The 113275-nt window shown below is 58.2% G+C and carries 104 protein-coding genes, 4 tRNA genes and 1 pseudogene (1 of these 109 cut by a window edge); 69 read left to right on the forward strand and 40 right to left on the reverse strand.

From position 1 onward, the window contains the following. The first annotated feature begins 181 nt into the window (after positions 1–181). A complete protein-coding gene (locus tag RYB66_RS20520) occupies positions 182–781 on the forward strand; it encodes a tRNA-uridine aminocarboxypropyltransferase (RefSeq protein ID WP_002554584.1) in 600 nt (199 codons plus the stop codon). 100 nt (positions 782–881) lie between these two features. Further along, positions 882–1841 (forward strand): DMT family transporter, encoded by a 960-nt coding sequence (locus RYB66_RS20525; protein WP_005744715.1) that lies wholly within the window; start codon positions 882–884, stop codon positions 1839–1841. Between the two features lie 18 nt (positions 1842–1859). Here the strand turns inward: RYB66_RS20525 and RYB66_RS20530 are convergent, their stop codons facing one another. Further along, positions 1860–2474, reverse strand: a complete 615-nt coding sequence (locus RYB66_RS20530; RefSeq protein ID WP_316895318.1) for an NAD(P)H-dependent oxidoreductase — start codon at positions 2472–2474, stop codon at positions 1860–1862. Continuing rightward, positions 2467–3861 carry a class II fumarate hydratase gene (locus RYB66_RS20535; protein WP_002554581.1) on the reverse strand — a complete coding sequence of 465 codons (1395 nt, stop codon included), beginning with the start codon at positions 3859–3861 and terminating at the stop codon, positions 2467–2469. Before RYB66_RS20535 ends, RYB66_RS20530 begins: the two co-directional genes overlap by 8 nt. 169 nt (positions 3862–4030) lie before the next feature. On the opposite strand from RYB66_RS20535, the gene RYB66_RS20540 reads away from it, so the two are divergent. The 7 genes from RYB66_RS20540 (at position 4031) to RYB66_RS20570 (ending at position 11848) form a co-directional block, all read left to right on the forward strand. Further along, positions 4031–4558, forward strand: coding sequence for a DUF2059 domain-containing protein (locus tag RYB66_RS20540; RefSeq protein ID WP_003314637.1), 528 nt, complete (start codon positions 4031–4033; stop codon positions 4556–4558). A 15-nt stretch (positions 4559–4573) separates the two neighbouring features. After that, positions 4574–4867 (forward strand): BolA family protein, encoded by a 294-nt coding sequence (locus tag RYB66_RS20545; protein ID WP_002554579.1) that lies wholly within the window; start codon positions 4574–4576, stop codon positions 4865–4867. Positions 4868–5040: 173 nt separating this feature from the next. Continuing rightward, positions 5041–5994 carry a rhodanese-related sulfurtransferase gene (locus RYB66_RS20550; RefSeq protein ID WP_010200048.1) on the forward strand — a complete coding sequence of 318 codons (954 nt, stop codon included), beginning with the start codon at positions 5041–5043 and terminating at the stop codon, positions 5992–5994. Between the two features lies 1 nt (position 5995). Beyond that, a complete protein-coding gene (locus RYB66_RS20555; protein ID WP_005744709.1) occupies positions 5996–6628 on the forward strand; it encodes a DsbA family protein in 633 nt (210 codons plus the stop codon). After that, complete coding sequence (locus RYB66_RS20560) at positions 6621–8447, forward strand: ABC transporter ATP-binding protein (protein ID WP_005744708.1); 1827 nt, start codon at positions 6621–6623, stop codon at positions 8445–8447. Before RYB66_RS20555 ends, RYB66_RS20560 begins: the two co-directional genes overlap by 8 nt. Positions 8448–8570: 123 nt before the next feature. Continuing rightward, a complete protein-coding gene (locus RYB66_RS20565) occupies positions 8571–11033 on the forward strand; it encodes an EAL domain-containing protein (protein WP_016981429.1) in 2463 nt (820 codons plus the stop codon). A gap of 29 nt (positions 11034–11062) precedes the next feature. After that, the gene (locus RYB66_RS20570) at positions 11063–11848 is read left to right on the forward strand and encodes a TenA family transcriptional regulator (RefSeq protein ID WP_010200041.1); all 786 of its coding nucleotides are present in this window, start codon (positions 11063–11065) and stop codon (positions 11846–11848) included. Between the two features lie 29 nt (positions 11849–11877). Here RYB66_RS20570 and RYB66_RS20575 read toward each other — a convergent pair whose 3' ends face one another. The 5 genes from RYB66_RS20575 to RYB66_RS20595 all read right to left on the reverse strand — a co-directional run bounded on the left by RYB66_RS20575 (position 11878) and on the right by RYB66_RS20595 (position 16562). Further along, entirely contained in the window at positions 11878–12804 is a 927-nt protein-coding gene (locus tag RYB66_RS20575) for a GGDEF domain-containing protein (protein ID WP_002554573.1), read from the reverse strand. Between the two features lie 214 nt (positions 12805–13018). Then, positions 13019–13759: a YciK family oxidoreductase gene (locus RYB66_RS20580; protein ID WP_005744705.1), complete on the reverse strand. Its 741-nt coding sequence runs from the start codon at positions 13757–13759 to the stop codon at positions 13019–13021. 12 nt (positions 13760–13771) lie between these two features. Continuing rightward, positions 13772–14443 carry an N-acetylmuramic acid 6-phosphate phosphatase MupP gene (mupP, locus tag RYB66_RS20585; protein ID WP_316895320.1) on the reverse strand — a complete coding sequence of 224 codons (672 nt, stop codon included), beginning with the start codon at positions 14441–14443 and terminating at the stop codon, positions 13772–13774. A 3-nt stretch (positions 14444–14446) separates the two neighbouring features. Beyond that, positions 14447–15145, reverse strand: coding sequence for a bifunctional 2-polyprenyl-6-hydroxyphenol methylase/3-demethylubiquinol 3-O-methyltransferase UbiG (gene ubiG / locus RYB66_RS20590; protein WP_002554570.1), 699 nt, complete (start codon positions 15143–15145; stop codon positions 14447–14449). A gap of 85 nt (positions 15146–15230) precedes the next feature. After that, entirely contained in the window at positions 15231–16562 is a 1332-nt protein-coding gene (locus tag RYB66_RS20595) for a TRZ/ATZ family hydrolase (protein WP_316895322.1), read from the reverse strand. 120 nt (positions 16563–16682) lie between these two features. On the opposite strand from RYB66_RS20595, the gene mtnA reads away from it, so the two are divergent. From mtnA to RYB66_RS20665, 14 genes are all read left to right on the forward strand, one after another. Continuing rightward, complete coding sequence (gene mtnA, locus RYB66_RS20600; RefSeq protein ID WP_005731285.1) at positions 16683–17759, forward strand: S-methyl-5-thioribose-1-phosphate isomerase; 1077 nt, start codon at positions 16683–16685, stop codon at positions 17757–17759. A gap of 304 nt (positions 17760–18063) precedes the next feature. Continuing rightward, positions 18064–20835 (forward strand): DNA gyrase subunit A, encoded by a 2772-nt coding sequence (gene gyrA, locus RYB66_RS20605; protein ID WP_316895324.1) that lies wholly within the window; start codon positions 18064–18066, stop codon positions 20833–20835. Between the two features lie 204 nt (positions 20836–21039). Continuing rightward, a complete protein-coding gene (gene serC / locus RYB66_RS20610) occupies positions 21040–22125 on the forward strand; it encodes a 3-phosphoserine/phosphohydroxythreonine transaminase (protein ID WP_316895326.1) in 1086 nt (361 codons plus the stop codon). After that, complete coding sequence (pheA, locus tag RYB66_RS20615) at positions 22125–23219, forward strand: prephenate dehydratase (RefSeq protein WP_004665960.1); 1095 nt, start codon at positions 22125–22127, stop codon at positions 23217–23219. Before serC ends, pheA begins: the two co-directional genes overlap by 1 nt. 114 nt (positions 23220–23333) lie before the next feature. Next, on the forward strand, positions 23334–24881 hold the full coding sequence (locus RYB66_RS20620; protein WP_410478417.1) for a prephenate dehydrogenase/arogenate dehydrogenase family protein: 1548 nt from the start codon (positions 23334–23336) through the stop codon (positions 24879–24881). Beyond that, positions 24878–25567, forward strand: a complete 690-nt coding sequence (gene cmk, locus RYB66_RS20625; RefSeq protein ID WP_002554563.1) for a (d)CMP kinase — start codon at positions 24878–24880, stop codon at positions 25565–25567. The genes RYB66_RS20620 and cmk overlap by 4 nt, the downstream gene beginning before the upstream one ends. 121 nt (positions 25568–25688) lie before the next feature. Further along, on the forward strand, positions 25689–27380 hold the full coding sequence (gene rpsA, locus RYB66_RS20630; protein ID WP_002554562.1) for a 30S ribosomal protein S1: 1692 nt from the start codon (positions 25689–25691) through the stop codon (positions 27378–27380). A 320-nt stretch (positions 27381–27700) separates the two neighbouring features. Next, positions 27701–27997, forward strand: coding sequence for an integration host factor subunit beta (gene ihfB / locus RYB66_RS20635; RefSeq protein WP_002554561.1), 297 nt, complete (start codon positions 27701–27703; stop codon positions 27995–27997). A 24-nt stretch (positions 27998–28021) separates the two neighbouring features. After that, positions 28022–28264, forward strand: coding sequence for a lipopolysaccharide assembly protein LapA domain-containing protein (locus RYB66_RS20640; protein WP_004657309.1), 243 nt, complete (start codon positions 28022–28024; stop codon positions 28262–28264). A 421-nt stretch (positions 28265–28685) separates the two neighbouring features. Then, positions 28686–30122, forward strand: coding sequence for an MBL fold metallo-hydrolase (locus RYB66_RS20645; RefSeq protein ID WP_016981425.1), 1437 nt, complete (start codon positions 28686–28688; stop codon positions 30120–30122). Positions 30123–30379: 257 nt separating this feature from the next. After that, positions 30380–31360, forward strand: coding sequence for a UDP-glucose 4-epimerase family protein (locus tag RYB66_RS20650; RefSeq protein ID WP_016981424.1), 981 nt, complete (start codon positions 30380–30382; stop codon positions 31358–31360). Next, on the forward strand, positions 31353–32369 hold the full coding sequence (locus RYB66_RS20655) for an MraY family glycosyltransferase (protein WP_005744694.1): 1017 nt from the start codon (positions 31353–31355) through the stop codon (positions 32367–32369). Before RYB66_RS20650 ends, RYB66_RS20655 begins: the two co-directional genes overlap by 8 nt. A gap of 99 nt (positions 32370–32468) precedes the next feature. Then, positions 32469–34463: a polysaccharide biosynthesis protein gene (locus RYB66_RS20660; protein ID WP_004665954.1), complete on the forward strand. Its 1995-nt coding sequence runs from the start codon at positions 32469–32471 to the stop codon at positions 34461–34463. A gap of 159 nt (positions 34464–34622) precedes the next feature. Next, complete coding sequence (locus tag RYB66_RS20665; RefSeq protein WP_002554556.1) at positions 34623–34970, forward strand: ComEA family DNA-binding protein; 348 nt, start codon at positions 34623–34625, stop codon at positions 34968–34970. A 104-nt stretch (positions 34971–35074) separates the two neighbouring features. Here the strand turns inward: RYB66_RS20665 and RYB66_RS20670 are convergent, their stop codons facing one another. Then, positions 35075–35644 (reverse strand): TetR/AcrR family transcriptional regulator, encoded by a 570-nt coding sequence (locus RYB66_RS20670; protein ID WP_004657326.1) that lies wholly within the window; start codon positions 35642–35644, stop codon positions 35075–35077. Between the two features lie 443 nt (positions 35645–36087). On the opposite strand from RYB66_RS20670, the gene RYB66_RS20675 reads away from it, so the two are divergent. Further along, on the forward strand, positions 36088–37365 hold the full coding sequence (locus RYB66_RS20675; protein ID WP_005782569.1) for an aromatic amino acid transport family protein: 1278 nt from the start codon (positions 36088–36090) through the stop codon (positions 37363–37365). A 72-nt stretch (positions 37366–37437) separates the two neighbouring features. On the opposite strand, the gene RYB66_RS20680 is transcribed toward RYB66_RS20675, so the two are convergent. The 3 genes from RYB66_RS20680 to RYB66_RS20690 all read right to left on the reverse strand — a co-directional run bounded on the left by RYB66_RS20680 (position 37438) and on the right by RYB66_RS20690 (position 38652). Continuing rightward, positions 37438–37644 (reverse strand): hypothetical protein, encoded by a 207-nt coding sequence (locus RYB66_RS20680; RefSeq protein ID WP_002554553.1) that lies wholly within the window; start codon positions 37642–37644, stop codon positions 37438–37440. A 123-nt stretch (positions 37645–37767) separates the two neighbouring features. After that, entirely contained in the window at positions 37768–38250 is a 483-nt protein-coding gene (locus tag RYB66_RS20685; RefSeq protein ID WP_316883797.1) for a transcription elongation factor GreAB, read from the reverse strand. Positions 38251–38253: 3 nt separating this feature from the next. Continuing rightward, complete coding sequence (locus tag RYB66_RS20690; RefSeq protein WP_004667822.1) at positions 38254–38652, reverse strand: hypothetical protein; 399 nt, start codon at positions 38650–38652, stop codon at positions 38254–38256. A 150-nt stretch (positions 38653–38802) separates the two neighbouring features. Here RYB66_RS20690 and earP point away from each other — a divergent pair, with 150 nt between their 5' ends. Together earP and RYB66_RS20700 are read left to right on the forward strand one after the other, a co-directional pair. Further along, positions 38803–39939 carry an elongation factor P maturation arginine rhamnosyltransferase EarP gene (gene earP, locus RYB66_RS20695; protein WP_316895332.1) on the forward strand — a complete coding sequence of 379 codons (1137 nt, stop codon included), beginning with the start codon at positions 38803–38805 and terminating at the stop codon, positions 39937–39939. Between the two features lie 99 nt (positions 39940–40038). Then, positions 40039–40608, forward strand: coding sequence for an elongation factor P (locus RYB66_RS20700; RefSeq protein ID WP_005744690.1), 570 nt, complete (start codon positions 40039–40041; stop codon positions 40606–40608). Positions 40609–40699: 91 nt separating this feature from the next. Here the strand turns inward: RYB66_RS20700 and RYB66_RS20705 are convergent, their stop codons facing one another. The 3 genes from RYB66_RS20705 to RYB66_RS20715 all read right to left on the reverse strand — a co-directional run bounded on the left by RYB66_RS20705 (position 40700) and on the right by RYB66_RS20715 (position 42893). Continuing rightward, the gene (locus tag RYB66_RS20705) at positions 40700–41719 is read right to left on the reverse strand and encodes an alpha/beta hydrolase (protein ID WP_005781734.1); all 1020 of its coding nucleotides are present in this window, start codon (positions 41717–41719) and stop codon (positions 40700–40702) included. A gap of 40 nt (positions 41720–41759) precedes the next feature. Beyond that, on the reverse strand, positions 41760–42179 hold the full coding sequence (locus tag RYB66_RS20710) for an organic hydroperoxide resistance protein (protein ID WP_004657344.1): 420 nt from the start codon (positions 42177–42179) through the stop codon (positions 41760–41762). Positions 42180–42419: 240 nt separating this feature from the next. Continuing rightward, positions 42420–42893 (reverse strand): MarR family winged helix-turn-helix transcriptional regulator, encoded by a 474-nt coding sequence (locus RYB66_RS20715; RefSeq protein WP_002554546.1) that lies wholly within the window; start codon positions 42891–42893, stop codon positions 42420–42422. A 189-nt stretch (positions 42894–43082) separates the two neighbouring features. Between RYB66_RS20715 and RYB66_RS20720 the strand changes: the two genes are divergently transcribed. After that, positions 43083–43829: a sulfite exporter TauE/SafE family protein gene (locus RYB66_RS20720; RefSeq protein WP_039847302.1), complete on the forward strand. Its 747-nt coding sequence runs from the start codon at positions 43083–43085 to the stop codon at positions 43827–43829. On the opposite strand, the gene RYB66_RS20725 is transcribed toward RYB66_RS20720, so the two are convergent. From RYB66_RS20725 to RYB66_RS20735, 3 genes are all read right to left on the reverse strand, one after another. Continuing rightward, a complete protein-coding gene (locus RYB66_RS20725) occupies positions 43819–44673 on the reverse strand; it encodes a LysR substrate-binding domain-containing protein (protein WP_029240944.1) in 855 nt (284 codons plus the stop codon). The genes RYB66_RS20720 and RYB66_RS20725 overlap by 11 nt on opposite strands. A gap of 85 nt (positions 44674–44758) precedes the next feature. Next, entirely contained in the window at positions 44759–45796 is a 1038-nt protein-coding gene (locus RYB66_RS20730) for a glycosyltransferase family 4 protein (RefSeq protein WP_005744686.1), read from the reverse strand. Continuing rightward, the gene (locus RYB66_RS20735) at positions 45793–46923 is read right to left on the reverse strand and encodes a hypothetical protein (RefSeq protein ID WP_016981417.1); all 1131 of its coding nucleotides are present in this window, start codon (positions 46921–46923) and stop codon (positions 45793–45795) included. The genes RYB66_RS20730 and RYB66_RS20735 overlap by 4 nt, the downstream gene beginning before the upstream one ends. Positions 46924–47383: 460 nt before the next feature. Here RYB66_RS20735 and RYB66_RS20740 point away from each other — a divergent pair, with 460 nt between their 5' ends. Further along, positions 47384–47617 (forward strand): DUF1127 domain-containing protein, encoded by a 234-nt coding sequence (locus RYB66_RS20740; RefSeq protein ID WP_005744682.1) that lies wholly within the window; start codon positions 47384–47386, stop codon positions 47615–47617. A gap of 18 nt (positions 47618–47635) precedes the next feature. On the opposite strand, the gene RYB66_RS20745 is transcribed toward RYB66_RS20740, so the two are convergent. Beyond that, on the reverse strand, positions 47636–48982 hold the full coding sequence (locus RYB66_RS20745) for a class II 3-deoxy-7-phosphoheptulonate synthase (protein ID WP_010194185.1): 1347 nt from the start codon (positions 48980–48982) through the stop codon (positions 47636–47638). Positions 48983–49153: 171 nt separating this feature from the next. On the opposite strand from RYB66_RS20745, the gene RYB66_RS20750 reads away from it, so the two are divergent. Both RYB66_RS20750 and RYB66_RS20755 read left to right on the forward strand, forming a co-directional pair. Further along, positions 49154–49915, forward strand: coding sequence for a spermidine synthase (locus RYB66_RS20750; protein WP_002554539.1), 762 nt, complete (start codon positions 49154–49156; stop codon positions 49913–49915). A gap of 421 nt (positions 49916–50336) precedes the next feature. Beyond that, positions 50337–52049: a DEAD/DEAH box helicase gene (locus RYB66_RS20755; protein WP_011169210.1), complete on the forward strand. Its 1713-nt coding sequence runs from the start codon at positions 50337–50339 to the stop codon at positions 52047–52049. 104 nt (positions 52050–52153) lie between these two features. Here the strand turns inward: RYB66_RS20755 and RYB66_RS20760 are convergent, their stop codons facing one another. From RYB66_RS20760 to RYB66_RS20770, 3 genes are all read right to left on the reverse strand, one after another. Continuing rightward, positions 52154–52921 carry a class III extradiol ring-cleavage dioxygenase gene (locus tag RYB66_RS20760; protein ID WP_316895334.1) on the reverse strand — a complete coding sequence of 256 codons (768 nt, stop codon included), beginning with the start codon at positions 52919–52921 and terminating at the stop codon, positions 52154–52156. A gap of 324 nt (positions 52922–53245) precedes the next feature. After that, complete coding sequence (gene htpX, locus RYB66_RS20765) at positions 53246–54133, reverse strand: protease HtpX (protein WP_002554536.1); 888 nt, start codon at positions 54131–54133, stop codon at positions 53246–53248. A 267-nt stretch (positions 54134–54400) separates the two neighbouring features. Continuing rightward, positions 54401–55612, reverse strand: a complete 1212-nt coding sequence (locus RYB66_RS20770) for a pyridoxal phosphate-dependent aminotransferase (RefSeq protein WP_004657364.1) — start codon at positions 55610–55612, stop codon at positions 54401–54403. A 190-nt stretch (positions 55613–55802) separates the two neighbouring features. Between RYB66_RS20770 and msrB the strand changes: the two genes are divergently transcribed. Both msrB and RYB66_RS20780 read left to right on the forward strand, forming a co-directional pair. Then, complete coding sequence (msrB, locus tag RYB66_RS20775; protein ID WP_002554534.1) at positions 55803–56198, forward strand: peptide-methionine (R)-S-oxide reductase MsrB; 396 nt, start codon at positions 55803–55805, stop codon at positions 56196–56198. A 150-nt stretch (positions 56199–56348) separates the two neighbouring features. Continuing rightward, on the forward strand, positions 56349–56834 hold the full coding sequence (locus RYB66_RS20780; protein WP_004665941.1) for a glutathione peroxidase: 486 nt from the start codon (positions 56349–56351) through the stop codon (positions 56832–56834). Between the two features lie 6 nt (positions 56835–56840). Here the strand turns inward: RYB66_RS20780 and RYB66_RS20785 are convergent, their stop codons facing one another. Further along, positions 56841–59189 carry an ATP-binding protein gene (locus RYB66_RS20785; RefSeq protein WP_057404780.1) on the reverse strand — a complete coding sequence of 783 codons (2349 nt, stop codon included), beginning with the start codon at positions 59187–59189 and terminating at the stop codon, positions 56841–56843. Between the two features lie 80 nt (positions 59190–59269). Between RYB66_RS20785 and RYB66_RS20790 the strand changes: the two genes are divergently transcribed. Next, on the forward strand, positions 59270–60160 hold the full coding sequence (locus RYB66_RS20790) for an ATP-binding protein (RefSeq protein WP_002554531.1): 891 nt from the start codon (positions 59270–59272) through the stop codon (positions 60158–60160). After that, on the forward strand, positions 60157–60639 hold the full coding sequence (locus tag RYB66_RS20795; RefSeq protein WP_002554530.1) for a GAF domain-containing protein: 483 nt from the start codon (positions 60157–60159) through the stop codon (positions 60637–60639). The genes RYB66_RS20790 and RYB66_RS20795 overlap by 4 nt, the downstream gene beginning before the upstream one ends. Before the next feature lie 54 nt (positions 60640–60693). On the opposite strand, the gene RYB66_RS20800 is transcribed toward RYB66_RS20795, so the two are convergent. Then, positions 60694–61452 carry a hypothetical protein gene (locus tag RYB66_RS20800; protein WP_019742402.1) on the reverse strand — a complete coding sequence of 253 codons (759 nt, stop codon included), beginning with the start codon at positions 61450–61452 and terminating at the stop codon, positions 60694–60696. A gap of 294 nt (positions 61453–61746) precedes the next feature. Here RYB66_RS20800 and RYB66_RS20805 point away from each other — a divergent pair. The 4 genes from RYB66_RS20805 to RYB66_RS20820 all read left to right on the forward strand — a co-directional run bounded on the left by RYB66_RS20805 (position 61747) and on the right by RYB66_RS20820 (position 62156). After that, positions 61747–61822 (forward strand) — tRNA-Glu (locus RYB66_RS20805). A gap of 2 nt (positions 61823–61824) precedes the next feature. After that, a tRNA-Gly gene (locus tag RYB66_RS20810) sits at positions 61825–61900 on the forward strand. A 100-nt stretch (positions 61901–62000) separates the two neighbouring features. Next, positions 62001–62076: transfer RNA gene (locus RYB66_RS20815), tRNA-Glu, on the forward strand. 4 nt (positions 62077–62080) lie between these two features. After that, positions 62081–62156, forward strand: a tRNA-Gly gene (locus RYB66_RS20820). A 90-nt stretch (positions 62157–62246) separates the two neighbouring features. Here RYB66_RS20820 and RYB66_RS20825 read toward each other — a convergent pair. Continuing rightward, positions 62247–62603 (reverse strand): cupin domain-containing protein, encoded by a 357-nt coding sequence (locus RYB66_RS20825; protein WP_010194201.1) that lies wholly within the window; start codon positions 62601–62603, stop codon positions 62247–62249. A gap of 231 nt (positions 62604–62834) precedes the next feature. After that, positions 62835–63557: a pirin family protein gene (locus RYB66_RS20830; protein WP_002554527.1), complete on the reverse strand. Its 723-nt coding sequence runs from the start codon at positions 63555–63557 to the stop codon at positions 62835–62837. Between the two features lie 188 nt (positions 63558–63745). Between RYB66_RS20830 and RYB66_RS20835 the strand changes: the two genes are divergently transcribed. From RYB66_RS20835 to RYB66_RS20845, 3 genes are all read left to right on the forward strand, one after another. Continuing rightward, complete coding sequence (locus RYB66_RS20835; RefSeq protein WP_005744671.1) at positions 63746–64654, forward strand: LysR family transcriptional regulator; 909 nt, start codon at positions 63746–63748, stop codon at positions 64652–64654. Positions 64655–64769: 115 nt separating this feature from the next. Then, positions 64770–65762, forward strand: a complete 993-nt coding sequence (locus tag RYB66_RS20840; RefSeq protein ID WP_187126174.1) for an ABC transporter substrate-binding protein — start codon at positions 64770–64772, stop codon at positions 65760–65762. Between the two features lie 28 nt (positions 65763–65790). Beyond that, positions 65791–68061, forward strand: coding sequence for a molybdopterin guanine dinucleotide-containing S/N-oxide reductase (locus RYB66_RS20845; protein WP_005781756.1), 2271 nt, complete (start codon positions 65791–65793; stop codon positions 68059–68061). Positions 68062–68068: 7 nt separating this feature from the next. Here the strand turns inward: RYB66_RS20845 and RYB66_RS20850 are convergent, their stop codons facing one another. From RYB66_RS20850 to RYB66_RS20865, 4 genes are read right to left on the reverse strand one after another with little or no spacing between them, the layout of a single operon-like run. Next, positions 68069–69262 (reverse strand): acyl-CoA dehydrogenase family protein, encoded by a 1194-nt coding sequence (locus RYB66_RS20850; RefSeq protein ID WP_005781758.1) that lies wholly within the window; start codon positions 69260–69262, stop codon positions 68069–68071. A gap of 32 nt (positions 69263–69294) precedes the next feature. Further along, positions 69295–70284: an ABC transporter substrate-binding protein gene (locus tag RYB66_RS20855; protein WP_005781759.1), complete on the reverse strand. Its 990-nt coding sequence runs from the start codon at positions 70282–70284 to the stop codon at positions 69295–69297. 56 nt (positions 70285–70340) lie between these two features. Next, entirely contained in the window at positions 70341–71924 is a 1584-nt protein-coding gene (locus RYB66_RS20860) for a rhodanese-related sulfurtransferase (protein WP_005781760.1), read from the reverse strand. Then, a complete protein-coding gene (locus RYB66_RS20865) occupies positions 71921–72535 on the reverse strand; it encodes a cysteine dioxygenase (protein WP_004667815.1) in 615 nt (204 codons plus the stop codon). Before RYB66_RS20865 ends, RYB66_RS20860 begins: the two co-directional genes overlap by 4 nt. A 219-nt stretch (positions 72536–72754) precedes the next feature. Here RYB66_RS20865 and RYB66_RS20870 point away from each other — a divergent pair, with 219 nt between their 5' ends. Beyond that, positions 72755–73660: a LysR family transcriptional regulator gene (locus tag RYB66_RS20870; RefSeq protein ID WP_004657392.1), complete on the forward strand. Its 906-nt coding sequence runs from the start codon at positions 72755–72757 to the stop codon at positions 73658–73660. Between the two features lie 61 nt (positions 73661–73721). Here RYB66_RS20870 and RYB66_RS20875 read toward each other — a convergent pair whose 3' ends face one another. Then, positions 73722–74810, reverse strand: coding sequence for an LLM class flavin-dependent oxidoreductase (locus tag RYB66_RS20875; protein WP_316883843.1), 1089 nt, complete (start codon positions 74808–74810; stop codon positions 73722–73724). A gap of 257 nt (positions 74811–75067) precedes the next feature. Here RYB66_RS20875 and RYB66_RS20880 point away from each other — a divergent pair, with 257 nt between their 5' ends. The 4 genes from RYB66_RS20880 (at position 75068) to RYB66_RS20895 (ending at position 78003) form a co-directional block, all read left to right on the forward strand. Then, positions 75068–75925, forward strand: coding sequence for an ABC transporter permease (locus RYB66_RS20880; protein ID WP_316895340.1), 858 nt, complete (start codon positions 75068–75070; stop codon positions 75923–75925). Between the two features lie 2 nt (positions 75926–75927). Next, positions 75928–76734 (forward strand): ABC transporter ATP-binding protein, encoded by an 807-nt coding sequence (locus RYB66_RS20885; RefSeq protein WP_005731322.1) that lies wholly within the window; start codon positions 75928–75930, stop codon positions 76732–76734. Positions 76735–76785: 51 nt separating this feature from the next. Continuing rightward, the gene (locus RYB66_RS20890) at positions 76786–77088 is read left to right on the forward strand and encodes a SelT/SelW/SelH family protein (RefSeq protein WP_316895341.1); all 303 of its coding nucleotides are present in this window, start codon (positions 76786–76788) and stop codon (positions 77086–77088) included. A 93-nt stretch (positions 77089–77181) separates the two neighbouring features. Further along, entirely contained in the window at positions 77182–78003 is an 822-nt protein-coding gene (locus tag RYB66_RS20895; protein WP_002554512.1) for a UDP-2,3-diacylglucosamine diphosphatase, read from the forward strand. A 9-nt stretch (positions 78004–78012) separates the two neighbouring features. Here RYB66_RS20895 and RYB66_RS20900 read toward each other — a convergent pair whose 3' ends face one another. After that, positions 78013–78324: a DUF962 domain-containing protein gene (locus RYB66_RS20900; protein WP_002554511.1), complete on the reverse strand. Its 312-nt coding sequence runs from the start codon at positions 78322–78324 to the stop codon at positions 78013–78015. A gap of 308 nt (positions 78325–78632) precedes the next feature. Here RYB66_RS20900 and RYB66_RS20905 point away from each other — a divergent pair, with 308 nt between their 5' ends. After that, on the forward strand, positions 78633–79841 hold the full coding sequence (locus tag RYB66_RS20905) for an MFS transporter (protein WP_005781768.1): 1209 nt from the start codon (positions 78633–78635) through the stop codon (positions 79839–79841). Continuing rightward, a complete protein-coding gene (locus RYB66_RS20910) occupies positions 79841–81121 on the forward strand; it encodes an arsenic transporter (RefSeq protein ID WP_004665931.1) in 1281 nt (426 codons plus the stop codon). The genes RYB66_RS20905 and RYB66_RS20910 overlap by 1 nt, the downstream gene beginning before the upstream one ends. On the opposite strand, the gene RYB66_RS20915 is transcribed toward RYB66_RS20910, so the two are convergent. From RYB66_RS20915 to RYB66_RS20925, 3 genes and pseudogenes are all read right to left on the reverse strand, one after another. Next, on the reverse strand, positions 81087–82070 hold the full coding sequence (locus tag RYB66_RS20915; RefSeq protein WP_058409673.1) for a DUF1853 family protein: 984 nt from the start codon (positions 82068–82070) through the stop codon (positions 81087–81089). The two genes, RYB66_RS20910 and RYB66_RS20915, sit on opposite strands and share 35 nt — an antisense overlap. A gap of 81 nt (positions 82071–82151) precedes the next feature. Beyond that, positions 82152–82583: a hypothetical protein gene (locus RYB66_RS20920; protein ID WP_005744658.1), complete on the reverse strand. Its 432-nt coding sequence runs from the start codon at positions 82581–82583 to the stop codon at positions 82152–82154. Between the two features lie 79 nt (positions 82584–82662). Beyond that, positions 82663–83166, reverse strand: a pseudogene (locus RYB66_RS20925) (PAAR domain-containing protein); the annotation flags it as partial. 236 nt (positions 83167–83402) lie between these two features. On the opposite strand from RYB66_RS20925, the gene RYB66_RS20930 reads away from it, so the two are divergent. The 16 genes from RYB66_RS20930 (at position 83403) to RYB66_RS21005 (ending at position 100808) form a co-directional block, all read left to right on the forward strand. Beyond that, the gene (locus RYB66_RS20930) at positions 83403–84293 is read left to right on the forward strand and encodes an NAD(+) kinase (RefSeq protein WP_003409651.1); all 891 of its coding nucleotides are present in this window, start codon (positions 83403–83405) and stop codon (positions 84291–84293) included. Beyond that, positions 84293–85264, forward strand: coding sequence for a metallophosphoesterase (locus RYB66_RS20935; RefSeq protein ID WP_005744654.1), 972 nt, complete (start codon positions 84293–84295; stop codon positions 85262–85264). Before RYB66_RS20930 ends, RYB66_RS20935 begins: the two co-directional genes overlap by 1 nt. After that, positions 85261–86133, forward strand: coding sequence for a rhomboid family intramembrane serine protease (locus RYB66_RS20940; RefSeq protein WP_005744653.1), 873 nt, complete (start codon positions 85261–85263; stop codon positions 86131–86133). The genes RYB66_RS20935 and RYB66_RS20940 overlap by 4 nt, the downstream gene beginning before the upstream one ends. A gap of 28 nt (positions 86134–86161) precedes the next feature. Beyond that, positions 86162–86422, forward strand: coding sequence for a YeaC family protein (locus tag RYB66_RS20945; protein ID WP_002554502.1), 261 nt, complete (start codon positions 86162–86164; stop codon positions 86420–86422). Then, on the forward strand, positions 86419–87252 hold the full coding sequence (locus RYB66_RS20950) for a DUF2797 domain-containing protein (protein WP_004665926.1): 834 nt from the start codon (positions 86419–86421) through the stop codon (positions 87250–87252). Before RYB66_RS20945 ends, RYB66_RS20950 begins: the two co-directional genes overlap by 4 nt. Before the next feature lie 12 nt (positions 87253–87264). Next, on the forward strand, positions 87265–89931 hold the full coding sequence (gene pepN, locus RYB66_RS20955) for an aminopeptidase N (protein ID WP_005744652.1): 2667 nt from the start codon (positions 87265–87267) through the stop codon (positions 89929–89931). A gap of 236 nt (positions 89932–90167) precedes the next feature. After that, on the forward strand, positions 90168–90821 hold the full coding sequence (locus RYB66_RS20960; protein ID WP_005744651.1) for a YjfI family protein: 654 nt from the start codon (positions 90168–90170) through the stop codon (positions 90819–90821). Between the two features lie 26 nt (positions 90822–90847). Next, positions 90848–91555, forward strand: a complete 708-nt coding sequence (locus RYB66_RS20965; protein ID WP_005744650.1) for a PspA/IM30 family protein — start codon at positions 90848–90850, stop codon at positions 91553–91555. A 30-nt stretch (positions 91556–91585) separates the two neighbouring features. After that, positions 91586–92140, forward strand: coding sequence for a rhomboid family intramembrane serine protease (locus tag RYB66_RS20970; protein ID WP_316895342.1), 555 nt, complete (start codon positions 91586–91588; stop codon positions 92138–92140). Between the two features lie 80 nt (positions 92141–92220). Continuing rightward, positions 92221–92886, forward strand: a complete 666-nt coding sequence (locus RYB66_RS20975; RefSeq protein WP_005731335.1) for a DUF2491 family protein — start codon at positions 92221–92223, stop codon at positions 92884–92886. A gap of 13 nt (positions 92887–92899) precedes the next feature. Continuing rightward, the gene (locus RYB66_RS20980) at positions 92900–93325 is read left to right on the forward strand and encodes a DUF350 domain-containing protein (protein WP_004657435.1); all 426 of its coding nucleotides are present in this window, start codon (positions 92900–92902) and stop codon (positions 93323–93325) included. Between the two features lie 27 nt (positions 93326–93352). Further along, complete coding sequence (locus RYB66_RS20985; protein ID WP_316895343.1) at positions 93353–94099, forward strand: DUF1190 domain-containing protein; 747 nt, start codon at positions 93353–93355, stop codon at positions 94097–94099. 11 nt (positions 94100–94110) lie between these two features. Continuing rightward, a complete protein-coding gene (locus tag RYB66_RS20990; RefSeq protein WP_117139677.1) occupies positions 94111–95268 on the forward strand; it encodes a glutathionylspermidine synthase family protein in 1158 nt (385 codons plus the stop codon). 505 nt (positions 95269–95773) lie between these two features. Next, positions 95774–97129: a DUF1329 domain-containing protein gene (locus RYB66_RS20995; protein ID WP_004660798.1), complete on the forward strand. Its 1356-nt coding sequence runs from the start codon at positions 95774–95776 to the stop codon at positions 97127–97129. A gap of 232 nt (positions 97130–97361) precedes the next feature. After that, a complete protein-coding gene (locus RYB66_RS21000) occupies positions 97362–98390 on the forward strand; it encodes a YCF48-related protein (RefSeq protein WP_316895344.1) in 1029 nt (342 codons plus the stop codon). 27 nt (positions 98391–98417) lie between these two features. Beyond that, a complete protein-coding gene (locus RYB66_RS21005) occupies positions 98418–100808 on the forward strand; it encodes an efflux RND transporter permease subunit (protein ID WP_054996545.1) in 2391 nt (796 codons plus the stop codon). A 187-nt stretch (positions 100809–100995) separates the two neighbouring features. Here RYB66_RS21005 and RYB66_RS21010 read toward each other — a convergent pair whose 3' ends face one another. The 5 genes from RYB66_RS21010 to RYB66_RS21030 all read right to left on the reverse strand — a co-directional run bounded on the left by RYB66_RS21010 (position 100996) and on the right by RYB66_RS21030 (position 105829). Then, a complete protein-coding gene (locus RYB66_RS21010) occupies positions 100996–101436 on the reverse strand; it encodes a hypothetical protein (RefSeq protein ID WP_080544533.1) in 441 nt (146 codons plus the stop codon). Next, a complete protein-coding gene (locus tag RYB66_RS21015) occupies positions 101433–102359 on the reverse strand; it encodes a DUF6402 family protein (RefSeq protein ID WP_117139675.1) in 927 nt (308 codons plus the stop codon). The genes RYB66_RS21010 and RYB66_RS21015 overlap by 4 nt, the downstream gene beginning before the upstream one ends. Positions 102360–102364: 5 nt before the next feature. Beyond that, positions 102365–102949, reverse strand: a complete 585-nt coding sequence (locus RYB66_RS21020; RefSeq protein ID WP_005746764.1) for a PAAR domain-containing protein — start codon at positions 102947–102949, stop codon at positions 102365–102367. Positions 102950–103279: 330 nt separating this feature from the next. Then, entirely contained in the window at positions 103280–103993 is a 714-nt protein-coding gene (locus RYB66_RS21025) for a FadR/GntR family transcriptional regulator (protein WP_002554489.1), read from the reverse strand. 93 nt (positions 103994–104086) lie between these two features. Beyond that, on the reverse strand, positions 104087–105829 hold the full coding sequence (locus RYB66_RS21030) for an IlvD/Edd family dehydratase (protein ID WP_002554488.1): 1743 nt from the start codon (positions 105827–105829) through the stop codon (positions 104087–104089). Positions 105830–106043: 214 nt separating this feature from the next. Between RYB66_RS21030 and RYB66_RS21035 the strand changes: the two genes are divergently transcribed. The 5 genes from RYB66_RS21035 (at position 106044) to RYB66_RS21055 (ending at position 110419) form a co-directional block, all read left to right on the forward strand. After that, positions 106044–107357, forward strand: coding sequence for an MFS transporter (locus RYB66_RS21035; protein ID WP_057402602.1), 1314 nt, complete (start codon positions 106044–106046; stop codon positions 107355–107357). A 35-nt stretch (positions 107358–107392) separates the two neighbouring features. Beyond that, the gene (gene araD1 / locus RYB66_RS21040; RefSeq protein WP_004418549.1) at positions 107393–108385 is read left to right on the forward strand and encodes an AraD1 family protein; all 993 of its coding nucleotides are present in this window, start codon (positions 107393–107395) and stop codon (positions 108383–108385) included. Positions 108386–108512: 127 nt separating this feature from the next. Beyond that, positions 108513–108797: a DUF5629 family protein gene (locus tag RYB66_RS21045; protein ID WP_003368505.1), complete on the forward strand. Its 285-nt coding sequence runs from the start codon at positions 108513–108515 to the stop codon at positions 108795–108797. Positions 108798–108876: 79 nt separating this feature from the next. Continuing rightward, positions 108877–110049, forward strand: coding sequence for a lactonase family protein (locus RYB66_RS21050; RefSeq protein WP_057405015.1), 1173 nt, complete (start codon positions 108877–108879; stop codon positions 110047–110049). A gap of 175 nt (positions 110050–110224) precedes the next feature. Further along, entirely contained in the window at positions 110225–110419 is a 195-nt protein-coding gene (locus RYB66_RS21055) for a hypothetical protein (protein WP_004665916.1), read from the forward strand. A 287-nt stretch (positions 110420–110706) separates the two neighbouring features. Here the strand turns inward: RYB66_RS21055 and RYB66_RS21060 are convergent, their stop codons facing one another. Then, positions 110707–113275: the 3' portion of an SbcC/MukB-like Walker B domain-containing protein gene (locus tag RYB66_RS21060; protein WP_005781811.1), read on the reverse strand. The gene runs 1076 nt beyond the window's last position; the window shows 2569 of its 3645 coding nt (coding positions 1077–3645); its start codon lies off the right edge, out of view; the stop codon is at positions 110707–110709.

Here is a 113275-nt window from a genome sequence, read left to right on the forward strand (position 1 = left end):
CATTTCACCAGCCCAAACCTCAAGGCTAGCTCAAATCGCTGTTGCAGCTACGGTCTACCCCCGCGCAATGGGGGCTATCCGGTTAAACTGCGCCGCAGTTCGACAGGCGGTTATGATGAGCTCAAGGTCATGGCGTAGCGCGGCATGTTTTAACCCTTTTGGATTGTCCGAGTAAGAACCGATGCCCCGCGCCCGCTGTAAACGTTGCCTGCGTCCCGTCCCGCACTGTCTCTGCGCCTTGATTCCGCAACTGGACAGCCGCACGCGAGTATTGATCCTGCAGCATCCCGATGAAGCCGGCCATGCGTTGAATACGGCGCGACTGGCCGCACTGGGTCTGGTCAATGCGCAGTTGCGAGTGGGGGAAGTGTTCGATGATCTGCAAACGCTTTTGAACCCGCCCGGCTATCAGGCGCGGTTGCTGTTTCCGGGTGACGCTGCCGAGACGTTGCTGCCCTATGTGCAGAACTCGCTGCCCATGTTGCTGGTCGTGCCGGATGGCACCTGGCGCAAGGCGCGCAAACTGCTGCACCTCAACCCCTTGTTGGCGGGCCTGCCAAGGGTCACACCAGGCATTGTGCCGGTTTCGCGTTATCGCTTGCGCAAAGCGCCGGGTCCGGATGCCTTATCGACGCTTGAGGCTATCGTTCATACGTTGCAGACGCTGGAAGCGCCACGCTCTTTCGAGGCGCTGCTGAAGCCTTTCGACGCCTTGATCGAAGGTCAGATTCAGGCAATGGGCAGCGAGACGTATCAGCGCAATCACGGCGGTCAGGGGTAAAGAACACAATTGGCGGCGTTAACTGCGCCCAGCTGTAACTGTTGCTTTGCAGATCAGCGCCTAGAATGAGCAACTGGTTCTATCTCTTGCGGAAGGTTCAATGCACATCTCGTCTGGTCGCTGGGTCTATGGCCTTTGTCTGTCGCTGTTGACTGCGTTGCTCTGGGGCATTCTGCCAATCAAGCTCAAGCAGGTCCTGCAGGTGATGGACCCTGTCACTGTGACCTGGTTTCGCCTGGCTGTTTCCGGCGCGCTGTTATTCATCTGGCTGGCGTCGGTCAAGCGCCTGCCCAGCTTCAAGGTGCTGGGACGCAAGGGCCAGGTACTGGTGGGGCTGGCGGTATTCGGCCTGGTCGGCAACTACGTGCTGTACCTCATCGGCTTGCGGCTGCTGAGCCCCGGTACCACGCAATTACTGGTTCAGGTCGGCCCGATCTTCCTGTTGATCAGCAGTATCTTTTTGTTCAAGGAACGTTTCAGTCTGGGGCAGGGCATTGGTCTGGCCGTCTTGCTGATCGGTTTCGGCTTCTTTTTCAATCAGCGGCTGGTGGAGCTGTTCACCTCGTTGGGCGATTACACCCTTGGTGTGCTGGTGGTGCTCCTGGCCTCGACCATCTGGACGTTCTATGGATTGAGCCAGAAGCAGCTCCTGACCGTGTGGAATTCGCTGCAGGTGATGATGGTGATTTACCTGTTCTGTGCGCTGTTGCTAACGCCTTGGGCGCACCCCGCCGAGGCGTTATTGTTGAGCCCGTTGCAGGGCTGGTTGCTGCTCGCCTGCTGTCTGAATACGCTGGTGGCCTACGGTGCTTTCGCTGAGGCGCTGGCGCATTGGGAGGCATCACGGGTTAGCGCGACGCTTGCGTTGACGCCGTTGGTTACGCTGACCGCCGTGGCTGCCGCAGCGTGGCTATGGCCTGATTATGTGCAGGCAGAGGAATTGAACGTGATGGGTTACGGCGGCGCGCTGCTGGTGGTGACGGGGTCGGCGCTGACCGCGCTTGGCCCTTCACTGGTCGCTGGCCTCAGAGCGCGCAAGGCAAGGCTCGCACAGGCCTGAATTCACCGCCCGGACAGATCAGCGCTTGCCCAGTGTCTGTGCCTGGAGAATCCATTCCTGGCGTTGCTGTTCGCTGGCACTGTGCACCGGGGCAAATTCGCTAAGACGTTTGGTTTTTATCCCGCAAAAGCCCAATATCGTCCGCACCATCTGCCGGTGGGCCGGCGCGCCGTAAATCCATTGAAAGTAGCGTGGCGGCGTGTCCATGGCGACCAGCAGCTCCGCAGTGCGGCCTCGGAGCAGCTCATTGGAGGAATGCTTGCGGCCATGGGTCTTGAACGCAAAACCGGGCGTCAGTACCCGGTCGAAAAAGCCTGTCAGTAGCGCCGGCAAGCCGCCCCACCAGACGGGATAGACGAATACCAGATGCTCGGCCCAGTGAATCTGGCGCTGGGCGTCGAGCAGGTCCGGTTCAAGTGTCTGGGTTTGATCGTAGCCGTTGTGCAGAATAGGATCGAAATCCAGCTCGCCCAGCTTGAGCTCCCGCACCACATGCCCCTCACTGCGCGCAGCCTGTGCATAGGCTTCACCAAGGGCATGGCAGAGGCTGATGGCTTTCGGTGTACCGTAAACCATCAGAATCCGTTTGCCGTTACCTTCCAGTGGCGTTGCGCCGCTTCTGGCATCAGCCATTACTGCCTGCCTCGAGCATTTTGTCCGGACGCACCCAGGCGTCGAACTCCTCATCGGTCAGATAACCCAGCGCCAATGCGGCTTCACGCAGGGTCAGGCCTTCGGTGTAAGCCTTCTTGGCAATCTGCGCCGATTTGTCATAACCGATATGCGGATTGAGTGCAGTAACCAGCATCAGTCCGCGCTCCAGGTGCTCAGCCATTTTTTCAGCATCCGGCTGCATGCCTGCAATGCAGTGTTCATTGAAATTGCTGCAGCCATCGGCCAGCAAGCGGATCGATTGCAGCACATTGTGGATGATCACCGGCTTGTAGACGTTCAGTTGCAGGTGGCCCTGGCTGGCGGCGAAGCCGATGGTCACGTCGTTGCCCATGACCTGGCAGGCGAGCATCGACAAGGCTTCGCACTGGGTCGGGTTGACCTTGCCGGGCATGATCGAACTGCCGGGCTCGTTGGCTGGCAGCCTGACTTCGGCCAGCCCGGCACGCGGGCCGGAACCCAGCAGGCGCAGGTCGTTGGCGATTTTCATCAGGGTTCCGGCCAAGGTCTTCAGTGCGCCGGAAAGTGCTGCAAGCGGCTCGTGACCGGCCAGTGCGGCGAACTTGTTGGGCGCAGTGACGAACGGCAGCCCGGACAGTGCAGCCAGCTCTGCTGCGATGGCCTCGGCGAAGCCTTTCGGCGAGTTGAGCCCGGTACCGACCGCAGTACCGCCCTGAGCCAGCTCATAGACGGCGGGAAGCGCAGCGCGAATGGCCTTTTCTGCGTAATCCAGTTGCGCGACAAACCCCGACAGCTCCTGGCCAAAGGTGATAGGCGTCGCGTCCATCATGTGCGTGCGCCCGGTCTTGACCAGTTTCATGTGCCGCGCAGCCTGTTCGGCAAGCCCGCTGGAAAGCTCGGCGATGGCGGGCAGCAGCTGTTCCTTGACCGCTTGGGCAGTGGCGATGTGCATGGCTGTCGGGAAGCAATCGTTGGAGCTTTGCGAGCGGTTGACGTGATCGTTGGGGTGAACTGGTGATTTACCGCCACGGCCCTGACCTGCCAGTTCGTTAGCTCGGCCTGCGATCACTTCGTTGACGTTCATGTTGCTTTGCGTGCCGCTGCCGGTCTGCCAGACCACCAGCGGGAATTGCGCGTCGTGCTGACCGTCGAGCACCTCATCGGCGGCCTGTTCGATCAGGCGGGCAATGTCGGCGGGCAGATCGCCGTTACGGTCGTTGACGCGTGCCGCGGCTTTCTTGATCAGGGTCAGCGCGTGCAGAACGGGCAGTGGCATACGCTGATCGCCAATCGCAAAATTGATCAGTGAGCGTTGGGTCTGCGCGCCCCAGTAGGCATCTTCGGGGACTTCGATCGGGCCAATGCTGTCGGTTTCGGTGCGGCTCACTGTTCTTACTCCTTTAAGTGCGTTGCAGGGTTAGGTGTCCATATGCCTACAGGGTTCCCGCGCAGTGCTTTTTAACCGCTGGGTGAACCGGGGGTTGAGCCAAAAGCCCAGATAAGCGCAGAATGGTCGGCCCTGGGGTAATGCCTCGTTTGCTAGATAAGGAAACTCGATGACCCGTCTTCGTGCCATTTGTACCGCGGTAGCCCTGGTCTGTGCCAGCGGCCAGGTCTTCGCCGACACCGCCAGTCACAACGCGAGCGCCGAAACGTTCCTGAAGCTTGCCAACGCCGATCGCCTGGGCGCTCCGGTCTATGCGCAGGTTCAGCAGATGTTCGCCCAGCGTTTTGCTGAAACCAAGGCACCTGCATCGAAAAAAGCCCTGCTTGAAACCTATCAGGCCAAGGCCAACACGGCTCTGGACCAGGCTATTGGCTGGAACAAGCTCAAGCCTGAGATGGTCAAGCTGTACACCGCCAATTTCACTGAAAGCGAGCTGAAGGACCTGGTTGCGTTCTACCAGTCTCCGCTGGGCAAGAAAGTGATGACCAAAATGCCTGAGCTGGCTCAGCAATCGGCCCAACTGACCCAAAGCAAGCTGGAAAGCGCAGTGCCGGTCGTCAACAAACTTCTGGCTGACATGACTGCCGAACTGGAACCTGCCAAGGCAGCCGCTCCAGCTCCTGCCAAAAAGCCCTGACAGGCGATTGCTGCCATGACCATGCAACAACGAATCGAGTCGGCGCTTGCGCTGCTGCAACCGCACCATCTGCAAGTGCTCGACGAGAGCCACATGCACAGTCGTGGTCAGCAGACCCATTACAAGGCTGTTCTGGTCAGTGATCAGTTTCAGGGCCTGAATTCGGTCAAGCGGCACCAGAAGGTTTACGCCACGCTGGGTGCCCTGATGGGCGAGTTTCATGCGCTGGCGTTGCACACTTACACGCCTGAAGAATGGTCGAAGGTCGGTGCAGCGCCTGCTTCACCGACCTGTGCTGGCGGTCACTGATCAGGGTTTTTTGGTTGATTTGCGCCCTTTTAGCGGGGCTATTGATCCGCTGACCTGCCTGCGGCACTCCGGTTTTTGCTAGAATCCGCACCGCGCCGCCTGGCCGGTGCGTTTTTTTGTCCGCACATTTTTACCCGGTAGGCCCTTTGCGAGGGTCGCCACTGGAGAGATACATGACTCAAGAGCCGATGACTCAGCCGATCGTCGTGGCCGCGCTGTACAAGTTCGTCACCCTCAGCGATTACGTGGAACTGCGCGAGCCCCTGTTGCAGGCGATGGTCGACAACGGCATCAAGGGCACGCTGTTGATCGCCGATGAAGGCATCAACGGTACGGTGTCCGGCAGCCGCGAAGGCATTGACGGCCTGATGGCCTGGTTGAAGAGCGATCCGCGCCTGATCGACATCGATCACAAGGAATCCTACTGCGACGAGCAGCCGTTCTATCGCACCAAGGTCAAGCTCAAGAAAGAGATCGTGACCCTGGGCGTAGAGGGTGTCGACCCCAACAAGAGCGTCGGTACGTACGTCGAGCCCAAGGATTGGAACGAGCTGATCACTGACCCTGAAGTGCTGTTGATCGATACCCGCAACGACTACGAAGTCTCGATTGGCACCTTCGAGGGCGCCATAGATCCGAAGACCACGTCTTTTCGCGAGTTTCCGGAATACATCAAGGCGCATTTCGACCCGGCGGTTCACAAGAAGGTCGCCATGTTCTGTACCGGTGGCATTCGCTGCGAAAAAGCCTCCAGTTACATGCTGGGCGAAGGTTTTGAAGAGGTCTATCACCTCAAGGGCGGGATTCTCAAATATCTGGAAGAAGTCCCCGAGCAGGAAAGTCAGTGGCGCGGCGAGTGTTTCGTGTTCGACAACCGGGTTACGGTGCGCCACGACCTGACCGAAGGCGATTATGATCAATGCCATGCCTGCCGCACGCCGATCAGTGCCGAGGATCGCGCCAGCGAGCATTACTCACCGGGTGTCAGCTGCCCGCATTGTTGGGATTCGCTGAGCGAGAAGACTCGTCGCAGCGCCATCGACCGGCAAAAACAGATCGAACTGGCCAAGGCACGTAACCAGCCCCATCCGATTGGTCGCAACTATCGTTTGCCCTCCGAGGCCTGACATGTCTGCCCGTCTGATCTATGTCATGGACCCTATGTGCTCCTGGTGCTGGGGCTTCGCTCCAGTTGCCGACGCGTTGGTGCAACAGGCTCGGGCAGCGGGCGTGCCGCTGCATCTGGTCATGGGCGGTCTGCGCTCTGAGGGTGCAGCGCTGGAACCGGCCAAGCGTCGTTACATTCTCGAGCACTGGCAGGCGGTCGAAGAGGCCACCGGCCAGCCGTTTCTTCGCGACGGTGCGCTGCCGGAAGGTTTTGTCTACGACACCACGCCTGCCTGTCTGGCCGTCACTGCGGCACGGCAGTTGGACCCTGACCGCGCCTGGGAACTGGTCGGGCTGATTCAGCGGGCTTTCTATAGCGAAGGTCGTGACGTAACACGCCCTTCATTGCTGGCCGAACTGGCCGGGCAGGCGGGGCTGTCGCGTCAGGCATTTGCCGATGAATTCGAGAGTAAGGAGCGGCAAGCTGCCACGGCAGCTGATTTCGCCTGGGCGCAGGATCTGGGCATCGCCGGTTTTCCGACCCTGCTTGCCGAGCGTAACGGCCAGTTGGCGCTGTTGACCAACGGTTATCAGCCGTTGAGCAGCCTTTCGCCCTTGCTGGGTCGATGGCTGGAGCGTGCAGCCAGTGCGTGATGAATCGCCCGATGCCGCCCGGCAGTCGCAAGCCAGGCATGGCGATGCGTTGAGTTGGGCCGAGATCCGGCGTCTTGCGTTGCGTCATAAAAAAGCCCTGTGGCTGGCCAATGGTGTCGCGGTTCTGGCGACACTGTGCAGCGTGCCGATCCCGTTGTTGCTGCCGTTGCTGGTTGACGAAGTACTGTTGGGGCGCGGCGATGCGGCACTGAAAGTCATGAATCACTTGCTGCCTGATGGCCTGCAAAAGGCGGCGGGCTACATCGGCCTGATGCTCTTGCTGACTCTGGTACTGCGTGTCGGAGCGCTGGTGTTCAACGTTCTGCAGGCGCGGCTGTTTGCCGGGCTGGCCAAGGATATCGTCTACCGTATCCGGCTACGTTTGATCGAACGGCTCAAGCGCATTTCCCTGCGTGAGTACGAAAGCCTGGGCAGCGGCACGGTGACTACGCATCTGGTGACCGACCTGGACACGCTGGACAAGTTTGTCGGCGAAACCCTCAGCCGACTGCTGGTAGCCACGCTGACCCTGGCAGGCACGGCGGGCATTTTGATGTGGATGCACTGGAAGCTGGCGCTGCTGATCATGCTGTTCAACCCGCTGGTGATTCTGCTCACGGTGAAGCTGGGCAAGCGGGTCAAGCATCTCAAGAAGCTGGAAAACGACAGCACGTCGCGTTTTACCCAGGCGCTGAGTGAAACACTGGATGCTATTCAGGAAGTCAGGGCGGGTAATCGACAGGGTTTCTTCCTTGGTCGGCTGGGCGTGCGGGCGCAGGAAGTGCGTGATTACGCCATCAATTCGCAATGGAAAAGCGACGCCTCGGGACGTGCCAGCGGGCTGCTGTTCCAGTTCGGTATCGATATCTTTCGTGCCGCCGCAATGCTCACGGTGTTGTTCTCGGACCTGTCGATCGGGCAGATGCTCGCGGTGTTCAGCTACCTGTGGTTCATGATGACGCCGGTTGAGCAACTGTTGAATCTGCAATACGCCTATTACGCGGCGGGTGGTGCTCTGACGCGTATCAACGAGTTGCTGGCGCGTGCCGATGAGCCGCAATATGTCGGCGGCACTGACCCTTTCGCAGGGCGCGAGACCGTGGGGGTCGAGGTGCGTGGCCTGAGTTTCGGTTATGGCGAAGACCTGGTGCTGGATCAGTTGAACCTGAGCATCGCGCCGGGTGAAAAGGTCGCCATCGTCGGTGCCAGTGGTGGCGGCAAGAGCACCTTGGTGCAGTTGCTGCTGGGCTTGTACACGGCCCGCACCGGAGTGATCCGTTTTGGCGGCGTCAGTCAGCAGGATATCGGTCTGGACACTGTGCGCGAGAACGTTGCCGTGGTACTGCAGCATCCCGCCCTGTTCAATGACACGGTGCGCGCCAACCTGACCATGGGTCGTGACTGCAGCGACGAAGCCTGCTGGCGTGCGCTGGAAGTTGCGCAACTCGATTCTGCGATCCGCGATCTGCCACAAGGTCTGGACAGCGTGGTAGGGCGCTCCGGGGTCAGAATGTCGGGTGGCCAGCGTCAGCGCATGGCCATCGCACGCATGGTATTGTCCGACCCTAAAGTGGTTATCCTCGATGAAGCTACCTCGGCACTGGACGCGGCTACCGAGTACAACCTGCATCAGGCCCTCGCACGTTTTCTGCGTAGTCGCACAACGCTGATCATCGCGCACCGCCTGTCGGCCGTGAAGCAGGCTGACCGGGTGCTGGTGTTTGATGGCGGGCGGATTGTCGAAGACGGCGGACACCAACAGTTGATTGCCGATGGAGGTCTTTACGCAAAGCTGTACGGACACTTGCAACAAATCTGATGTGCGATGCCTCGATCAGCGCACAGGTTGGCTCGATTGCGGGAGAATCACCCGCCATCATTTACGAATTTAGCCTAGTCTCTGCGCTAGACGTTTATTCAGGCATGTGGTGAGGTGAAACCCATGAATCAACCATGGACCTTCTCCAAGCCCCGTCTGTTGGGCATCGTATGGCCATTCATTGCCGTCGCGCTGTTTCAGGCGTTGCTGGGGTGTGTCAGTCTCTACACCATGTCTGCGGTGCGCAGCTATGTGGCGGGCGAGAGTCTCTGGTCCAAGGGCCAGAAAGACGCCATCCATTACCTGAGCCTATACGCCATCACGCATGATGAGCGTGACTATCTGAAGTATCAAAACGCCTTTTCCGTCCCTCAGGGCGGCCACGCCTTGCGCAAGGCGCTCGATCAGCCTATTCCGTCCATGGCGGATGCCAGGGCCGGGATCATCCAGGGCGGCAATCACCCCGATGACGCGAACGGCATCATCTGGATGTACCTGAACTTCCATAACTTCAGCTTCATGAAGCAGGCCATTCACTTTTGGGAGGTGGGTGATGGCTACCTCATGCAGCTCAATGAACTTGCGCGGAATATTCACGACCGGGTCGGTGAGGGTGAGGTGACTGCCGCCGAGGTCAATCAGTGGCGAGTGCAGATCAATGTCATCAATGAAGGGGTAACACCCGCAGCGCGGGCGTTCAGTGATGCGCTGGGCGAGGGGTCCCGGTTCATCCTCAACCTGCTGATTGCGGTCAATCTGGTCACTGCCGTTTTACTGATTCTTCTGGCGCTGCTGCGCGTGCGTCGTCTGATTGTCCAGCGGCGCGTGTTTGCTGATGCCCTGCAACTTGAGAAAGAGCGCGCCCAGATTACCCTGGAGTCCATCGGCGACGGAGTGATCACCATCGACGTGGCCGGGGCCATTGTCTACATGAACCCCGCAGCCGAGGGCCTGACGCACTGGAAAAGCACCCAGGCCAGCGGGCTTCCGCTGACAGCGCTGTTCAATCTGCTGGATGAAAACGATCAGAAGGACACCTCGACGCTGGTCGAACAGATCGTCACCGGCAAGCTCAAGGGCGGCAGCGCCAACAGCAAGCTTATCCAGCGGCTGGATGGCAGTACGGTCTCGGTAGCACTGGTCGGTACGCCGATCTACAACGAGGGGGTGGTCAGCGGGGCGGTGCTGGTACTGCATGACATGACACAGGAGCGTCAGTACATCGCCGATCTGTCATGGCAGGCCGCCCATGATCCGCTGACCGGGCTGGTCAATCGCAGTGAATTCGAGCATCGCCTGCAGCGGGTACTGGATGGTATTGACGATCAGGCGAGCAGCCACTGTCTGATGTTTCTTGACCTGGATCAGTTCAAATTGGTCAATGACACCGGTGGTCATGCGGCGGGCGATGAGCTGCTGCGCCAGCTTTGCCGGGCACTGCCGCAGGGCTTGCGCGACGGTGACACACTGGCCCGGTTGGGAGGTGACGAGTTCGGCGTGTTGCTGGTCGATTGCCCTGCCGACACGGCCCTCGATATAGCCGAGGGGTTGCGCGAGATCGTGCAGACCCTGCATTTCATGTGGAAAGGTCGGCCATTCATGACTACCGTAAGTATCGGTCTGGTGCAGCTCGGCGATACACCCGCCACGCTTGAAGGGTCGTTGTCTGCTGCCGACATGGCCTGTTATATGGCCAAGGAGAGAGGCCGCAACCGGGTTCAGGTCTACAGTGTTGACGACCTGACCCTGTCGATGCGTTTCGGCGAGATGGCCTGGATACAACGTCTGCACATGGCAATGGATGAAAATCGCTTTTGCCTTTATGCGCAGGAAATCGCTTCGATCAAAGGTGAAGGCGATGAGGTGCGGCACATAGAAATCCTCCTGCGCCTGCGTGATGAGTCCGGACGAATGGTGGTTCCGGACAACTTTATCCCGGCTGCCGAGCGCTACGGTCTTATGACGACGCTGGATCGTTGGGTGGTGCACAATGTCTTCAAAGTGATCGCCCAATGCCAGAGTGATGATCGGCATCAGGCACCGCAGGCGCTATGTGCTATAAATTTGTCAGGTTCAAGTATCGGCGATGATACGTTCCTCGAATACCTGAAACAGCAGTTCAAGGCATTTGCCGTATCGCCCGGAATGATCTGTTTCGAGATCACTGAAACCAGTGCCATTGCAGACCTGGACAGCGCGATTCGCTTTATCAACGAGTTGAAGGGGCTGGGCTGTCAGTTTTCCCTTGATGATTTCTGTTCGGGCATGTCGTCCTTTGCCTACCTGAAACATTTGCCTGTGGATTTTCTGAAAATCGATGGCAGTTTTGTAAAGGACATGCTCGACAATCCGATCAACAAGGCTATGGTCGAGGTCATCAACAATATTGGTCATGTGATGGGCAAGCGCACCATTGCCGAGTACGTAGAAACGCCGCAGATAGAGTTTGCGTTGCAGGAAATGGGCGTGGATTTTGCACAAGGGTATCTGATAGCACGCCCTGAATTGTTCACTTGCGAGAGTCTTTACATTCAGCCCGTACGGCCTGACCCCCTGATGTTCGGCGCGCCAGGAACGCTACGTTAATCAGTTGAAACCCTATAAGGAGATACCCAGTGATCGACACTTTCGAGAGAACCGGTCCGCTCATGGAAGCCAGCAGTTATCCGGCCTGGGCGCAGCAGTTGATCAAGGATTGCAGCGCTGCAAAGGCACGGGTGGTCGAGCACGAGTTGTACCAGCAGATGCGTGATGCAAAGCTGAGCCCGCAGATCATGCGCCATTACCTGATCGGCGGTTGGCCGGTTGTCGAGCAGTTCGCGGTGTACATGGCCAAGAACCTCACCAAGACCCGCTTTGGTCGTCATCCCGGCGAAGACATGGCGCGCCGCTGGCTGATGCGCAATATCCGCGTCGAACTCAATCATGCCGACTACTGGGTGAACTGGTGTGCGGCGCACGACGTGACGCTTGAAGACCTCCACGATCAACGAGTTGCGCCTGAGCTGCATGCACTGAGCCACTGGTGCTGGCAGACCAGCTCTTCGGATGCACTGGCTGTTGCGATGGCGGCCACCAACTATGCCATTGAAGGGGCGACGGGCGAGTGGTCGGCAGTGGTCTGCTCCAATGGTGCGTACGCCGAAGCATTCCCTGAAGAAACCCGCAAGAAAGCCATGAAGTGGCTCAAGATGCATGCACAGTACGACGACGCGCACCCTTGGGAGGCGCTCGAGATCATTTGCACGTTGGTGGGTAATAAACCGAGCCTGCAGCTGCAAGCTGAGCTGCGTCAGGCCGTTACCAAGAGTTACGATTACATGCATTTGTTCCTGGAGCGCTGCATGCAGCTGGACAGGGTCAAGCCTGCGCGTGGGCGTGTTGCCGCGCTGGAAGTTTAGAGGCTGGGCGAGAAAGGCAGGAAAGAGTGCTAGCTGGCCATGGCAAGACGGTTGCGACCTTCGCGTTTAGCAACATACAGGGCGTTGTCGGCCCTGCGCAGCAGGCTGTCGGCGGTTTCTGCCGGCAGCAGTGTTGAGCATCCCAGGCTGACGGTCATGGTCAGGGCTGGGTCAAGCTCGCGAAACTCGAGGTTCCGCACGGCCTGACGCAGGCGTTCGCCGATCAGTTCAGCCGAACTGGCTCCGGTGTTGGAAAGAATCACCACGAACTCTTCACCGCCATAGCGGAACACACGATCGATGTTGCGCAGTTGCGCTTTCAGGCTTTGCGCAACGGTTTTCAGTACATCATCGCCAGTATGATGGCCGTACTCATCGTTCACTTTCTTGAAATGATCGATATCCAGCATAAGCAATGAAAGCGGTTGCTTGTGACGACGCGATATTTCTATCTCGCGAGCCAGGCCCTGATCCATTGCGATACGGTTACCGGTACTGGTCAAAGGGTCGCGCAACGCCGTCTGTGTCGCAATGCGATACAGCAGGGCGTTCAGCAGCGGGTACACCAGACAGACCAGCAGCGATTCAAGGTCGCTCAGTTGCCGGGTATCAAATGGCTTGGCGCCTTGAAACTCCAGCTCACCGATGCACTTGCCCTCGTGACGCAGGTGAAAGGTGGCGCTGTCGGATGACATCTCGCCCAGACGCAGATTCAGGTCGCTTTCGATATGTCGATAGGCCAGACCACTCAATGGCAGGAACCGTTGCACACCCTGAAAAAACAGGGTCAGTATCCGCTCGGCTTCCAGGCTGGTCTGCAATTGTCGCCCAAGCTGATAAACCAGCTCGGGCAGTGACGGGGGTGGAAGTATGGCGTCGGGTCGATTTCGAAAACCCAGGCGTTGCAGTTCAGCCGTATCGAAATCGATTGCATGGGTCTGGGTAGGAAAATTCATCTCTTCGCTCCTCAGCACATATTGCTGGCTTGGCTGGGTTAGAGGGGATGTCGTGCCATTCGGTTCATTTTTGCCCGGACTTATTAAAATCAGTGGTTTAGCTGACGCCATCTCTCTGACAGTGAGGGCGAGTCGGCAATTCCTTGACTTAAAATGCCGCTAAAAACGCCTGCCGTGACAGTTTTCCGTCACGGCAATGTCTGGTTATTTTTGCTCACTGAGCATTCAGCGCCTGCCCGTTTATGCCCTTACTGTCCGGTCCCATCAAGTACAGGTAGACCGGCATGATGTCTTCAGGCGCGGGATTGTTCTGCGGGTTTTCGTCAGGGTAGGCCTGCGCACGCATACCGGTGCGGGTAGCGCCCGGGTTGATGCTGTTGGCCCGCACACTGGTGACGCCTTCAAGCTCGTCGGCGAGGGTTTGCATCAGGCCTTCGGTAGCAAATTTCGATACCCCGTACGCGCCCCATTGCGCGCGGCCTTTGCGACCAACGCTGCTGGAAGTGAAGGCCACCGATGCATCGGTCGAGCGCCGAAGCAGTGGCAGCAATGCCTGGGTGAGCATGAAGGTGGCATTGACGTTGACGTGCATGACCTGCATGAAGTCTTCGCCTGGCAGGTGTTCCACTGAAGTGCGCGGTCCGATGATCGAGGCGTTGTGCAGCAGCCCGTCAAGACGGCCGACTTTGCGCTCGATCATGGTCGCCAGGTCGTGATACTGCGCGGGGTCGGCGCTTTCCAGATCGAAGGGTATGACCAACGGCAGCAAATGACCTGCTGCCTGTATCTCGTCATGGACCTGAGCCAGGCTGGCTTCAGTTCTGCCCAGCAGCAGAACAGTCGCGCCATGCGCTGCGTAGGTTTTTGCGGCTGCAGCACCGATGCCGCGAGCGGCACCGGTGACCAGAATGATCCGGCCCTTGAGCAGTTCCGGGTGCGCGGAGTAGTCAAACATGTAAAACCTCGTTCAGCAGCTGCACAGTGCGTTATCCAGCACCTTGCGCAGTTCCAGCGGATGATCGACCACCACGTCGGCACCCCAGTGATCAGGATTGTCGTCGGGGTGGATGTAGCCGTAGCGCACGGCAGCAGTCTTGGTGCCTGCGTCGCGGCCGGACTCAATGTCGCGCAGATCGTCGCCTACGAACAGGACACTGGCCGGGTCGAGGTCGAGCATCTTGCAGGCCAGAATCATCGGCTCGGGGTGTGGCTTGCTGTGCGTGACGTGGTCCGGGCAGATCAGTACGGCGGAGCGTTCGGCCAGGCCGAGCTGTTCCATGATCGGCTGAGCGAAGCGCACCGGCTTGTTTGTCACCACGCCCCAGATCAGGCCGGCCTTCTCGATGTCGACCAGCAACTCGCCCATGCCATCGAACAGTCTGCTGTGGACGGCGCAGTCACGCTGATAGCGCTCCAGGAACTCGAGGCGCAATGCTTCGTATTGCAGCGCTTGCGGCGACATCGCGAAGGTCGCTGCCACCATAGCTCTGGCGCCACCTGAAACTTCATCGCGGATCAGTTTGTCCGGTACGGGGGGAAGGCCGCGGTCGGCCAGCATCGCCTGAGCAATGGCGATGAAGTCCGGTGCGGTGTCGAGCAGGGTGCCGTCCATGTCGAATAAAACCGCTCTCAGGCGCATCTGTCATGCCTCCCGCAGGGTCTGGATCATGTAGTTGACGTCGACGTCGGAGGCCAGCTTGTAATGCTTGGTCAGCGGATTGTAGGTCAGACCGATGATGTCCTTGACCTGCAAGCCTGCATCGCGGCTCCAGGCACCCAGTTCGGAAGGGCGGATGAATTTTTTGAAGTCGTGGGTCCCGCGTGGCAGCAGGTTGAGGATGTATTCGGCACCGACCACAGCGAACAGATAAGCTTTCGGGTTGCGGTTGATGGTCGAGAAAAACACCTGACCGCCCGGCTTGACCATGCGATAGCAGGCGCGGATCACCGACGATGGGTCCGGTACGTGCTCAAGCATTTCCAGGCACGTCACCACATCGAACTGCTCGGGCATCTCTTCGGCCATGTCCTCGGCGGTGATCTGCCGATACTCGACGCTGACGCCTGATTCAAGCTGATGCAGTTGTGCGACGGCCAGCGGCGCTTCGCCCATGTCGATGCCGGTCACCGTTGCGCCGCGCAGGGCCATCGCCTCGCTGAGAATGCCGCCGCCGCAGCCGACGTCGAGCACCTTCTTGCCTGCCAGGCCGACACGCTCGTCGATCCAGTTGACGCGTAGCGGGTTGATGTCATGCAGCGGCTTGAATTCGCTTTCGCGGTCCCACCAGCGATGGGCCAGGGCCTCGAATTTAGCGATTTCTGCGCGGTCGACGTTGCTCATGGGTGTCCCTCTTGAACTCAAAATTCTTTTTCATCAGTCAGGCTTATAGATAAGCCTGGCTGGCATGTGTTCGGTCCGAATCGAATTATTCGGCTTTACCGGAAATACGCTGGCCCCACGCAATCGCGGTGTCGCGCAGTGCGGGTTCATCCATGCGAGTCAGCCGGCGAGCGTCGAGCAATTGCTTGCCGGCCACCCAGACATGGCTTACGCAATCGCGGCCAGTGGCATATATAAGCTGCGATACCGGGTCGTAGATCGGTTGCTGGGCCAGACCCGACAGGTCGAAAGCGACCATGTCTGCCGCCTTGCCGATCTCCAGCGAGCCGGTCTCGGCCTGAATACCCAGGGCGCGAGCGCCGTTCAGCGTCGCCATGCGCAGCGCACGGTGTGCATCCAGTGCCGTGGCCGAACCGGCAACAGCCTTGGCCAGCAAGGCGGCGGTGCGGGTTTCGCCGAGCAGGTCCAGGTCATTGTTGCTGGCGGCACCATCGGTACCTACCGCAACGTTCACACCGGCCTGCCACAATCGTTCGACCGGGCAGAAACCGCTGGCCAGCTTGAGATTGGATTCTGGGCAATGAATCACGCTGGTATTGCTTTCCACCAGCAGGGCCAGATCGTCGTCGTTGATCTGTGTCATGTGCACGGCCTGGAAGCGCGGGCCGAGCATGCCCAGCCGATTCAAGCGGGCGAGAGGGCGCTCCTGGTGCTGTTCGACAGCCTGTTCGACTTCGAATGCGGTCTCATGGACATGCATCTGAATCATGGCGTCCAGTTCATCGGCGATAACCCGGACCTTCTCCAGATTCTCGTCGCCCACGGTGTAGGGCGCATGCGGGCCAAAGGCGATCTTGATGCGTGGATGATGGGCGAGGTCGTTGAACAGCTCGATACCGTTGTGCAGTGCTTCATCCGTTGTGTGAGCCCCCGGAATCGGGAAATCCAGTACCGGAACGGTGATCTGCGCGCGCATGCCGCTGGCGTGGACGCGCTCGGCAGCCACCTTGGGGTAGAAATACATGTCCGAGAAGCAGGTGATGCCGCCCTTGAGCTGCTCGGCGATGGCCAGGTCGGTGCCATCGCGAACGAAGTCTTCGTTGACCCATTTGCCTTCGGCGGGCCAGATATGGTCCTGCAGCCAGGTCATCAGTGGCAGGTCATCGGCCAGCCCGCGAAACAGTGTCATGGCTGCATGACCGTGGGCGTTGATCAGGCCTGGGCTGAGCAGCATGCCGGGAAGCTCCTGCACCTGCACTGCGTTTTGCCTCAATGCCTCGGCCCGCGGCCCTATATAGACGATACAGCCGTCGCGCACGCCGATGCCGTGGTCCTTGAGCACCACGCCTGCGGGCTCGACCGGCACCAGCCAGGCGGGCAGGAGCAAAAGGTCGAGCGGTGCTGTAGCGTTCGGCATGAGAAGGTTTCCATCGTTTATTACGTTGATGGCGAAGTATACCCGAGCGTCTTCGCAGGCGGCTCGCTATAATCAGCGGCTTTTGATGCTGGGTTTCGGATGTTCAAGATGGAGTTGGCGATGCGCGATCGACTGTTGGCTGCAGAGAAAGTTAAGGCCATCGATTGGCGAGACGACGCTCTGTACCTGCTGGACCAGCGGGTACTGCCGTTCGAGGAAGTCTGGCACCGCTATACCACCGCCGAGGGAGTCGCCGAGGCGATTCGCACGATGGTCGTGCGCGGGGCACCGGCCATCGGTATCAGTGCCGCCTACGGTGCGGTGCTGGGCGCACGTGCGCGCATTGCCGAAGGCGAGGACTGGTATCCGGCGCTGGAAGAAGACATGCAGTTGCTGGCCGACTCACGCCCGACCGCCGTGAACCTGTTCTGGGCGCTGAACCGGATGCGTGATCGTCTGATGCGTGTGAAGGACGGTGACGATCCGCTCGTGGCCCTTGAGGCAGAAGCCGTGGCGATTCATTTGAGTGATCGCGAGGCCAATCTGACCATGGCGCAACTGGGCGCCGACCTGATCCGCAGGCATCAAGGCAACTTGCAGACGGTGCTCACCCACTGCAATACCGGAGCGCTGGCCACCGGTGGTTTCGGGACTGCGTTGGGCGTGATCCGCGCAGCGCATCTGGAAGGCATGATCGAGCGGGTCTATGCCGATGAAACCCGGCCCTGGCTGCAGGGTTCGCGGCTTACCGCATGGGAACTGGCCAACGAGGGCATCCCGGTCACCCTGAATGCAGACTCCGCCGCTGCGCACCTGATGCGTACCAAGGGCATTACCTGGGTCATCGTCGGGGCTGATCGCATCACCGCCAATGGCGATGTTGCGAACAAGATCGGCACCTATCAGCTTGCCGTAGCCGCGATGCACCACGGGGTGCGCTTCATGGTGGTGGCACCGAGCTCGACCATCGATATGGAGATGGCCAGCGGCGACGACATCATCATTGAAGAGCGCGACGGCCGTGAGCTGCTTGAAGTGGGCGGTCAGCGGGTTGGTGCACAGGTCGAGGCCTTCAATCCGGTGTTCGATGTGACACCGGCAGACCTGATCGATGCGATTGTGACCGAGAAGGGCATTGTCGAGCGTCCCGATACCGCCCGGATGGCGCAATTGATGAGCCGTAAACACCTTCACTGATGCGGTCGGGCTCGAGCCGTTGCCGCTGTGCAATGCGGCTGGGCGGGCCTGTAAGCGTTTCTCAGGCGTCTGGCACGCCGGTGGCTCGTTTTCAGCGCCTGCAAAGGATGTGAGCGCCTCGGCGATTGTGGTAATATCCGGCGGTTATCGGGGACACTGATTGTAGTCGCCCACGCTGCGTAGATTCATGGCATAACTCGTTGATTTGTCGTAAGTCGCTGCCCTGCACATGCTGGCAGCGGCGAGCTTCGTATACCCCGAATGGGTTTGCGAGGTTTCACCAGAAAAAGGAATCAGGCTTCTCATGGGCGAACTGGCCAAAGAAATCCTCCCGGTCAATATCGAAGACGAGCTGAAGCAGTCCTACCTCGACTACGCGATGAGCGTAATCGTCGGTCGAGCACTGCCCGATGCGCGCGACGGCTTGAAGCCCGTGCACCGGCGCGTGTTGTTCGCAATGAGCGAGCTGGGTAACGACTGGAACAAGCCGTACAAGAAATCCGCCCGTGTGGTTGGTGACGTGATCGGTAAGTATCACCCTCACGGCGATACGGCCGTGTACGACACCATCGTTCGTATGGCTCAGCCATTCTCGCTGCGCTACCTGCTGGTAGACGGTCAGGGCAACTTCGGTTCGGTCGATGGCGACAACGCTGCGGCCATGCGATACACCGAAGTGCGCATGACCAAGCTGGCGCACGAGCTGCTGGCCGACCTGCACAAGGAAACCGTGGACTGGGTGCCGAACTACGACGGCACCGAAATGATCCCCGCGGTCATGCCGACCCGTATTCCCAACCTGCTGGTCAACGGTTCCAGCGGTATCGCCGTGGGCATGGCGACCAACATTCCGCCGCACAACCTTGGTGAAGTCATCGACGGTTGCCTGGCATTGATCGACAACCCCGAGTTGACGATCGATGAGCTGATGCAGTACATCCCCGGCCCGGATTTCCCGACAGCGGCGATCATCAACGGCCGTGCGGGTATCATCGAAGCCTATCGCACGGGTCGTGGACGCATTTACATGCGTGCCCGCTCCATCGTCGAAGACATCGACAAGGTCGGCGGACGTCAGCAGATCGTCATCACCGAACTGCCGTACCAGCTTAACAAGGCACGTCTGATCGAGAAGATCGCCGAGCTGGTCAAGGAAAAGAAACTCGAAGGCATTACCGAGCTGCGTGACGAGTCCGACAAGGACGGTATGCGCGTGGTCATCGAGCTGCGTCGTGGCGAAGTGCCAGAGGTTGTTCTTAACAACCTTTATGCCCAGACCCAGCTGCAAAGCGTTTTCGGTATCAACATCGTTGCCCTGATTGACGGCCGTCCACGCATCCTTAACCTCAAGGACCTGCTGGAAGCCTTTGTTCGTCACCGTCGCGAAGTGGTTACCCGCCGTACCGTATTCGAGCTGCGCAAGGCGCGTGAGCGTGGCCATATCCTTGAAGGTCAGGCTGTTGCGTTGTCCAACATCGACCCGGTCATCGCCCTCATCAAGGCCTCTCCGACACCTGCAGAAGCCAAGGAGGCGTTGATCAAGACGCCTTGGGAATCAAGCGCAGTGGTCGAAATGGTCGAGCGTGCAGGTGCCGATTCGTGCCGCCCTGAGAACCTGGACCCGCAATACGGTCTGCGTGAAGGCAAGTATTTCCTGTCACCGGAACAGGCTCAGGCCATTCTGGAACTGCGTCTGCATCGCCTGACCGGTCTGGAGCACGAGAAGCTGCTGGGCGAGTACCAGGAAATCCTCAACCAGATCGGCGAGCTGATCCGCATCCTCAACAGCGCAACGCGCCTGATGGAAGTGATCCGCGAAGAGCTGGAAGTGATCCGCTCCGAGTACGGCGATGCCCGTCGTACCGAGATTCTCGATGCACGTCTGGACCTGACCCTGGGTGACCTGATCACCGAAGAAGAGCGAGTGGTCACCATCTCCCATGGCGGCTATGCCAAGACCCAGCCATTGGCGGTCTATCAGGCTCAGCGTCGTGGCGGCAAGGGCAAATCGGCCACCGGCATCAAGGATGAGGATTACATTGCTCACCTGCTGGTCGCCAACAGCCACACAACACTGCTGATGTTCTCCAGCAAGGGCAAGGTGTACTGGCTCAAGACCTATGAGATCCCGGAAGCGTCCCGCGCTGCCCGTGGTCGTCCGTTGGTCAACCTGTTGCCGCTGAGCGACGGCGAATACATCACCACCATGCTGCCGGTTGACCTCGAAGCCATGCGCAAGCGTGCCGACGAAGAAGGCGAAGCCCTTGAAGGCGAACTGGACGACGCGGAAAACAGCAGCGAGACCGAAGAAGAGCGCAAGGTCCGTATCAAGGCCGCCGACAAGAAGAAGGCTCCGTTCATCTTCATGTCCACCGCCAACGGTACCGTCAAGAAGACCCCGCTGGTTGCATTCAGCCGTCAACGTAGCTCGGGCCTCATTGCCCTTGAGCTGGACGAGGGCGACATCCTGATCTCCGCTGCCATTACCGATGGCGAACAGGAAATCATGCTGTTCTCCGATGGCGGCAAAGTGACCCGCTTCAAGGAATCCGATGTGCGCGCCATGGGGCGTACCGCTCGCGGCGTGCGTGGCATGCGTCTGCCAGAAGGGCAAAAGCTCATTTCGATGCTGATCCCGGAAGAGGGCAGTCAGATCCTCACCGCTTCCGAGCGCGGTTACGGCAAGCGTACGGCCATTTCCGAGTTCCCTGAGTACAAGCGCGGCGGTCAGGGTGTCATCGCCATGGTCAGCAACGAGCGTAACGGCCGTCTGGTTGGCGCAGTTCAGGTGCTTGATGGCGAAGAAATCATGCTGATTTCCGATCAGGGCACGCTGGTGCGTACCCGGGTGGGCGAAGTGTCCAGTCTGGGCCGTAACACTCAGGGCGTGACCCTGATCAAGCTGGCCAGCGACGAGAAACTGGTCGGTCTGGAGCGTGTTCAGGAGCCTTCGGAGGTCGAAGGCGAAGAAGTTATCGATGGCGTGATCGTCGATGCCGCTGAAGTGGAAGTGGACAATGCCGGTGAAGACCTGCAAGCGGACGCTGCGCCAGATGAAGACGAACCGCAGAACTGAGCTGTAACGTAAATCAGGTAAGGGCTGGCTCGTCTGTGAGTGCATGTGCATTCCAGGCAAGTCCAGCCCTTGCAACATTCGGCCAGCCCTGCAGCCGGATCAGAATTTCAGCAAGGAGCTGCCAGTCGCTGCGGCGTCTGTCTGCTCGTGGCAAGCAACCAGAAACAAGCGCGTACAGACCCAACGTATTTGACGAGAGTGGATATGAGCAAGCGAGCCTTTAACTTCTGCGCAGGTCCTGCTGCGCTTCCTGAAGCTGTTCTGCTGCGTGCCCAGTCGGAACTCCTCGACTGGCACGGCAAAGGCCTTTCCGTCATGGAAATGAGCCACCGCAGTGACGAGTTCGTCTCCATTGCCACCAAGGCCGAGCAGGATCTGCGCGATCTGCTGTCCATCCCCTCCAATTACAAAGTGCTGTTCCTGCAAGGCGGCGCGAGCCAGCAGTTCGCGCAGATTGCGCTGAACCTGCTGCCGGAAAACGGCAAGGCCGACTACATCGATACCGGCATCTGGTCGCAGAAGGCTATCGACGAGGCATCGCGCTATGGCACGGTCAACGTCGCCGCCAGCGCCAAGCCTTACGACTACTTTGCCATTCCCGGTCAGAACGAGTGGAAGCTGTCCAAGGATGCTGCCTACGTTCACTACGCGCCAAACGAAACCATTGGTGGTCTGGAATTCAACTGGATTCCCGAAACCGGCGACGTGCCGCTGGTGGCTGACATGTCTTCGGACATCCTCTCGCGTCCGGTGGACATCTCGCGTTTCGGCATGATCTACGCCGGTGCCCAGAAGAACATCGGCCCGAGCGGCATCGTGGTGGTGATCATTCGTGAAGACCTGCTGGGCCGCGCACGTTCGCTGTGCCCGACCATGCTCGACTACAAAGTCGCTGCCGACAATGGCTCGATGTACAACACGCCGCCGACTCTCGCCTGGTACCTGTCGGGGCTGGTCTTCGAATGGCTCAAGGAGCAGGGCGGTGTCGAGGCAATCGGCAAGCGCAACGATATCAAGCAGCGCACGCTGTATGACTTCATCGACGCCAGCGAGCTGTACAGCAACCCCATCAACAAGCCTGATCGTTCGTGGATGAACGTACCGTTCCGTCTGGCTGACGATCGCCTCGACAAGCCTTTCCTGGCAGGTGCTGATGCAAACGGCCTGCTCAACCTCAAAGGCCATCGCTCGGTGGGCGGCATGCGTGCGTCCATCTACAACGCTGTCGATATCAACGCGGTCAACGCGCTGGTGGCCTACATGAAAGATTTCGAGAAGGAGCACGGCTGATGTCCGAGCAAGAACTCAAGGCGCTTCGCGTCCGTATCGACAGCCTCGATGAGAAAGTTCTGGAGCTGATCAGCGAGCGTGCCCGCTGCGCCCAGGAAGTGGCCAGGGTCAAGATGTCCTCGCTGGCGGAAGGCGAAGTGCCTGTGTTCTACCGTCCGGAGCGCGAAGCTGCGGTGCTGAGGCGAGTCATGGACCGCAATCGTGGTCCGTTGAGCAACGAAGAGATGGCGCGTCTGTTCCGCGAAATCATGTCTTCCTGCCTCGCATTGGAGCAGCCGCTCAAGGTCGCCTATCTCGGGCCTGAGGGGACGTTCACCCAGGCCGCGGCGATGAAGCATTTCGGGCATGCAGTCATCAGTCTGCCGATGGCTGCGATTGACGAAGTGTTTCGTGAAGTGGTTGCCGGTGCCGTGAATTTTGGCGTGGTCCCGGTGGAAAACTCCACCGAAGGCGCGGTCAACCATACGCTCGACAGCTTTCTTGAGCACGACATGGTGATCTGTGGAGAAGTCGAGCTGCGTATCCACCACCATTTGCTGGTTGGCGAAAGCACCAAGACGCAAAGCATTTCGCGCATTTATTCTCACGCTCAGTCGCTGGCCCAGTGCCGCAAATGGCTGGATGCTCATTACCCGAATGTCGAACGTGTGGCCGTTGCCAGCAACGCCGAAGCCGCCAAGCGGGTCAAGGGCGAGTGGAATTCGGCGGCTATCGCTGGCGATATGGCGGCAGGCCTGTATGGTCTGACGCGTCTTGCGGAAAAGATCGAAGATCGCCCGGACAACTCCACGCGCTTCCTCATCATCGGCAACCAGGAAGTCCCGCCGACCGGCGATGACAAGACCTCGATCATTGTGTCGATGAGCAACAAGCCGGGTGCGCTGCACGAGCTGCTGGTGCCGTTTCACGAGAGCGGTCTGGACCTGACACGCATCGAAACCCGCCCGTCGCGCAGTGGCAAGTGGACTTACGTGTTTTTCATCGACTTTGTCGGCCATCACCAGGACCCGCTGGTCAAGGCCGTGCTGGAAAAAATCAGCAGTGAAGCCGTTGCCTTGAAGGTGCTGGGTTCCTACCCGAAAGCGGTTCTTTGAGGGCGTTGTACATGATCCGTTTGTTTGTTGTCTTGTCGGGCTTTCAGGTGTGTTCGCGTGGTTGATGTGATTTCGGAACAACCTGCCCGGCCGTTGATCGGTCGTCTGGTGGTCGTGGGGCTTGGGCTGATCGGCGGCTCCTTTGCCAAGGGCGTGCGCGAAAGCGGCCTGTGTCGCGAAGTCGTCGGCGTCGATCTTGATCCGCAGTCGCGAAAGCTGGCTGTCGAACTGGGGGTAGTGGATCGCTGTGAGGCCGATCTTGCCGTGGCCTGTCATGGTGCCGACGTGATTCAGTTGGCGGTGCCGATTCTGGCTATGGAAAAGCTCCTCGCGCTGCTTGCGCCGCTGGATCTAGGTAACGCAATTCTCACCGATGTCGGCAGTGCCAAAGGCAATGTGGTCAGCGCTGCGCACCAGGCATTCGGCCATATGCCGACACGTTTTGTGCCCGGGCATCCGATTGCCGGGTCCGAGCAGAGCGGCGTTGAAGCATCCAATGCGGCGCTGTTCAGGCGTCATAAAGTCATTCTGACTCCGCTGGCTGAGACCGATCCTCAAGCGGTGGCGATTGTCGACCGGTTGTGGTCTGCCTTGGGCGCCGATGTCGAGCACATGCAGGTCGAGCGTCACGATGAGGTGTTGGCTGCAACCAGCCATCTGCCGCATTTGCTGGCATTCGGTCTGGTCGACTCACTGGCCAAGCGTAATGAAAACCTGGACATATTCAGGTATGCCGCTGGCGGTTTTCGTGATTTCACGCGTATCGCAGGCAGCGATCCGACCATGTGGCACGACATCTTCATGGCCAATCGGCAGGCAGTACTGCGCACGCTGGACAGCTTTCGTACGGATCTCGATGCCTTGCGCGATGCGGTAGACGCTGGCGATGGCGCACAACTGAAGGATGTGTTCACCCGCGCTCGCGCAGCCAGGGAGCATTTCGGCAGAATTCTGGCCAGTCGTGCCCGGGTCGATACAGCGTCTGGCGACCATCGTGAGGTTCGCGGCGGGCCTGCGGATGGCGTGAGCCACCACATCAAAGGGCCGGTGGATGTCATGTCTGCGGTGCTGTTCATGGTGGCAACGTCGATCAGCGAAGGGTGCGACTTGCTGCTCGAGGACGTTCCGGTCAGTTCCCCTTGTGAGGGGGCGATCGATATCCTGCGCCTGATGGGCGGCGACATCGTGCTGCAAAATATCCGCAAACTGGCGAGCGGGACGCTCGCAGACCTGCATGTCCGCTCCGCCCGGCTGAAAGGGGCTGATATTCCTGAAGCGCTGGTGCCATTGGCGATCAATACATTTCCGGTGCTGCTTGTTGCCGCAGCGTGTGCAGAAGGGCGTACCATTCTGCGCGGCGCACAGGCGCTGCAAGCCGACGAGTCAGAGTGCGTCAGGCTGATGGCCGATGGTCTGCTGGCTCTGGGTATCGAGGCCGAGCCTGTGCTGGATGGCATTATTATCGAAGGCGATGTGCCAGGTGGCGGCGAGGTTGATGCTCGCAGCGATCAGCGTATCGTCATGGCGTTTCGCGTTGCATCGTTGAGGGCTTCGGCGCCCATCCGTATTCAAGCGTGCGCGGATGCCGCCGCATCGTTTCCCCATTTTCTGGCGCTGTGCGCTCAAGTTGGCATGCGTGTAGCGCAAGAGGACAAAAAGTGAAAATCAAAGCTCCCGTTATCACCATCGACGGACCCAGCGGTTCCGGAAAGGGCACTGTAGCCGGATTGCTGGCCAGAAAACTCGGCTGGTGCCTGCTTGATTCCGGTGCGCTGTATCGTCTGCTGGCTTTTGCCGCGCGCAATCATGGCGTGGACCTGACCAATGAAGAAGCGCTCAAGCTTCTGGCCGCTCACCTGGATGTCCAGTTCGAAGCGACTGCGGCAGGGCAGGGGCAGCGCATCATTCTGGAAGGCGAGGATGTCACCCACGCCATTCGCAACGAGCAGGTAGGCAGTGGTGCGTCTCAGGTGGCTTCGCTGCCGGCGGTGCGCGACGCCTTGCTGTTGCGCCAGCGCGCTTTTCAGGAGGAGCCGGGCCTTGTTGCGGATGGTCGCGACATGGGCACCGTGGTGTTCCCGGATGCACCACTGAAGATATTCCTCACTGCCAGTGCCGAGGAGCGTGCGCGCAGGCGTTACTTGCAGTTGAAGGCCAAGGGCGATGATGTTAGTCTGTCGAGTCTGCTAGATGAGATATGTGCACGCGACGAGCGTGACACCCAGCGAGCGGTAGCCCCGCTGAAGCCGGCGCACGACGCCATACAGCTGGATTCCACTGAATTGTCCATCGAGCAGGTGCTGGAACGCATTCTGAGCGAAATCGCGCTTCGCGGTATCGCCGGATGACGAAGAAGCGTGTGGGAGACCAGTCATAGTCCCGCAGGCTTTCTTTTACTTGAACGAAACCCACGTTGTCTGGAGCGTGGCAGATGGGCGTATTCTTCGCCCTTGATCAACAGGAATTAAAATGAGCGAAAGCTTTGCAGAACTTTTTGAAGAAAGCCTAAAGACCCTCAACCTTCAGGCTGGTTCGATCATCACCGCTATCATCGTGGATATCGACTACCAGGCAGGTTGGGTTACGGTTCACGCCGGTCTGAAATCTGAAGGCCTCATCCCGCTGGAACAGTTCCACAACGACGCTGGCGAGCTGACCATCAAGATCGGCGATGAAGTTCACGTTGCGCTGGACGCGGTCGAAGATGGCTTTGGCGAAACCAAGCTGTCCCGCGAAAAAGCCAAGCGTGCCGAGTGCTGGATCGTTCTGGAAGCGGCTTTCGCAGCTGAAGAAGTGGTCAAGGGCGTTATCAACGGTAAGGTTAAAGGCGGCTTCACTGTCGACGTTAACGGCATCCGTGCGTTCCTGCCTGGTTCTCTGGTTGACGTCCGCCCTGTGCGTGACACGACTCACCTGGAAGGCAAAGAGCTCGAGTTCAAGGTCATCAAGCTGGACCAGAAGCGCAACAACGTTGTCGTTTCCCGTCGCAGTGTCCTGGAAGCCGAGAACAGTGCCGAGCGCGAAGCTCTGCTCGAGTCCCTGCAGGAAGGCCAACAGGTCAAGGGTATCGTCAAGAACCTCACCGATTACGGCGCATTCGTCGATCTGGGTGGCGTCGATGGCCTGCTGCACATCACCGACATGGCCTGGAAGCGCATCAAGCATCCATCGGAAATCGTCAACGTTGGCGATGAGATCGATGTAAAGGTCCTGAAGTACGATCGCGAGCGCAATCGTGTTTCCCTGGGTCTGAAGCAACTGGGTGAAGATCCATGGGTTGCTATCAAGGCTCGCTACCCGGAAAGCACCCGCGTTACCGCGCGTGTTACCAACCTGACCGACTACGGCTGCTTCGCAGAGCTGGAAGAAGGCGTGGAAGGCCTGGTACACGTTTCCGAAATGGACTGGACCAACAAGAACATCCATCCTTCGAAAGTCGTTCAGGTTGGCGACGAAGTGGAAGTCATGGTTCTGGACATCGACGAAGAGCGTCGTCGTATCTCCCTCGGCATCAAACAGTGCAAATCCAACCCATGGGAAGATTTCTCTGGCCAGTTCAACAAGGGCGATAAAATCTCCGGCACCATCAAGTCGATCACCGATTTCGGTATCTTCATTGGTCTGGACGGCGGCATCGACGGCCTGGTTCACCTGTCCGATATCTCTTGGAACGAAGTGGGCGAAGAAGCCGTACGTCGCTTCAAGAAGGGCGATGAGCTCGACACCGTGATCCTGTCTGTTGATCCTGAGCGTGAGCGCATCTCACTGGGTATCAAGCAGCTGGAAAGCGATCCGTTCTCCGAGTACGTCACTGTCAATGACAAGGGCGCTATCGTTCGCGGTATCGTTAAAGAAGTTGACGCCAAAGGCGCCATCATCACCCTGGCCGACGACATCGAAGCGACCCTCAAAGCCTCCGAAATCAGCCGTGACCGCGTTGAAGACGCGCGTAACGTTCTGAAAGAAGGCGAAGAGATCGAAGCCAAGATCATCAGCGTTGACCGCAAGAGCCGTGTAATCAGCTTGTCCATCAAGTCGAAAGACGTTGAAGACGAGAAAGAAGCCATTCAGAGCCTGCGTAGCAAGCCTGAAGTCGCTGAAAGCACTGGTCCTACCACCATTGGTGACCTGCTGCGCGCGCAAATGGAAAAACAGAACTAAGTTCTGCTTGACCACAAAAAGGACGACTTCGGTCGTCCTTTTTTATTTCTGCTGCTAAGGCCTCACAGGCCCTTGTTTCAGGAATGTCTGCACATGCACTGCCCTAGCTGCCAAATGTCTTCAGTGGCCTCTCAGGCCGTCTCTATTCTTCGAATGCTTCAGCTCCCTTCCGATACGTCTCGCCTGTAATGTGGGTGTAATCTTTTCATGCCTGGTAGACAGTGTTGAACATAAGTCAATAGATGGGCTGTTCAAATTCATCCGGTCATGCTAAAACCTTCCAAGCGCTGATCTAGCTGCTTGAAAAAGAAGGGAAAAATATGACGAAGTCGGAGTTGATCGAACGAATTGTCACCCATCAAGGGCTGCTCTCATCCAAGGATGTCGAGCTGGCCATCAAGACCATGCTTGAACAAATGTCCCAGTGCCTGGCGACCGGTGACCGAATTGAAATTCGGGGCTTTGGCAGCTTTTCGCTGCATTACCGTGCACCGCGAGTAGGGCGCAACCCGAAGACCGGTCAGTCGGTCAGCCTCGACGGCAAGTTTGTCCCGCATTTCAAGCCGGGCAAAGAGCTGCGGGATCGGGTCAATGAGGATGAAGAAGAGGGCTTTTGAAGCCATTCACCACAGGATCATCAGATGCGTATCTTCAAACGAGTCATTTTGATCGTCGCCGTGTTGCTTGCTGTTTTGGCAACAGCCGTGTTCGTTCTTGAAAACCGGCAATCTGTCGCGGTAACTTTTTTCGGCTGGTCAGCGCCTCAGCTTCCGTTGGCATTGCCTGTTGTCCTCGCTCTGCTGCTGGGCATGATTATCGGCCCAGTGCTGACATGGATAACCAGTCTTCGAAAAAAACGTGCGCCTTCCCCTCGCTCCGTCTGAGCATCACAGCAGCGCTGATCAGGCGTCGCCGCAGGCATTTCTGGCGACGTGATATGCGTATTCTCCACGCCCTTGCGCTCAATTGAATGCCATGCGGCGTTTTGAGGCTGGCGTGTAATTCATGTCTATAGTCGGTATTTTTCAAAAAAAGCCGACTTATAATTCTGTCAGTTTATTCTTATGTTTTACGAGGAATAGTTACTTCGGTATGTAGGAATATTCTCTTTTTTAATTAAGGTGCCCATTCTAAAGGGCTATCCGGTTATCTTCTTTAGCAGCGTCTATTGCTGCTGTTCTGACGGCTTTGTGTCAAGTCTTGAAAATAAGCCTTTCACGTGCAGAATGCGCCGAAACTTACTGTTCAGATCCGATGCCGGATGTTGCAAACATCAAGTGAAGGCTGGCAAGAAAAGGTGACTGCATGTCTTATCCGGAAATTATTCATCATGGCGCTGTCGATACGGTAACGGGCTCATGCCATCAACTGTGTATGGATGCCTCGAGTAACCTGTTGATCGACTGCGGCTCGGTGCAGGAGCGCGGTGAGCGTGCCGCCTCGTTCGGGTTCGATCCCGAGACGATCAGGGCGCTGCTGGTCACCCATGTGCACAATGACCATGTCGGGCGTATCCCCGAGTTGCTGGCCTCTGGCTACAAGGGACCCATACTGTGCAGCGAGCCCAGTGCTCATCTGCTGCCACTGGTCATGGAAGATATTCTGAAGATCGAGTTTGCGCATGACCCCGAACAAATACAGCGCTACCTGGAGCTCATCAACAAGAGAATCATCGCGCTGCCATTCGATAACTGGTTCAGTCTGGTCGATCACGAAACATTGCGCTGCCGGGTTCGTCTGCAGCGTGCCGGACATATACTCGGTTCTGCCTATATCGAGTGCGATCTGCATTACCCTGTGCAAGAGCGTTCCATGCGTGTGGTGTTCTCCGGTGATCTGGGCGCAAGTCATACACCGTTTCTGCCCGCCCCCAAGCCTCCCGAGCGCGCGGATGTTCTGATTCTGGAAAGCACTTACGGTGATCGCCTTCACGAGGATCGCAGCATTCGCCAGCAAGCACTTGAGCAGATCATTGACAAGGCACTCGAAGATAACGGCACCGTTCTGATACCTGCGTTCAGCATCGGCCGTACTCAGGAATTGCTCTACGAGCTGGAGGACATTCTGCGGCGCAAAATGCCGTTGAATCACTCTGTCGAAAACAGTGCGCTCCCGGCTGGAGGTGAAGTAACGCCTGCCGATTGGTCGAGATTGCCGATCATTCTTGACTCACCTCTGGCGAGCCGGTTCACGAAGGTTTATCAGGCATTCGAAGACTATTGGGATGAGGATGCCCGGCTAAGGCTTGACGCTGGCAGGAAGCCGCTGGGTTTCGAGCAGCTGATCACCGTCGATACGCATGAGGAGCACCTGCGTACAGTCAACTACCTGACCAGCACTGCGCGTCCGGCCATCGTGATTGCCGGCAACGGCATGTGCGCCGGCGGCAGAATTGTCAATTACCTGAAAGCCATGTTGGGCGATGCCAGGCATAACGTGGTGTTTGTCGGCTATCAGGGCAAGGGGACACCCGGTGCAGCCATTCAGATGCACGGTCCTTTGGGTGGCTATGTCGAACTGGATCGTGAACGCGTTGATATCCACGCAGGGGTTCATACTGCCAAAGGCTACTCCGCCCATGCGGATCAGGCAGGACTTGTCAGTTTCGTGACCGGCATGAAAGAGTGGCCTGCGCAGATTCGACTGGTGCATGGCGAGGCAACTGCGAAAAAGATGCTGGGGAATATTCTGGGTCGTAAATACGCGCTTGAAAAAAGAACCGTGGAACTGCTTATTCCTTGAGGGGCGAGCGCGCTAGTTACGGTTGGGGTGTAATTGAATTTTCGAGGTGTGCACCTGACCCGGTTTAGTGTAAATCACCTCTGGTCCACACTGAAGACCGGAGGGCACTGATGCAGGGATTTATACAGTTGATTCAGGTACGTTGCCGAAAAGGGTTCTTACGCCAGCTGGAAAGTTATAAAATGAATTGAAGATATTTCAGTTGTCAAAAAGCGTCATATACGGAATATTTGGCTAATTTGGAAGGGCGTTCTTGCATGAGCGGTGATGTTGCATTGGTTGCAATAACAGGTGCGACAGGTTTCGTGGGCAGTGCTGTGGTGCGCCGATTGATCGAGCACACCGGTCATTCTGTTCGGGTCGCGGTGCGGGGGGCCTATAGCTGCTCTTCAGAACGCATCAATGTTGTCAGCGCAGAGTCTCTGGCCCCGGATAACCAATGGGCTGATCTTGTGAACGGGGCGCATGTAGTTATTCATTGTGCTGCCCGGGTCCATGTACTCAATGAGACTGCTGACGAGCCGGATCAGGAATACTTTCGCGCCAATGTCACTGCGACGCTGAATCTTGCCGAGCAAGCTGCAGCAGCGGGGGTCAGGCGCTTTATCTTCCTCAGCTCCATCAAGGCCAACGGCGAGTTCACCCATCCCGGTGCGCCGTTCAGAGCCGACGATCCCTGTAATCCACTGGACGCTTATGGCGTTTCCAAGCAGAAGGCCGAGGAGGGGCTACGCGAGCTTTCTGCCCGATCCGGTATGCAGGTTGTGATTATTCGTCCGGTTCTGGTCTACGGCCCGGGAGTCAAGGCCAACTTCAAGAGCATGATGCGCTGGCTCGACAAAGGGCTGCCGCTTCCGCTCGGGTCCATTAATAATCGTCGAAGCCTGGTGGCGGTGGATAATCTGGCTGATCTGGTCATGGTCTGCGTCGATCATCCTGCTGCAGGTGACCAGACATTTCTGGTCAGTGACGGGGACGACCTGTCCACTACCCGACTTCTGCGTGAAATGGGCAAGGCCCTCGGAAAACCGGCCCGCTTGCTGCCGGTGCCTGCAGGGCTGTTGAAAAGCGCTGCTGCATTGCTTGGCAAGAAAGCCTTTTCACAACGGTTATGCAGCTCGCTGCAGGTCGATATCAGTAAAACCTGTACGATGCTGGACTGGCATCCACCTGTGAGTATTGAACACGCCATGCAGGATACTGCTCGATATTATCTGGAACACGACAAACATGATTGAGTGGCTGTCAGTCATTGCTATTGCCTTTGTGTCTCTGCTTCTGACGGCGTTGCTGCGCAAGTATGCCCTCGCCAGAAGTTTGATCGACGTTCCAAATGCCCGCAGCTCACATTCCACGCCTACACCCAGGGGCGGTGGCGTTTCTATCGTCGTTACCTTTGTCATGGCGATGGCAGTTCTGGCTTGGGCGGGGGATCTATCTGCATCGGCTTTTGCTGCAATCGTCGGCTCGGGAGGGCTGGTCGCCGTGATCGGTTTCATGGACGATCATGGGCACATCGCCGCACGATGGCGCCTGCTGGGGCATTTTTTTGCCGCTGCCTGGGCGTTGTTCTGGCTGGACGGGCTCGCTCCGGTTGACATCATGGGGTGGACATTCACCCCTGGCGCAGTCGGCCAGGTACTCGCGGCGTTCTACCTGGTATGGATGTTGAATCTTTATAACTTCATGGACGGTATTGACGGGATCGCCGGTATCGAGGCAGTTACGGTGTGCCTGGGCATGAGCATCATTTATGCGCTCGGTGACTATGTCGGGCTGTCGTTGGAGGTGCTTTTGCTGGCCGCCGCCGTTGCCGGTTTCCTTTATTGGAATTTTCCGCCGGCGAAGATATTCATGGGCGATGCAGGCAGCGGATTTCTCGGAATAGTGCTCGGTGTGCTATCCATTCAGGGTTCCTGGGCCTCGCCTCAGTTACTCTGGTCCTGGCTGATTCTGCTGGGTGTGTTTATTGTCGACGCCACGGTAACGCTTGTCCGGCGTCTGTTGCGCAAGGAAAAGCTCTATGAGGCCCATCGCAGCCATGCTTATCAGTTCGCGTCACGTCATTACGGCAGGCATTCGCCGGTCACGCTGGCTGTGGGGCTGATCAATCTGGTCTGGTTGTTACCTATTGCGATGTGGGTGGCACTGGGCGATGGCGAAGGGCTGATATGGACGGTAATTGCGTACATCCCTCTTGTTTTTCTGGCGCTAAGGTTCCGCGCCGGTGAGGCGGAAATCAGGTAACGAAGCGGTTTTCTGGTTGTCTCAGGCTCGTAGCTGTTTCACAGATACTGGTATGAGGTGATGGTTCAGCCGGTATCATAACGGAGCATTAAACAATTGATGAGCAGGTTGCGGGCCAGTTTGCTGGCTCTACCACGCCGCAAAAAGCGAATAATTCAGGTCGCTGCTGACGTTCTTCTTGTCTGGCTCGCGCTGTGGATGTCGTTTGTCGTGCGCTTGGGAATTGATGAGTTGATCAATCCTCTGGAAAAACATACCTGGCTTTTCATCAGTGCGCCGCTGGCTGCTATCCCATTGTTCATTCGTTTTGGCATGTACCGCGCGGTGATGCGCTATTTCGGTAACGACGCCCTGATTGCGATCATCAAGGCCGTCACGATGTCCTCTCTGATCCTCGGTTGCATGGTCTACGTTTACAGCAATCACCAGCAATTGGTGCCGCGCTCGGTCATCTTCAACTACTGGTGGCTGAGCATGGTGATGATCGGCGGCCTGCGCCTGGCCATGCGGCAGTATTTTCTCGGCGACTGGTTCGCCGCAGCGCAACACGTACCCTTTGCCAAGAGTGACAACGGTCTGCAGAAGGTCGCCATTTACGGCGCTGGCGCGGCAGGAAACCAATTGGTTGCTGCCTTGCGCATGGGACGCCTTATGCATCCGGTGGCGTTCATTGACGATGACGAGTCGATTTCCAATCGGGTGATTTCCGGCCTTCAGGTCTACAAGCCCCGAAATATCCAGCGAATGATAGATTCCACTGGTGCTCAGGAAATCCTGTTGGCGATCCCGTCTTCATCGCGCGGGCGTCGCCGGGAAATTCTGGGCTTTCTGGAAGGCTTTCCGCTCCACGTACGAAGCGTTCCCGGCTTCATGGACCTTGCCGCCGGCAGGGTCAAGGTAGACGATCTTCAGGAAGTCGATATCGCGGACCTTCTGGGACGCGATGCAGTTCCGGCCCGGGACAACCTGCTTGAGCACTGCATAAAGGGCAAAACGGTGCTGGTAACCGGCGCAGGCGGCTCGATCGGCTCAGAGTTGTGCCGACAGATATTACTGTTGCAGCCCACCCAGTTGCTGTTGCTCGACCACAGCGAGTTCAACCTCTACAGCATTCTTACCGAGCTTGAGCAGCGAGCGGCTCGCGAGTCTCTCTCGGTCAAGTTGCTGCCCATACTCGGGTCGGTACGCAATCACCCCAAGCTGCTGTCGATCATGAAAACCTGGAAGGTCGACACGGTCTATCACGCTGCAGCCTACAAGCATGTCCCTATGGTCGAGCACAATATTGCCGAGGGAGTCATCAATAACGTCGTCGGTACGCTCAATACCGCACAGGCGGCGTTGCAGGCGGGTGTTTCCAACTTCGTTCTGATTTCCACCGACAAGGCAGTGCGCCCGACCAACGTGATGGGCAGCACCAAGCGCCTTGCCGAACTGATACTGCAGGCGCTGAGTCGCGAGACCGCGCCGGTGATATTCGGTGACAAGGCCAACGTTTATCAGGTCAACAAGACGCGCTTCACAATGGTTCGTTTCGGCAATGTGCTCGGGTCGTCCGGTTCGGTTATTCCGCTGTTTCACAAGCAGATCCAGTCAGGCGGACCGTTGACGGTGACGCATCCCAAGATCACCCGTTACTTCATGACCATCCCCGAGGCCGCGCAGCTGGTCATTCAGGCGGGTTCCATGGGGCATGGTGGGGATGTGTTCGTTCTGGACATGGGCGAGCCGGTCAAGATTGTCGAACTGGCCGAGAAAATGATCCACCTGTCCGGTCTGTCCATTCGCTCCGAGAAAAACCCGCAGGGAGATATCTCCATCGAATTCACCGGGCTGCGTCCTGGTGAAAAGCTCTATGAAGAGCTGTTGATCGGGGACAACGTCGTTGCCACCGAGCACCCGATGATCATGAGTGCGAATGAAGATTTCCTGCAGTGGGATGTCTTGAAGGGCCGTCTTGTAAAACTGCTGGATGCGGTGGACCGCGACGATTACAACAGCGTGCGTCAATTACTGCGAGAAACCGTAAACGGGTATGCGCCGGAAGGTGAAATCGTTGACTGGATGTATCAAGAGCGCAGCGGCGAACCGTGATTTGATCAACGATTACCGAGTGCCCGGCAACGGCAGACATACGTTGATTGATCTGGACATAGACAGCAACGCTCGACTTCTTTTCCAGGCGGCAGCAGTGCTCTAAGTTTCAGGCACAGCATGTGAAATGCTGCCTTTAACTGTTATGGAGCCTTATCTATGCGAACCCGTATCTTCAGTGCTTTGATCTTTGCCTTGCTTACCAGTGCCTCGGTTGCGGTCAACGCCACTGCGGCACCGTCTTCCTCCGCCGTGTCGCCCGCCACCATGGAAAACGCAGCGCCTGCTGCCGTTCACGAGCAACGTAACGATAAGGTCAATCTCAATACCGCTGATGCGCAAATGCTTCAGAAAGAACTGGCGGGTATAGGAAAAAACAAGGCCGATGCCATCGTTGCTTACCGGGACGCCAATGGCGAGTTTACCTCCGTCGATGAATTGATCGAAGTAAAGGGCATTGGCAAGGCTATTCTGGAGAGGAATCGCGAGAAGCTGGCAATTGATTAACTCTTGCTCTATCCACTAAACAGACAGGCCGATCGATGATCGGCCTGTCTGTTTATGCACGCTTTATCGAGAACGGATCTTGATAACGTTCTGCTTTCGATAAGTCAGTTGGCGCTCTTCTTTATCTCCTGTTTGAGATAGTCCCGGGTCGTGTCCAGAATGCGCTGCGACAATTCTTCGTTAAAAGCACTGCGGGCGAGTACCACGCCGCCTACCAGGGTAGACAGTACTGGCAGGCTCTTGGATTCAGTACCCGTCTGCGACAGAGACTGATCGAACAGTTCCAGCAAGTGAAGAATGATTTTATCCGTCGTCGCGCTGGGCTGGTCGCGCTGACCCAGTTCCAGGCACATGGTCGGCAGCGGACAGCCGCCGTCTGGTGGATCGCGACTGTCCAAAGAGAGGTAGAGATCAATGAATTCACTGAGCGAGTCCTGTCTGGCGAAAACGTCGCTGGTGATTCCTTTTACATTGTCGAGGGCGTGACTCAGTGCCTGTTCAACAAGATCATCCTTGGATTTGAAATGCGCGTAGAAACCGCCATGGGTCAAGCCTAGTGCCTTCATCAAAGGTTGTAAGCCCGTAGCACCAATGCCGTCGCGACGAAAGCGCATGGACGCTTCCTTGACGATACGTTGATGGGTTTGGGCCTTATGATCGAGCGCGTAACGCATGCGCTGAGTCTCCAGAGATGGGCCAATGTGTAACAGCATTTATACATGGATAGATGAATCGATGCAGCAGGCTTTCAATCGTGATGAGAACTTGTACCGGAATCAAGTGAAAGAACGCCTGTCTGCTTATCCAGCTAATGAGTGAGGCTGGCTGAAAAACGCAAACTGTTCCCGCGCAGAATGCAGGCACGGGTGCTCACTGAGCGCGCTGTCCTGTAAAACCACGACGTCGTCGACAAGAGGTCGATCATTCGCCAGCCCTTTATGCAGAAGGCGTGCACGGGTTTACCTGCCTACAGTCCGGAAATTGTTGTCCTACAAGCCTTTGACTTCTGGCGTTAATCCCGGAGAATCTCGCCCGCTGTTTTCGAGGGGAGCGCTGAACTGCCGGCTTTTTCGACGCGCTGCCCTTTTTGATAAACCGGCCACGGAGAGTCGACCGGATGAATGATCAGGCTAACGGCGTCGTAGAACGCCTGGATGTAGCTCCCGAGAGCATCGCCTCTTGGAACCGTAATGACACCACCTGGATGCTCGGACTGTTCGGTACTGCCATTGGCGCAGGTACGCTGTTCCTGCCCATCAATGCAGGCATCGGTGGTTTTTGGCCACTGATGGCGCTGGCGCTGCTGGCGTTTCCCATGACGTTCTATGCTCACCGCGGGCTGACCCGTTTCGTATTGTCCGGGCGTGAAGGGGCCGATATCACTGAAGTGGTCGAGCAGCATTTCGGCAAAAGCGCCGGCGCGATGATCACCTTGCTGTATTTTTTTGCGATCTTTCCGATCCTGTTGATCTACAGCGTGGCCCTCACCAATACCGTGGGCAGTTTTCTTGAGCATCAGTTGCACATAGCGCCGCCGCCACGCGCAGCGCTGGCGTTCGTGCTGATCATGGGCCTGCTGGCCGTGGTGCGTTGTGGCGAGCGGATCATCGTCAAGGCCATGAGCCTGATGGTTTACCCGTTCATCGTCGCACTGCTGTTTCTGGCGGTATTCCTGATTCCGCACTGGACTGGTGGCATCCTGAGTACCGCGACCACCTTTCCCGAGCCTTCGGCGTTCCTGCCTACTTTGTGGCTGGCCATTCCGGTAATGGTGTTTTCTTTCAACCACACGCCGATCATCTCGGCGTTTGCCGTTGATCAAAAACGTCAGTATGGAGAAAACGCCGAGGTACGCAGTTCGCAGATACTGGCCCGTGCCCACGGTTTGATGGTGGTGATGGTGCTGTTTTTCGTGTTCAGCTGCGTATTGACGCTGTCGCCAGCCCAATTGGCTGAGGCCAAAGCACAGAACATTTCGATCCTCTCCTACCTGGCCAACCACTTCAACAACCCGACCATCGCCTTCGTGGCACCGCTGATTGCGTTCGTGGCTATTTCCAAGTCGTTTCTCGGCCACTACATCGGTGCAAGCGAGGGCCTGAAAGGGCTGGTTCTGAAAACCGGGCGTCGTCCTGCACCAAAGGCTCTGGATCGTCTGACAGCAGTCTTCATGCTGGTGGTGTGCTGGCTGGTCGCAACGCTGAACCCGAGCATTCTGGGCATGATCGAGACCCTGGGCGGGCCGGTGATTTCAGCTCTGCTGTTCCTGATGCCGATGTACGCTATCTACAAGGTGCCAGCCATGCGCAAATATGCAGGTGCATGGTCGAACTACTTTGTGGTGGCCGCCGGTGTGGTGGCGATCTCTGCACTGATCTTTTCGCTGACACGCTGAACCCGGCAGACATAACCCAGAAAGCTGCGCCGATATACCGGCGCAGCCTTTGGCCAGGTTCTGCAATCAGGGTCAATCCACAGGTTCGGGATACAACGGCCTGGACAAATGCATGATGCTGGCATAGTCATAGACGTACTGGCGTCCCGCATGGCTGGTGGAACGCAGTTGGTCGATCAACTGTCGCTCTTTCTTGTTCAAGTATCTCAACGCCGGATCTTGACTGGACTTCAGGCGATCACGTTCATGGGCGTCAGGGAAAGCGATGACGTTCGTCATGAAAAATCTCCTTGGGTTTTAGTCCTTGTTTGCTTTGATGTTGCCCCGGTTGCGGTGGTGATTGCGACGCTTCACCTTACCCACAAAAACTTGGTGCAATCAACCCTGCAGATGCCGGGTGTGTCACATCGTTTGTGTGATCTCATAGGATTGTCCGCTGCCGTTGATGACAATCTGTACGGCATCGTCTTCGAATTTTCCCAGCAAGCTCTGCCCCAGCGGTGCCTTGGCAGTGATGACCGTGACCAGTTGTTCACCTGCGCTGACCTTCAGGCCAGCAGCATCAGGGCCGAGAAACAGGTATTGCGTCTGACCGCCCAAGGCTTCGACAGCGATCAGATCACCGGTCTGAATGCCGCGTGATTCATCGAATGGCTTGAGCGACCATTTCCGATACGCCGCCAGCGACTGGCGAATCTCCTCGACACGTCGTGCCTGGCCTGCTGCCAGATACGATGCTTCCAGTCCCAGCGTGTCGTATTTGTTCTCGGCAATGTTCTCTTCGTGGGTTGCCGTTTCGTAGGCGGTCTGTGCCGCCCGTTGCGCGATGTCCAGATCGATTTCCAGCTTGTCGATGATCAATTGCAGCACGTCCTGCTTGTTCATGGTTTATCCGCAGTACTGATTGATGCTGGCGCGACTTTTTTCGCTCGGCGCAGTGCGGTCCTGTTGTATCCAGAAATCACACTTGGAACGGTTGAAGGTGCGCTGTTGTTGTTCCTGAGCCTGTTCACGGGCCTGACGGGCCTCGCTTTCACGCAGGCTTTGCTCGTATTTGCGGAACATTTCAGTCTCCGGGCCGGACGGCGCGGCAGTTTTTTGCGCAGGCGGGGCGGTGAGCTGGGCGGCGGCGTTTTCCAACGCCTGGGTTTGCGCCGGGGGCAGGCTTTTGTAATACAGCAGGGCGGTCAGAAACACCGCCATTGCGCCCAGCCAGATACCCAGCGCAATGCAGACAATCAATTTCAACGACACGTACAGGTCGCGACGGCGGGTAGTGGATGACATGGCTGAACTCCTTGCAGGGCAACAGATGCGATTGTGCCATGCCTGATGGCCGGGCATGAAAACTGTGCTGTCCAGTGGCATCAGGCTGGTGGCAACGGGGCGTTCTGAACGACAATCAACGTTTTTGCCATCCAGCCTCAGGGAGCCACGATGAAAGTCTCGTGGGACATTTTTTGCAGCGTAGTCGACAACTACGGTGATGCCGGCGTGACCTGGCGTCTGGCACGCCAGCTGGTTGCCGAGCAGGGTCTGCATGTGCGTTTATGGATCGACGACCTGTCGGCTTTCGTTCGCTTGTGTCCCGACGCTGATCCTCAGGCTCTGCAGCAATGGCAAGAGGGCGTGAGGGTGTGCCAATGGCCCGCTGAATGGGTAAACAGCGATATTCCTGACGTGGTCATCGAGGCCTTTGCCTGCCGCCTGCCGACGCCCTATACCGAATCGATGCTGCAGCGTTCGCCAAGGCCGCTGTGGTTGAACCTTGAGTACCTCAGCGCCGAAGACTGGGTCTCGGGTTGCCACGGTTTGCCTTCGCCACAGTTGAACGGTTTGAAGAAGTTCTTTTTCTTTCCCGGTTTTTCCGACGCCACGGGTGGCCTGCTGCGCGAAAGAAACCTGATCGAACAGCGCCATCGATTTCAGCAAGACAAGGCCGCGAGGCAAGGTTTCTTGCAGGGGTTGGGTGTCGAGCCGTTGCCTGATGCCCGCTTGATCTCGGTATTTGCCTATGAAAATCCCGGGCTGGGCAGCTGGCTTGACGCGCTGGCCAGCGACACTCGGCCGAATCACCTGCTGGTGCCGGAGGGACGCATTCTCGCCGATCTGCGGCGCTGGCTGGGCGTCGACGATGAGTTACACGCAGGTTTCATGCAGGTAAGGGGAGGGCTGACGGTTCAGGTGTTACCGTTCATCCGCCAGGAGCGCTACGACCAACTGCTGTGGAGCTGCGATTTCAACGTCGTGCGTGGCGAAGATTCATTCGTCCGTGCGCAATGGGCGGGGCGGCCGATGCTCTGGCACATCTATCAGCAGGAAGACGACGCGCACCTGCCCAAGCTTGATGCGTTTTTAGCGCTCTACCTGGCGGATCTTGCGCCTGAGGCAGCGCATGCTGTGAATCAGTTCTGGCAGAACTGGAATATCGGCAGCGACCTGGGCGAAAGCTGGCTGGCACTCACCGAACACTGGGCTGAAATTGAAAAGCACGCCGGGCACTGGTGCCTGCAACCAGCCGCACAGACTGATCTTGCCACGGCGCTGGTGCAGTTTTATGGAAATTCGCTATGATACGCGGCCTTGATACAAGACTCTGTACGAAAAAGGCCTGCGCAGGCTGTTTCTCGTACAGAGCCTTTGGTTAATTCCATCCAAATTCGGATATATGCAATGAAAACTGGTAAAGAGCTGAAACCCGGTACCGTGATCCGTCTCGAAAAAGATCCTTGGCTGGTTCAGAAAGCTGAATTCACCAAATCCGGTCGTAACAGCGCAATCATGAAGACCAAGCTGAAAAACCTGCTGACCGGTTACAAGACCGAGATCGTTTACAGCGCCGACGACAAGCTGGACGATGTGATCCTCGATCGCAAGGAAGCCACTCTGTCTTTCATCAGCGGTGACACCTACACGTTCATGGACACCACTGACTACACCATGTACGAGCTGAACGCCGAAGACATCGAAAGCGTTCTGCCTTTCGTCGAAGAAGGCATGACCGACGTTTGTGAAGCCGTATTCTTCGAAGACCGTCTGGTTTCCGTAGAACTGCCGACCACTATCGTGCGTCAGGTCGACTACACCGAAGGCTCCGCTCGTGGCGACACGTCGGGCAAGGTCATGAAGCCTGCCAAACTGAAAAACGGTACCGAGCTGAGCGTTGCTGACTTCATCGAAATCGGCGACATGATCGAGATCGATACCCGTGAAGGCGGTTCCTACAAAGGTCGTGCGAAGTAAGCATGGTTTTGTAACCCCGTTACGCAAAAAACCCGCATTGCTGCGGGTTTTTTTACGGCTGAAGTTTGAGCCCCTGCCGTTATTTCGGGCGCTATTTCAGGTGTTCTTTCAACTCCTGAGACGCCTGCAGGATGGCTGAGCGAACAGCCGGGACCTGGCTGACCACGTTGAGCAGACCGTAGTCATGGATCATGCCGTTGTAACGTACCGCCGTGACCGGCACGCCCGCCTGGTCCAGCTTGCGCGCATAGGCTTCGCCTTCATCACGCAGCACGTCGGCACTGGCGGTCTGAATCAGCGCCGGTGGCAGACCTTTCAGTTGCTCGGTGGTGGCGCGCAGCGGCGAGGCGTAGATCTCGTTGCGTTGCGCGGCATCGGTGGTGTAGTTGTCCCAGAACCACTTCATCATGTTACGGGTCAGGAAGTGGCCTTCGGCGTATTGGTTGTATGAATCGTTATCAAAGTTGGCGTCAGTCACCGGCCACAGAAGCACCTGATACCTGAGCGCCGGAGTGCCTTTTTCTTTGGCCATCAGTGCAACGACCGCTGCCATGTTGCCGCCCACGCTGTTACCCGCCACAGCCAGGCGCTTACCGTCGACGTTGATTTCCTTGCCGTGCTCAGCTACCCATCTGGTTGCTGCGTAAGCCTGGTTGATCGCCGTCGGATAATGCGCTTCGGGTGAAGGCGTGTAATTGACGAACACCGCTACCGCGCCCGAGCCGACGACCAGGTCGCGGACCAGTCGCTCGTGGGTCTGGAAATCACCCAGTACCCAGCCGCCGCCGTGGAAGAACATGAAAACCGGCAAGGTCCCTTTTACGCCAGCAGGGCGCACGATATTCAGGCTGATCGGCTGGCCATCGACGTTGATGGTCTTTTCGCTGACATCGGCTTTGGGCAGCGTCAGTTTGACCCCTGCCTGTGCTCCTACCAGCACGGCCCTGGCATCTTTCGGCGACAACTGCTCAATGGGCTTGCCAGTGCCCGAATTCAAGGCATCGAGAAAAGCCTGAGTGTTGTGCTCGATGGCGGGATCGCCTGCGGCAAACGCGCTGCCGATGGACAGTGCGAGAAGCGTACCCGTCATGACTTTGCTGAAGGTCTTCATGTTCGTTCCCTTGCTCATGTTCGTATCTATGGCCGGTGGGTTAGACGGTTACATGCAGGCGCACATCGACGTTGCCGCGTGTGGCGTTGGAATAAGGGCAGACCACGTGAGCGGCATCGACCAGTTGCTGAGCGTCGGCTTGTTCAAGGCCGGGCAGGCTGACATGCAGGTCGATGTCCAGACCGAAACCACCAGGAATCTGGCCAATCCCTACGTGGGCGGTGATCGAGGCGTCTGCCGGGATGCTGCGTTTGCTCTGACCGGCGACAAATTTCAGGGCACCGATGAAGCAGGCCGAATAACCGGCAGCGAACAGTTGCTCCGGGTTGGTGGCTGCGCCGCCAGCACCGCCAAGCTCTTTCGGAGTGGCGAGTTTGACGTCGAGAATCTTGTCGTTGGATACGGCACGACCATCACGGCCGCCTGTGGCGGTTGCAACTGCGGTGTAAAGAGTGTCCATGATTTTTCCTCGTTCGGTAGGTTTCATTGCGCAAAATACTTGCGCGCTAAATAAGTGCAGGGCAAAGGTAGTCCAAGGATAGTTAGCGCGCAAGCTAAATTTTGCGAAAAGTCGAAAGAGGTTTTTTCCGGAGGAGGAAAGCTACCAGGGCGGGCAGCTGTAAATCTTGCCAGCCCCTTGATGTGCGGGGCTTTGGCGAGACGAGCAACAGGTCAGTCCGGGTGGGCGTGACCCTTTGTCTTAAAGGCTCTGGTGCAGATGGTCACGCAAGTCCAGCAACTGTGTCTGCAGGTCACGAAGCCTTTCCATGTTCAGGCCGCTCGCCGACAGAATACAGCCGGGTATGCTCAGTGCCTGGTGTTGCAGTGCACGACCTTGTTCAGTCAGGTGCAGCAATACCACGCGTTCGTCCTCCTTGCTGCGGGTGCGGCTGATAAAGCCCTCGCCCTCAAGACGCTTGAGCAAAGGTGTCAGAGAACCCGGATCGGTGAGCAGGCGCGTGCTGACATCACCTACGGTAAGGCCGTCTTTTTCCCACAGCACCATCATTGCCAGATACTGCGGATAGGTCAGCCCAAGCGCCTGCAGCAGCGGTTTGTAAACCTTGGTCATCATCAATGAGGTGGAATACAGGGCGAAGCACAATTGGTTATCCAGCAGCAGCGAATCGCAATCGGCAGGTGCAGCGTGGGCAGGGTTTTCTTCGGCACTCATATCAGGTCCTCAAACTCAGTCGAATGAGTTTAACTTAGTGTTGCATTCTTTAATGTGCCAGATAATTTCGAGTGTGCAGGCTCAAAGCGCTGACAGTTCGCGCCGCGCGCAAAAAAAACAGGTAACACCGGGTGTTGGTTGCGCGCAGGACTGCGTAGCATTTGGCCATTGACTGGGCGGGGACGTAGTGTGATTGAAATTGTGATGTTTGTGTTACTGGGTGCAGCGATGGGCACCCTGGGGGGGCTGTTCGGAATCGGTGGTGGTCTTGTGGCAATTCCCGCGCTGGGTGTGCTGTTCGGTCTGGATCAGCAGCTGGCGCAAGGGACAGCGTTGTTGATGGTGCTGCCTAACGTGTTACTCGCCTTGTGGCGCTATAACCAGCGCAACCGGATTTTGCTGCGTAATGCGTTGACGTTGATTGTTCCCAGTTTTATTTTTGCCTGGCTGACGTCGCTGCTGGCGGTGCGCGTGGATCCGCAAAGCATGCGCCTGGGCTTTGTCGGCTTTCTAGTGGTTCTGACCGTGTTCAACGTGGCGCAGATGTATTGGCGCGGCCATCAGGCCGGTAGCGGGTTGCGCCACGAAAAATGGCTATGGCTGCTGGGCGTCGGGTCCGGTATGACCGGAGGTCTGTTTGGCGTTGGCGGGGGAGTGGTGGCCACGCCAATTCTTACCAGCGTGTTTGGCACGACACAGGTTGTGGCGCAAGGGTTGGCGCTGTCCCTCGCAGCCCCTAGCACCGGGATCACGCTGGTTACCTACGCGCTGCACGATCACGTCAACTGGTCGATGGGCATTCCATTGGCCATTGGTGGTCTGGCGAGCATCAGTTGGGGTGTCAAACTGGCGCATTCGCTGCCGGAGCGAACGCTGCGCCTGATGTTCTGCGTGTTTCTGGTGCTCTGCGCAGTCATTCTCGCGCTCAAGGTTTGAAGCCGTCGATGATGTAGTCGGCCATGCATTCGGTGATGGGCGAGGGGTTTTTCGGATTGCGCAGCAGTACGATGCTGGCCGTTGGCAGCTCGGGCAATTGTTCGGCCGCGCCGATGATGCGCAAATCTGCAGTGATCAGGCTTTGAAACTGTGCAGTGACTGCCAGGCCCGCGCTGACCACTGCTGTGATTGCTGCCATGCTGGAGCTGCTGTAGGCGATGCGGTAATCACGCTCCACGCTGTCCAGTGCGTTGCATGCCCAGTCGCGACAGAAGCAGTGCGTATTGAACATCGCCAGCGGAATGGGGTTTTGCTCATGCGGAGCAAAACCGCTGGCTTCCATCCAGACCAGACGCTCATGACGCAACAGCGTACCGATCTCGGTGCCGGGCTTGCGCGTAACGATGGTCAGGTCCAGGTCATTGCGTTGTAGCAGCAGGTCGGACGGTTCGCAATGCACCTCTACCTGAACCAGCGGGTAGGCCTGCGCGAACTGCGAAAGAATGCCGGGCAGAAAGCGCATCACGTAGTCATCGGGCGAGCCGATTTTTACCACCCCGATCATGTGTGGCTCGCGCAGCGTATTGAACACCTCACTGTGCAGCTTGAGGATGCGCCGCGCATAGCCAAGTAACACTTGCCCCTCTGCCGTCAGGTTCAGGGTCCGGCCTTCACGCTGGAACAGTTGACGCTGTACGACATCCTCCTCCAGACGCTTCATTTGCATGCTGACCGCCGATTGAGTGCGGTTCACGGCTTCACCTGCGCGGGTGAAACCGCCGTGGTCGGCAATTGCCACAAAGGTACGAAGCAGCTCTGTATCGATGCCTGGATAGCTGGCCAAACCATCAATCTCCCAGATGGACTGCATAAGAAACATTCTTCAAGCTGATCTTATGCGTCAGCTCTATTTTTTGCGATGACGACTTTTAACAGGATGAGGACCGGTCAATGAGTGACTGATAGGCATGGACATAGTTTTCGGCCATTTGACGCGCTGAAAAACGCTTTTGAAACTGCTCGCGTATTCGCATGGCAGATAGCTGGCCCACCTTATGGACGGCGGCTACCGCTTCTGCTTCGTTGCGGACAACGAAGCCTGTGACTCCGTCTTCTATGACTTCCGGGACTGAGCCGGAGGGAAATGCGATCACTGGAGTACCGCACGCCATTGCCTCGATCATGACCAGACCGAAAGGCTCTGGCCAATCAATAGGAAACAAAAGTGCCAAGGCACCTGACAGGAAAGTGGTTTTTTCCTGCTCATTGATCTCACCTATGTATTCGACCAGCGGAGAATCCAATAGCGGACGTATGTCTCGTTCAAAGTAAGCGCTGTCAACGGCGTCTATCTTGGCAGCAATCTTGATGGGGATATCGCATTGTTGGGCGATGCGAATGGCCGCATCGACTTGCTTCACAGGCGTGATTCGTCCCAGAAAAGCAAGGTATGTCCTTTCCACTTGCCGGGGTGTATGGAGTTGTAGCGGCAAGCCGTGATACACCGTGCCCACCCAGTTGGCGGCTGGCAGATCATTGCGTTGAGCGTTGGAAATCGAAATAAGCGGCATGTCTGCAAAGGTGTTGAACACCGGTTTGAGTGCGGGCAGATCGACTCGACCATGCAAGGTGGTAACAAACGGTGTGGGCTGGCGGCTGAACAGGGAGAAGGGGTAGAAGTCCAGGTGGAAGTGAATAATGTCGAACTCCTGCGCACGACGCCTCACGCGTTCCATCATGACCAGGTGCGGGCTGATGACGTCGAAGCTTCCGTAATCGAGCCTCAGAGCGGCGGGCCAGACTGCATCAAGCTCTGCAGACGTCAATGAGTCGCCGCTGGCGAACAACGTCACTTGGTGGCCTAGTTCAACAAGTGCCTCAGTGAGGTAGGACACCACTCGCTCCGTACCTCCGTAGCGTTGAGGCGGGACCGCCTCGAACAAAGGGGCAACCTGGGCAATTTTCATAAGCGATCTCCGTTTTCGGGTACGTTTATCCATTCCCTGATTTTTTGAGCGGCCACTGCGTCACCTCCGCTGCCGAAGCGTTCGATCAGCCGAGAAGTCTTGCCGCCTGTGCACTGGCGCATGCGGGCAACTGCAACTGCCATTTTTTCATTGAGAACGGCACTTCGCTCAATGTCTCCCAGTGTTGAAATTGCCTCGTCGATGCTAGCCAGACAGGTTTGTGTGGATGTTGTGTAATCAATGTTGACGCCCAGCGTTTCCCAGCCTAGCTCCGCGTCAACCATACCGGCGTTGCGCAGATGAGCCAGCTGAAGGCCTTGCGTATTGTTGACCGGCGGCAGCCATATGACCGGTGTTTGCATAACAGCCGATTCGTAGATGTTGCCCAAGCCAGGTGTACAAACTGCAAATTGGCAGTCATGCATCATCCGGGCGACCTCCGTAAGGGGGTAAGTGCTGGCATCGTCTGATGCCAGTGCTTCTGCGATTGTTTGGCTGGTGGCGATGTGAAGCTTCACCCCCTGATCGAGTGCTGCACGCAAGGCGAGCGTAATCGCGCGGGCAAAGTCGATAAGCATCGCCTCATCGGTATAAGGGTTCTTAAGTCCGCCCAGATTAAGCAGGACAACGTTGGACTGGCTATTTCGAGGTGCGTACCTGGCTCGGGATGTAATGGGCGGGACGACAAAGTGATTTTTTGATTTTATGCCCGCCAGGCGTTCAACTACGCCTATAAAGTTCTGGGCAATATAAAGCAAGCGAGGGCGGTGAATAAGTTCTTCGATGCGGGGCCAGCGTGTTTCTGCTTGCCAGCACCAGGTCAAGGCATCATAAAAAACAACGCGTTTACCTAAGGACAGTGATCGAATTGCTATGTCGAGATCCATGGCTGTTACAACGATATCGACATCAGAGATTAATTTATCCCAGTCTCTCGGGCTGCTTCCGGTCATGTCATGGATTTTTCGATAGGGAAGGTGCTTTTGCAGATCCAGTGAGTGCCCTTCACCCGCGTAGGCATGGCAGCCGCTGCCTATAAAGTAAGGTGCAATGGCGGCAATTGCCGCAGAGGGACCGAATCCAAACGGTTCGGCGTTGAATAAAATGCGATTGGCTTCCATGCCCATGTGTTTCTCCAGAACGCCACATATTACCGATGCACGTCTTCTCGTTTAGGGGGCGTCTCTTAGCACCCTCAGTGGTTAGCTATTATCTTCAATGGACGGGTGTCAGCCGTTTTTATAATGGGCATTGGTATAATGGTTTTTATAGTAGTTACCCAAGAAGCTGTTTTCAGAATTCTAGAACGTTCACGGGGCCTGTCAATTGAAACGCTAGTCTATTCTGTAATAACGAAAGCGTTTGGCTTGCTGTAAGGTTGCTGCATGTCTGGCTTGGGTTTTTATATATTGGTTATCTGTCTGTCGGGGCAAGTGGGCACTTAAATAATTATCGACTGCCGGTGTGAGCGGCAGCACATTTGGGTCGATCAATACATCAATTTCAAAGATGTATTGCATAAGAAACATTCGTTGGATTGATCTTGGGTCAGGCGCGAGACTTTAGTCATCTCACACGGAGGGCAAGATGATGAATGGTCAAAAAGAGTGTGTATTGATCGCAAGGGCTGCCGGGCATGCTCAGCCTGGCAAGGCATTGGTGTGGTTGAAGCATCACTTGCAGCGCTGGCTGGAGCTGCATCGTCAGCGCCGCTATCTGGCGCAGATGAGTGATGACACGCTTAAGGACCTGGGGCTGAGCAGGGCCGACATTCAGCAGGAAGCCGAGCGTCCGTTTTGGGATGACCCGCTCAAGCGCTGAGCGGGCGGTTTGCTCTGCTTAGCGCCTGACCTGCTTCAGGGTTTCGGCAATCAGGAACGCCAGCTCCAGTGACTGATCGGCGTTCATGCGCGGGTCGCAGTGGGTGTGGTAGCGATCCGAAAGGCCATCTTCGGTGATGGGGCGGGCGCCGCCGATGCATTCGGTGACGTTTTGCCCGGTCATTTCGATATGGATGCCTCCGGCATAAGTGCCTTCAGCCTGATGCACCTGAAAGAACTGCTTCACTTCGCCGAGGATCTGCGCAAAGTCGCGGGTTTTGTAGCCGCTGCTGGCCTTGATGGTGTTGCCATGCATCGGATCGGAGCTCCACAGCACTTTGCGGCCTTCGCGCTCAACCGCACGAATCAGCTGTGGCAGGTGATCGCCGACCTTGTTGGCACCCATCCGCGCGATCAGGTTGAGACGGCCCGGATCGTTGTCCGGGTTAAGGATGTCGATCAGGCGAATCAGGTCGTCAGTGTTCATGCTCGGGCCGACCTTGACGCCGATCGGGTTGTTCACCCCACGCAGGAATTCGACATGCGCGCCATCCAGTTGCCGGGTACGGTCGCCGATCCACAGCATGTGTGCCGAGCAATCGTAGTAATCATTGGTCAGGCTGTCGCGCCGCACGAAGGCTTCTTCGTAATTGAGCAGCAACGCCTCGTGGGCGGTGAAAAAGCTGGTTTCACGCAGTTGCGGCGAGCTGTCCATGCCGCAGGCGCGCATGAAAGCGAGCGTTTCATCGATGCGTCCGGCCAGCTGGCTGTATTTTTCGGCCAGCGCCGAGTTGGCGATGAAGTCCAGATTCCACTTGTGTACCTGATGCAGGTCGGCAAACCCGCCCTGTGCGAAGGCGCGCAGCAGGTTCAGGGTGGCGGTGGACTGGTTATAGGCCTGCAGCAGGCGCTCCGGGTCCGGCACACGGCTTTTCTCGTCGAAACCGATACCGTTGACGATGTCACCGCGATACGCCGGGAGCGTTACGCCATCGACGATTTCGTCGTTTGCCGAGCGAGGCTTGGCAAATTGTCCGGCCATGCGTCCGACCTTCACCACCGGGCAGCCGGCGGCGAAGGTCATGACGATGGCCATCTGCAGCAGCACCTTGAACGTGTCGCGAATCTTGGCAGCGGAAAACTCCATGAAGCTTTCCGCGCAGTCGCCGCCCTGCAGCAGGAATGCGCGACCCTGGGTTACTTCGGCAAACTGGCGGCGCAACTCTCGTGCTTCGCCGGCAAACACCAGCGGCGGATAGCTGGCCAGGGTCTGTTCGACCTTCAACAGATGCGCGGCATCAGGGTAGTGAGGTTGCTGCTGAATCGGCAGTGCCCGCCAGCTGTCGGGGCTCCAGGGTTGGCTCATTATTGGCTCTAGGGTTGTGCAATCGGGTCCGCATGTTAGCAGTTCGCTGTTGCTCTGCCAGCGTAGGGCAGACCACCGGGACGGCATCACGCCCGGCAATGTGTGACAAAGCCGCGCGCTTGCCCGACAATTCGCGTTTTGCGCTCGGCGCAGCGATGACCAGGAACGGTAATGACGGAAGAGCGTGAGCGCGTAGAACGAATTCTGGCCGAGGTCCACGACGACTTCGGCATGATCCGCGTGCTGGAAGTAGAGGATTATCGCTTTCTGGAGTTTGGCGAGGCCATCGAGCAGAGCTGCACGTTTACGGCTGACCCGAGCTGGCTGGAATACGACTACACCCGCGCGATGCTGATCGGCGCACTGTGTCACGATGCGCCGGACAGCGCGCTGTTTCTAGGGCTGGGTGCGGGTACCCTGACCCAGGCCTGCATGAAGTTCCTGCCGCTTGAAGACGTGGAAGTCATCGAGCTGCGCCCTGATGTGCCGCGCCTGGCCATGGAGTTCATGGGGCTCGATGACGACCCGCGTCTGTATATCCGCATCGGCGATGCGCTGGAGTTGCTGGACAGCGCAGAGCCTGCCGACCTGATCTTTGTCGACCTGTACACCGATGTCGGGCCGGGCGTCGGGCATTTGGCCTGGAATTTTTTGCAGGGCTGCCAGCAACGCCTCAATCCCGGTGGCTGGCTGATCATCAACCAGTGGGCCACCGACGACGGTAAACCGCTGGGCGCGGCCTTGCTGCGGGGTTTGTACCACCGTCATTACTGGGAGCTGCCGGTAAAGGAGGGCAACGTCATTCTGATTGTGCCTGCCGACCTCGATCAGACGCTGGATATCGAGGCATTGAGTTCGCGTGCCGAGGCACTTGCGCCGCATCTGGGGTACTCGCTGGAGTCGTTGATCAGGGCGGTCCGTTCCGCGACTTGAGCGGGCGAGGCATGTGCTGGCTGGTCTGAAATCAGGGGTGAGACAATTCGCCACACCCCGCAGGTCGGGATACCGGCCATCCGCAAGAGCAGATTAAACGTTTAAGCGGCAACGCCCGCAATCTCGGGCCCGCGCCCTTGTCGGCCAGCCCTCTGCCCGGACCAAGGGGCTTGGGTTGCTCAAGGATGGCGCAATGTTTCGCAAAAAAAGACTCACTAAGGTGCATATTTCCGGTATAGTGCGCGCCGGCCTTAACAGGGCCCTCGTCAAGGTATTGCAGTACCCCGAAGCCAGCTTCGGTTGCTTGTTCGCACAACGGACTAGCCTGGACGATCCATTCATCAAACGTTTTCGCAAATCCCCGCCGACAAAGCAGCCAGGGTGACCTCAAGGTCGTACACGGCACGCGCAGCTTTGAAGCATGGGTCTTTGCGGATGCACTAGAGGCAGACCCATGACCCAGGAAATCGGCGGCTTCGCCGCTCTCGAACTTCATCCAAATATCGTTGCAGCAGTCGTCGCCACTGGCTACGAAGAGCCTTCGGCCATTCAGCAGCAATCGATCCCGATTATTCTCGCCGGTCACGACATGATTGGTCAGGCGCAAACCGGTACGGGTAAAACCGCCGCGTTCGCACTGCCTATCCTGCATCGCATCGACCCGAGCAAGCGCGAGCCGCAAGCACTGATCCTGGCCCCGACCCGCGAACTGGCACTTCAGGTTGCCACCGCGTTCGAGACCTACGCCAAACAAATGCCGGGCGTGACCGTTGTAGCGGTCTACGGCGGCGCGCCAATGGGCCCGCAGCTCAAGGCCATCCGCAACGGCGCACAAATCGTTGTCGCCACCCCGGGCCGTCTCTGCGACCACCTGCGTCGTGACGAGAAAGTCCTGGCAACCGTGAACCATCTGGTTCTCGATGAAGCGGACGAAATGCTCAAGCTGGGCTTCATGGACGACCTCGAAGTCATCTTCAAGGCCATGCCTGAAACCCGCCAGACCGTACTGTTCTCGGCAACGCTGCCACAGTCGATCCGTGCCATCGCCGAGCGCCATCTGCGCGATCCGAAGCACGTCAAGATCCAGACCAAGACCCAGACCGTAACCGCGATCGAGCAGGCTCACCTGCTGGTTCACGCTGACCAGAAGACCTCCGCTGTACTGAGCCTGCTGGAAGTCGAAGACTTCGACGCCCTGATCATGTTCGTCCGCACCAAGCAGGCGACCCTGGACCTGGCAAGCGCCCTTGAAGCCAAAGGCTACAAGGCTGCTGCACTGAACGGTGACATCGCTCAGAACCAGCGCGAGCGCGTTATCGATTCCCTCAAGGATGGCCGTCTGGACATCGTTGTAGCGACCGACGTTGCTGCCCGTGGTCTTGACGTTCCGCGTATCACCCACGTATTCAACGTGGACATGCCTTACGATCCAGAGTCCTACGTTCACCGTATCGGCCGTACCGGTCGTGCCGGTCGCGAAGGTCGTGCACTGCTGCTGGTAACTCCTCGCGAGCGCCGTATGCTGCAGGTGATCGAGCGTGTAACCGGTCAGAAGGTTGCTGAAGTCCGCCTGCCGGATGCCCAGGCCGTTCTGGATGCCCGCATCAAGAAACTGACCAACAGCCTGTCGCCACTGGTTGCCGATGCCGAATCGACTCATGGCGATCTGCTGGATCGTCTGACTGCCGACATCGGTTGCAGCCCTCGTGCCCTTGCTGCTGCGCTGTTGCGCAAGGCTACCAACGGTCAGGCTCTGACCCTGGCAGCTATCGAGCGCGAGCGCCCGCTGGTTCCGAACAACGCCCCTCGCGGTGATCGTCCAGAGCGTAGCGGCAGCAGCGATCGCGGTGATCGTCCTGAGCGTGAGCGTCGTGCGCCGGTCCCGCTTGCCGAAGGCCGTGCTCGTTGCCGTACCGCGCTGGGTGCGCGTGATGGTATCGCTGCCAAGAACCTGCTGGGTGCCATCCTCAACGAAGGCGGCCTGGCCCGCGAAGCTATCGGCCGCATCCAGGTGCGTGACAGCTTCAGCCTGGTCGAGCTGCCGGAAGATGGTCTTGAGCGTCTGCTGACCAAGCTCAAGGACACCCGTGTTGCTGGCAAGCAGCTCAAGCTGCGTCGCTATCGCGAAGATTGATCGGCTTCTGAGCTGATAGGTCAATAAAAAATCCCCGACTGGTTCGGGGATTTTTTTGTGCTGAATTTAGGATTCAGGATTCAGGCGGGAAGGCGTTTTCGGTATCAGCCGAACCGATAGATGTCCATTCCGAGCGCACCCATGGTGAAGCCTTGATGGGCAACACTGAATGCTCCGCCTGCGCCCCGTGCGAAATACAGCGGCAGCAAATGCTCGTCACTCGGGTGCGCTCGCACCGCATGAGGAGCAAGACTGCGGTAGTGGTGCAGTGCGGCTTCATCGTCGTTTTGCAGCTTGTCGATCATCCAGTCACGAAACGTCGCAGCCCATGGCTCTGTGCTTCCAGGGCCGGCGTTCCAGTCCAGATCGCGCAGGTTATGCGTGATACTACCGGAGCCGATAATCAATACACCCTGTGCGCGCAGGCTGGCCAGCGCGCGGCCCACCCGTGTCTGTAGCTCGGGGCCCTGGCGGCTGGGCAGGGAGACCTGCACCACCGGAATATCGGCGTTCGGGTACATCAACGACAAAGGCACCCAGACACCATGGTCGAACGGTCGTCTGCTGTCGATGCGTGCGGGCAGACCGCTGGCGGCCAGCAACTCGACTATCGTGCGGCTCAGCTCAGGCAGACCTGGCGCCGGGTACTGCACCGCAAACAGTTCAGCCGCAAAGCCGCCGAAATCATGCCAGGTCTCGGGTTGTGGATTGCCGTTGACGATCAGTTCGTGGCTTTCCCAGTGTGCAGACACCACTACGATGGCGCGAGGCCTGGGCAGGCTGGCGGCCAATCGCATCAGGGCGGGGCCACTCTCGCCGGGCTCCAGCGCGAGCATGGGAGAGCCATGGGAAATAAACAGGCTTGGGAACATTTACAGCTCCAGAATATGGGAATGCCCCATAGTCGGTCATTCTCATGATCTAAATCTAATATAAGTTCTGGCGCTTTTTGATCTAATTTTCAGGAGGTTTCATGCAGGCGGAGTTTTGGCTGCAGCGTTGGAAGGCAGGGTAGATTGGCTTTCATCAGGCGCAGGTCAATCGGGACCTGGGACAACACGATATTGGTCATTGCGCAGCCTTTTACGACCGTGCCGCCTTTCCTGCCGTGCCATGCACTCAGGACCGGACGCAGAGCGTCCATAACGGCGTGCCGACGCAGAGCGCCGGCACGATAGTCATCTCGAAACCCTGAATCACCCGCGGCGGCGCAGCGCCTCGATACGTTGCTCCAGCGGCGGGTGGCTCATGAACAGCCCTGCCAGGCCTTTCTTCAGGCCGGCGTTGATGCCGAACGCCGTCAGGCTGTCAGGCATGTTCACCGGTACGCCCTGCTCGGAACGCAGGCGTTGCAGCGCACCGATCATCGCGTCCGTACCGGCCAGTCGAGCCCCTGCGTCGTCAGCGCGGAATTCGCGTTTGCGCGAGAACCACATGACGATGGCGCTGGCCAGAAAGCCCAATACCAGCTCGGCGAAAATCGTCGTGATGTAGTAGGCAATACCCTGACCGTTCTCGCTCTTGAAGATCACCTTGTCGACGAAGTTACCGATGATGCGGGCAAAGAACATCACGAACGTGTTCACCACACCCTGCACCAGCGCCAGTGTGACCATGTCGCCGTTGGCAACGTGGCCGATTTCGTGCGCCAGTACAGCTTTTACCTCATCCGGCGAGAACCGCTCGAGCAGGCCCTGGCTTACCGCAACCAGTGCGTCGTTCTTGTTCCAGCCCGTGGCGAAAGCGTTGGCTTCATACGCCGGGAAAATACCGACTTCCGGCATCTTGATACCCGCATCGCGGGACAGTTGTTCAACGGTCTGCAGCAACCATTGCTCATGGCGGGTACGAGGCTGACTGATGATCTGAGTACCGGTACTCATTTTCGCCATCCACTTGGAGATGAACAGCGAGAACAACGAGCCCGCGAAACCGAACACAGCGCAGAAAACCAGCAGCTGATTGAGGTTCAGATCAACCCCGTTGGCCGCCATGAACCCATTGAAGCCAAAAAGGCTCAGGGTGATGCTGGCAATCAGCACGACCGCAAGGTTAGTGGCCAAAAACAGCAAAATGCGCATCATGGTCGAAACGTTCTCCTCAGGTAAATATGTAACTCGATGCCGGGTATATAAGGTGATGCCCGCTGCTATTCAACAGAGGGACTATTTCAAACTGTGTCCTCTTCACGCAATCGATGGTAATCCCGCAAAGCTGAACGGCGCCTGAGCCAGAGTGGTCGATGCCTGAGGGGGTGAGGGCAGGGCGGTGATGCTGTTTTGGCAGGTCACAAATAAACTGCCCCGAACAGGTCGGGGCAGGGATGCGGCGCGAGAGGGGACGATGTCTGTTTACTGACGATAACCTTTCAGGAAGTTACCGATGCGGCCAATGGCCTGCTCCAGTTCGTCGACACGTGGCAGTGTCACGACGCGGAAGTGATCAGGGTACGGCCAGTTGAACGCGGTGCCCTGAACCACCAGCAGTTTTTCAGAAAGCAGCAGGTCGAGGACGAATTTTTCGTCGTTGAAGATCGGGCACACCTTCGGGTCGATGCGCGGGAATGCATACAGCGCGCCCATCGGCTTGACGCAGCTGACGCCGGGAATATCGTTGAGCAGCTCCCAGGTGCGGTTGCGTTGCTCCAACAGACGGCCTGGCGGCAGGATCAGGTCGTTGATGCTCTGATAGCCGCCCAGCGCAGTCTGGATGGCGTGCTGGCTCGGCACGTTGGCACACAGGCGCATGTTGGCCAGGATGTCGATGCCTTCGATGTAGCTCTGTGCGTTGTGTTTCGGTCCGGAAATGGCAATCCAGCCGGAGCGGAAGCCTGCGACCCGATACGACTTGGACAGACCGTTGAAGGTCAGGCACAGCAGGTCCGGTGCCAGCGAGGCAGTGCAGATGTGCACGGCGTCGTCGTAGAGGATCTTGTCGTAGATTTCGTCGGAGAACACCACCAGATTATGCTGGCGAGCCAGCTCCAGCATGCCCAGCAATACCTCGCGGGAATACACTGCGCCGGTCGGGTTATTGGGGTTGATGATCACCATGGCCTTGGTGTTCGGCGTGATTTTGGCCTTGATGTCTTCAAGGTCTGGCCACCAGTTGGCCTGCTCGTCGCACAGATAATGCACCGGGCTGCCGCCGGACAGCGCCACTGCCGCAGTCCACAATGGGTAATCGGGTGCCGGAACCAGCACTTCGTCGCCGTTGTTGAGCAATGCTTGCATCGACATCACGATCAGCTCGGACACACCGTTGCCCAGATAGATGTCTTCGATGCCGACGCCTTCGACCTGCTTCTGCTGGTAATACTGCATCACAGCCTTGCGGGCGCTGAATAGGCCCTTGGAGTCGCTGTAGCCCTGGGCAGTCGGCAGGTTGCGGATCACGTCCTGCAGGATTTCGTCCGGCGCCTCGAAACCAAACGGTGCCGGGTTGCCGATGTTCAGCTTGAGGATGCGATGGCCTTCCTCTTCCAGGCGTTTGGCGTGCTTGAGCACCGGCCCGCGAATGTCGTAGCAGACGTTTGCGAGCTTGTTCGATTTGTTGAACTGCATGGTGATGATCCCGAAAATGGACGAGCTGTTGCCGGCTTGCAATGAAGGTCGCAGCACGTTCGCCATGAAAATGGGTTTGTATGCGACAAACGCGGGTGCCAGACTGACGTCTGACCTGGCGCAATCATACGTGCCACCTGATCTGTGGAAAAGGTACAGATCGGGGTTTTTCGAATTCGGAGGTGTACCTGTGGACAAGTTGCAGAAAACGCTTGAAGAGTGGAAAGAGATGCTCGACCCGGCGCAGTATCAGGTTTGCCGCCTGAAAGGCACCGAGCGGCCGTTTTCCGGTAAGTACAACGAGACAAAGACAGAAGGCGTCTACCACTGCATCTGCTGCAATGAGCCGCTGTTCGATTCCACTACCAAGTTCGATTCGGGCTGCGGCTGGCCCAGCTTTTATGCGCCGCTGGAAGGTAGCGCGGTGGTCGAAGTGCGCGATGTCAGCCACGGCATGATTCGTACCGAAGTGGTCTGTGCCAAATGCGACGCTCACCTGGGTCATGTGTTTCCCGATGGTCCGCCACCGACCGGGTTGCGTTACTGCATCAACTCGGTGTGCCTGGACCTGGTCCCTCGCCAGTAGCCGGGCGATTGCTGTGCCGCTGCGCGCAGCGGCTCCGGGCTTATCGACCTGTATCAATACCGAAAATTGGCGTGCGCCGCACGCCGTTGCAGGCTAAGGTCAGTGCTCACATTCAGATCCCGCCACCGCCTGGTCTTGAGGCCTCTTTTGATGAGCGAAAACCTGCTGAGTATCCCGGTCACTACGATCAAGGGAGAACAGAAAACCCTCGCCGACTACGCTGGCAAGGCGGTGCTGGTGGTCAATACGGCCAGTAAATGCGGCTTTACCCCGCAATATAAAGGCCTGGAAAAACTCTGGCTGGACTACAAGGATAAAGGGCTGGTAGTGCTGGGCTTCCCTTGCAATCAGTTCGGCAAGCAGGAGCCGGGTGACGAGGGCGCGATTTCCGGGTTTTGCGAACTGAACTACGGGGTCAGCTTCCCGCTGTTCAAGAAGATCGACGTGAACGGCGCTCAGGCCCATCCCTTGTTCGTTCAGCTCAAGCAGCAGGCACCGGGGTTGCTGGGGACCGAGCGAATCAAGTGGAATTTCACCAAGTTCCTGATTGGCAGGAATGGCGCGCTGGTCAAGCGTTTCGCCCCGTTGACCAAGCCCGAGGAACTGACCGGTGAAATCGAAGCGCTGCTGCGCTAAGCCGTTTCAGCGGATATCAGCGATGGGAATCCACTGGTCCAGAATGCCCGCCAGTTCGGCGCGCCGGAATGGCTTGGCCAGGTAGTCGTTCATGCCTGCCGCCTTGCAGCGCTCACGTTCATCGGGCATGGCGTTGGCGGTAAGTGCCACGATCGGCAGGTTTGGCCAGCGGCCGCTGCTGCGGATCTGGCGGCTGGCTTCATAGCCGTCCATGACGGGCATGTTGCAGTCCATCAACACCAGATCAAAGTGGCCTTGCTCCAATTGTTCCAAGGCCTCGCCTCCGTGACTGCTGATGATCACTTCGCACCCCAGCTTGCCAAGTATGCCCTTGGCCACCAGCTGATTGACCGGGTTGTCTTCCACCAACAGTACTCTGGCCATGCGCTGAGCCGTTTGCTCTGGCGCTTTTGTGTCCCTGACGCCTGTCTCTTCCTGACCCAGTACACGCCGCAGCGTGTGGTAAAGCGCGTTGCGCGCCAGTGGTCGAGCCTGCTGTTGCAGCGGGGCAAGGGCTGTAGCCTGTTCGCCGGGCATGAAATTGCCATAGGCGGTGACCAGCAGGATCGGCACGGGTGTAGTGGGGCGAATCGCAAACAGGCATTCGGGGCAGTCGGTAATGACCAGGTCCGGGCTGCTGTCGAGGTCCACGTCTTCCGGGCGATCATCAATGCTGCGTCGCTTGAGATCGACCCCCCAGGTTGGCAGCAGGTTGCCAAGCAGCTCCACCAGGCCGCTGCCAGCCGAGCTGACCACAGTGACCCGGCCCCTGAGCGCGGTCTGAGTGACTGCGGACACATGCACCGGCAGCGGCAGCTCGGCGCAGAACTGACTGCCGAAACCGGACTGTGACTGGATACTCAGCGTGCCATTCATGGCCTCGCAGAGATTGTTGGTCAGCGCCAGACCCAGCCCGGTGCCGCCATACTGCCGAGTGATGGCGGTTTCTGCCTGAGTGAACGGCTGGAATATTTTCGCCTGGGCGTCCTGCGCAATCCCGATGCCGGTGTCACGGACTTCGATGCGTACCCGGTTTTCTCCGCTGACATCTTTATGGTGAGTCAGACGCACATCCACGCGCCCAAAACGGGTGAACTTGAGTGCGTTGGACAGCAGGTTGCTGACGATCTGCCGCACCCGGGTAGGGTCGCCAGTAACCATGGCCGGAAAGTCCGGCGCAATCAGGCAGGTCAGCTCCACGCTGGGGGCCGCATTCTGTGACAGCAGGTTGGCGGTGTCCTCGATCAACACCCCAAGGTCGAAGGGAATGCGCTCGATCTCCAGATGACCTGCGTCGAACTTGGACATGTCGAGAATATCGTTAAGCAGTTCGACCAGCACCTTGCCGGAGTCGTGGGCGATCATCAGTTGCTGGCGCTGCTCGGCGCTGAGCGGGCTGTCCAGTGACAGCGCCAGCATACCCAGCAGGCCGTTGAGCGGGGTGCGGATTTCGTGGCTCATGTGCGCCAGAAACGCCGAGCGCGCATGGGCCATATCCAGCGCCGTACTGCGCGCTATCTGTAGTTCCTCGTTGGATTCGCGCAGGCGTATGTTGCTGGCCTTGAGCTCATTGGTGCGTGCCGAAACAATGTTTTCCAGTTCGTTGAGATGTTCGGTCAGCCGATCTTCGGCCGCGCGTCGTCTGGAGAACTCGCTGCCCATGGTTTCGAATTGACGGTTGAAGGTCGCGACCAATACGCCGATTTCATCCTGCTCATGGTGAGGCGGGCAGGTTATTTTCCCTTGGTCGGGGTTGCGCGGGTCGCGACTGCTCAGTTCGCGGATCACCCTTACCAGCGGCTTGGTCAGGGTGGCGTAGAACAGAATGGTCAGAATGCCGGCCAGCGCCAGGCTGCGCACGAAGCCGTTGAGCAGAGTGATTTCGGCGCGCTGCAGAAAGTGGCTGCCGAAAGCGAAGGTGTCCACGGTCAGGTACAGTGTGCCGATGGTTTCATCGGGCAAATGGTTGAGGTGCAGTTTTTCCTGAAACTGACGGCTTTCACCGAACAGCCAATCGCTGAACACCCGATAGCGCCCTGTCGCCATGGGGCGTTCGACGCTTGCAAGCACGGCGTCATTGTTATCGGTCAGTCTGGCGCTGACCACGGCAGGCGAGCGCAGCAGCCCGAGTGTCAGCTCCTGAGCCAGCTCCGAGTCGATGTTGTAGGCAATGCGCGATGCCGGGTTCTGGATGATTTCCAGCAGTGATTTGATTTCACGATTGATGGACGCGTCTTCGCTGGCATAATCGATTGCAATCTGGAACAGACTCAGCAAGGTCCCCAGCGCGAAGCCGATCAATACAGCCAGGCGCGCCTGCTTGAACGAAAGCCTGTTTTTGAGCGATATATCCATGAGTACTTACTGCCACTTCTGGTTGGCCAAGCATAGCTGATAGGCACTGCTGACCAATCAGTTAAATATAAGGAGATCCCGTGGATTCTCGGTTGGATGCTTTTCTGCAACGCGCCGATGCCGTGCTGGCCCGGCTGGAACCGCTGTTGCCAGCCGTGCGCGAGCCGGTCGACTGGTCACAGACGCTTGCCGCGCGCTGGGTGCAAGAGGGGCGTAGCGGCTACCTGATGCCGTTGCAGGTGAGCCTGGATACGCGCCTGACCGATCTGATCGGCGTCGACCTGCAGCGCGATCAGTTGGGGCGCAATACACGTCAGTTTATCGATGGCCTGCCTGCCAACCATGCCTTGCTCTGGGGCTCGCGCGGCACCGGCAAGTCGTCCCTGATCCGCGCTCTGCTGGCCGAGCACGCCTCGGCCGGTCTGCGCCTGATCGAGATCGAGCGTGATCATCTGGGCGACTTGCCGCGTGTGGTCGAACAACTGCACAAACTGCCGCAGCGCTTTGTACTGTTCTGCGATGACCTGTCGTTCGAGTCGGGCGAGGGTGATTATCGCGTACTGAAAAGCGTGCTTGACGGCTCGCTGGAGCAGGCACCGGATAACGTATTGCTGTATGCCACCTCCAATCGCCGCCATCTGGTGCCCGAAAAGGAAAGCGACAATGTTGACTGGAAGCACGTCGACGGCGAGTTGCACCCCAGCGAGGCCGTGGAAGACAAGATCGCGTTGTCTGACCGCTTCGGCCTGTGGCTGTCGTTCTATCCATTCACTCAGGAGCATTACCTGAACGTGGTCGAGCACTGGATCACGCAACTGGCAGACAAAGCCGGCTTGCAATGGCAGCGCGACGAAAGCCTGGAAAAGGCTGCGATTCGCTGGGCGACCGCGCGTGGCAATCGCAATGGCCGCTGCGCATATCAATTTGCACGTTACTGGGTAGGACTTGAATTGTTGGAGCAACACACATGATCGATTTGCAAAACACCGGTGCCGGCCTCAATGGCTACGGTCTGCTGGCCGCCCAGCTTGAGGCATTGCTGGCCGACGAGCGCGACTTCATCGCCAATGCGGCGCAGTTCTCGGCATTCCTCTATACGCAGATCGACGATCTGAACTGGGCGGGTTTTTACCTCAATCGTAACGAAGAGCTGGTGCTGGGTCCGTTTCAGGGGCAGATTGCGTGCGTGCGCATTCCCTTTGGTCGCGGCGTTTGCGGGGCAGCAGCGCAGAGTCGGCAAACCCAGCGTGTTCAGGACGTTCACGAGTTTCCCGGACACATCGCCTGCGACAGCGCATCGAACAGCGAGCTGGTGGTGCCGTTGGTCAAGGATGGGCGTCTGATCGGCGTGCTGGACCTGGACAGTCCGAGTGTGGGGCGTTTCAACGAGGTGGATCAGGCGGGGATCGAACGTCTGGCGGCTATCTTTCTGGCATCGACCGACTGTTGAGTCGCTCGACCTGCCGCTGTCCGGAGCACAGGTCCGGCAGCGGCGGGGCAGTCATCAATCGTAGATGACTTTCTTCTTCCATTCGGATTCGGTTTCGTCTGCCTTCAGGCCTTCGGTCAGCGCGTTGTCGTCGTCTTCGGATGGCGCGGTATTGGTCAGTACCATTGAGTTGGCGCGGGCCAGTTGTTTTTCCATCGCCAGCAACTGCTGTTGGTACGTCACCGGGTCCGGCTGGTTGCGCAGATACTGCACGCCGCGTTCGAACGCCAGACGAGCCTGGCCCGGCTGGTCCTGACTGAGGGCCATCTGACCGAGGTTGTTGAAGAACTCGATGTGTAGGGTGACCAGAATCGTGCGGATTTCGCGGATCCAGTGTTTGGCTTCGCTGGTTTGCAGAAAGCCGTCATGTGCAGCTCGGGTCACCTGACCATGCAGGGCTTCCAGAAGGAAACGCACGTCCTTGGCCTTGGCTTCGGTCTGGATCGGCGTGACCGGGTTGGGGATGTCGATGCGTTCGCCTTTGCCGATCTGCTCTTCCAGCTCGCCGATGCGGTGCTTGAGTTGAGCGTTACCCTTGTCCAGGCTGAGCATGCGCTGCACGACGTTCAGTTCCAGACGCGTAAGCAGCAGCTTCAAGGCTGGCGACATCAACTGGCCGGGGAATACTTCGGTGATTTCGCTGCAGCGACGCAAGCGATCACTGAGTTCGACCTTGGTGCGGGCCTTTTCCAGTTTGCCGTTTTCAGCGACGTGATTCAGGTAGCCGATCGCGATGAGCAGAGCGATACCTGCTAATACCATCAGCGTGATCATGAGTGGAGTCACTGTGCAAACCTCATTTGTTCAATTAGTTTTAGTGCGAGTGTAGTGGCTAAGCACTACTGCGCATAGATGTCCCTCCTGGAGTTTGTCGGCATCTCTTCTATATAGATTAGGCAGCTGAACGATTGGCGACAGTCGGTCAGCGTCCGAACGGCATCGAAGTTATTGATTTCAATAAATTTTCACATGGGGGTTGACGACCCCTCAATCCATCCATAGAATGCGCGCCACTTACAGCGTAAAGCACACAGCGTAGCGCAAATAAGTAGTGAATGTTGTACGTGTGTCCCCTTCGTCTAGTGGCCTAGGACACCGCCCTTTCACGGCGGTAACAGGGGTTCGAGTCCCCTAGGGGACGCCATTGCGGGAATAGCTCAGTTGGTAGAGCACGACCTTGCCAAGGTCGGGGTCGCGAGTTCGAGTCTCGTTTCCCGCTCCAATTTTAAGCAGCTTTGCCTCAGGGCAGGGTTGAGTGAAACCAGAACACATCTTCGGATGATGTCTGGAACTGAAACACACACCATTGTGTTTCAGGCAGTGTCCCCTTCGTCTAGTGGCCTAGGACACCGCCCTTTCACGGCGGTAACAGGGGTTCGAGTCCCCTAGGGGACGCCATATTGCGGGAATAGCTCAGTTGGTAGAGCACGACCTTGCCAAGGTCGGGGTCGCGAGTTCGAGTCTCGTTTCCCGCTCCAAATTCACAAAAACGCCGCTCATCAGAGCGGCGTTTTTGTTTGTGCGTTTTGAGCATCTTTATAAAAGATCATCTTTCCCGCATGTCACGCTCAGTCCTGTCTGGATGCCAGTAACTCGTCGAGCTGCGGCATCAGGGTCACGCTCTCCTGCTCGTTGGGATCAGTACGCGCGACCAGAACCTTTGCTTCGCGCTCGTTGCTGCGGTTATAGGGCACATGCGGCATTCCCGCCGGGATATAAAAGAAGTCGCCTTGTTCCACGATGGCATGCTTTTCCAGCGACTCGCCATACCAGCAGCCGGTGGCTTCACTCAGGGCATAGATGGCGGTTTCATGCTCCTGATGTTTGTGAGCCTTACCCCTGCCTCCAGGGGCAATTGTCAGCAGCTGCATATGGATATGTCGGGCACCTGCACTTTGTGCGGAGATGCCGACCTGATAATCCATACCCTGCTTGCCTTGAGAGGGCTTGGCGGGTTTCAAAAGGACACAATCAAGTTGATCGCTGGCCACGGTTTTCTCCTCGCCTGATGCTCGATAGCGCTGACCCACCCGGCCCGCTGCCCGGCAAGGGCAGGGGGAGTGAATACTATGCCTTGTCGGCGGAGCGTGGCTCAGATGCAGGCGTCGATCAAGTGAAAGAAACGCCATGTCGGTCCGAGTAACGGGCCCGATGCATCAGGGCATTTGCGGCAGTTCATTGGGCCGCATGTCAAAAACCAACACTTCTGCGTCAACGCCTTCGCTCAGGCTAATGACCTGTTCGTTGCGCAAACGCACCCCGTCACCTTCGTCAAGCGGCTGCCCATTGAGCACCACACTGCCACGGGCGACATGCACGTAGGCATATCGGTTGGCAGCCAGTTCCAGGGTCGCAGTTTCATTGCCATTGAACAGACCGGCATACACACGAGCGTCCTGACGGACCTTGAGCGCACCGTTCTCGCCTTCTGGCGAAATGATCAGCTGCAAATGACCGCGTTTCTGTTCAGCGCTGAAATGCTCCTGCTGGTAGTTCGGGGTTGCGCCTGCAACATTCGGCACGATCCATATCTGCAGAAAATGCACGCCCTCGGTGTGCGAATGGTTGAACTCGCTGTGCGCCACGCCGCTGCCGGCACTCATCAATTGCACGTCGCCAGGGCGAATCACCGACCCGGTGCCCAGCGTATCCTTGTGTTCCAACGCACCTTCCAGCACGTAGGAAAAGATTTCCATGTCACGGTGTGGGTGCTGGCCGAAACCTTTGCCCGCAATCACGCGGTCGTCGTTGATCACCAGCAGATCGGAAAAGCCCTGCTCCTGAGGGTTGCGATAACCGGCAAAGGAAAAGGTATGAAAGGATTTCAACCAGCCATGGTTGGCAGCGCCGCGGTCGGAAGCTTTACGAAGAGTCAGCATGATTCTTTCTCCATCCGTCTATCGACGCTGCACATTCAGCAATCGATCAAGTGAGACAAAGGTTACGGCTTATCGACTGTCGCAATAAGTAGCTGGAACATGAATGACTGTCTCGCTGTGGTTGACAGTGCCGGTTGGCACGTTACGCTCTGTCGAACAGCACCCAGCGTTCACTCAGGCCACGACACATGAACCCTTTTGAAGACATGCGGATTTTCTGCCAGGTCATGGAGTCCGGAAGCTTCACGGCGGCGTCCGACAAGCTGGGCCTGTCTAAGCAATTTGTCAGTCGGCGCCTGATGCAACTGGAGGAACGGCTGGGCGTACGTTTGCTCAACCGCTCGACGCGACGTCTGGATGTCACGCCGCTGGGGCAGAGTTATTACGAGTCTGCCCTGCGCCTGCTGGCCGAGGTCGAACAGGTCGAGCAGGGGATTACCGGGCAGAACAGCGAGCCACGCGGCACCTTGCGCCTGAGTGCGCCGCTGTCGTTTGCCGTTGCGCATCTGGGCTGTCTGCTGCCGCTGTTTTTGCAGCGCTACCGCGACGTGGCGGTGGAGGTGGACCTGAGCGACCGTGCGGTGGACTTGATCAGCGAAGGCTATGACCTGGTGCTGCGTATCGGGGTGCTGGAAGACTCCAGCCTGATCGCCCGGCGCATTGCCTCGATTGATCGGGTCTACTGCGCCAGCCCTGCCTACCTGGCCGAGCGCGGTACGCCGCAAAAACCCGAAGATCTGCACGCTCATGATTGCCTGCCCTATGGCCACAGCCGTCAGGCGCAATGGCGTTTTCAGGTGCAGGGCAAGCCTTTGATATTGAACATCAGCGGGCGGATGCGCGCCAATAATGGCGAGCTGCTGAGAGACACGGCGGTGGCCGGGCTGGGCATCACCTACCTGCCGACGTTCATTGTTGGCGCGGCGCTGCGTGACGGCAGCCTGGTGCGGGTGCTCGATGACTTGCGGCCCGAGCCCTTGACGCTGTCAGCGGTTTATCCCCAGCACCGTCAGGCCTCACGTCCAGTGCAGGCATTCATCGAATTCCTGCGCGAGCGTCTGGAATCAGGTGTCGAGCTCAATGAACCGCCTGGCTGAGCGCTTCGTCGAACAGGGTTAGATAATTTTTTTGCATCTTAGGCTAGAACAAAAATGAATTTAGCTAATTTTTGTTCGGGTGTTAGGGTCGTTGCCGATCAATTCGATCTGCCCGATGCTTCTGGAGACCCTGCCTGTGCCGACAACTATCATCTGCTGGAGCCAACGCCTGCTGACGGGCCTGGCGCTGGGCCTTTTGGCCACGCTGAACACCCAGGCTGCCGAACTGATTGTCGGTGATCAGAGTTACAGCGCCCGGACCGTGATGGAAGCGGCCGGTGTACTCAAGGATCTGCCCTACGAGCTTGAATGGAAGCAGTTCACCGCAGGCTCGCCGGTCGCCGAAGCGTTGAACGTCGGTAGCCTGGACATCGGTTTGCTGGGCGATTCGCCTGCGCTGTTCATGGGCGCGCTGGGTGCGCCGATCAAGGTCATCGGCGTATCGCGGCAGAACCTCGACGGCGTTGCGATTGTGGTGCGCAAGGATTCGCCGATCAAAACCGTCGCGGATCTGGCCGGCAAGAAAGTCGCCATCTGGAAAGGCTCGTTCAGCCAGCAACTGATGCTCACCGCGCTGGACAAGGCGGGTGTCGCCCGCGATGCCGTGGACTATCGCTACCTTAGTGCACTGGATTCCTCTCACGCGCTGGATGGCGGCTCGGTGGACGCGATTGCGACCTGGGAGCCCTATGTCACTCAACAGGAGCGTCAGGGCGCACGAATCATTGCAACTGCCGACGGCTTGATCCCTGCGCAAAGCTTTATTGTCGCCAACGATCAGGCCATCAAGGACAAGCGCGAGCAGATCAGCGATTTCCTGCAGCGCCTGCAAGCCGCGCGCGCCTGGTCGGTCAGCGACCCGCAGCACAATGAAATCTACGCCAACGCCTGGGCTGCGCTGACCAAAGCCGATGCACAAGTGGCGCGCCGCTGGTTTTCCCGCGCCCAGGTCGTGGTGGTGCCGATCACCCCGCAAGTGGTGGCAGGCGCACAGCAGACTATCGATTTTTTCAACCACGCCGGGCTGACCAAACGCTATCCTGCTGCCAGCGTGTTTGACGAGTCGTTCAATGCGGCGCTGGACAGCCAGACGCAGGTTGCCCGCTGAACGACTGCCTTGTCCTGGAGCCTTCACCATGAGTTTTACGTCATTGCATTGGGGTGTTTATCGCCCGCAGGTCGAGGAAGGCAAGTTGAAAGCCCTGCTGCCTGGGGAGTGGGACAAGGACCCTTCACCTATTGGCGATTCGGTTGCCGATGCCATTACCTCGCCCACACGCGTCATGCGCCCGGCGATACGTCGCAGTTTTCTTCAGCAAGCCGGCGGGCGACCCGATCTGCGTGGGCAGGAGCCGTTCGTCGAGGTCTCCTGGGAGGTGGCGCTGGATCTGGTCGCCAGTGAGTTGCAGCGCGTCAAAGGCGAGTATGGCAATCAGGCAATTTTTGGCGGCAGCTACGGCTGGGGCAGCGCGGGGCGTTTTCATCACGCACAAAGCCAGCTGCATCGCTTCCTCAACTGCATCGGCGGTTATGTATTCAGTACCGACAGCTACAGCCTGGGGGCCGGGCGGGTGCTGATGCCGCACATTGTCGGCAACATGGACTGGCTGCTGGCGGCGCATACGTCCTGGAAAAATCTCGCCGAGCACTGCGAGCTGTTCGTCGCCTTCGGGGGGTTGCCCGCCAAGAATGCGCAGACCAGCCCCGGTGGTGCCAGTGACCATCTGCTGGCCGACGCGTTGCAACGCATGTCCGACGCCGGAGTGGAGTTCGTCAACGTCAGCCCGCTGCGTGATGACCTGGCTGGCCCAGCGCACAACCAGTGGCTGGCGGTACGCCCCGGCAGCGACACGGCGTTGATGATGGCGCTTGCCTGGGTATTGATCAGCGAAGGGCTGCACAACGAAGATTTCGTTCAGCGCTACACCGTGGGCTATGAGCGTTTTCGCGATTATCTGCTGGGTCACGTCGACGGCCAGCCTAAGGACCCGCAGTGGGCCGCTGCATTGACCGATATCCCTGCGCAGCAGATTGTCGACCTGGCGCGGCGCATGGCCAGTAAACGCACCATGATCAATGTCGCTTATTCATTGCAACGTTCTATACATGGCGAGCAACCGTTCTGGATGACCGTCACCCTGGCGGCGTTGTTGGGGCAGATCGGTTTGCCTGGTGGCGGCTTTGGCCTGGGTTATGGCTGCATGAACAACACCGGCAGCGGCCGCAAGGCGTTCTCCGGGCCGCGCTTTTCCCAAGGCAGTAATCCGGTCAAGGACTTCATTCCGGTTGCGCGGGTGACAGATATGTTGCTCAACCCCGGCACACCCTTCGATTACAACGGGCAGCAGCAGACTTACCCGGATATTCGCCTGGTGTACTGGGCGGGTGGCAATATCTTTCACCACCATCAAGACCTCAATCGGCTGCTGGAAGCGTGGCAGCGGCCGCAAACCATCATCGTTCACGAGCAGTTCTGGACCGCTCAGGCACGCTATGCCGACATCGTGCTGCCAGCCACCACGGCGCTGGAACGCAATGACATCGGCAGCTCGGCGTCCGATCGTTTCATGATTGCGATGCAGCAGGCCATCGCGCCGGTGGGCGAGTCTCGTGATGACTATTCGATTCTGGCCGGGCTGGCCGAGCGGCTGGGTGTGGCGCAGGCGTTTACCGAAGGACGTGATGCCCAGGCCTGGCTGCATTTTATTTACGATGAGTCTCGGCAGCGCGCTGAAACCTTTGGTATTACCCTGCCGGATTTCGAACAGTTCTGGCGTGACGGATTACTGGAAATAGACTATCCCCAGACCGATAACGTACTGCTCAAGTCCTTTCGCGATGACCCTGACGCGCATCCACTGCCGACGCCGTCCGGGCGTATCGAAATTTTCTCCGAGCGCATCGCAGGCTTCGCTTATGCGGACTGTCCTGGCCATCCGGTATGGCTGGATAAACCTGCGTCTACCCACGCGCTGCACCTGCTGTCCAATCAACCCAAAACCCGCCTGCACAGTCAGTACGACCACGGCAGCTACAGTCGTTCCTCGAAAATTCAGGCACGCGAGCCGCTGACCCTGAACCCGCTGGATGCGCAAATGCGCGGGTTGGTCGATGGTGATGTGGCCAAGGTCTTCAATGAGCGGGGGGCGTTTCTGGCTGGAGTAATCGTATCGGACAGTATTCGGCCTGGCGTTGTGCAGATTGCCACCGGTGCCTGGTTCGATCCTTTGGTGCATGGCGAGCCGGGCAGTCTGGAAAAGCACGGCAACCCTAATGTGATCACCCAGGACATCGGTGCTTCCAGCCTGTCGCAAGGGTGTGCGGCGCAGACCGCGTCGGTGGATATCGTCAAATGGGATCAGGCACTGCCGCCGGTGACGGCGTTCGAGCCGCCGTCACTGCTCTGAGTGCGTTTTACTGCTCTTTATTACGCGCCGCAAAAACCGCCTTGCCCACGCTGGCTAATACCGCGTCGTTCTGCGGCGTATGTACCCGGCCGCACAGCACGTTGCGGTAATGGCGCTGCAGCGGGTTGCTGCGTGAAAGTCCCGGATTCCCCGAGGCCTCGATGGCCAGTTCCACCGCACGGATAGCATTACCGGTCACCAGGTATTTGATCTGTGCAGCATGCTGTGCGGGCGTGTGGCCCTGGGCCGCGGACTGCAGCAGGCTCTGGTTGGCGAACAGCAAGGTGTCGATCTGCCCGACGGTTTCCTGAAAGCGCGGCAGGGTCGACAGCGTAGCCCCGAGGTTGGACGGCTTGCGCTGTTCCAGCCAGTGCACCAGCCAGTCGCGGGCGGAATGGGCGATGCCGTCGTAGACCGACGACAGCAGCACCGACATCCACAGCATGCCCGACCCATCAAGTTCGGATTGCGGGGCGCTCCACGGGCTAACGCTGACGGCATGATCGAGCGGCACCAGCACGTTGTCGAAGCGGACTTCGTGGCTGCTGGTGGCGCGCATGCCCAAGTGGTCCCAGTCCTCGATGATCCTGATGCCCGGCGTGTCCTTGTGGACCAGCCAGCTGCCCACCAGCGGATCATCGTCGTCGCTGCGCGCCCACACGGCAAACCAGGTCAGGCCATGACTGCCGGTGGAGTAGATCTTGCTGCCGCTGATGCGCCAGCCGTCGGCGCTGCGGCGGGCGACGGTGCCCGGCAGGCCGCCACGCGCAGGGGTGCCCAGGTCAGGCTCGACGCGCAGGGCGTTGATCAGCGCACCTTCGCGTACCGCCTCTTCGGCAACTTGTACACGTAGATGGCTCGGCCAGTTACGGTTCTCTTGCAGCCTTGAATGCTGCAGGTATTGCATGACCAGAATCAGCGCCGTCGACGGTTCGCCCTTGGCTACTGCGCTGACTACTTGCTGCGCGCGCGGCAGATCGGCACCGCCGCCGCCCAGTTCAGCCGGTACGGTCAGGCCGAGCAGGCCGTGGGTGTGCAGTAACTGAAAGTTGGCGTGAGGGAACAGGGCGCTGATGTCGTACTGCTCGGCAGTTTCAGCCAGTGTGGCGGTCAGCGTAGCCAGTCGTTCGCTGAAGTCTTCAGCCGACTCGGCTGCCGGATAATGCTGGCGCGGGGTAGGGCGCAGGGTCGAGAGTGTCATGCGGGGTCCTTTTCGCAGCGGTTAGGCAGCGGTCATTGCGTGGCAGCCTGAGCGATCTGCGCGCGTGAGGCGTTGAAGCTCTTGTCGAAGCCGGTTGAAACATCGATTTTTTTAGTCAGGATGCCTTCAGCCAGATAGGTGTCCGCAGTGTTCTGCAGTCCCTGAACGATCTGATCATCAATCGGCGTACGTTGCATTTTCGTCGCCTTGGCCACCGCCAGATGCACCGCCAGCGGCAGGCCGGTGACCTTCGCCTGAGCGGCCGCGTACTCTTCGGGATGAGCATTGGACCAGTTGAAGGCGCGCTCCACCCGGGCTACAAAATCATCCAGTTGGGCACGTTTGCCTTCAATGGCCTTGCTGGTGGCGGCGAGGTAGAGGTGATTGCTCAGCAACTCGCTGCCACTGACCAGCACACGAGCGTCGCTTTGCGCGATGGAAATCGTCGTGTAAGGGTCCCAGGTCGCCCAGGCATCGGCGTCGCCGCTGTCCAGCAACAGACGCGATTCGCTGGGCAGCAGGTTGATGAAGGTGACGTCACTGGTTTTCAGCCCGGCTTCATGCAGGGCGCGGATCGCCAGGTAGTGGCCGATGGAGCCGCGCCCGGTGACGATGCGCTTGCCCTTGAGGTCGGCAACGGTCTTGATCGGCGAGTCCTTCGAGACCAGCACCGCCGTGGTGAAACGGCCCTGGGCATGGGTAATGCTGACCACTTTCAAGGGCGCACCTGCGCCCAGCGCGAACACATAGGGCGCATCACCCAGCGCACCGATATCCACAGCGCCAGCGTTCAATGCCTCTCCCAGAGGGGCCGCCGAGGGGAACTCGGAAAACTGGATCTCGTAAGGCACGTCCTTGAGTTCGCCGGAGACCTGCAACAGTATTTTCAGCAGCGACTTCTGATTGGCGACCAACAGCGGAGCCTGCTCGGCAGCGACCACGTGCTGGCCTGTCAGCACACTGAGCAACGCGCCCAGCAGCAGGCTTTTGAGCGGTAGAGGTGATTTGAAAAAAGGCAGCATTGAGGTGTTTCTCCATTGAGTTTATCGGTCGGCCAGACACTTATCGTTCCTCACGCTCAAATCACGTAAAACCCGTGCGTCCCGTCCCGGCCCAATTGCTCCACCAGGCCAAACTCCCAGTCCAGGTAGGCCTGCATGGCTTCGCGCGGCGCATCGGTGCCTTCGTACGGGCGGCGATAGCGATCGATGCGTGGCGAGGCCAGTCGGCTTTCGCCATGCTCCAACGGCAGGCCAGCCTTGATCCAGCTGGCGGTGCCGCCATCGAGCAAAAACACCGGCTTGTCGGTCAGCGCTTCGACGTCGGCCACGGCAAAGCGCGCCAGACGGCTGCTGCCACAGGTCAATACGTAGCGGTCGGCGGCAGGTATTTTTTCCAGCGCCTGTTTGAGGTCGGCGCGCAAGGTCCACCAGGCACCGGGAATGTGCTGTTTGACGTAATTGGCGCTGGCGGTGAAATCCAGCACCGCCACCTCGACCTGTGTCTGCCATTGAACAAGCGTCTCGACGCTGATCGCCTCCACTTGCGGTGGCGCAGGGAACGGCGCATCCCAGTCACCCGTTTCGCTGAAGTCTGCTGCATGCAGATCATCGAGCACCGACACGTCCCAGCCCAGTTGCGCCAGCCAGGAAGCCGACATGTTGGCGCGCACGCCGTCGTCGTCCACCAAGGCTATTCGTGCGCCGCGTACGCTGGCGAAGTGATCGGTTTCCTGCACCAGTTGCCCGCCCGGTGTGGAGCGCGCACCGGGCAGATGGCCTTTGGCAAACTCTTCCGGTGTGCGCACATCGAACAGGTACGTGGTGCGCGAAGTCTCGGCTTGCCAACGTTGCAGGTCAGCGCGGCTGGCGCGTTTGACCTTGGCGCGATCAGCCACCTTGCGCGCATCGGCACTGGCGGTTTCGCGGGTTTCCTCACTGACTGCTGCAAAACGCCGGTCTTGACCATGATCCAGCGTCTGACCGGCCAGTAACCAGCCAATCGTGCCATTGCGCAGCGCATTGATCTGATTGGGCAGGCCCGCGTTGACCAGTGACTGAGTGCCTATGATGCTGCGCGTGCGACCGGCGCAATTGACGATGATTCGGGTGTTCGGGTCCGGTGCCAGCTCCCGTGCCCGCAGCACCAGTTCCGCGCCCGGTACGCTGATGCCGCCGGGGATGCTCATGGTCTGGTACTCGTCGTAGCGCCGGGCATCGAGCACCACTACATCGGCGTTGGTGTCGAGCAGGGCCTTGACCTCTTCAGCCGCCAGAGACGGGGTAGCACGATGGTGTTCCACCAGTTCGCCAAACGCCTTGCTCGGCACATTCACATCGATGAACAACTCGCCGCCAGCCTCACGCCAGCCTTGCAGTCCGCCGTCGAGCAGTTTCACATCGCTGTAGCCCAGCGCTTGTAAACGTTGCAGCGCAACCTGCGCCAGGCCCTCGCCATCGTCGTACAGGGTTATGGCTGTGTCGCGTCGCGGGATGCGCGGGAACACCTCCAGCTCCAGCTTCGACAACGGGATGTTCACCGCAAACAGAGGATGGGCCTGGGCAAAGGGTGCCTCTTCGCGGACGTCTACCAAGGCCAGTTCCTGGCGGTCCAGCAATGCCTGACGAACGTCGGCGAATGATCGGGTGGCGGGGGTGGTCATCGGGCGGGGCTCCCTGTTGGCTGATCCTGAGTGGCGTGGGTGATGGCTGCGGCATTCGAATAGCCGGAGATGAACAGTTTTTCTGTGCCGTCCAGGTCGTAGACCGCACGTTTCACGGTGCCAATATCGGCACCGTAAACGTGGATGCTGATCGACACTTGATCGTTGAAAGCATTGCTGACCTGATGCACATCGTTGCTTTTCGGTGACAGCGCTTCGACCTGGCCGGGTTGCAGGCGAATTGCCGGGCCGCTGGTTTCCAGGCGTCCTTGCGCGTTGCGGGTATAGCCCTGTGAATGCTCGGCACCGCGCAGCATGCCGATCAGGCCCCAGACGCGATGGTCATGAATCGGCGTGCGTTGCCCCGGCCCCCAGACAAAACTGACCACTGAAAAGCGCTGCTGCGGGTCGGCATGCAGCAGAAATTGCTGATAGCGGTCGGGGTCGGGTACGGCAAATTCTTCTGCCAGCCAGTCATCGTGGCTGACCAGTTGCGCCAGCAGCTTGCCGCCGCGACGCAACAGATCGCCTTCGTGCGGCTCGCTGCCAATCAGCTCGCCCAGCGCGTCGATAAAGGCCCCGAGTCGTTCCGGGTGTAGGTTCTGAGTCATGTCCATTTCCAGATCAGGGTCAGGGAATGGTTTGATATAAGCATAATATGGATATTTAATATGCTATTTTTTAATGATTAGGTTATAACGAAAACGTCTTTTACTTCCGTGCTGCAATGCGTGAAATCTAGCGTCGGTCTGTTGGACGGGCTATGAATGGACGTCTGCCGGGACTATTCTTTTTGCCTGTGTTTCTTCTCTTCTTTATGTGCGGTCCGAATGAAAATTGATGATATCGATGCGTTCGTTGCAGTCATCCGCTGTCAGTCGATCAGCCATGCCGCTGAATCGCTGGATCTGACCCAGCCGGCGATTACTCGCCGGGTGCAGAATTTCGAGCAGGCCCTTGGGGTCGAGCTGTTCGATCGTAATACCAAGCCGCTCAAGCCAACGCCGATGGGCATCCAGGTGTACCAGAAGTGCCTGGCAATCCTGCGCGAGATGGATGCGTTGCGCGAGCTGGTGGCCAGCGACACGCCGCCCAGCGGCCTGTTGCGTCTGGGTGTGCCGCAAACCATCGGTGACGTGGTGCTGCTCGATGCGCTCAAGCAGCTACGCGGAGAATTCCCGGATTTGCGCGCCCAGGTCAGCACCGGCTGGGGCAGTCACCTGATCGGCAAAATCGAAAACGGTGAGCTGGATGCTGCGGCAGCGCTGTTCCCTGCTGGCAAGATATTTCCGGACAACATCGTCGGTCAGTCAATCGGCAAGATGGAACTGGTGGTGGTCTGCGCCAAGGGGCTGGTGCCGAAAAAGCCCGGCAAGCTGGCGGATTGCTACGAGCAGGGCTGGGTACTCAACCCCGACGGCTGCGGTTTTCGCGCAGGTTTGCAGCGTACGCTGACCGATCAGGGGCTGAGCATGAAGGTCAATCTGGAAACCTTCGGCACCGAGCTGCAACTGGGGCTGGTAGCCGATGGCATGGGGTTGGGTCTGGTGCCAAGGCCGTTGCTGGAGCGCAGCGCTCACCGCGAGCAACTGGTGGTGCTACCGCTCAAGGACTTCAAACCGGTGATGGACCTGTGGCTGTTCTACCCACGTTTCCTGGGCAATCTGCAAGCACCGGTCGAGGCTTTTGGCGCGCTGGTGGCGCGCTCCCTCAAGCCGGTTTCAGCAGCCGCCTGAAAACGTCATTGCGGGCGGGCAGTCTTCAGTCAGAAGCCTCGCCCGCCCGCATGGCGTTGAATCAGGCCACTTGTTCGCGAGCCTGCCGTTCACGCTGAGCCACCAGTGCGCGGGTCAGCGGGATCAGCTTCTTGCCATAATCGATAGCATCTTCCAGCGGGTCGAAGCCGCGAATCAGGAAGGTGGTAATCCCCAGGTCGTAATAGTCCAGCAGCGCTTCGGCGACCTGTTCCGGGGTGCCGACCAGCGACGTGGAATTGCCCTGTGCGCCGAGCAGGCCAGCGATGCCGGTCCACAGGCGCTTGTCCAGACGTGAACCTTGTGCCGCTGCGGCCAGCAGGCGACGCGACCCTTCGTTGGGTGGTTCGCGACGGACAAAGCCGTTACGGTCTGCCAATGCCTTGGCTTTTTCCAGAATGCTGTCGGCGCGTGCCCAGGCTTGTTCTTCGGTGTCGGCCAGAATCGGGCGCAACGACAGGCTGAAACGAATGGTCCGGCCATGTTTGGCGGCTTCGGCGCGCACCTGTTTGACCACATCGCGTACCTGTTCGTACGTCTCGCCCCACAAGGCATAGACGTCGGCGTGTTTGCCAGCCACCGCAATCGCCGCTGCCGAAGAACCGCCAAAGTACAGCGGGATGTGTGGCTGCTGCGGGGACTTGACCAGCGAGTGCGCGCCCTCGAACTGGTAGTAGGTGCCCTGATGATCGAACGGCTTGTCGCTGGTCCATTCCTGACGCACCACGCTGAGGTATTCATCGCTGCGCGCGTAGCGTTCGTTCTTGCCGATGTGGCTGCCGTCGGCGCGCAGCTCCTTGTCGTCGCCACCGGTAATGATATGCACTGCGGTACGCCCGCCATTGAACACGTCCAGCGTCGCAAATTGCCGGGCTGCCACGGTGGGGGAGATGAAACCGGGACGATGCGCGACAAGAAATTTCAGTGTGCTGGTCACGCTGGCGGCATGCGCGGCCACCAGTGTGCTGTCCGGGCTGTTGGAGTGGTACGCGATCAGCGCACGATCAAAACCTGCGTCTTCATGAGCCTTGGCCACTGTCTTCACGTAGTCGGGCTGGATGGTCGCGCCGCTGCGCGGGTGGATTTCAGAACCGGGTTGCGTGGCGATATAGCCGATGAATTCGATGCTCATGAAAACTCCTGCCAATGGTTGAGGTCCGTTCGACCTTGTCGAGAAGCACCATAAAGGCAAGCAGACGAGGCTGTGAAATTCGATTTTGGTCTAAGTTAATTATAAAAAATATGCATTATAAGTTTTATTGGTAATCAAATATTTTAACTATTAGCTTAGAGCTAAATAGAATTTCACTCGGCTTTCTTATGCTCTTAGCATGATGTTCATACTGCGTCGGGTGCGTCATGCCCGATTTGCCCAGAAAGGATGCGCCTATGTCTGACACAACGCTCAACCCCGCCGACTCCGGTTTTCTGCTGGTCAACAAGCCTGAACAGCGTCGCGCCTCTGAACAGCATCGCCAGCGTCGGCAAGTGCCGGGCTCTGTTTTGCGTCTGCTCAGCCCGCTGGCGCTGTTGCTGCTCTGGGAACCGGCCTCACAAACCGGTCTGTTGCCCAGCCGAGTGATCGCCGCACCGTCGCAGATCGGCGGTACGCTATGGTCGATGATTGTTTCAGGCGAACTGGCCGTGCACCTGTGGGTATCGCTGCAGCGCGCATTGCTGGGCTTGAGCATCGGCGTCAGTATTGGTGTGGTCGCTGCATTGATAACCGGGCTTTCCCGGCGCGGCGAAATCGCCCTCGACTCGCCGATGCAAATGTTGCGCACCATTCCGTCGCTGGCACTGGTGCCGCTGTTCATCCTCTGGTTCGGCATTGGTGAATTCACCAAAGTGGCGCTGATCGTGATGGGCACCACCTTTCCGGTGTACCTGAACCTGTTTTCCGGCATCCGCAACATCGACCCGAAACTGATCGAGGCCGCCAACACCTTGGGGCTGAGCCGTCGCGAGCTGATCTGGCACGTGATTCTGCCCGGTTCGCTGCCTTCTTTTTTTGTCGGGCTGCGCTATTCACTGGGTATCTCCTGGCTGGCACTGGTGTTTGTCGAACAAATCAACACCACCGCGGGAATCGGCTTTCTGGCCAGCGATGCCCGCGACTTCATGCGCACTGATGTGATCGTTATCTGCCTGTTGATCTATAGCGTCCTGGGCCTGGTGATCGACGGCATCATTCGCACGCTGGAGCGCTATGCGCTGGCCTGGCGACCGACCTTCGTGAGGAATTGAGCATGGCGACCCTTGAGTTGCGTAACACTTCATCAGTCACGCCCCCGGTTCAGTTGCGTAACGTGGTTCGCCAGTTTGGCCCACAACGGGTGATTGACGGGCTGGACCTGGACATTGCCGCGGGCGAGTTTGTCGCTTTGCTGGGTGCCAGTGGCTCCGGCAAGACCACCTTGCTGCGCACTCTGGCCGGGCTGGACGACATCGACAGTGGCGAGCTGCGTGTGCCGGTGGCACGTGCCGCGGTGTTTCAGGAACCGCGGCTGATGCCGTGGAAAAGCGCCTGGAAAAACGTGGTTCTCGGCCTGCGCATCAACGATGCCAAGGCTCGGGCCGAAGCAGCATTGACCGAAGTCGGTCTGGCCCATCGGCTGAATGCCTTTCCGGCCACATTATCCGGTGGCGAGGCGCAGCGTGTAGCGTTGGCGCGCGGCCTGGTCCGTGAGCCGAAACTGCTGTTGCTCGACGAGCCTTTCGCCGCCCTCGATGCCTTGACCCGCATTCGCATGCACCAGTTGATCATCGACCTGTGGCGCAAGCACACCCCGGCGGTGCTGCTGGTAACGCACGATGTCGATGAGGCGATCCTGCTCGCTGACCGGGTCATCGTTCTGGCCGACGGTAAACTTGCCGATGACATCCGCGTTGACCTGCCACGCCAACGTGACAGCGGGCAGGCCGGGTTTCAGGCAATTCGTAGTCGCTTGCTGGGTTTGCTGGGCGTGAAGACGCAGGCTGCCGATACTGCAACGCAGGAGCCAGCCCACGACGTGACGCTCAGCGCACTGCGTCGTTTCGCCAATGCTCGTTGATCCTGCGCAGGGTGCGTATCATGGGCGTCTGAATTTCTGGAGGGGACGTCCATGTCTGCCGAAAAGCCCGAAGTCATCATCACCTATTGCATTCAATGCCAGTGGCTATTGCGCGCCGCCTGGCTCGCCCAGGAGCTGTTGAGCACGTTCAGTGACGACCTGGGCAAGGTCTCGTTGCAGCCGGGCACCGGTGGTGTGTTTCGCATTACCTGCGATGGCGTGCAACTCTGGGAACGCAAGGCCGACGGTGGCTTTCCCGAGGCCAAGGTGCTCAAGCAGCGGCTCCGCGACCAGATCGACCCGGCCCGTGATCTGGGCCACAACGACCGTCATACTCCCGCCAATTCTCAGTAGTACAGGGCCATTGTCACGACATCGCCACGCACGTGTCACATTCGGTTAACCGGCATGCTCCACTCTCTTGGAAACCCTGCCGGAGGTCATCCCATGACCAGTGCTCAGCTCGCCACACCCAGCCGCAAACAACGCGTGCGCACCTTGTGGATTTCCGACGTTCACCTGGGCACGCGCGATTGCCAGGCCGAGCACTTGTCCGCGTTTCTCAAGCGCTATCAGGCTGACAAGGTGTATCTGGTGGGCGATATCATCGACGGCTGGAAGCTGCGCGGCGGCATGTACTGGCCGCAGGCGCATACCAACGTGATCCGTCGGCTGCTGACCATGAGCAAGCGCGGCACCGAAGTCATTTATGTCACGGGCAACCACGACGAATTCCTGCGTCGTTACTCCAAGTTGGTGCTAGGCAACATCCAGCTGGTGGACGAAGCCGAGCACGTGACGGCCGATGGTCGTCGTCTTCTGGTCATCCACGGCGACCAGTTCGACGTGATTACCCGTTATCACCGCTGGCTGGCCTTTCTCGGCGATTCGGCCTACGAATTCACCCTGACCCTCAACCGCTGGCTGAACCATTGGCGCGCCAAGTACGGCTATGGTTACTGGTCGCTGTCGGCTTACCTGAAGCACAAGGTCAAGAGTGCGGTGAATTTCATCAGCGATTTCGAGGAAGCCATCGCCCACGAATGCGTGAAGCGCGGCCTGGATGGCGTGGTCTGCGGGCACATCCATCATGCGGAAATCCGCCAGGTGGGCGGCGTGGAATACCTCAATTGCGGCGACTGGGTTGAATCCTGTACCGCCCTGATCGAACACCTGGACGGCACTATCGAACTGTTTCGCCTGGCCGACGCGCACTTGAAAGCAAGCCAGCCGGTGGTTCAGGAGCCGGTCAGCGAAACGGTGGCCTGATTCAACCGGCTAGAACGACACCTTGCCCAACAGCATATCGCGGTACATGACGAAATCGCCGAGCAGGCTGTAGAACGGATGCTTGAACGTGGCCGGACGGTTTTTCTCGAAGAAGAAATGCCCGGCCCAGGCGAAGCCGTAACCCGCGACCGGTAACAACCACAACAACCCCCAGCGACCGCTGCCCACACCGAACGCCAGCAGGAAGATCACCAAAGAGGTGCCCACAAAGTGCAGGCGCCGACTGGTACTGCTGCTGTGCTCGGCGAGGTAGAAAGGATAGAACTCGGCAAAGCTTGAGAAACGCTTGATGGTATCCACGGCGCGCACCCTCGTATTGGCCCTTGTTGTTATACACAAATTTAGCCGACTGTCGTGCCGATGTGGAGCGTGGGCATAAGGCATTACCACGCTGAGCGTGGGAACGAGAATCTGAGCCGAACCTCAATCCACCTGACATCACAGAGCCGCTGTGCAGCGCGGAGCAGTTCTCGACCCGTCAGCAAAAACGCAACAAAACATGGCACAGTTGCCCTGAAAAATGGCACATTGGCGCGCCTTGGTACGCGTGACACATCTTGTAATCATCCGTCCGGGGAACCTGAAAACCTTTTTACGGATGAATACCCATGGCGACCAGCGCTCAGCCTGTGACGGCGAAGGCCTCGACCCCCCCTCAAGCCAGCCCGCTGGTGATGCGCATTATTGGTGCCGTTGCCCTTGCTCACCTGATCAACGACCTGATTCAGGCCATTCTTCCGTCGATCTACCCGATGCTCAAGGCCAGCTACGACTTGAGCTTCACCCAGATCGGCCTCATTACCCTGACGTTTCAGATCACAGCATCGCTGCTGCAGCCCTGGGTCGGTTATTACACTGACCGCCATCCTAACCCCCTGGTACTGCCTGTAGGGTCGATCTGTACGCTGGTCGGCATTGTGATGATGTCGATGGTGGGCAGTTTTCCATTGATTCTGCTGGCTGCCGCCTTGATCGGCATCGGTTCGTCGACATTCCACCCGGAAGCCTCGCGTATCGCGAGACTGGCTTCCGGTGGTCGTTATGGGCTTGCGCAGTCGACCTTTCAGGTGGGCGGCAACACCGGCTCCGCGTTCGGGCCATTGCTGGCGGCGGCGATCATCATCCCGTTCGGCCAGGGCAACGTGGCCTGGATCGGCCTGTTCGCATTGTTCTCGCTGGGTTTGCTGTATGCGATAAGCCGCTGGTATCGCGCGCACCTCAACCTGTTCAAGCTCAAGGCAGGCCAGGCGGCCACTCATGGCCTGTCCAGGAAACGCGTGATTGCCTCACTGGCAGTGCTGGCATTTCTGGTGTTTTCCAAGTTCTTCTACATGACCAGCCTGACCAGCTATTTCACCTTCTACCTGATCGAGAAGTTTGACCTTTCAGTCGCCAGCTCGCAGTTGCACTTGTTCCTGTTTCTGGGCGCAGTGGCGGCCGGGACCTTTTTCGGCGGTCCGATCGGCGACCGCATTGGCCGCAAGGCTGTGATCTGGTTTTCGATCCTTGGCGCTGCACCCTTCACCCTGGCCCTGCCTTATGCAGACCTGTTCTGGACCAGCGTGCTCAGCGTGATCATTGGCTTTGTACTGGCGTCGGCTTTTTCCGCCATCGTCGTCTACGCCCAGGAGCTTGTACCTGGCAACGTGGGCATGATTGCCGGGCTTTTCTTTGGCCTGATGTTCGGCTTCGGCGGCATTGGCGCAGCCTTGCTCGGCTATCTGGCTGACAGCCACGGCATTCTGTTCGTCTACACGTTGTGCTCATACCTGCCGCTGCTTGGCTTCCTCGCCATTCTTCTACCCCGGACCAAATAATGCTGATAGCAACGCTGATCTTCCTGTTCACCATTACGCTGGTCATCTGGCAGCCCAAAGGCCTGAGCGTAGGCTGGAGTGCGGTACTCGGGGCGGTTCTGGCGTTGCTGACAGGGGTTGTGCACCTCAGCGACATCGCTGTGGTGTGGGGCATCATCTGGAATGCCACGGCGACGTTCATTTCGCTGATCATTATCACGCTGTTACTGGATGAGGCGGGTTTCTTTGCCTGGGCCGCGCTGCATGTGGCGCGCTGGGGCAAGGGTAAGGGACGTCGTCTGTTCGCCCTGTTCGTGCTGTTCGGTGCGCTGGTATCAGCCTTGTTCGCCAACGACGGTGCCGTGCTGATTCTCACGCCTATCGTCATTGCCATGATGCTGGCGTTGCGCTTCTCCGCTGCGTCGACCCTGGCATTCGTCATGGCGGCCGGCTTCATTGCCGATACGGCCAGCCTGCCGTTGGTGGTATCGAACCTGGTGAACATCGTTTCGGCGGATTACTTCAAGATCGGTTTCAACCGTTACGCAGCCGTCATGGTGCCGGTGAACCTGGCCAGTGTCGCCGCCACTCTGGCCGTGCTGATGTGGTATTTCCGTCGGGATATTCCCAGCGAGTTCGAGCCCGAACATCTGGACAAGCCCGAAACGGCTATCCATGACCGCGCTACGTTTCTGGCCGGTTGGGCCGTACTACTGATTTTGTTGGTGGGCTGTTTCGCTCTTGAGCCGCTGGGCATCCCGATCAGTGCGATTTCGTCGGTCTGCGCGTTGCTGCTGCTCGCCATTGCCGCCAAAGGGCATACGATCAAGACGCGCAAGGTGATGAAAGAAGCACCGTGGCACATCGTGGTGTTTTCGCTGGGTATGTACCTGGTGGTTTATGGTCTGCGCAACGCCGGACTCACCGGTTATCTGGCCAGTCTGCTGGACTGGTTTGCCGGCTATGGCATCTGGGGCGCAGCGATGGGCACCGGCGTCATGACGGCGTTTCTGTCTTCGATCATGAACAACATGCCCACCGTGCTCATCGGGCTGCTGTCCATTGATGCAAGCCATGCCAGCGGGGCCATTCAGGAAGCGATGATCTACGCCAACGTGATCGGCAGCGACCTGGGGCCAAAAATTACCCCGATCGGCAGTCTGGCGACGCTGCTCTGGCTGCATGTGCTGGAGCGCAAGGGAATCACCATCAGTTGGGGCTACTACTTCAAGGTCGGCATCGTACTGACCGTGCCGGTGTTGCTGATTACACTGGCTGCGCTGGCACTTCGATTGAGTTGAGCAGGTGGCTGGTGTCGGCCAGATTCGGCCACATGTCCGACACCAGAAACAAGCGCTCGGCTTCTTCCCAGTTGCCCTCGGTATTCTCTTTCAGGCGCACCAGCAATTGCGCCGGAGCCAGCGGGTCGAGTTCGGCCAGCCAGTCGCGCAGTTGCTGATCGCTCCACGCATCGTGGTAAAGCGCTGGTGCCAGCCAGGCATGACGCGGCAGGGGCTGCCAGCGTCCGGGGCTGCTCTGCGCCACAAACGGTTTCCAGTCACGTTGATGCAACCAGCGGCCCTTGAGATGCTGCGGGTGAACACCAGCGGGCGATTCGCATGAGCCTGGCCACGGATACAGCAGATAACCGCCCAGCCACAACTGCGCGCTGAAGGCCTCGACACCCAGCGCTGCCAGGGCGGCGCGGCTTTCCGGACGTGCAGACATCGGCAACTGATGCTGGCTCAGGTGGGCAAGCTTGCGGTCCAGCCGATCCTGGCAGCCAGGCCCCAGCCAGCTGGCCGGGTCGCGGCCGTCTCCGTCCTGCGGCCCTAGGTAGAGCTTGATTGCCAGTTCGACGTGATGCACGCCTTCACGATCACGCAGCAGCATGTCCAGTTCGCCCAGCGTCTGGCTGCCGAGCCGGATCGGCAGGTTGGCGGCAATGATCTCTACCCCCGGCGCGTGCTGCACCGCGAACTGCCAGAGCCGCTCGTAATAGCGGCCCAGCCGGCGTGTGGTTGCCAGCGCCAGCCAGTCTTCCAGCGGGCGACTGTCACGGTCGAGTTGCCAGAGAAAGTCTGCCAATCGCTGCGGGTGCTGTACCCAGTCACTGCCCGCCAGCGGATGACGCTGTGGCCACGGCGCCACTTCAAGCATGGGCGGCGCGAGGATCACCCAGGCAAGGTCGCGCACTTCGGAGTGCCGTAGTTGGCGGGGGAGGTCGATCAGGCTTGGGAATAGAGTCATTTGCCGAGGATAGCGTGAGTTGAGGTGCAGCAGGGTGCTGATGTGCAGGTGAGCTGATTGTGAAGGCGAAAAGATGCGGTGCTATCCAACGGGCCTGGCCAGCCCGAGAAAATCAGCGTCTTCACCGGGACAAGGCGAGAATCGCTTGACGTCGGTTGCCCCTTTGGCGTTCAGGTCGATGCGGCCGTTGGCATCTATGAAGATTGTAGTCTCTGGCCATTGTGGATCTATGTTCACGCAGCCGCTGAATGTTGAGTTGTGCCAGAAGAAATACATGAAGAATTTCTTTTTTTGAAATATGTGGCCGCTGTCCCCAGTTGCTCCTCCAGGCTCTATGCCACCTCTGCTTATGCGATGATCGGTAATCCATGTGTAGCTAAGCTCTCCGTCTGCCTTGTCTGAGTAATAGACGCTTACGTAGGGCGTAGCGAAATCCCATAGTGCGAGGATGAGAAAGGTCGCCGTTAACTTCGGCCAGCGGGCAATGGCGTGTATCAGGATTTTTCGGTTCATGCAGTGCCCTCGCTTTCAGTCGCGTTGAAGCATGAGTGCACTCTTACTCCTTTACCCCAACTGCTCTTGGGTATCTGTGGTTCATCTCGTCAGCGATGTAGCGGGTCAGTTCTTCCATTTGATCCGGGTGGTTGCAGGCTGGCGCTATGGCCGTGTTGGACGTTGCAGGTGGGAATAGTGCTTCAGCCGCTTTGGCGTTCTCCTGTAATCCCGGATCGTTCACAAGCTGATTCAGCTTCGGTTCGTCCAGTGTGCCGTCCTTGCGAAGGATGCCGAGCCTGGAGAAATCGATGGCTGGGCCAGCGGCATCGCCGAAGTCGGAGCCGCCACCCACATCGGGGCTGCCGGAAATGATCGTTCCGCCGTGGCTGGTCGGGCTGCCCAGGTGGGCCATCGGGCGACCGTTGATGAGGATCGAGGGAAAGCCGGTAACGATCACCGCGCCGCAGCCGCACATATCGCCTACTCTGGCGGCGGATATGCCGTTGATCAGGGTGTCGGAGGAGGCTGTGACAATCGGGGTGCAACCGTGGCCCGGCAACGGGCAGAGGTGCATGTCGCCCTGGCGGCCTGAGGGAATCATGTGTCGTCCTTAGGTGTATTGAAAACGGACGAAGCTAATGAATACCTTGTGTGGGGTATGTAAGGAAAATCCGGTTTTTTTGCGGGAATTCGCTCATTCGTTCAGAGCCAATCTGCTGATTGAAGCGCTTCGTGATGAGGCGTTTCGCTTGATCTTTACGTGCCGGTTTGCTGCTACCGGGCCGTTTCGCCCATAATCGCTGTTTTAAGTCGTCTCGAAACCGCAGCAGGAGCCTCATGGAGCAATTTCGCAATATCGGCATCATCGGTCGCCTGGGCAGTGTTCAGGTGCTCGAGACCGTTCGCCGACTCAAGAGATTCCTGCTGGACCGCCACCTGCACGTCATTCTTGAAGAGACGATTGCCGAAGTCCTGCCCGGTCATGGCCTGCAAACCTCGTCGCGCAAGATGCTCGGTGAAGTCTGTGACATGGTCATCGTGGTCGGTGGCGATGGCAGCCTGTTAGGCGCTGCACGGGCACTGGCCAGGCACAATGTTCCGGTACTGGGTATCAACCGCGGCAGCCTGGGCTTTTTGACCGACATTCGTCCTGACGAACTGGAGGTCAAATGCGCTGAAGTGCTCGACGGGCACTATCTGGTCGAAAACCGCTTCCTGCTTCAGGCCGAAGTGCGCCGCCACGGTGAGGCCATCGGTCAGGGCGATGCGCTCAACGACGTTGTGCTGCACCCCGGCAAGTCCACGCGCATGATCGAGTTCGAGATCTATATAGATGGTCAGTTTGTGTGCAGTCAGAAGGCCGATGGCCTGATCGTCGCCACGCCGACCGGATCGACAGCCTACGCGCTGTCGGCGGGCGGGCCGATCATGCATCCCAAGCTCGACGCCATCGTTATCGTGCCGATGTACCCGCACACCTTGTCCGGGCGGCCCATCGTGGTCGACGGCAACAGCGAGCTGAAAATCGTGGTGTCCAAGGACATGACCATTTATCCGCAAGTGTCCTGCGATGGCCAGAATCACTTTACCTGCGCACCGGGTGACACCATCACGGTCAGCAAGAAACCGCAGAAGCTGCGTCTGATTCACCCGCTGGATCACAATTATTACGAAGTCTGCCGCACCAAGCTCGGCTGGGGCAGCAAGCTCGGCGGCGGGGGCGATTAATGCTCGATCCGGCGCGTGGCTACGATCTGATCGGTGACGTGCACGGGTGCGCCCATACCTTGGAGCACTTGCTGGAGCTTCTCGGCTACCGTCTGCAGGCTGGCGTCTGGCGTCACCCTGAGCGTATTGCGATTTTCCTCGGCGACATCATTGACCGTGGCCCGCGTATTCGCGAGTCGCTGCATATCGTCCGCGATATGGTTCAGGCCGGTCATGCCCTGTGCATCATGGGCAACCATGAGTTCAACGCGCTGGGCTGGATGACGCCAGCCTTGCCGGAAAGCGGTCATGAGTTCGTGCGTGAGCACACCCCGCGCCATGCCCGGCTGATCGGCGAAACCCTGGCGCAGTTCGAGCGCTACCTGGATGAATGGAGCGAGTTCGTCAACTGGTTCTATGAGCTGCCGCTGTACATGGACGCCGGTCGCTTCAGGGTGGTGCATGCCTGCTGGGATGCGACTCTGATCGATCCGTTGCGCGGCCTGCATGGCACCGGCTGTATCGACAAGCATTTTGTCCAGGCCTCGGCAGTGCCCGGCAGCTTCGCCAGCAATGTGTTCAACCGTCTGCTGCGCGGCACCGACATGCGTTTGCCGCACGGTCTTACCCTGACCGGCGGCGACGGGCTGACCCGCGAGTTCTTTCGTACCAAGTTCTGGGAAGATGACCCGCAGACCTATGGCGACGTGGTATTTCAGCCCGACGCGCTGCCTGAAGGCGTAGCCAAGACCCCGCTGTCCACGTCGGAAAAAAACGCATTGCTGCGTTACGGTATCAATGAGCCGCTGCTGTTTGTCGGTCATTACTGGCGCAGCGGCGTCCCTGCGCCCATCCGGCCGAACCTGGCCTGTCTGGATTACAGCGCCGTGCTCTACGGCAAGCTGGTCGCCTATCGGCTGGACCAGGAAACACAGATCGACCCGGACAAATTCGTCTGGGTCGACGTGCAGCGTCCCGAGGTTTCAGAATGAGTGCTGTTGCAGTCCTGCGGTTGCCGTTGACCACCAACCTGAGCGGGTTTGTCAGCCTGTTGCAGCGCTTGCGGATTCCCCACAGGGTCAGCGAAGAGGCTGGCGAGCAGGTACTTTGGGTGCCGGATGCGCCGCAACTGGCCGATGAGGTGCGCGACTTGTACACGCGCTTTCCTGAAGGGGACGAGCATTTTCAACTGGCGCAAGACGCCCCAAACGTGACGTACAAGTCGCCAGGCCTGATCGAGCAGCTACGCAACAGCCCGGTAACGGCCCTGGTATTGCTGGTCACCCTGCTGGTGGCGGGCATGACGTTGCTGGGCGACAACCTTGAAGCCATCCGCTGGCTGACCTTTCAGGATTTCCGGATCAGTGGCGAGTACGCGACGTTTCTGCCGTTGTCCGACAGCCTGGCCGCCGGGCAATGGTGGCGGATCGTCTCACCGATGCTGATTCACTTCGGCATCCTGCACCTGGCCATGAACGGCATGTGGTTCTGGGAACTGGGCCGACGTATCGAAATTCGTCAGGGCAGCCTGTCTTTATTGCTGCTCACGCTGCTGTTTTCAGCTGTTTCAAATTACGTGCAGTACCTGTTCAGCGGCCCAAGCCTGTTTGGCGGACTGTCCGGCGTGCTGTATGGCCTGCTCGGGCATTGCTGGATTTTCCAGATACTGGCGCCCAACCCGGTCTATCGCCTGCCGCGTGGGGTATTGATCATGATGCTCATCTGGCTGGCGCTATGCCTGTCCGGCCTGGTGAGCATGCTCGGTTTCGGCGAGATCGCCAACGGCGCGCATGTCGGCGGTCTGATCATCGGTTGTGCTACCGGCCTGGTCGGCGGTGCGATTGCGCGCCGCAAGTCGTAAAATTACCCGCTATTTTCTGGAGTGCGCCATGTCGTCTTTTATAGAAATGATCGAAAACATCACCCCGGATATCTACGAAAGCCTGAAGCTGGCCGTGGAAATCGGCAAATGGTCCGATGGCCGCAAGCTTACTCAGGAACAGCGTGAGCTGTCGTTGCAGGCGCTGATCGCCTGGGAAGTGCAGAACCTGCCGGAAGACCAGCGCACGGGCTACATGGGGCCGCAGGAATGCGCCTCCAAATCAGCGCCAGTGCCCAATATCCTGTTCAAATCGGATGCTATTCATTGATCGAAATTGGTCGCGGAGCAGTCAACAAAATGTCGGCGCGTCAGGATGATGCGTCATGTGTGCAATACGCTTTTCGCCTGGGCGAGACCGAGATTGCGGTCAACCCGCTGATCGGCAAGACGCTGCGCCTGGAGTTTCTTGGTGCCATTCATTGCAGTCATTGCGGGCGCAAGACCAAGTCCAGCTACAGCCAGGGCTACTGCTACCCGTGCATGCTCAAGCTGGCGCAATGCGACATGTGCATCATGAGCCCGGAAAAATGCCATCACGATCAGGGCACCTGTCGCGATCCGGCATGGGGCGAACAGTTCTGCATGACCGATCACATCGTCTACCTGGCCAATTCGTCAGGCGTGAAGGTCGGTATTACCCGGTCCACGCAGTTGCCGACCCGCTGGCTGGATCAGGGCGCAAGTCAGGCGTTGCCGATTCTGCGTGTGGCCACCCGTCAGCAGTCAGGCTTTGTCGAAGACCTGCTGCGCAGTCAGGTGGCCGACCGTACCAACTGGCGTGCGCTGCTCAAAGGTGATGCCCAGCCGGTCGATCTCAAGGCCATTCGCCAGGAATTGTTCGACAGTTGCGGCGCGGGCCTGCTGGGATTGCAAGAACGATTCGGTCTGCAAGCCATCCAATTGCTACATGACGCCGAGCCTGTCGAGTTTCGTTACCCGGTCGAGGCGTATCCGACCAAGATTGTCAGCTTCAATCTGGACAAGAACCCGATTGCCGAAGGCACGCTGCTGGGGATCAAGGGCCAATACCTGATTTTCGATACCGGCGTGATCAATATTCGCAAGTACACGGCCTATCAGCTGGCCGTGCATCAGTAGAAGGATTCCAGCATGCGCACCGAACAACCGAAAATGATTTACCTGAAGGACTACCAGGCTCCCGAGTACCTCATCGATGAGACGAACCTGACCTTCGAACTGTTCGACGACCAATCGCTGGTCCATGCCCAACTGGTCATGCGCCGCAACCCCGAGCGCGGCGCAGGCCTGCCGCCGCTGGTGCTGGACGGTCAGCATCTGGAACTGGTCTCGGTCAAGCTGAGTGATGTGGAGCTGAGCGCTGCGGATTATCAACTGACAGAAGATCACCTGACGCTGCATCCGCAAGCCGAAAGTTTCACGGTCGACAGCACCGTGCGCATTCATCCTGAAACCAATACCGCGCTGGAAGGCCTGTACAAATCCAGCGGCATGTTCTGCACCCAGTGCGAGGCCGAAGGCTTTCGCAAGATTACCTACTACCTCGACCGCCCCGACGTGATGAGCAAGTTCACTACCACGCTCAGCGCCGACAAGCAGAATTTCCCTATTCTGCTCTCCAACGGCAATCCGATTGCCAGTGGTGAAGAAGAGGGCGGACGGCACTGGGCGACGTGGGAAGACCCGTTCATGAAGCCGGCTTACCTGTTCGCGCTGGTGGCCGGTGATCTGTGGTGCATCGAAGACACCTTTACCACCATGAGCCAGCGGGAAGTGACCCTGCGCATCTATGTCGAGCCAGAAAACGTCGACAAGTGCCAGCACGCCATGACCAGCCTGAAGAAATCCATGCGCTGGGATGAAGAAACCTACGGTCGTGAGTATGACCTGGACATCTTCATGATTGTCGCGGTCAACGACTTCAACATGGGCGCGATGGAGAACAAGGGCCTCAACATCTTCAACTCCAGTGCCGTGCTGGCACGTGCCGAGACTGCGACCGATGCCGCGCATCAGCGGGTCGAAGCGATCGTTGCCCACGAATACTTCCACAACTGGTCGGGTAACCGCGTGACCTGCCGTGACTGGTTCCAGCTGTCGCTCAAGGAAGGCTTCACGGTGTACCGCGACGCCGGTTTCTCGGCGGACATGAACTCGGCCACGGTCAAGCGTATTCAGGACGTTGCTTACCTGCGAACTCACCAGTTTGCCGAAGACGCAGGCCCGATGGCCCACGCCGTGCGTCCGGACAGCTTCATCGAAATCTCCAACTTCTACACCCTGACCGTTTACGAAAAGGGTTCGGAAGTGGTTGGCATGCTCCACACCCTGCTGGGCGCCGAAGGCTTCCGCAAGGGCAGTGATCTGTATTTTGAACGTCATGACGGCCAGGCCGTGACCTGTGACGACTTCATCAAGGCCATGGAAGACGCCAACGGCGTCGACCTGAGCCAGTTCAAGCGCTGGTACAGCCAGGCGGGTACGCCGCGTCTGGCGGTCAGCGAGTCGTATGACGCTGCTGCGAAAACCTACAGCCTGACTTTCCGGCAGAGCTGCCCAAGCACACCAGGCCAGCCTGGCGATCAGAAACAGCCGTTTGTGATTCCGGTCGAACTGGGGCTGCTGGACAGCAAAGGCGGCGAAATTGCTCTGCGTCTGGCGGACGAAACCGCAGCTTCCAGCACCACGCGAGTGCTCTCGGTTACCGGGTCCGAGCAGACCTTCACCTTCGTTGACGTTGCCGAAAAGCCACTGCCGTCACTGCTGCGCGGTTTCTCTGCGCCGGTCAAGCTGAGCTTTCCGTATGACCGTGATCAACTGATGTTCCTGATGCAACACGACAGCGACGGTTTCAACCGTTGGGATGCCGGTCAGCAACTGTCGGTTCAGGTATTGCAGGAGCTGATCGGTCAGCACCAGCAAGGTCAGGCACTGGTCATGGACCAGCGTTTGATCACTGCGCTGGGCACCGTGCTGGCGGATGAGCGTCTGGACCAGGCGATGGTCGCAGAAATGCTCTCGTTGCCGGGTGAGGCTTATCTCGCCGAGATCAGCGAGGTGGCGGATGTCGATGCCATTCACGCCGCTCGCGAATTTGCTCGCCAGCAACTGGCCGACGGCCTGTTTGACAGTCTGCTGACGCGCTACAAGGCCAACCGCGAGGTATCCAGGGCCACGCCATACGTCGCCGAGTCCACGCATTTCGCCCGTCGCGCGCTGCAGAACATTGCGCTGTCGTACCTGATGCTTAGCGGCAAACCTGAAGTACTGGCGGCGACCATCGACCAGTTCGATACCAGTGACAACATGACCGAACGCCTGACTGCGCTGGCGGTGCTGGTCAATTCGCCGTTTACGGCCGAGCGCGACAAAGCGCTCGCCGTGTTCGCCGAGAACTTCAAGAGCAACGCGCTGGTCATGGATCAATGGTTCAGCGTACAGGCGGCCAGCACTCAGCCGGGCGGCCTGCAACGCGTGCAGGAACTGATGAAGCATCCTGCATTCAGCATCAAGAACCCGAACAAGGTCCGCGCCCTGATCGGTGCATTTGCCGGGCAGAACCTGATCAATTTCCACGCGGCAGATGGCTCCGGCTATCGCTTCCTCGCGGACCTTGTGATCGAGCTGAACGCCCTGAACCCGCAGATCGCCTCCCGCCAATTGGCACCACTGACCCGCTGGCGCAAATACGACAGCGCCCGTCAGGCGCTGATGAAGGCCGAGCTGGAGCGTATCCTCGCCTCCGGCAAACTGTCGGCGGACGTGTATGAAGTGGTGAGTAAAAGCCTGGCTGAATAAGGGTTGCCCAGTGCCTGACAGGCAATTGTGAGAAAGGCGCTGTCCGCTGATGCGGACAGCGCTTTTTTTTTGGAGTGTGCGTCGCCGTGCGGTGTTTTGACTATTGTGCCAACGCGGGGCGTGGAAACGAGAATTTTGGCGTCCATAAAAATCTCACATGTGATGCGTATCTATCTTCAAAAACATCTGATACGTTGCTCACCTGATCCACGGCCAGCAGCAAGGGGGAAGCGCCAATGCCTCGTAAAACCCAGGGCGATAACGCAGCGGTCCCGGCCAAGGCTTCGAAGAGCTCCACCGATTACATGCGTGAAATGCGTCTGCGACTCAAAGAGGCGGGGCTGGTCAAGCGGGAATTCTGGATCCGGCCCGAGAACGTCGATGCCCTGCGTGGCATTGAAAAAGCCTTAAGACAGCCCTTTTTGGGCGACAGAATAAAACTGGAGGATTTCATGACCGAGAATACCCACTGGACCATCAGCTCTCTGCAGAAGGCACTTTGCGAACTGGAACTGGTGACGAACGGCAAGATCGAGCTCGATGTGACCGAGGGCGATGCCTCGGGCATCAGGCTGACCATGGCCGACTACGGCGACCTGCCGATCTACATCGCCGTGGAAGGCGAGCAGATTCTCGCCGATGCGACCTTGATCGAGGTGAACAAGATCAAGAACGTGCAGGCGTTCAACGATGTCGTCCTGCGCAGCCGCGATCTGTTTCCGCTGTCATCGGTCGGTATCGAAAAGCTGGGTGACGGTCAGGAAGTCTACTGCCTGTTTGGCGCGTTGAGCGCAGCATCGTCGCTCACAGTGGTGGTGCAGGAAATCCTTACCCTCGCGGACAACGTGATCCGTGCGGCCGATGCTTTTGAAGATCATTTCATCTACTGAACAGCGCTGTCAGGCGGAGACTATTCATGACTACGAGTATCTGGAAAAAACTGGTGACCGCCGTTCGTGGTGGCGCTTCCGAAGTGGGCGAGTCGATTGCCGATGCCAATGCCATCCGCATTCTGGATCAGGAAATTCGTGACGCCGACAATGCGCTGGTCAAGGCCCGCGACGGGCTGATTACCATCAAGGCCAAGCACAAGCTCTCGGCACAGCGTCTTGAAGAACACGCCACCAGCATCGCCAACTGGGAAGGCCGCGCCATGCAGGCTCTGAACAAGGGTGAAGAAGCGCTGGCTGTGGAGTGCGCGAACAAGATCGCCGAGATCGAGGCCCTGCGTGATCAGGAGCAGGAACTGGCCGATCAGTTCAACAAGCAGGTCAGCCTGCTGCAAGAACAGGTGGGCAAGGCCGAATCGCGAATCAAGAGCCTCAAGCAGCAGGTCGAGATGGCCAAGGCCCGTGAAACCGTGCAAAAGGCTCGCGTTGCAACGGCCACTGCAACCGGTGGTGCCAGCGGCGCAGTCGAAACCGCAGTAGGCTCGCTGGCGCGTCTCAAGCAACGTCAGGATGAACAGGACGCCAAACTCGAAGCGGCCGAAGAACTGGCCAGCCAGTCCAGCGGCAGCGATCTGGAGCGTCGTCTGCAGGATGCAGGTATTGGTGCCAAAAGTGGCGGTGCGCAAGATGTGCTGGCACGTCTGAAAGCCAAAAACCAGACGCCGGCTCAGTAAGCGACGCCACAGGGCAGGCGAGGGTGGTGAATGGAGTTTTCCAAACGACTCAAGGTCATCCTCGCCCTGGCAGCAGTTATGATTGCGGTGCAAGTACTGAACTCGATCACCGGCAACGGCCTGATTCATTTCGGTATCATTCCGCGCAATGCGACCGGGTTGCGCGGCATTGTGTTTGCGCCTTTTCTGCACGGTTCGATTCAGCACTTGCTCAGCAACCTGCTGCCGTTCATTGTGCTGAGCTGGCTGGTCGCCACTGAGGGTGTCAGGCGTTATGCATGGGTCGCCGGGCTGGTCTGTCTGCTGGGCGGGTTGCTGGTCTGGAGCTTCGGTCGCAGCAATATCCATGTCGGTGCGAGCGGTCTGATTTTTGGTTTGTGGGCTTACCTGCTCGCGCGGGCATGGTATCAGCGCAGTATCGCCAGCGTGCTGGTCGCGCTGTTGGTACTGGCGGGCTACAGCGGACTGGTTTTCGGCTTTGTCCCGGTAGCTGGCATATCGTTTGAATCACATATTGCCGGCGCACTGGCGGGTATTTGTGTAGCGTGGCTGATGCATTCCAAGCCATTGCTGGCGCAGAAGTGAGCCAGTCTTTTGAACAGTGTGTTTATTCCGGTTAAAGACATGTCCATACCGGCTCCAGTCGACTTCAAGGGAACTGCACTATGAGTTGGTTCAAACGTGCCATGGGGCTGGAAGCACCCAAGGCATCAGGTCGTGATGGCGTGCAATCCGTCAGCACGGTCAGCCCGTTAGGGTTGGCGTCCGGTCGCATGTTGTGTCTGGACAGCTCGTTGAAGCTGTTGCTCGACGGGCATTCGCAAGTGGTTGTTCCAGGCGATGAAAAGGTCTGGGCCGTGGGGCGCGTAGATCTGGGCCAATCGATGGCGTTGCATCGCTTCTACCTGGATAACGAGGACTACTTCCTGCAGGTGGTCAGCAACGGCCCCAATCCGGAAGACGTGCAGGACATCATTCTGTTCGGTTACTACAGCGCCGAGCCGATCACCAGCAAGGATGAGTTGCTGCGCCTGACCGGTCCTTCGTCGAAGATCGGCCTGCCCACCTACGAACACGATGGCGAGGTATTCGAACGGCAATGGGGCACGTCGCCCGGCCAGACCGAGCTGACGCCGCTGGATGAGGATATTGTCAGCCCTGATGCTGCGTATCGCGTCAAACACCTGAGCATGCTGTACGCCCGCGAAACGGGGCTGATCAACCGCCGCGAGTTTCTGCTGTTTTCCGTCGAGGAAGACGAAGAGGGCAGCATTACCCTCACCACGGCCGTTGGCATAACGCTGCAATCCACTGATATCAACGTTCTTTGACAAGGAAATCTTCATGATCGACGCGCTGCGTATGTCGCTCAATGCCCCTGCCGTGATCGGCTTCATCATGTACATTCTGGTAGCGGCCATTCTGTTCGCCCTGTTCCAGTTCATCTACAGCAGGATCACGCCGCACAAGGAATTTGCGCTGATCCGCGAGAACAACAGTGCTGCCGCGTTGGCGTTGGGTGGTTCGCTGATCGGTTTCGCACTGCCAGCCAGCAACATCATCAGTTACAGCATCAGCATTCTGGATGTGATCGTCTGGGTGGTGATTGCAGCCGTTGTGCAACTGCTGGCGTTCGGTGTTACCAGCCTGGTGCTCAAGGGCCTGTCGACACGTATTGCCAAGGGCGAAATGGCTGCCGCCATTTACTCGGCCAGCGTCGCAATCAGCGTCGGTCTTCTCAACGCAGCCTGCATGACCCCTTCGGTCTGACGGCAGCCTTGAACAAGGAGACTCACGATGAGACGCAGTTCAGTAAAGCTGGTACTTGCCAGCACGCTTCCGCTGGCCCTTGCCGGGTGTGGCCCGTCGCAAGACAAGGATACTTTCAACGCGCAGGCCAACTTCAGTTCGGTGCAGGAGTGCGTTGATGCCAAAGTGCCGGTAAATGTCTGTTCGGATGCCTACATGCAGGCGCTGTCCGACCATCGCCGCATAGCGCCGACCTATGATGACAAGGCGTCTTGCGACGCGGACTTTGTACCGGATTATTGCCAGGTCACTTCGGATGGCAAGTACATGCCGAAACTCGGCGGCTTTGAGCTGGGTTTTTCCGGGCGTGTGCCCAAAGAGGCGCTGGACCGGGCCAATCAGGAAGTCGCCCAGTCCGCTCCAGCAGGCATGAGCGGCACCACCGGGCTGATGGCCGGTCTGCTGATCGGTAATCTGCTCAGCAATGGTTTCGGCAACAATCGCTATTACTCGCAACCTATCTACCAGACGCGCGATGACCGCGGCGGTTACTACAGCTCGTCCTTGCCAAGTCAGATTGATCGCGGCAAAACCTTTGGCCGTTCGACCCAGGCGCAATCCAGTCCGGATCGCAGCTATGGCAAGAGCGCACTGGGGCGCAACCTGGGCAGTTCGGGCTCCGGCTCGTCCTCTGTGTCGTCGACTATCTCGCGCGGCGGCTTCGGCAGCCAGGCCTCGGCACGCAGTGGCTGGGGCGGCAAGAGCAGCGGTGGCAGCAGCAGTTTCGGAGGCTGACGGTCCGGGCCATGAAAAAGATCAGTATCGAGGAACGCCCGGACTGGCGCGCAACGGCGGAACGTGAAGGGTTCAACTTTCACACCATCGACGGCGAGCGCTATTGGGATGAGCGCGGGTATTATCTGTTCACCGAGCAGCAGATTACCCGCGACCTTGAAGTGCCTACCCAGGAACTTCACCAGATGTGTCTGGACGCAGTAGCGCGGGTGGTGGACAGCGAAGAGTTGTTGCACCGCCTGGCGATTCCGGAAGCGTTCTTTGATGTGATCCGCGCGTCATGGAAACAGGGGCATCCACACCTTTACGGGCGCTTCGACTTTGCCTACGACGGCAGGGGCCCGGCAAAGATGTACGAAATCAATGCTGATACGCCCACCAGTCTGATGGAGGCAGGTGCGTTCCAGTTGCTTTGGCTGGACGAGCAGATGGCGCGCGGTGTTCTGCCCGCGCATGCCAGCCAGTTCAATTCGATTGCCGAGGATCTTGTTCGGGCGTTTGCCGAGTTTCCGGGGGTGAGCCCGTTCTACTTTTCGGCGATGTCCGGCTCTGTCGAGGATCGTGGTACTACCGACTTTCTGCGGCGCATGGCTGCGCACGTGGGCATTGATGCCCGGCATATCGATATCGAGGACATCGGGCTCAGTGCCGAGGGGCGTTTTGTCGACCTGGACGGACGCTGGATCGAGCGGCTGTTCAAACTTCACGCTTGGGAACATATCTTTCACGAGGAGTTTGGCCAGCACGTTCCAGCCAGTGGCACTCAGTTCGTTGAACCTGCCTGGAAGTCGATTCTCAGCAACAAGGGAATTCTGCCGTTGTTGTGGCAGTTCAATGAGGGCCATCCGAACCTGCTGCCTTCGCGCGTCGATCAGGACCCGAGCAGACCGGTTCCCAAGGGCTGGGTACGCAAACCCTACTTTTCTCGTGAAGGTGCCAACATTGAAATGCGCACGCCTGGCGATCAGGTGATTTCAGTCGATGGGCCTTACACTGATGCGCCTTATATTTTGCAGGCGTACTCGCCGCTGCCGCGATTCGGTGACAGCTACACGCTGATCGGCTCCTGGGTCATCGGCGACCTTGCCTCCGGAATCGGCATTCGCGAAGACGACAGTCTGATCACCAAGGACACCAGCCGGTTCCTGCCCCACGTGGTCATCGACTGAACGCTGCTTATTCTCAATAAGTGTTACTTGTCCAATACACGTAACACCCTCGCTGTTACCGAACGTTTATAGAGTCCGCAATGACCGGCATCAAGCGGTTACTATTTTGATGCTATGTCTGACAATCACACAGGCTGTGCTCGTGTTTTTAATTCTGGCGATACAGAAGGTCCGTTAATGAACTGATCTGTACCGGCTCTCTATGTTGATCTGTATGTTGACGCTTATTGGCATTCGCGTTGCATTACTGCGGACAACTCTGGGTGCCTGCTGTGTCGGTCATCTTGTAAAGTATCGTAAGTTTAGGAAGTTTCCTACAGACTCTTGCCTGACCTCCACAGTGTTCGCGGGATCAATAATTACATTGACGGGTTCATCCGTTTAATAAGTCTTTATGAACGGGCGGTAAGTTTATTCGTCTCTCACGACACCTCGTTTACATCGCAAATACTATCGGCCTGAGTTCGGACACTTGTCCCGGACAGGCCACGCAAGGAGAGCCCACATGCTCATGAAACAACTGCCGGGGTTCGCGCTGGCGATGCTGCTCGCGCTCAACACCAGTCTGGCAGCTGACGCTACGCTGCTCGGAAACCGCCTGACACCGCTGGGAGGCGAGGTGGCGGGTAACGCAGCAGGGACCATCCCGCCATGGCGCGGCGGAATCACTCGGCCTCCGCCTGGATACAAGGGCTCAGGTACGCGGCATGTCGACCCGTATGCCGCAGACAAGCCCTTGTTCACTATTACGCACGCCAATATGCAGCACTATCGCAGCTACCTGACACCTGGGCAGGTGGCGATGTTCGAAACCTGGCCTGATAGTTATCAGATGCCGATATACACCACCCGACGTTCCGGGTCGGCACCGCAATGGGTGTACGATAATACACGGCATAATGCACAAAACGCCCGGTTGATCGGTGGCGGTAACGGTTTTATCGATGCCTATGGCGGCATTCCATTTCCTGTTCCGGAAAAGGGTATTCAGGCTGTGTGGAATCATATTGCCCGCTATCGCGGTCATTACGTGGTGCGAGGGACTTCGGAGGTCGCCATACAGCGTGACGGCAGTTTCAAATTAAACACCTCGCGTCAGAAAGTGCTGTTCCGCTTTTATGACCCCGCGGGCAGTTTTGCCAGTCTGGATAATGTGCTGTTTTATTACCTGTCGTTTATCCAGTGCCCGACCCGCATGGCCGGTTCCGCCGTGCTGGTCCATGAAACACTTGATCAGGTGCAGGAGCCTCGGCAAGCGTGGGCTTACAGTGCTGCGCAACGTCGGGTAAGACGGGCGCCGAGTCTGGCTTACGATATGCCGATCCCGGCCTCCGAGGGGTTGCGTACCGCAGATGATACCGACATGTTCAATGGTTCGCCGGACCGTTACGAGTGGACGTTGCTGGGCAAACGCGAAATTTATATTCCTTACAACAACTACCGGATATCCAGCCCTGATATTACCTACCGACAGTTATTGCAGGTCGGCCACCTCAACCCGGCTTATACACGCCATGAGTTGCATCGTGTATGGGTGGTAGAGGGCAGGCTCAAACCTACCGCGCGGCACGTCTACTCCCGGCGCACGCTGTACCTGGATGAAGACAGCTGGCAGGCCGCAGTTGTCGATCAATATGACGGCAGAGGACAATTGTGGCGGGTCTCCATGGCGTACCTGAAAAACTATTACGAGCTACCGACCACCTGGTCTGCACTGGACGTTTTCCATGACTTGCAGGCACGCCGTTACCACGTACAGAACCTGGACAATCAGGAGCCCGGCACCAGTGATTTCTCCCAGCCTGTGCCCAGCGTAAATGCCTTCAAACCCGCCGCATTGCGTCGCCGGGGTATTCACTGACAGGCGTTTGGGGAAGTTGCGCGATTAACCATCGTGATGATCCATCAATCACATTCGTGCGCTTAACAAAAGATAACGACATGTCGATTGTCAGGCATTTGCAAAGCTGCCTAGGATGAACGGTCTTCCACACAGGTAAAGCCGGACGGCTGTGGACGTCCGGGTCAATACGAGTCGGTTGATACCCGCAGTCGATAGCAGCCACCTGATAATAATAAGAGCGGAGAAGTTCATGCGTGCCCCTTTCCATCGACGCATCCGGTTATACGCGGGCCTGCCCCTGGCGATTTTTACTTCATGTTCTTTTGCCGTCTCTGCATCGACATCAGCCGCTGCTGCAGACAAGGCTGTTTATGCTGTCGAATCGGCCAGAGCCTCACGCGGTTTGTTGCTGGACGTCGCCCATGCCGGCGCACGGCTGGTCGTGGTGGGTGATCATGGGCATATTCTGTTCTCCGATGATCAAGGCAAGACCTGGAGCCAGGCTCGCGTGCCGACCCGTCAGCTGTTGACGGCTGTGTTTTTCGTGGATGAACAGCATGGCTGGGCGGTGGGTCATGACGCACAGATACTGGCCAGTAACGATGGTGGCAAGAGCTGGAGCAAGCAGTTCGAGGACTTGAAGCGCGAGGCGCCACTGCTGGACGTCTGGTTCAAGGACCTCGACACCGGTTTTGCCGTGGGCGCTTACGGTGCGCTGTTGAGCACCGTTGATGGCGGTCAGCATTGGGAAGATGTCAGCGAGCGGCTGGACAACGAAGACCAGTATCACCTGAACAGCATTGCTCAGGTCAAAGACGCAGGCCTGTTCATTGTCGGCGAGGCGGGCAGCATGTTTCGCTCAAGTGACCAGGGGCAGACCTGGGAGAAACTCGAAGGCCCCTATCAAGGCTCGCTATTCGGCGTGATCGGCACGGCTCAGCCTTCTACGCTGCTGGCTTATGGTTTGCGCGGCAATCTGTTTCGTTCCAGCGATTTTGGTGACAGCTGGCAGCCTATAGAACTGAAGGGCGCACGCGGCCCGGTCGAGTTCGGTCTGGCCAGCGCCACATTGCTGGCCGGTGGTTCGCTGGTGCTGGTCGGTAACGGCGGTAGCGTCATGCGCAGCAATGATGATGGCGAAACGTTCGAGGTGTTCAATCGGCCCGATCGCATCTCGCTGGCCGGGGTCACCGGCAACCTTCAAGGCAATCTGATTCTGGTAGGACAAGGCGGCGTGCGCGTCACCTCGCCGACGGGCGCCGATACGACCCAACAATAAGACCTTTCAGGGCGGGGACATTCCGGCATGAGCACTGTTCAACACACGCAACACTCGGACGAAAAGGCAACCTTCCTTGAACGCCTGATTTTCAATCATCGCCCTGCGGTGATTATCCTTTGTCTGCTGGCGAGTATTTTTCTGTTCTGGCAGGCCACGCAGGTTCGGCCTTCCACCAGTTTCGAAAAAATGATCCCCCTGTCTCATCCGTTCATTCAGAACATGATGAAGCACCGCAACGATCTGGCGAACCTGGGCAATACCGTGCGCATCTCTGTCGAGGCGGTGGATGGCGATATTTTCTCCAAAGAGTACATGGAGACCCTGCGCCAGATCAGTGACGAGGTGTTTTACATTCCCGGGGTGGACCGCTCGGGTCTCAAATCGCTCTGGAGCCCCAGCGTGCGCTGGACCGAAGTGACGGAAGAGGGGTTTGCAGGGGGCGAAGTCATACCGCAGAGTTACAACGGCTCGGACGCCAGTCTGGATCAGTTACGCAACAACGTGCTCAAGTCCGGGCAGGTCGGGCGACTGGTCGCCAACGATTTCAGGTCGAGCATTATTGAGGTTCCGCTGCAGGAGTCTTACCCGGATCCGGCAGACCAGGGCACTTTGCTGGCGCTGGACTACCAGCAATTCTCTCATCAGCTTGAAGAGAAGATCCGCGACAAATACCAGGCACAAAACCCCCATATCAAGATTCATATCGTCGGTTTCGCCAAGAAAGTCGGCGACTTGATTGACGGTCTGTTCATGGTGGTGATGTTCTTTGGCATCGCGTTTCTGATCACTCTGGTATTGCTGATCTGGTTCACCCGTTGTATCCGCAGTACCGTAGCGGTTCTGAGCACCACGCTCATTGCGGTGATCTGGCAACTGGGGCTGATGCACGTCGTCGGCTTCGGTATTGACCCGTATTCGATGCTGGTGCCGTTTCTGATTTTTGCTATCGGCATCTCTCACGGCGTGCAGAAAATCAACGGTATCGCCCTGCAATCCAGCGAGGCCGAAAACGCTCTGACTGCTGCGCGTCGCACGTTTCGTCAGCTGTTTCTGCCGGGCATGATCGCCATTCTGGCTGATGCCGTCGGGTTCATCACGTTGCTGATCATCGACATCGGCGTGATCCGCGAACTGGCCATCGGCGCGTCCATAGGCGTTGCGGTGATCGTGTTCACCAACCTGATTCTGTTGCCCGTGGCCATTTCCTACGTGGGTATCAGCAAACGGGCGGTGAGCCGTAGCAAGCAGGATGCGGTCTGCGAGCATCCTTTTTGGCGACTGCTGTCGAACTTTGCCAGTGCCAAAGTCGCGCCGGTGTCGATTGTGTTGGCGTTGCTGGCCTTCGGTGGCGGGCTCTGGTACAGCCAGAACCTGAAGATCGGTGATCTGGACCAGGGCGCCCCTGAGCTGCGCCCCGACTCGCGCTATAACAAGGACAACGCGTTCATCATCAATCACTACTCGACCAGTTCCGATGTGCTGGTGGTCATGGTCAAGACAGCCCCCGAGGGCTGCTCGGCGTATTCGACTATGTCAGCGATCAACGAACTGGCCTGGAAGATGGAAAACACCCAAGGCGTGCAGTCAGCCATTTCGCTGGTGACCGTTTCCAAGCAGGTCATCAAGGGCATGAACGAGGGCAACCTGAAGTGGGAAAGCCTGTCGCGCAACAAAGACGTGCTGAACAACTCCATCGCCCGCGCCGATGGTTTGTACAACACCGACTGTTCCCTGGCCCCGCTGCTGGTATTCCTCAACGACCATAAAGCCGAAACCCTGGACCGTGCCGTACATGCCGTCCAGGACTTCGCCAAAGAGAACGACACGCCGGACCTGCAGTTCCTGCTGGCCGCAGGCAATGCCGGGATCGAGGCCGCGACCAACGAGGTCATCAAGCAGTCCGAGCTGGTCATTCTGGTGCTGGTCTACCTCTGCGTGGCAGCCATGTGCATGATCACTTTCCGCTCATGGGCCGCGACCCTGTGCATCGTCCTGCCGCTGGTGCTGACCTCGGTGTTGGGTAACGCGCTGATGGCGTTCATGGGCATCGGCGTCAAGGTCGCGACCCTGCCGGTTGTGGCGTTGGGAGTGGGGATTGGTGTCGATTACGGCATCTACATCTACAGCCGCCTGGAAAGCTTCCTGCGCGCCGGTCTGCCGCTCCAGCAAGCCTATTACGAAACCCTGAAGTCCACCGGCAAGGCCGTGCTGTTCACCGGTCTGTGCCTGGCTATCGGCGTGTGCACCTGGATCTTCTCGGCGATCAAGTTTCAGGCCGACATGGGCCTGATGCTGACCTTCATGCTGCTGTGGAACATGTTCGGCGCACTGTGGCTGCTGCCCGCGCTGGCACGGTTTCTGATCAAACCGGAGAAGATGGCGGGGAAAGTGGGCAATTCGCTGTTTTCACATTAAGGCTGTGGCGGCCTGTAACTCTGGGTCCTTTTAACTATTAACTATCGTGCCAATGCTCCGCGTTGGCACGCAGTTCGTGACGCTCTGCGTCACAAATTTGCGCCGCGTCGCTTACTTGGGACAGGACGCAGAGCGTCCTGAGCGTTGGAACGATCATTTAAAAACGTCCAGCATCGTGATGCTCTCGTTATTGAGGGCTTACTGGAGTAGGGCGGTCACCCAGACAATCAGGGAGATTGGGGCCAATTGAGATCATTCCAGCCGATACCTCACCCGATCCGCCCCCCCAGTCCAGCGGTCCACTCGCTGACGCCAGATCGTAAACCTCTGTCTCTGAAATCAACTCGCCAGTGCGATGATCATAGAGCCGAAAAAACGCAGGGTACTCCCACCAGGGTAGCCACCTTCTTGGCACCTCACTATCCGGGTGTGGCATCGAATGAAACATCATCGGAAGAACCCAGAGTGGTTTGAACAGCTCCACTCTGTAACAGCCTCCAGGGCTTATGTCAGGCTCGCCAGAGCGTTCCGCTAACCCTTTTTCCCACCATTCCGATGCGGTCCAGAGACTACCGGCGATAATAATGTAGGCTATAAAAAATTTGAGCCGTTGTGGAAGTGGTTTCATTTACGGACTCCCAACTTTATGATCTGATCAGATTTTTTCCACAAAATGTTTGAGTAAATAAAAAAATCGCCCCCTTGACCTGTGTCGCCACGATAGTTGCGAAAGTGGGAGTTTGTAACTGCAGCAAATGGTCCGTCTTTTAAACGGATGACCAGATTTCCTTGTGGCGTCAAGGCTATAGCGGTTTCTGCCTTGGTCAGCACGCGATCTTCTGTCCACGTGCCGAGATATTGTAATCCGCTAAAGTCGTAATGGTCCCGTATGTAGAAGCCTAGGTTTTTTATCTGGAAATACAGCTCGGTCTGCTGGGTGATGAAATTTTTCTTACTGAAAGCTCGTCCTGTAACACCAACTTTTAGTGTTGCAGACCCCAGCGCACCGTACATGTCGTCCAGTGAGTCCCACGTACTGCCGAATATACGAAAATTTACTTGGGATAAAACATCTATCTGCCGAGAAGACAGTAAGTTGTTGCCCAGTTCAAATGAGCTATTCTCATCCCATCCGGCACGTTTCAAAAGTTTTCTCAATCTTTCAACCGCTTTTGCCGAGGATACGATGGACTCGGCCTCATCTACTGCTTCCCGACAACGCTCAAACTGCATTGCCCACTCCATTTTTACAATACTTTCGTCACACTGTATTGCAGGTAAGCTCAAAGGGTCAGGTTGGGTTTTTGGCTCCTTCCACTCCTGCGGCATCTCCCACGCGGGACTGTCAAACCATCGCTGCATCAGCGCCGCTGCCGTGTTCCAACCCATGCTGCGCATGGCTCCGGGTATGCGGGAGAGGGCCAGGCTTTGGATGATGACTTCTTTGGCCGGGGTGTCTGTCGGGGCGTAGGTGTGTGAGGCGCCTTGGGGCAAGGCGAAGTAAGTGTCGGGGCCCAAGGCGTTGGTACGCTGGAAATCGTTCAGAGACATTGAGGTTACTCCATGACCGGCCAAGGGGCGGTGGTTGCGAGTTGCAGTGCGATGACAGCCGGGCTTTTATGGCTGCGGCTGTAGCCTTGCAGGTCAAGCGCGCCAACGCAGGTGCAGCGTTGGTCTTGCATCACCACATAGCCCAGATGACCAAGGCTGGAGCGTTGTTGATTGAACAGACGAAAACGTTCGTCGCACATGATTGACTCTCGCTGGCCCACCAGCGAATTAACTGAATGCACAACCCGATCCACCACACTTTCGCTGGCCACACCCTGATCATTACCAACCGAAGGATCGGGCGCAGACTGCACAACACTCGACTGCCTCTCAACCCGAAAGAAACTTTGTTGCCTGGATATCAACCGAGCCCCGCAACTGGTCAGGTCGCCTTCCAGTGCGATGATGTTTCCTTCGATATGAAAGCTGTTTTCTTCGCCGATGATTTTGCTGGCACCATGCAGTGGGCAGATGACGTCACAGCCTCTGTGCGCCACGGGGAAACCATTGATGCGCTTTGTTTGATCGCCGTTGATAACAGACCCTCCGTGGTCTGTGGTATCGCCCTGAACGATGGCCAGAAGTTTCATGCAATGCTCCTTGCACACTTTTTTATCAGCAGCACGAGTCTCTGACGTCTGATAGGTTTAATCGACGTTTATGAACAGGCGCAGCGTTTTAATTAATGTGCAGGGAGAGATATCATTACTTTATGTTTTCGGAAATGACGGAGCGTCATTTGCGATAATTAAGGACTGAGCTTACGCTGGGCTGATAAGGCTCTTACAAATAGTATGGATATTTCCCACATAAATAGAATATTCAGAGGCGGGTACCAGCAATAAGGAGGATTCGCCCTATTTGATCAATAAACACGGCGAACATACAGACTCAAAGCGTTATCGACTCAGTCGAGCCCATCAACCGCCGCCCAGGACCACACTCAGCGCATTGCGCGCATCGTCCAGTTGCACCAGCGAAGCGTGGCGTGCGCCCAGTGCGTCGCGGTTCTGGATGGCGGTGAGGATGGCTTTGTGGCGGGGCATGGCCAGTTCGTGCAGGTTGGGGCGTTTGTTGGAGTATTTGAGCGCTTCACGCAACGCCAGCGACAGCATGTTGCACAAGTGCGCCAGCAGGTCGTTATGGGTGGCATCGGCGATGCGGCTGTGGAAGTCGAGATCGGGTTGCAGCAGGTCTTCCGGGGTCGGTGCGGCCTCCATGCGCAGGTAGGCTTCGTGAATCGACTCGATTTCTGCGTCCGTGGCATGTTGCGCAGCCAGTGCTGCAACAGCCGGTTCGATGACTGCGCGCACACTGGTCAGCAGGTTGAAGAATTCATTCTGCGGCGAACTTTGCATCACCCAGTGCAGCACATCCGGGTCCAGCAGGTGCCATTCGCGTCGGGCCTTGACCACCGTGCCGACACGCGGCCGCGAGTAGACCAGCCCCTTGGCGACCAGAACCCGTGTGGCTTCGCGCAGTACCGGGCGGCTGACGGCGTACTCTTCACAGAGCAGCGCTTCGGCAGGCAGCTTTTCGTCAGGCTTGAAACGGCCGGATACGATTTGCATGCCCAGTTCCTGAACAATGCGCGCGTGCATGCTTTTTCGGTCGGAAGGCTTTCGATAATCCATGAGAGCGCAATTGGGTCCTGGCAGTGATTGCTGGGCATCATACCATCGCACAACAGTGACGGCGGTCGCCAGAACAAGGGACCGCCGCTTCTTTTAGTGCGAGTGGCGAGGCACTTCTGAACCTCTGCAACCGACCAGAAAGTCGAAGTCACAGCCTTGATCCGCCTGCATCACACGGTCCACGTACAGTTGGCGATAGCCACCGAGTAACAGCTGCTGCGGTGCCTGCCAATCGGCGAGGCGTGCGGCCAGTTCGGCTTCCGGGATGTCCAGATGCAGACGTCCGCCAGCGCAGTCCAGCTCGATCCAGTCACCTTCCTTGACCACCGCCAGCGGACCGCCGGCTGCGGCTTCCGGTGCCACATGCAAAACCACTGTGCCGTAGGCCGTGCCGCTCATACGTGCATCGGAAATACGCACCATGTCAGTCACGCCCTGCGCCAGCAGCTTGGCCGGAAGGCCCATGTTGCCGACCTCGGCCATGCCCGGATAACCCTTGGGGCCACAGTTCTTGAGGACCATGACCGACGTGGCGTCGATGTCCAGATCCGGATCGTTGATCCGCGCCTTGTACATTTCAAAGTTCTCGAACACCACCGCCCGGCCCCGATGCTGCATCAGTGCCGGGGTGGCGGCAGACGGTTTGAGCACTGCGCCGAGGGGGGCGAGGTTGCCGCGCAATACGCAGATACCGCCATCGGCGCGAATCGGATTGTCCAGCGCACGTATTACCTGGTCCTCGCCATAGATCGGTGAATTGCAGGTGTTTTCTCCAATGCTTTTACCATTGACCGTAAGTGCGTCCGGGTTGGGCAGCAAATTGGCTTCGTTCATGCGCCGCAGCACGGCAGGCAGGCCACCGGCGTAGTAAAACTCTTCCATCAGGAAGCGCCCTGAGGGTTGCAGGTCGACGATGGTCGGCATACCGCGGCCCATGCGCGACCAGTCGTCCAGGTCCAGGTCGACGCCGATGCGCCCGGCAATGGCCTTCAGGTGAATAACGGCGTTGGTCGAACCGCCGATGGCCGCATTGACCCGGATGGCGTTTTCGAATGCGGCCTTGGTGAGAATCTTCGACAGGCGAAGGTCTTCACGAACCATGTCCACCGCACGCATGCCGGACATGTGGGCCAGCACGTAACGTCGCGAATCCACCGCAGGAATGGCGGCGTTGTGTGGCAATGAAGTGCCCAGCGCTTCGGCCATGCAGGCCATGGTCGAGGCCGTGCCCATTGTGTTGCAGGTGCCTGCCGAGCGAGACATGCCGGCTTCGGCGGACAGGAATTCATCCAGGCTGATGGTGCCGGCCTTGTAGGACTCATGCATCTGCCAGACGATGGTGCCGGCGCCGATGTCCTTGCCCTGATGCTTGCCGTTGAGCATCGGTCCGCCAGTCACGACGATGGCGGGGATGTCGCAACTGGCGGCACCCATCAGCAGGGCAGGCGTGGTTTTGTCACAGCCAGTCAGCAGCACGACGCCATCGATGGGGTTGCCGCGAATCGCTTCTTCAACGTCCATGCTCGCCAGGTTGCGGGTGAACATCGCGGTAGGGCGCAGGTTGGATTCGCCGTTGGAAAACACCGGAAACTCGACCGGCCAGCCGCCTGCTTCGATCACACCACGTTTGACGTGCTCGGCGATCTGCCGGAAATGCGCGTTGCAGGGGGTCAACTCCGACCAGGTATTGCAAATGCCGATGATCGGCTTGCCCTGGAACTGATGGTCGGCAATACCCTGATTCTTCATCCAGCTACGGTACATGAAGCCATTCTTGTCAGCGGTGCCAAACCACTGGGCAGAACGGAGGGTCGGTTTTTTATCGGAGTCAGACATGATCGGCTCTCTTATTGTAAGACTTAATGGCGATACTGCTGGCTAAGGTAAGCCTAAAAAACGCGTATTGGAAGAGTTGTCAGTTTAAATAGTATTACTATATAGTCGGTCGTAGACGAGGGATCATCCTGGCGCATGTGCTGCGTTATTCAGCCCCCAGGCACAGAGGCGATCCCCGCAGGTTCCATAACAAAAACAATGGGAGACCGCCTACATGAGCCAGGAACTGCGGCTTATACGCCGCATTACGTTCAAACTGATTCCTTTCCTTATCCTGCTGTACCTGATCGCTTATGTAGACCGCTCTGCCGTGGGCTTTGCCAAGCTGCACATGGGCGCGGACATCGGTATCGGCGACGCCGCCTACGGGCTGGGTGCCGGCCTGTTCTTCATCGGTTACTTCCTGCTGGAGATCCCCAGTAACCTGATGCTCGAGCGTTTCGGCGCACGTCGCTGGTTCGCGCGGATCATGATCACCTGGGGCGCAATCACCATCGGCATGGCCTTCGTGCAGGGGCCACACAGCTTCTATGTGATGCGTTTTCTGCTGGGTGCAGCCGAGGCGGGATTCTTTCCCGGCGTGCTGTACTACATCACCCAATGGTTTCCGGTGCGCCATCGCGGCAAGATTCTTGGCCTTTTCATCCTCTCGCAACCCATCGCCATGATGATCACCGGGCCCGTTTCCGGCGGTTTGCTGGGCATGGACGGCATACTCGGTCTGCATGGCTGGCAATGGCTGTTCATCGTCATTGGTACGCCAGCGATTCTGCTGACCTGGCCGGTGCTGCGCTGGTTGCCGGACGGTCCGCAACAGGTCAAATGGATGGACCAGGCCGAGAAAGACTGGCTGACCGGTGAGCTGAAAAAGGACCTGGAAGAATACGGCCAGACTCGCCACGGCAATCCCTTGCACGCCTTGAAAGACAAGCGTGTGTTGCTTCTCGCGCTGTTCTATCTGCCAGTGACCTTAAGTATCTACGGTCTGGGCCTGTGGCTGCCGACGCTGATCAAACAGTTCGGTGGCAGTGATCTGACCACCGGCTTTGTGTCTTCGGTGCCGTACATTTTCGGCATCATTGGCCTGCTGATCGTGCCGCGCAGTTCCGACCGCCTCAACGACCGTTACGGGCATCTGGCCGTGCTGTATGTACTGGGTGCCATCGGCCTGTTCTGCAGCGCCTGGCTGACCCTGCCGGTGGCGCAGCTGGCTGCATTGTGCGTCGTGGCGTTCGCGCTGTTTTCCTGCACGGCAGTGTTCTGGACCTTGCCGGGGCGGTTCTTCGCGGGTGCCAGTGCCGCAGCCGGTATCGCGCTGATCAATTCGGTCGGCAACCTGGGCGGCTACATCGGGCCGTTCGTGATCGGTGCGTTGAAGGAAATCACCGGCAGCCTGGCATCGGGCCTCTATTTTCTGTCGGGCGTCATGGTCTTCGGGCTGCTGCTGACCGGCATCGTCTATCACGTGCTGGAGCGCAAGCATGTGCTGCCAGTGTCCGACTTCGCGGCGAGTGCCAAGGCGAGATAGGTTTTCAGCGGCCCATTATCTGGAAGGAGAATTTCATGCGGTTAGTACAGTTTGAATTGAGCGACGGTCAGCGCCGGGTCGGTCTGGTCGACGGTGATCAGGTACGTGAGGTCCAGGGTGTCGAAAGTGTTCGCGAGCTGGCGCTGGCGGCAATCGAGGCGGGTTCGGCTCTGGCGCACCAGGTCGAGCAGCGTGGCGTTGGCGAGACGCACGACTATTCGCAGTTGCTTGAGGAGTTGCGGATCCTGCCGCCGCTCGACCATCCTGATCCGGCGCACCTGCTGGTCAGCGGCACCGGGCTGACCCATCTGGGCAGTGCTTCGGCACGCGACAAGATGCACCAGCAGTCCGGAGACGAAGCTTCGATGACCGACACCATGCGTATTTTCAAATGGGGCGTTGAAGGCGGCAAGCCGGCTGCGGGGCAGGCCGGTGTTCAGCCAGAGTGGTTCTACAAAGGTGATGGCAGCATTGTCGTGCGCCCCGGACATTCGTTTTCGCTGCCGCCCTTTGCCGAAGATGGCGGGGAAGAGCCCGAGCTGAGCGGCCTGTATGTGATCGGTCATGACCGCAAGCCTTATCGCCTGGGCTTCGCCATCGGTAACGAATACTCCGATCACGTCATGGAGCGTCGCAACTACCTGTATCTGGCGCATTCGAAACTGCGTGCCTGTTCGTTCGGGCCGGAGTTGCGCGTGGGCGACTTGCCGCAAAGCCTGTCGGGCACCAGCCGGGTCTGGCGCGACGGCAAGGTGCTGTGGGAAAAAGAGTTCCTCAGTGGCGAAGCGAACATGTGCCACAGTCTGGAAAACCTTGAGTATCACCACTTTAAATACGCCCAGTTCCTCAGGCCCGGTGATGTGCATGTGCATTTCTTCGGCACCGCGACCCTGTCGTTTGCCGATGGCGTGCGCACCCAGCCGGGCGATCGTTTCGAGATCAGTCAGGCCGAGTTCGGCAAGCCGCTGGTCAACGGCCTGGCACCGAGCGAGCCGGTGTTTCAGCCGGGCGGCATCGGCAAGCTGTAAGCGCAGTCCCTGTTTGATTGCTCACCGTGCCAGCGCTCGGCGCTGGTACGGCTCTACTTGCGCTCCGACTGTATCTGCGCCTGCCTTTTGCCCTATCATTCGCGCTTTTGCAGGCCGGATAACTGTCATGACTACCACACCCACCACACTGCTCGCCGCACTCGAAGCCACCACCATGCTGGAAATCGACGGTCTGCACGCCTGGGACTTCTCTCTGGGCGAGGAACTGAACGTCGAATGCATGGACGGCCGTGAGCGCAAGGTATGGCGCTTCACCAAGGCGCAAGTCGATGCCGCGACCTTTGATGAATCCCTGCAAAGCTGGGTGATCAATGACGGCAATGCCGATCACCGGATCATCTGCCTGGATGCCTTTACCCCCTCCGATGAAGATGATTCCGCGCAGGATTGAGTAAATGCGGGCTGGCGCTGTCATAGACCCGACAGTGCCGTAACAGGCATCAATAATTTCGACAAAAAGGGATGCCCCCATGCCCCATAAATTTCTGCCGTGGCTGGCGATTGCCAGTGCCATGAGCGCGTTTACCCTGCAGGCCCAAGCCATGCCCGATACTGAATTGCTGATAGGTTCCTACACACAAGGCAAGAGTGAAGGGATCTATCGTTTTGCCTTCAACAGCGAAACCGGGATGATCGATGCCAAGCCGCTGCAAGTGGTCAAAACCGAAAACCCCTCGTGGCTGACCGTCTCCAGAGACCAGCGTTATCTGTTCGCGGTCAATGAAAACGGCCCAGGGCAAAAAGATGTGGTCGGTAAGGTCAGCAGCTTTGCAATCGACCCGAAAACCCGTCAGATCACGCCGATCAATCAGGTTCAAAGCCGCGGTGAAGAACCGACGCACTCCAGCCTGAGTTATGACGGCCGCTACCTGTTCGTTGCCAACTACGCAGTAAACCCTGAACCGGGCGGTGCGCTGACCGTGGTGCCGGTGGGTAAGGACGGCACGTTGAGCGAAGCCGTTCAGGTGCTGCCGCTGGGTCCTGGAAGCAAGGTCAACAGTGAGCGGCAGATGTCGTCCCATGTGCATCTGGCCGTGCCGACCCCGGATGATAAGTACGTAGTGAGCGCTGACTTGGGCGCTGACAAGCTGTTTGTGTATCGCTACGACGCGAGCCAGCCCAAGCCACTGCAGCCAGCCAAGGAGCCGACCGTGCAATTGCCGGGTGGCTCCGGACCACGTCACACCCTGTTCAGTGCTGATGGCAAGCATGCCTGGCTGGTGCTGGAAATGACGGCGCAGGTCGCGGTGTTTGACTATCATGACGGCGTCTTCAAGCAGACCCAACTGGTCGACATGAAGAACAAGGGCGTGGAAGAGAAAAACGGTGGTGGCGCCTTGCACACTTCACCGGATGGCAAGTTTCTGTACGTGACCAATCGGGGTGACGCGAATCAGGTCGTGGTATTCCGGATCGATCAGGCCAGCGGCAAGCTGGAAGAAATTCAGCGCCGTTCCCTGGAAGGCAAGGAGCCACGCGAGTTCGCCTTTGACCCGACTGGCAAGTACATGCTGTTCGCCAATCAGAAGAGCAACCAGATCGTGACCGTGCGCCGTGATCCGCAGAGCGGGAAGATCGGTGAAACTGTGCAGAAATTTGATGCAGATTCACCTTCTTATCTGCGTTTTCTGACTGACAAGTAAGCCTTTCCAGCTCCAGCCCTCTAGATACAAGGGCTGGAGCCGTTATCATTCTTGATGATATGGGTTAGTGCTACAAAAGATTTCTGCTGAACCACCCTCGGGCGTAAGTTTGAGTCACGGCCAAGACGGCTAACACTTCAAGCAAACGCTAACCGGATAACGAGGGGTGACCGACATGAATTTCAATCTTTTCTCCATCATTGCTGCATCGGCTGTTTCCGCAAGCGTTGCGCTTCCAGCCAGTGCCAGTGTCGATGTAACTGACAAAAAAGCCCACGCTGCTCAGACCTACACTCAGACCTACACCTCGAAATACCTGCAACAGAGCGCTAATTTCTACGCAGCGCTGGATCACAAATCCGCTCAATGATTCATCAGCCGTCACGCTTTCGCGAGCATGTTCGCCAACACAGGTCCCTGCGACTTACTGCCCACTGCGCGGCAGACCATGCACGGAATGTCAGGCGAGCCTGTTCGCGAAAGCATTGACGGCGATGGCGTATTCAAGACCGGACGCAGAGCGTCCAGAACGGCATGCGACGCGGAGCGCCGCACGATAGTTGAAAACGTCCAGAGCTACGGCACGATAGTTGAGATTATCGTTCCGCACGCTCCAGCGTGGGAATTCCGTTCGTGACGCTCCGCGTCACAGGTCTTTCAGTTACCCACCTCGATTGTGCTCAACCCATTCCCCTGGCGACGCACTTTGATCTGCACCGGAATCCGCTCATGCATTTCCTGTACGTGGGAGATCACGCCGACCTTGCGACCCTGTGCCTGCAAGCCGTCCAGTGCGTCCATCGCCAGTTGCAGCGATTCCGGGTCGAGGCTGCCGAAGCCCTCGTCGATGAACAGCGATTCGATACGCAGCGTGCTGGAGGCCATCGACGCCAGTCCCAACGCCAACGCCAGCGAGACCAGGAAGGTTTCGCCACCCGACAGCGAGTGGACCGAACGTAGTTCGTCGCCCATTTCGGTGTCCATGACCAGCAGGCCGAGCATGCTGCCGCCGCGTTTCAGGCGGTAGCGGCGCACCAGTTGCCGGAGCTGCGCATTGGCGTGATGGACCAGCAGGTCAAGGTTGTAGGCTTGGGCGATCTTGCGGAATTTGTCGCCTTCGGCCGAGCCGATCAGCGATGCCAGGCGTGCCCAGCGCAGGTATTCGTTATTGGCATCGTTGATGAGCGCCTGCAACGCGCTGTTGGCGTTGCGACGGCGTTGATCTTCGCTGAGTTCGGCGCGCAGGTCGGCGCATTGCTGCTCGCCGAGCGCGGACTGTTCATGGGCCTGTTGCAGCGCTGCCGCCAGTTGCGTGCTGTCGCTAAGGTCGCTGTGTTGCGCCTGATGCTGTTGCAGGCGCTGATCGCGCTCCTGCAGCAATACTTTTGCCTGCTCCAGCGCTTTGTCGGTAGCGTTCAGTTGCAGACGCAGTTGCTCGACATGCGCGTCATCGTAAGTCAGCAGCGTGTCGAGCGCGGTATCGTCCAGCTCGGGATGCTGGCCGCGCCATTCGCTGATCTGCACATCAAGTTCAGCCAGTTCCTGCTGCAAGGATTGCTGTTGTTGCTGGGCGGACTTGAGTTCGGCAGCCAGCTGGATCAACTGGCTTTGAATCTGCTGCAGAGCCTCGGCGGCCGAGCTTTCGGTTTGCCTGGCTTGCTCGATGGCGTTTTCCAGCGCCTGTTGCCAGTGCTCGGCAGTCGCATGCTCGCCCAGCAAGCCGGTCAGTGCCTGCTGGCTGGCCTGTTGCTGCTCGCCTAGCCGGGCGACTTCCTGCGCCAGTTCGGTCTGGCGGTGCAGGCGAGTCTGCTGCTCGATCTGTTGCTTTTCGATCTTCTGCTGGCGCTCGCTCTGCTCCTGTTGCTCTTCGTGTTGCTGTTCAAGTTGATCCAGCCGCTGAGTCACCTGCTGCTCAAGCTGCATCACTGTCGCCGATGCATCGCTGCGCAGCCCTTCAAGCACGTGTGGCGAGACCAGCGGCGTGAATGCGCTCAGTTCTTCGTCCAGCCGCTGCCTGTCGACGTCCAGCTGCTTGAGCTGCTCGGCAACATGGCTCGCCGCAGTCTGACTGGCTTCTGTGGCTGCCTGAAGTTGCTGCTGCAAGCGGGCGGCGTCTTTCTGCAGGGTCAGCAACGCTTCCTGGCGTTGCTCGTCACGGGTGATGACTTCGCTCAGGTTATTCAATTGCTGGCTCAACCAGCTGTCACGCTTGCCTGGGTCGTGGTCGAGCAATTGAGCCGCGAGGGGATGAGATTCCAGGTCCGGTGCCAGGGTTTGATGGCGCAGGGTGAGCTGTTCGTGCTGACGCAGCAGCTCTTTCTGGCGGGCGATCACGCCGCCAACCTGCTCGCGCAATTGGTTGCGCTGTTCGGTCAGCTGGTCCACCGCCTTCTGCGCACTGGCCTGCTCGTTGTCATCATGTTGCGTGAGGCTTTCCAGTAACGCTTCCGGCTGATGCCAAGGGTGTTCGATGCTGCCGCAGACCGGACAGGGCTGGTCGTCCTGCAGCTGGACGCGTAATTCCTCGACGCTGGCGCTGCGGGCCAGGCGTTGACGTTCCAGCAGTTGCCGGGTAACGGTCAGGGTCTGTTCGGCGACGGTCAGTTCATCACGAACGCGAATGCCTTCGCTGTTGAGCTGTTCGCGTTGCTGCTGAGCGCTTTGCTGTTGCTGCGCCAGATCGGCCAGTTGCCGGTCTACGTCCTGCTGGCTGGTCCACAAACGAGCCAGGTCTTCGAACGCGCGTTGCTGCTTGCGATTATCCTGCAGCAGGCTGCCGAGAATCTGTACCTGTTCGGTGACCGCATCCACTTCGCAATCGGCTTCGCGGTACAGCAATTCCAGCGCGTTGCGTTGCTCGGTCAACTGTTGATCAGCCGTGCTGGCACGTTGCTGCAGTGCAGGCAGTTCACTCTGTCCGTGCTTGAGGCGGTTGGCGATCAGCGTGAGGGATTTCAGCCGGTCGCGCCAGGCGCTCCAGGCCTGAGCCAGGGGGGCCAGTTCGCTGCTGTGCTCCAGCTGCCCGGCAATACGTTCAAGGCGCTGCGAAACCAGTTGCTGCTGGTCGAGCAAAATGTGCAGGCTGGCCTGACCCTCAGTACAAAGCTGCCCGGTTTGCTGATGCAGGTCAGACACCTTGGCCAGTTCCTGAGCCAGGTGGTTAAGCGTGTTCTGTGTGTCAAAAGCCTGCTGCAACAGTGGTTTGGCGCTGCTGTGGTTTTGCTGG

Origin of the sequence: Pseudomonas syringae group sp. 243L2 (genome assembly GCF_032587875.1) — a bacterium.
In the GTDB taxonomy this organism is placed as follows: Bacteria; Pseudomonadota; Gammaproteobacteria; order Pseudomonadales; family Pseudomonadaceae; genus Aquipseudomonas; species Aquipseudomonas amygdali.

What these genes read in the sequence shown, in the direction of transcription:
- RYB66_RS20520 (WP_002554584.1), top strand. Translation starts at nt 182, where the DNA reads ATGCCCCGCGCCCGCTGTAAACGTTGCCTGCGTCCCGTCCCGCACTGT.
- RYB66_RS20525 (WP_005744715.1), top strand. Translation starts at nt 882, where the DNA reads ATGCACATCTCGTCTGGTCGCTGGGTCTATGGCCTTTGTCTGTCGCTG.
- RYB66_RS20530 (WP_316895318.1), bottom strand. Translation starts at nt 2,474, where the DNA reads ATGGCTGATGCCAGAAGCGGCGCAACGCCACTGGAAGGTAACGGCAAA.
- RYB66_RS20540 (WP_003314637.1), top strand. Translation starts at nt 4,031, where the DNA reads ATGACCCGTCTTCGTGCCATTTGTACCGCGGTAGCCCTGGTCTGTGCC.
- RYB66_RS20545 (WP_002554579.1), top strand. Translation starts at nt 4,574, where the DNA reads ATGACCATGCAACAACGAATCGAGTCGGCGCTTGCGCTGCTGCAACCG.
- RYB66_RS20550 (WP_010200048.1), top strand. Translation starts at nt 5,041, where the DNA reads ATGACTCAAGAGCCGATGACTCAGCCGATCGTCGTGGCCGCGCTGTAC.
- RYB66_RS20555 (WP_005744709.1), top strand. Translation starts at nt 5,996, where the DNA reads ATGTCTGCCCGTCTGATCTATGTCATGGACCCTATGTGCTCCTGGTGC.
- RYB66_RS20565 (WP_016981429.1), top strand. Translation starts at nt 8,571, where the DNA reads ATGAATCAACCATGGACCTTCTCCAAGCCCCGTCTGTTGGGCATCGTA.
- RYB66_RS20575 (WP_002554573.1), bottom strand. Translation starts at nt 12,804, where the DNA reads ATGAATTTTCCTACCCAGACCCATGCAATCGATTTCGATACGGCTGAA.
- RYB66_RS20580 (WP_005744705.1), bottom strand. Translation starts at nt 13,759, where the DNA reads ATGTTTGACTACTCCGCGCACCCGGAACTGCTCAAGGGCCGGATCATT.
- mupP (WP_316895320.1), bottom strand. Translation starts at nt 14,443, where the DNA reads ATGCGCCTGAGAGCGGTTTTATTCGACATGGACGGCACCCTGCTCGAC.
- ubiG (WP_002554570.1), bottom strand. Translation starts at nt 15,145, where the DNA reads ATGAGCAACGTCGACCGCGCAGAAATCGCTAAATTCGAGGCCCTGGCC.
- RYB66_RS20595 (WP_316895322.1), bottom strand. Translation starts at nt 16,562, where the DNA reads ATGCCGAACGCTACAGCACCGCTCGACCTTTTGCTCCTGCCCGCCTGG.
- mtnA (WP_005731285.1), top strand. Translation starts at nt 16,683, where the DNA reads ATGCGCGATCGACTGTTGGCTGCAGAGAAAGTTAAGGCCATCGATTGG.
- gyrA (WP_316895324.1), top strand. Translation starts at nt 18,064, where the DNA reads ATGGGCGAACTGGCCAAAGAAATCCTCCCGGTCAATATCGAAGACGAG.
- serC (WP_316895326.1), top strand. Translation starts at nt 21,040, where the DNA reads ATGAGCAAGCGAGCCTTTAACTTCTGCGCAGGTCCTGCTGCGCTTCCT.
- pheA (WP_004665960.1), top strand. Translation starts at nt 22,125, where the DNA reads ATGTCCGAGCAAGAACTCAAGGCGCTTCGCGTCCGTATCGACAGCCTC.
- rpsA (WP_002554562.1), top strand. Translation starts at nt 25,689, where the DNA reads ATGAGCGAAAGCTTTGCAGAACTTTTTGAAGAAAGCCTAAAGACCCTC.
- ihfB (WP_002554561.1), top strand. Translation starts at nt 27,701, where the DNA reads ATGACGAAGTCGGAGTTGATCGAACGAATTGTCACCCATCAAGGGCTG.
- RYB66_RS20640 (WP_004657309.1), top strand. Translation starts at nt 28,022, where the DNA reads ATGCGTATCTTCAAACGAGTCATTTTGATCGTCGCCGTGTTGCTTGCT.
- RYB66_RS20645 (WP_016981425.1), top strand. Translation starts at nt 28,686, where the DNA reads ATGTCTTATCCGGAAATTATTCATCATGGCGCTGTCGATACGGTAACG.
- RYB66_RS20650 (WP_016981424.1), top strand. Translation starts at nt 30,380, where the DNA reads ATGAGCGGTGATGTTGCATTGGTTGCAATAACAGGTGCGACAGGTTTC.
- RYB66_RS20655 (WP_005744694.1), top strand. Translation starts at nt 31,353, where the DNA reads ATGATTGAGTGGCTGTCAGTCATTGCTATTGCCTTTGTGTCTCTGCTT.
- RYB66_RS20660 (WP_004665954.1), top strand. Translation starts at nt 32,469, where the DNA reads ATGAGCAGGTTGCGGGCCAGTTTGCTGGCTCTACCACGCCGCAAAAAG.
- RYB66_RS20665 (WP_002554556.1), top strand. Translation starts at nt 34,623, where the DNA reads ATGCGAACCCGTATCTTCAGTGCTTTGATCTTTGCCTTGCTTACCAGT.
- RYB66_RS20670 (WP_004657326.1), bottom strand. Translation starts at nt 35,644, where the DNA reads ATGCGTTACGCGCTCGATCATAAGGCCCAAACCCATCAACGTATCGTC.
- RYB66_RS20675 (WP_005782569.1), top strand. Translation starts at nt 36,088, where the DNA reads ATGAATGATCAGGCTAACGGCGTCGTAGAACGCCTGGATGTAGCTCCC.
- RYB66_RS20680 (WP_002554553.1), bottom strand. Translation starts at nt 37,644, where the DNA reads ATGACGAACGTCATCGCTTTCCCTGACGCCCATGAACGTGATCGCCTG.
- RYB66_RS20685 (WP_316883797.1), bottom strand. Translation starts at nt 38,250, where the DNA reads ATGAACAAGCAGGACGTGCTGCAATTGATCATCGACAAGCTGGAAATC.
- RYB66_RS20690 (WP_004667822.1), bottom strand. Translation starts at nt 38,652, where the DNA reads ATGTCATCCACTACCCGCCGTCGCGACCTGTACGTGTCGTTGAAATTG.
- earP (WP_316895332.1), top strand. Translation starts at nt 38,803, where the DNA reads ATGAAAGTCTCGTGGGACATTTTTTGCAGCGTAGTCGACAACTACGGT.
- RYB66_RS20700 (WP_005744690.1), top strand. Translation starts at nt 40,039, where the DNA reads ATGAAAACTGGTAAAGAGCTGAAACCCGGTACCGTGATCCGTCTCGAA.
- RYB66_RS20705 (WP_005781734.1), bottom strand. Translation starts at nt 41,719, where the DNA reads ATGAAGACCTTCAGCAAAGTCATGACGGGTACGCTTCTCGCACTGTCC.
- RYB66_RS20710 (WP_004657344.1), bottom strand. Translation starts at nt 42,179, where the DNA reads ATGGACACTCTTTACACCGCAGTTGCAACCGCCACAGGCGGCCGTGAT.
- RYB66_RS20715 (WP_002554546.1), bottom strand. Translation starts at nt 42,893, where the DNA reads ATGAGTGCCGAAGAAAACCCTGCCCACGCTGCACCTGCCGATTGCGAT.
- RYB66_RS20730 (WP_005744686.1), bottom strand. Translation starts at nt 45,796, where the DNA reads ATGAAAATTGCCCAGGTTGCCCCTTTGTTCGAGGCGGTCCCGCCTCAA.
- RYB66_RS20735 (WP_016981417.1), bottom strand. Translation starts at nt 46,923, where the DNA reads ATGGGCATGGAAGCCAATCGCATTTTATTCAACGCCGAACCGTTTGGA.
- RYB66_RS20740 (WP_005744682.1), top strand. Translation starts at nt 47,384, where the DNA reads ATGATGAATGGTCAAAAAGAGTGTGTATTGATCGCAAGGGCTGCCGGG.
- RYB66_RS20745 (WP_010194185.1), bottom strand. Translation starts at nt 48,982, where the DNA reads ATGAGCCAACCCTGGAGCCCCGACAGCTGGCGGGCACTGCCGATTCAG.
- RYB66_RS20750 (WP_002554539.1), top strand. Translation starts at nt 49,154, where the DNA reads ATGACGGAAGAGCGTGAGCGCGTAGAACGAATTCTGGCCGAGGTCCAC.
- RYB66_RS20755 (WP_011169210.1), top strand. Translation starts at nt 50,337, where the DNA reads ATGGGTCTTTGCGGATGCACTAGAGGCAGACCCATGACCCAGGAAATC.
- RYB66_RS20760 (WP_316895334.1), bottom strand. Translation starts at nt 52,921, where the DNA reads ATGTTCCCAAGCCTGTTTATTTCCCATGGCTCTCCCATGCTCGCGCTG.
- htpX (WP_002554536.1), bottom strand. Translation starts at nt 54,133, where the DNA reads ATGATGCGCATTTTGCTGTTTTTGGCCACTAACCTTGCGGTCGTGCTG.
- RYB66_RS20770 (WP_004657364.1), bottom strand. Translation starts at nt 55,612, where the DNA reads ATGCAGTTCAACAAATCGAACAAGCTCGCAAACGTCTGCTACGACATT.
- RYB66_RS20780 (WP_004665941.1), top strand. Translation starts at nt 56,349, where the DNA reads ATGAGCGAAAACCTGCTGAGTATCCCGGTCACTACGATCAAGGGAGAA.
- RYB66_RS20785 (WP_057404780.1), bottom strand. Translation starts at nt 59,189, where the DNA reads ATGGATATATCGCTCAAAAACAGGCTTTCGTTCAAGCAGGCGCGCCTG.
- RYB66_RS20795 (WP_002554530.1), top strand. Translation starts at nt 60,157, where the DNA reads ATGATCGATTTGCAAAACACCGGTGCCGGCCTCAATGGCTACGGTCTG.
- RYB66_RS20800 (WP_019742402.1), bottom strand. Translation starts at nt 61,452, where the DNA reads ATGATCACGCTGATGGTATTAGCAGGTATCGCTCTGCTCATCGCGATC.
- RYB66_RS20825 (WP_010194201.1), bottom strand. Translation starts at nt 62,603, where the DNA reads ATGGATTATCAGGTCGGCATCTCCGCACAAAGTGCAGGTGCCCGACAT.
- RYB66_RS20830 (WP_002554527.1), bottom strand. Translation starts at nt 63,557, where the DNA reads ATGCTGACTCTTCGTAAAGCTTCCGACCGCGGCGCTGCCAACCATGGC.
- RYB66_RS20835 (WP_005744671.1), top strand. Translation starts at nt 63,746, where the DNA reads ATGAACCCTTTTGAAGACATGCGGATTTTCTGCCAGGTCATGGAGTCC.
- RYB66_RS20840 (WP_187126174.1), top strand. Translation starts at nt 64,770, where the DNA reads ATGCTTCTGGAGACCCTGCCTGTGCCGACAACTATCATCTGCTGGAGC.
- RYB66_RS20845 (WP_005781756.1), top strand. Translation starts at nt 65,791, where the DNA reads ATGAGTTTTACGTCATTGCATTGGGGTGTTTATCGCCCGCAGGTCGAG.
- RYB66_RS20850 (WP_005781758.1), bottom strand. Translation starts at nt 69,262, where the DNA reads ATGACACTCTCGACCCTGCGCCCTACCCCGCGCCAGCATTATCCGGCA.
- RYB66_RS20855 (WP_005781759.1), bottom strand. Translation starts at nt 70,284, where the DNA reads ATGCTGCCTTTTTTCAAATCACCTCTACCGCTCAAAAGCCTGCTGCTG.
- RYB66_RS20860 (WP_005781760.1), bottom strand. Translation starts at nt 71,924, where the DNA reads ATGACCACCCCCGCCACCCGATCATTCGCCGACGTTCGTCAGGCATTG.
- RYB66_RS20865 (WP_004667815.1), bottom strand. Translation starts at nt 72,535, where the DNA reads ATGACTCAGAACCTACACCCGGAACGACTCGGGGCCTTTATCGACGCG.
- RYB66_RS20870 (WP_004657392.1), top strand. Translation starts at nt 72,755, where the DNA reads ATGAAAATTGATGATATCGATGCGTTCGTTGCAGTCATCCGCTGTCAG.
- RYB66_RS20875 (WP_316883843.1), bottom strand. Translation starts at nt 74,810, where the DNA reads ATGAGCATCGAATTCATCGGCTATATCGCCACGCAACCCGGTTCTGAA.
- RYB66_RS20880 (WP_316895340.1), top strand. Translation starts at nt 75,068, where the DNA reads ATGTCTGACACAACGCTCAACCCCGCCGACTCCGGTTTTCTGCTGGTC.
- RYB66_RS20885 (WP_005731322.1), top strand. Translation starts at nt 75,928, where the DNA reads ATGGCGACCCTTGAGTTGCGTAACACTTCATCAGTCACGCCCCCGGTT.
- RYB66_RS20890 (WP_316895341.1), top strand. Translation starts at nt 76,786, where the DNA reads ATGTCTGCCGAAAAGCCCGAAGTCATCATCACCTATTGCATTCAATGC.
- RYB66_RS20895 (WP_002554512.1), top strand. Translation starts at nt 77,182, where the DNA reads ATGACCAGTGCTCAGCTCGCCACACCCAGCCGCAAACAACGCGTGCGC.
- RYB66_RS20905 (WP_005781768.1), top strand. Translation starts at nt 78,633, where the DNA reads ATGGCGACCAGCGCTCAGCCTGTGACGGCGAAGGCCTCGACCCCCCCT.
- RYB66_RS20910 (WP_004665931.1), top strand. Translation starts at nt 79,841, where the DNA reads ATGCTGATAGCAACGCTGATCTTCCTGTTCACCATTACGCTGGTCATC.
- RYB66_RS20915 (WP_058409673.1), bottom strand. Translation starts at nt 82,070, where the DNA reads ATGACTCTATTCCCAAGCCTGATCGACCTCCCCCGCCAACTACGGCAC.
- RYB66_RS20920 (WP_005744658.1), bottom strand. Translation starts at nt 82,583, where the DNA reads ATGAACCGAAAAATCCTGATACACGCCATTGCCCGCTGGCCGAAGTTA.
- RYB66_RS20930 (WP_003409651.1), top strand. Translation starts at nt 83,403, where the DNA reads ATGGAGCAATTTCGCAATATCGGCATCATCGGTCGCCTGGGCAGTGTT.
- RYB66_RS20935 (WP_005744654.1), top strand. Translation starts at nt 84,293, where the DNA reads ATGCTCGATCCGGCGCGTGGCTACGATCTGATCGGTGACGTGCACGGG.
- RYB66_RS20940 (WP_005744653.1), top strand. Translation starts at nt 85,261, where the DNA reads ATGAGTGCTGTTGCAGTCCTGCGGTTGCCGTTGACCACCAACCTGAGC.
- RYB66_RS20945 (WP_002554502.1), top strand. Translation starts at nt 86,162, where the DNA reads ATGTCGTCTTTTATAGAAATGATCGAAAACATCACCCCGGATATCTAC.
- pepN (WP_005744652.1), top strand. Translation starts at nt 87,265, where the DNA reads ATGCGCACCGAACAACCGAAAATGATTTACCTGAAGGACTACCAGGCT.
- RYB66_RS20960 (WP_005744651.1), top strand. Translation starts at nt 90,168, where the DNA reads ATGCCTCGTAAAACCCAGGGCGATAACGCAGCGGTCCCGGCCAAGGCT.
- RYB66_RS20965 (WP_005744650.1), top strand. Translation starts at nt 90,848, where the DNA reads ATGACTACGAGTATCTGGAAAAAACTGGTGACCGCCGTTCGTGGTGGC.
- RYB66_RS20970 (WP_316895342.1), top strand. Translation starts at nt 91,586, where the DNA reads ATGGAGTTTTCCAAACGACTCAAGGTCATCCTCGCCCTGGCAGCAGTT.
- RYB66_RS20975 (WP_005731335.1), top strand. Translation starts at nt 92,221, where the DNA reads ATGAGTTGGTTCAAACGTGCCATGGGGCTGGAAGCACCCAAGGCATCA.
- RYB66_RS20980 (WP_004657435.1), top strand. Translation starts at nt 92,900, where the DNA reads ATGATCGACGCGCTGCGTATGTCGCTCAATGCCCCTGCCGTGATCGGC.
- RYB66_RS20985 (WP_316895343.1), top strand. Translation starts at nt 93,353, where the DNA reads ATGAGACGCAGTTCAGTAAAGCTGGTACTTGCCAGCACGCTTCCGCTG.
- RYB66_RS20990 (WP_117139677.1), top strand. Translation starts at nt 94,111, where the DNA reads ATGAAAAAGATCAGTATCGAGGAACGCCCGGACTGGCGCGCAACGGCG.
- RYB66_RS20995 (WP_004660798.1), top strand. Translation starts at nt 95,774, where the DNA reads ATGCTCATGAAACAACTGCCGGGGTTCGCGCTGGCGATGCTGCTCGCG.
- RYB66_RS21000 (WP_316895344.1), top strand. Translation starts at nt 97,362, where the DNA reads ATGCGTGCCCCTTTCCATCGACGCATCCGGTTATACGCGGGCCTGCCC.
- RYB66_RS21005 (WP_054996545.1), top strand. Translation starts at nt 98,418, where the DNA reads ATGAGCACTGTTCAACACACGCAACACTCGGACGAAAAGGCAACCTTC.
- RYB66_RS21010 (WP_080544533.1), bottom strand. Translation starts at nt 101,436, where the DNA reads ATGAAACCACTTCCACAACGGCTCAAATTTTTTATAGCCTACATTATT.
- RYB66_RS21015 (WP_117139675.1), bottom strand. Translation starts at nt 102,359, where the DNA reads ATGTCTCTGAACGATTTCCAGCGTACCAACGCCTTGGGCCCCGACACT.
- RYB66_RS21020 (WP_005746764.1), bottom strand. Translation starts at nt 102,949, where the DNA reads ATGAAACTTCTGGCCATCGTTCAGGGCGATACCACAGACCACGGAGGG.
- RYB66_RS21025 (WP_002554489.1), bottom strand. Translation starts at nt 103,993, where the DNA reads ATGGATTATCGAAAGCCTTCCGACCGAAAAAGCATGCACGCGCGCATT.
- RYB66_RS21030 (WP_002554488.1), bottom strand. Translation starts at nt 105,829, where the DNA reads ATGTCTGACTCCGATAAAAAACCGACCCTCCGTTCTGCCCAGTGGTTT.
- RYB66_RS21035 (WP_057402602.1), top strand. Translation starts at nt 106,044, where the DNA reads ATGAGCCAGGAACTGCGGCTTATACGCCGCATTACGTTCAAACTGATT.
- araD1 (WP_004418549.1), top strand. Translation starts at nt 107,393, where the DNA reads ATGCGGTTAGTACAGTTTGAATTGAGCGACGGTCAGCGCCGGGTCGGT.
- RYB66_RS21045 (WP_003368505.1), top strand. Translation starts at nt 108,513, where the DNA reads ATGACTACCACACCCACCACACTGCTCGCCGCACTCGAAGCCACCACC.
- RYB66_RS21050 (WP_057405015.1), top strand. Translation starts at nt 108,877, where the DNA reads ATGCCCCATAAATTTCTGCCGTGGCTGGCGATTGCCAGTGCCATGAGC.
- RYB66_RS21055 (WP_004665916.1), top strand. Translation starts at nt 110,225, where the DNA reads ATGAATTTCAATCTTTTCTCCATCATTGCTGCATCGGCTGTTTCCGCA.